Here is a 113,812-nt window from a genome sequence, read left to right as displayed (position 1 = left end):
GTAGAGGTTGTCGCTGCCGACGAGCTCCAGCACCTCGCGCGCCTGCCGCGTGGTCGTCAGGAAGAACCCGGGTATGTCGCGGGTGTTGATCGCCTCGATCAGGAGCTTGATGCCTTCCCGCTCCAGGCGCGCCGCGGCATAGCGCAGGTTCTCCACGAACACCGAGCGCAGGAGCTGCGGATCCGTGCCGTGCGGCGCGATGCCGGCGAGGCAGTTCACCTGCGGGCAGCCGAGCGCCTTGGCGTAGCGGATCGCCGCATCGACGCCCTCGCGGAACACCGCCTCGCGACCCGGCAAGCAGCCGATGCCCCGCTCGCCGCCGGCCCAGTCGCCGGCGGGGAGGTTGTGGAGCACCTGGACGAGGCTGTGCCGCTTCAGGCGCAGGACGATCTCGTCGGCCGGGAAATCGTAGGGGAAGAGGTACTCGACCCCGCGGAAGCCCGCCTGGGCCGCCGCCTCGAAGCGGTCCAGGAACGGCAGCTCGGTGAAGAGCATGCTGAGATTGGCCGAGAATTTCGGCATCGGCGTGATCCTCCCTGTCGCGGCCCGGGCCGCCTCACTCGGCCGGCTCGAGCGCCGGCAGGTCGACGACCTCCTCGAACTCGACCACGTTATCGATTTCCGCGCCCATGGCGATGTTCGTCACGCGCTCGGTGATGATGTCGACCACGACCGGGACCCGGCGCTCGGCCGCCTCGCGCCGCGCCCATTCCAGAGTAGGAGCAATATCCTCGGGATTGAAGACGCGGGCGCCGATGCAGCCGAAGGCCTCGACGGCCCGGACGTGGTCTACGCCGTAATCGCCGATCTCGGGGGCGTTGATGTTGCGGAACGAGAGCTGGACCTCGTAGTCCATGCCGTAGCCCCGCTCCGCCTGGCGGATGAGCCCGAGATAGGCGTTGTTGAGGACGATCATGACGAACGGGATGTTGTACTGCGCGGCGACCGCCAGCTCCTCGATCAGGAACTGGAAGGAATAGTCGCCGACGACCGCCACCACCTCCGCATCGGGATCGGCGAGCTTCGCCCCGGTGCAGGCCGAGATCTCCCAGCCGAGCGGGCCGGCCTGGCCGCAGATGATGTAGTTGCGCGGCTTGTGGATCTTCTGGAACTGGCCGGACGCGATCTGGTAGAGGCCGATCGCCGTCACGAAGCGCGTGTCCTCGTCGAAGGTCCTGTTGATCTCGTGGAAGACGCGCTGCGGCTTGATCGGCTTGTCGTCGAAATCGGTCCTGCGCAGCATGGTGCGCTTGCGCTCGCGGCATTCCGCCGCCCAGGCGCGCCGATCCGGCAGCTTGCGCGTGCGGGCCTCGGCGACGAGGGCTTCGAGTGCGAGCCTGGCGTCGGCGACGATGCCGAGGTCGGGACAGAAGACGCGCCCGATCTGCGTCGGCTCGACGTCGATGTGCACGAACTTGCGGTCCTTCGTGTAGACCTCGGTGCTGCCGGTGTGGCGGTTGGCCCAGCGGTTGCCGATGCCGATGACGAGGTCGCTGCGCAGGAAGTTGGCGTTGCCGTAGCGGTGCTGCGTCTGCAGGCCGACCATGCCGGCATTGAGCGGATGGTCGTCGGAGATCGAGCCCCAGCCCATCAGCGTCGGCACGACGGGCGTGCCCGTCAGTTCCGCGAACTCGACGAGCAGATCCGAGGCTTCCGACAGGATGACGCCGCCGCCGGAGATGATCATCGGCCGCTCGGCCGCGGCGAGCATGTCGAACAGGCGCGCGATCGCCTTTGCGTTGGGCGCCGGCCGGTCGACCGGGAGCGGGCCGTCGGCGTCCGGATCGTATTCGATGATCTCCTTCTGGACGTCGATCGGGAGATCGATGTGGACCGGCCCGGGCCGGCCGGAGCGCATCAGCTGGAACGCCTTGCGGAATACCCAGGGCACCTGCGCGCCTTCCATGACGCAGACCGACCACTTGGTGACCGGCTCGGTGATCTTGGCGACGTCGATCGCCTGGAAATCCTCCTTGTGGAGCTTCGCCCGCGGCGCCTGCCCGGTGATGCAGAGGATCGGCACGGAATCGGCGAAGGCCGAGTAGAGGCCCGTCACCATGTTCGTGCCGGCCGGGCCGGACGTGCCGATGCAGACGCCGATCTTGCCCGGCGCGGCGCGGGTGTAACCCTCGGCGGCATGGGTGCCGCCCTCCTCATGGCGAACGACGTAGTGCTTGATCGAGCTGCCGCGCAGCGCGTCGTAGAGCGGCAGGATCGCCGCGCCGGGAATGCCGAACGCGGCGTCGACGCCCTCGCTCTCCATCACGCGGATCGCCGCTTCCATCGCAGTCATGCGGGCCATGGCACCGTCTCCTCGGGTTGCAGGCACGGGCGCTCCGAATGGAAAGCGTCTCCGTATCGTGGAAATTGATCTCACAGATCGTATTTTCCATCAAGAGAATTTATTTCCTGAGGAGCGGAAATCTTGTCGCACGATTGCGGTGGAGCCCGGCGGGGCCGGCAGTGTATAGGTGGGCCATGCAGGAAAGCGCACTCCAGCGGCCGCGGCGCGGCCGGCCAGCCAGTGCCGGCGCCGAGCCGGGTTCCGAGGTCCAGTCGCTCGACCGGGCCATTTCGATCCTGGAGGCGATCGCAGCCGCCGACGGGATCACGCTCAGCGAGATCGCACGGCGGACGGAATACCCCGTCTCCACCGTCCATCGCCTGCTGGCGACGCTGCAGAGCCGCGGGCTGGCGAACCACGACCCGGCGACCGGCCTCTGGATGGTCGGCGTCGGCCTGTTCCGGCTCGGCTCGTCCTACCTGCGCATCCGCAAGCTGCCGGAGATCGCGCGGCCGATCATCCGAGAGGTGCTGGAGGCGGTCGACGAGACGGTGAACGTCACCGTCGTGGACGGCGACGACATCGTCTGCGTCGCCCAGGCCGAGGGCCATGCCGCGGTGCGCGCCTTCTTCAGGCTCGGGCGGCGGCTGCCGTTCCATGCCTCGGCGGCCGGCAAGGCCGTGCTCGCCGCCTCCGCGCCCGACCGCCTCGCCCATCTCCTCGGCGCCACCAAGCTGGAGGGCTTCACGCCGAATACGCCGCGGACCCGGAAGGAGCTGCTCGACCGCCTCGAGGAAACCCGCAAGCGCGGCTACGCCATCGACGCAGAGGAGCATACGCTCGGCATGCGCTGCGTCGCGGCGGCGATCCTCGACGAATGGGGCGAGCCCGTCGGCGCCGTCTCGATCTCCGCACCCTCCGTGCGCATGCCGCCGGAGCGGGTCGAGGCGCTCGGCAAGGTCGCGCGCGAGACGGCCGAGCGCCTGACCAAGCTCTATTCGGGCCGGGTCCAGGCGAAGCGCTGATGGGCCTCGCCGCATTCGAGCGCGAAGGCGCGTTCCTGCGCGGCAACGTCCACACCCATTCGAACCGCTCGGACGGCGCGCTGCCGCCGGAAGAGGTCGCGCGCTCGCGAGGCGGGCTACGACTTCCTGTGCCTCTCGGACCATTTCCTCGGCCGCTACGGGTTCCCGATCACCGACACGCGGGCCTTCCGCACCAACCGGTTCACGACGCTGCTCGGCGCTGAGGTCCATGCCCCGGCGACGAGCCACGGCGAGCTCTGGCACATCCTCGCCGTGGGACTGCCGGCGGACTTCGCCCCGACCGCCGGCGACGAGGACGGGCCTGCGCTCGCCGCGCGGGCAAAGGCCGCAGGCGCTTTCGTCGGCATTGCACATCCGCAATGGTCGGGGCTGACGATCGAGGACGGGCGCGCGCTCGCCGCGGTCGCGGACGCCGTCGAGATCTACAATTTCACCTGCGACGTTGAATGCGCCCGGCCGGACGGCGCGTGCCTCCTCGACCAGTTGCTCAACGAGGGCCACCGGCTCAACGCCTATGCGGCGGACGACGCGCATTTCCGCTGGCCGGATTCCGGCGGCGGCTGGGTCATGGTGAAGGCGGAGGCGAACGAGCCCGAGGCGCTCCTCGCGGCCATGAAGGCGGGGGCCTTCTATTCGAGCCAGGGACCCGCGATCCACGAGATCGGGATCGGCGGGGACACGGTCGAGATCGCCTGCTCCCCGGTCTCCACGATCGCCCTCGTCGGCCGCGGCACGCGGGCCGAAACGGCCTATGGCCGGCAGCTCACCCGGGCGCGGCTGCCGCTCGGCAAGTTCTCGGGCGACTGGTTCCGGATCGTCGTCATCGACGCGGCGGGGCGGCGGGCCTGGTCGAACCCGATCTGGCCGGGCTGAGCGTCTCGTTGGCGCCGCCTTTCAAGCACGCAGCAGACTTCGGCCATCCGAACGGGCGGCTGCAGCAATGGCGCGCGATGGCATGGACCTTGCGGACGAGTTGAGCCAAGACATGGCGCGGGATTCGCGCTTCGGGCATCAGGCGCCGGGGAACGCTTCCGCATCAGCCGGGCGCGACCGACCCCCGGGCGCCCTGTCGACCAAACGAGGGACGAGGATGATGAGACGACTTCCACTTGCCGCCGTCGCGCTGTTCGCTGCGGCATCCCCTGCTCTTGCCCATGTCGATCCGGCGGCACACGGCTCATTCCTTTCCGGACTGACGCACCCGATCTCGGGCCTGGATCATTTGCTCGCCATGGTCGCCGTCGGCCTCTGGGCCGGAATGCTGGGCGGAAGGGCAATCGTCGCCGTCCCGGCGGCCTTCGTGACGACGATGGCGGTTGGTTTCGGGATCGCCATGCTGGGCGTCGGGTTGCCTCTCGTCGAACCGGCGATCCTCGCTTCGGTGGTCGTGCTCGGGCTGGTGGTCGCGACCGCGGTGCGGTTGCCGGCCGCCGCCGGCGCGGCCCTGGTGGGCGCGTTCGCGCTGTTCCACGGGCACGCTCACGGCGCGGAACTCGGTGCAGCGTCGGCCATGCCCTATCTGGTCGGGTTCGCCATTGCGACCGCACTCCTCCACGCTGCCGGCGTCGGCCTCGGAGCGGCCACCGGGCTTCGGGGCGGAATCGCCGTCCGCACGATCGGCGCGGCGACCGCGGCCGCCGGGCTGGGCCTGAGCTTCGGCCTCATCTGAACCGGGCGAGACGGCCGGAATCGCCAGGGGCGGCCCAAACGGGCCGCCCCTCTCCGTTCCAGTCCCGGCGCGTTGCAGCCTTAGCTGGAGCCGTGGGTGTAGACGGTCAGCGTGCCGTCCGGCCCGCGATCGACCGCGACGACGCTCGAGACGTCGATGTTCTGGTTCTCGAGCTCGGCGGTCACGGCCCCGTTCGAGCGCAGCTGATCGCGCAGCGAATCGACACCGTCCCGGTTGTCGTTGACGGCATTGTCGATGGCGGTGGCGTCGCCGCCCGGCAGCTCGCTCACGTCGACCACGCGGATCGTGGCGTCGTCGCCGATGCCCTGCAGATCGGCGCTCATGTCGCCGGCGCTGCGGATGGAGGAGACGACCGTGCCGAAATTGGCGTCGCCTGCGCCGGCCGAATCCGTGCCGTAGGCGGTGGCCGCGCCGGCGGCCGGGTCACTCGTCGTGCCCGCGGAACCCGTCGCGCCGTCCATTCCGGCGGCGCCACCGGCGGTCCCGTCGAACGTGCCCGCGGCGCCCGCCGAGCCGCCGGTCGTGGCGCCCGCATCGTACTGGGCCGAACCCTGGGTCTGGGCGCCCGCCGCGCCGGCGTTCGCGCCGGCCGACATGTCGTTGGCGAAGGCCGGCCCGGCGACGGCGATGAGCGCGGAGGTGGCAAGAATGCTGAGCTTGCGCATGGATTATTCCCTTCCTTGGAATTTCCTGTTTCGGCGACCGTCAAGCGATCGCTCGGGGGGCCAATGGGCAGGGTCGCCTATCCGTTGCGGACACATTTTGGGTCATTTCGCGCTGACGAGACGGCGGAAATCGGGGAGCAGATGCGCATCGGGCCGGCCGCCGGCGATGCCGGCAAAGGCAGCACGTCCGCCTGACATTTGAGCTTGGAAGCGCCTGCGCAGGAACTATATTCGTCCTGTCCGAAACCACACGAAAGGAGGTGATCCAGTGTCTCATTGTCTTAACCCGCGGTCGCTGGGTGCCGTGAACTGGATGCTCGCCTCTGTCGAGTTTCCCGCTGCCTGATCGGCGCGACTGATCGGTCCCGGCCGCGGACCGACAATGGAAGGGCTGCCCCGCGGGGCAGCCCTTCGTCGTTCCGGGCCGGCGAACCGGGACCATTCGCAGGAACATGACCTGGATCATATTTCTGCGCCGGGTCGTGCCCTAGCATCCGTGCTGCGGTGCTTGCCCGGCTTTCCATGCGCAGCCCGCGCGGCCGGGCGCTTCAACCTCACCGCCGAGAGACGGAGGTAGGGAAATGACCCGACACGGACCGATCGCGGCAACCGCGCTCGCACTTCTTCTTGGACTGGCGTCCGCCCCGGCATGGGCGCAGACGCCTCCGGGGCAGGGCTCGCCGAGCATGCCCGCGGCGCCTTCGGCGACGCCCGGCGGACAGCAGGAGCAGAGCGCGACCGAGCGCGACGACGATGACGACAAGAGCTGGCGCGACCGCTGGCGCGAGTGGCACGAGACGATGCGCGGCTGGGGCGGCGGCCCGGGCATGATGGGCGGCTGGGGCGGCGGCCCGGGCGGGCCCGGCATGATGCCGTGGGGCGGGCAAGGCGGCCAGGGGGGACCCGGCATGATGCCCTGGGGTGGCCCGAACTGGGGCGGCCAGAACTGGGGCGGCCAGAACTGGGGCGGCTGGGGCGGCGGCCCGCATTCCGGCATGCCGATGATGATGATGGTGATCATCGACGAGGACGGCAACGGCTCGCTCTCCTACGAGGAGGTCGAGCGGTTCCATCGCCGCATGTTCGACTATCTCGACGAGAACAAGGACGGCGAACTCTCGCAGGACGAGATCCAGAACATGATGAGCGGGCGCTTCGGCGGCCGGAGATAGCAGCCGGAGCGGCTTCGCCGGCCCGCAACCCGCCGTCGGACCCCTTGCCGGTCCGGCGGCGTCGGCCGGCTAGGAAGCGGACCAGTCGAGGACGACCTTTCCGGTGTCGCCCCGCGCCATCGCCTCGAAGGCGGTGGCGTACTGCGATGCCGGGAAGCGGTGTGTGATCACGGGGCGGATGTCGAGGCCGCTCTGCAGCATCGCGATCATCTTGTGCCAGGTCTCGAACATCTCGCGGCCGTAGATGCCCTTGATGGTCAGCATGTGGAGGACGATCCGGGTGAGGTCGACCGGAAACGGCCGGACCGGTATCCCGAGCATCGCGATCTTGCCGCCCATCACGATGACTTCGAGCATCTGCTCGAGCGCCGCCTGGGCACCGCTCATCTCAAGCCCGACGTCGAAGCCTTCCCGCATGCCGAGCCGCTGCATCACCAATCGGAGATCCTCCTCGCCGACATGGACCGGCACGACGTCGGCGACGCGGCCGGCCAGCGCGAGCCGGGCCGGGTTGACGTCGGTGATCACGATGTGGCGGGCGCCGACATGGCGCGCGACGGCCGCCGCCATGATGCCGATCGGACCGGCGCCCGTGACGAGCACGTCCTCCCCGACGAGGTCGAACGAAAGCGCGGTGTGCACGGCATTGCCGAGCGGATCGAGGATCGCGCCGAGCTCGTCGTCGATATCGTCGGGCAGCGGGACGGCGTTGAAGGCCGGGATCTTCACATATTCGGCGAAGGCGCCGGGGATCTGCACGCCGATTCCGCGGGTATCCGGGTCGAGGTGATAGCGCCCGCCGCGCGCAGCCCGGCTCTTCATGCCGATGACGTGGCCTTCGCCGGAGACGCGCTGCCCGACCTTCAGGCCGCGCACCGCGCTTCCGAGCTCCGCGATCTCCCCGGCATATTCGTGGCCGATGATCATGGGCACGGGGATAGTCTTTCGCGCCCACTCGTCCCAGTTCCAGATGTGGATGTCGGTGCCGCATATGCCGGTCCGGGCGACCCGGATCAGGATTTCGTCGGCGGCGAGCGAAGGCACCGGCTCGTCGCGCATGACGAGCCCCGGGGCGGCCTCGGCCTTCACGAGCGCCTTCATGCGGAACGCTCCCGATTCGACTTCCGAGGCGGTCGCATCAGATGATCCCGAGCGCCCGGCCGGCATCGGCGAAGGCGTCGATGGCGTGGTCGAGGTCGGCGTCCGAAAGCGCGGTCGACATCTGCACCCTGATGCGCGCCCGGCCGCGTGGCACGACGGGGTAGAAGAAGCCGGCGACGTAGACGCCGCGCTCGTCGAGGGCGCGGGCGAGATCCTGCGCACGCTGCGCCTCGCCGAGCATGACCGGCACGATCGGCGTCTCTCCGGGCAGCAGGTCGAAGCCCGCTCCCTCCATGGCGACCCGGAAGCGCCGCGTGAGGATGGCCAGGCGCTCGCGCCGGTCGTCGGCGGCTTCCGCGATGTCGATCGCCTTCAGCGCGCCGGCGGCGAGCGGCGGCGCGAGCGAGTTGGAGAACAGATAGGGCCGCGCGCGCTGGCGCAGCGTGTCGATCACGGGCTGCGGCGCGGCGACGAAGCCGCCCATGCCGCCGCCGAGCGTCTTGCCGAGCGTGCCGGTGACGATCTGCACCCGTCCGCCGCCGCCCGTGAGCGCCGGGCTGCCGCGCCCGCCCTCGCCGAGGTGCCCGTGGGCGTGGCAGTCGTCGACCATGACCATTGCGCCGTAGCGCTCGGCGAGCGCGCAGATTTCCGGCAGCTTCGCGACGTGGCCGTCCATCGAGAAGACGCCGTCGGTGGCGATCAGCCTGAAGCGGGCGCCGTCGCGGTCCGCCTCCTTCAGCCGGTCCTCCAGCGCGTTCATGTCGGCGTTCTCGAAGCGGTAGCGCCTGGCCTTCGTCATGCGGATGCCGTCGATAATCGAGGCGTGGTTGAGGCTGTCGGAGATCACCGCGTCCTCCGGCCCGAGCAGCGGCTCGAACAGCCCGCCATTGGCGTCGAAGCAGGCCGCGAACAGGATCGCGTCGTCGGTGCCGAGCCAGCGCGCGATCCGGGTCTCCAGCGCGCGGTGGAGCGTCTGCGTGCCGCAGATGAAGCGGACGGACGCCATGCCGAAGCCGAACTCGTCGAGCGCGGCGCGGGCCGAGGCGATCACGTCCGGGTCGTCGGCGAGGCCGAGATAGTTGTTGGCGCAGAGATTGATCATCGCGCGCTCGCCGCCTTCGGCGAGCGGGTCCCGGACGGCGATGCGGGCGCGCTGCGGGGTCGTGATCAGCCGCTCCCGCTTCGTCAAGCCCTCGCGGTCGAGCGCCGCGAGCTCGTCGCGGAGATGCTTGAGCAATGGATGAGTCACGCGCAGCGCCCTCCCGGGAGGCGACAGTAGGGCGGGCCGCACGGCCTGTGAAGCGGCGCGGGCGCCGCCGGGAGCCTGAGCGCGCCGCCGATCCGCTTGCAGGCGACACTCAGCCGGGGAACCTTTGGCGCACGCTCGCGTCAACGAGGACCACGCGCCGGAGAGTGCCTATGCCGAAGAGAACGAAGCCCGCCCGGGAGGACCGCCCCGTCGCCGTCGTCACCGGTGCGACGGCCGGCGTGGGCCGCGCGACGGCCATCGCCTTCGCGCGCCGCGGCCATGCTATCGGCCTCATCGGGCGGAGCGAGGACGCGCTCGACGAGGTGGCGCGCGCGGCCGAGGCGGCCGGCGCCGCCGCGATTTCCATCGCCTGCGACGTGGCCGACGCGAAGGCCGTGATGCGCGCAGCGGACGAGGTGGCCGAGCGGCTCGGGCGCATCGACGTCTGGATCAACAATGCGATGGTGACGATCTACGCCCCGGCCGAGGAGATCGAGCCCGACGAGTTCCGCCGCGTCACCGACGTGACCTATCACGGCTATGTCTACGGCACGCTCGCCGCACTGAAGCACATGAGGCGCGAGGACCGCGGCACCATCGTCCAGATCGGGTCGGCGCTCGCCTACCGCTCCATCCCGCTGCAATCGGCCTATTGCGGAGCGAAGGCGGCGATCCGGGGTTTCACCGATTCACTCCGCTCCGAGCTCATCCACGAGGGCAGCCGCATCCGCGTGACGATGGTGCAGCTGCCGGCCGTGAACACGCCCCAATTCGACTGGGCACGCAGCCGCCTGCCGAAGAAGCTCACCCCCGTCGGCGCCATCCACCAGCCGGAAGCGGTGGCGGAAGCGATCGTGAAGGCCGCCCGCACCGCGCCGCGCGAGCTCTGGGTCGGCGAGACCGCGATGCAGGCGATCGTCGGCACGATGGTCGCACCGGGCCTGCTCGACCGCATGATGGCGCGCTCGGCCTGGCCGGGCCAGATGACGGAGGAGGACGCCGATCCGAAGCGGAAGGACAATCTGGTCTCGACGGTGGAGGGCCTCCATTCCAACCGCGGACGGTTTTCGGACGAGGCGCGAGACCATGTCGTATCGGCGTCGTCGGCGACCGTCCGCTCCGCCCTTCTCGCCGCATCGCTCGTCCTGCTCGGCAGTGCCGTTGCCTGCGGCTTCGCGCTCGGCCGCCGCGGTCCGCAGGGGCACTCGGGCGCCGGGGCGATCGGTTTCGAAGGTTTCCGCCGCCAGGGCCGCGAGGCGTCCGCCGCCCTCCATCGCCATCTGGGCGATCTCCACCGCCTCGGACGGCGATAGAGGGAGCGGACTGGCGCTCCGGCGGGCATTGCCGGGACCAGCGCGAACCGGCAAGCCCATGCGCTGAATCGCGCGTGGCTCTTGTCATCGCAGTCCTGTTACGGCACTCGGGAGCCGCCGCGCCGCAGATCAGAGAATCCCTGATCCGGATCCGGCCGATGGGCCAAATCGTCGATCCGGAAAGACAAACGCGGCCCAGGCGCGTAGCCCATTCCGGCGAGCCAAGCACGATGCACATTCAGAGCAGACGGTTCGGGTCTTGCACCGGCGAGGCGCGGTCCTCTCGGCGGCCCTGCCCCCGCGAACCCGCGATCGGAGGTTGCTGAATGGCCACCTTCAAGACGGTGATCCTGCACATCGGCATCAACAAGACCGGTAGCACCTCGATCCAGGACGCCTTGAGCGGCAATGCGGAAACACTCCTCGCCGAGGCCGGCATCCAGTACGCCGGCAACTTCGCGAACCACAGCGTCCCGCTCTACACGATGTTCTCGGAGCACGCCCTCTCGTATCACGCCAACGTCCGGCGCGGCGTCACGTCCGGAGAAAGGCTCCGGGCGCTGCGGGCGGAGCTGTTCGACAGCTACGAAGCGATCCTCGCTGAACCAAAGGCCGGAACGCTGCTGCTATCGGGCGAGGACCTCTCGCTTCTGTCCGAGGCAGCCGTGTCACGGCTGAAAGTGTGGCTGACGCCCAAGGCGTCCGAGGTCAAGGTGATCGCCTATCTCCGTCATCCGCGGTCGTGGTCGTCGAGCGAGGCGGCACAGCGCATCAAGGGCGGCGTCACGCTCGAAGAACTTGAGGCGAGCCCGCCGCACCCCTGGTTTCGCCGGCGGCTCGAGCCATGGCTTTCGAGTTTCGGGCGAGACCGGGTGGCGGTATTCGATTACGGGGCCGCCTGCCGGCACCCTGGCGGACTCGTCGGCCATTTCTCCGACCTGATCGGCGCGGGACCTGCGCTTCGCGGGAGCCTCGCCGCGCAGACGGCGACCAACATCAGGCTGAGCGAGGAGGCCGTACTCCTCATGAGCCGGCTGAATGCCATCCGTCCGCTCTTCACGGAATCCGGGCTGATGTCGCCGCGGCGGCACCTGCGGGAGCGCAAGGTGCTCGCCGAGGTGCACGGTGCGCCGTTCTCCCTCTCGAGCCAGGCGCTGGACAGGGTCGAGGCGGAGAGCAGAGACGATCTGGAATGGGTGCGGGATACGTTCGGCGTGAAGCTGGAGGCGGAGCCGGAGCCGCCTCAGCCGGAACGGCCGATCAGGATCACCGAGGAGGCTCTGGAGAGCATCGCAATCCTGATCTCCGATCTGATTCTGATGCAGAAGAGGCGGCCGCCTCCGAGCGGGTTCCGCCGCCGGATCCGCAGGTTCCGCCGGTGGGTCAATCAGCGCCTCATGCCGAGGCTGGCGCTGTTCCGGCCCCGCACGAAAGAGGCCCCCCGTCCGAGGACGGAGCGCCGCAGCAGGCCTGCCTCGACGGCTTGAAGGCTGTCGAGGCGGACGCGCCGAACGGGCCGTGGCAGCCCGTCCGGCGCCAGCCCTCAGAGGCCGGCCGACCAGTCGCGCAGCGGCTCGCCGCCCCGCGCGCGCAGCTCGGCCATGAAAGCCTTCATGATCTCGCGCGCGGGAACGCCCTTCGCCTCCAGGCCTTCCGCCCAGATCCTGCCGAGGTCGGGCATCGCGTTCACCCACTGGACACGCTGCTCCTGCGGCATCTCGTGGACGGTGGCGCCCTCCGCCTTCATCTTCTCGAGCGCGGTCTTCTGCCGCTCCTCGACGATGCGCGCATTCTCGGCGCTGTACTCGTAGCCGAGCTCGGTGAGCACCGTCTTCACATCGTCGGGCAGCCCCGCGAAGGTGTCCTTGTTGATGCCGAAGCCGCCGAAGGTGAGCGGGCCCGTGTCGACCAGCGTCACGTGCGGCGCGACCTCGTGGATCTTGAGGGGATAGGCGCCGGTCGCGATCAGGATCGAGCCGTCGCCGACACCAGTCTGGAGCTGCGAATACTGCGCCGGCAGGCCGGTATTGACGAGCGTCGCCCCGAGCGGCTCGATCCAGGGAGCGCAGACCGGAGCGCCGAGGATCTTGAGGCCCCTCAAATCGTCGAGGCTGTTGATCGGCTTCTTCGTGAAGAGGTGATAGCCGTCGGAGACGCAGCAGCCGAAGAAGACGACGTTCTGGCGGTCCCATTCCGCCTTCATCGCCTCGTCGGTCCTGTTCAGCTCGTTCATGACGTCGACCGCCTGCTGCACGGTCGTGGTCGCGAAGGGCGTCGAGTACATGATGTTCTGCAGCGGCAGGGCGGCCGGCTCCCAGAGCGCTCCGATCCAGCCCATGTCGGTCAATTGCTGGCTCACCGCCTCGAGCGTGTCGTCGAAGCTGTAGAGCGAGCCGCCGAAGGCCTCGGTCCACTGGATCCGGGTGGACGAGCCCATCTCCTCGAGCTTGCGGTTCGACTTTTCCACGATCACCGTCTTCAGCGGCTCGACCCACGGGATCGTCAGCGGGTGCGAGGACGCGATCGTGAGCGGGATCGTGTTGCCCTGCGCGAAGGCGGAGCGGGCCGGCATGGCCGCGAGCGCGGCGCCACCCGCCAGCACGGCCCGCCTGGAGATCATCAGCATCGGTTTTCCTCCCATCGTATTTAGCATCGGCTCTTCCGCCGCCTGGTCACCCGATCCGGACCGAGACGCTCCCGATCGGGTCGAGCGTACAGGTGACCTCCCGGTCGGATCGCTCGAGGAAGATCGGCGGCACGATCGACCCCGCTATCACCACGTCGCCGGCGCGGAGCCTCTCGCCCAGGGCGGCAAGCGTGTCCGCCGTCCGCCGGACGACATCGACCAGGCGGCCGGTGTTGGCCTCGACTTCGCGCGTGCTGGCGACCTCCGCACCGTTGCGCCCGACGCGCGCCGTGAGGCCGTCGAGCGATGCCCCGGCGCGCGAACGGTCGCATGCGCCGAGGATCACGAAGCGATGGAAGATGTTGCCGGACAGGATCGCCTCGACGTCCTCCGGCGGCTCGAAGAGATCGGCCAGCTCGATGGCCGGTGCGATGCCGGCGATGGCGGCGCGGACCGCGGCATCGTCGGCACCGCCGGCAAGATCGGCGGCCATCGTCACCGCGACCTCCGGCTCGGCCACCGGCTTCTTCCAGCCCGAAGTCGAAACGGTCGCGCCGGAGGCGACGACGCTCCGGTCCGTCATGAACCCGATCAGGGGCCCGTCGAGGCCCAGCTTCTGGATCGCCGCGGGCGCGCCGAACCCGGCCTTCCAGCCGATCGGCCGTTCGCCGCCGGCGAGGCGCGACCGCCGCAGGTCCATCTGCACGGCCATGCCCTTCGCGATGCGGGCGTCGGCGAGCACGTCCGCCATCTCAGCCGGCCTTCACGGCGTGCGCCGCATCGGGCGGCACCTCGTAGCCCGCCGCCTCCAGCGAGCCTGCGCCGCTCCAGCCCCAGATGAGCAGCGAATCGACGTTGCCCGTGTTGCGGAAACCGTGCCAGTGGCCGCGCGGCGTGAACACCACGTCGCCGGCCTTCGCCGGCTCCTCGCCGTCGTCGGTGAAGATGATGCCGCTGCCCGACATCACGATCAGGAACTCGTCGCAATGGAAGTGGCGGTGCTTCTCGTGGCTCGCGCCCGGCGTCATCAGCGTGTGGCCGAAGACGAGCTTGTCGGAGCCGGCGCTCTTCTGGTCGATCAGGAAGCGGACCTGCATGTCGATCCAGCCGTCCTCCCGGGTCAGGCCCTCGACGAGCGGAACGTCCTCGACGCGCGTCCTGTAGGGCTTGGGTGCACTCATTTCAGCATTCCTCCGAGACGGCGGTAGACTTCATAGACGGTGACGAAATCCCGATGGTCGATGCCGAGCCCGCGGCAGGCGTTGAGCATCTCGTTGGCGGCGGCGCCGAGCGGCACGGGCACCCCGCTCTTGCGCCCGAGATCGAGCGCGAGAAGCATGTCCTTCTGCTGCAGCGTGACGTCGGCCAGCGCCTTCTCCGGCATCTTGCCTTCCAGGATGAAGGGGCCGCGATAGGCCATGACCGGCGAGGCGACGACGCTGTTCAGCATGGCCTCCACCGCGATGGCGCGGTCGACGCCGCCCTTCTCCGCGAGCGCCACCGCCTCGCAGAACGCCACCATCTCGATGACGAGGCACATGTTGAGCGCAACCTTCATGCGCACGGCCTTGCCGCGCTCGCCGATGTAGAGGGCCTTTCGACCGATCGCCAGGAGCACCGGCTCGATGCGGTCGAACGCCGCCCTGTCGCCGCCCACCATCACGGAAGCGTTGCCGGCCTCGACCACCGGCGGGCTGCCGGAGAGCGGCGCATCGAGCATGGTCAGTCCGGCTGCCTCGAAGGCGGCCGAGATCTCGAGGCTCGCCTCCGGCGCGATGGTGCTCATGTCGACGAAGATGCCGCCCGGCTTCAGGCCGGAGATGACGCCGTCCGGGCCGAGCGCCACCGCGCGCACCGCCGCGGCATCGGTCACGATCGCGAACACCACATCGGACTTCTCGGCCACGGCGCGCGGGCTCTCGGCCCATTCCAGGCCGGAGGCAATGAGGCTTTCCGCCTTGTCCCGCGTACGGTTCCAGCCCGTCACAGAATAGCCGGCCGTCATGAGGCGCGGCACGATCCGGATTCCCATGTCGCCGAAGCCGATGAATCCAATCCTCACAAGCGTCTCCCTTCCATCGTCGAGGCTGCTATAGCAGTCCGTGGCAGCAGTGGCAAACGATTGCCATATGCGTGTCGACTTGCCTTTATGGATGTGCCGGAGCAGTCCGGCCGGAGATGCGGAGCGACATGGGCACTCGGACGACGCTGAAGGATGTGGCGCGCGCGGCGGGGGTTCACGTGTCCACGGCGTCGCGCGCACTCGATCCGAACACCCGCCATCCGGTCGCGAAGGAACTTGCCGACCATGTCCGGCGGGTGAGCGCGGACCTCGGCTATCAGCCGAATGCCGAGGCCTATTCGCTGCGGACGCGGCGCACGCGGATGGTGGGCGTCGTCATCCCGGACATCACCGACCCGGTCTACGCGCTGATCCTGCGCGGCCTCGAGGAGGGGCTGCTGCCCAAGCGCTTCGTCTCGATCGTGGCGAGCCTCGACGGCGATTTCAGCCGCGAAGCCGACGTGATCGCATTGATGCGGTCGCGCAATGTCGACGGGCTGATCCTCGGCAGCGTGGAGCGGGAGGACGACGTCGTGTCCAAGCTCCTCGATCAGGGTGTCCCGATGGTGACGCTCGGCCGCCGGGTCGAGGACGAGCGGGTCTCGTCCGTCATCAGCGATCATGCGGCGGGCATCCGCCAGGCGCTCGGCCACCTCGTAGGGATCGGGCACCGCGCCATCGGCCACATCGCCGGCCCCCAGAGCCTCTCGACGGGCGCGGAGCGCAGGGCGGCGTTCGTGCGCGAATGCGGCGCACTCGGGCTCGATGTGCGGGAGGATGCGATCGTGCCGGCGGCGGCCTACAGCATCGACGAGGGCCGGCGCTGCGCGCGGGAACTTGCCACGCGCCGGACCGGCGTCACGGCCGTGGTATGCGCGAACGACCGGCTGGCGGTCGGTGCGATCGCGGCGTTCCGTGATTTCGGACTGGAGTGCCCGGGCGACATTTCCGTCACCGGCTACAACGACATGCCGATGGTCGACCTTCTCTCGCCCGCCTTGACCACCGTGCGCGCCCCGCTCGTGGATATCGGCCGCCGGGCGGCGGAGTTGCTGCTCGACCTCATCGCGGCACCGGAACCGGAGCGGCAGCCACGGCACGTCGTGCTGCCGGTGGAGCTCGTGGTGCGCGGCTCGACGCGCGCGCTCGCCGGCCGCTGAGCGCATCCGCCCCGGATCGGGTTTTCGTCGCGACACCTTGACCAACTCGGCGCCCGGGCCGAAAGTGGCAAACGTTTGCAGAACCGAAAAAGGCGAGGCAGGCGCAAGGGAGGAGCTAGAATGCGAGTAGTTTCAACAGGGATGCTGGCCGTCGCGGTGACCACGCTCTTGGGATCGACCGGCCTTGCCCAGGACGTCATCAAGATCGGGTCTTCGCTGCCGCTCACCGGCGGCTTCGCCGTCACCGGCGAGAAGCATCGCCAGGGCTTCGAGCTCTGCGTGGATATCATCAACGAGAAGGGCGGGCTGCTCGGCAAGAAGGTCCAGCTGATCGTGAGCGATAACCGTTCCGACACCGAGACCGCGCTCAGCCAGTACGAGCGGCTCATCAATGTCGATAAGGTCGACCTTCTGTTCGGCACCTTCTCGTCGAAGCTCACGTTCCCGACCTCGTCGATCGTGAACAAGTACGGCATGGTCTATCCGGTCCCGTCCGGCGGCGCGCTCCGCATCTGGACGCAGGGCTACGACAACATGTTCTACTTCCAGCAGAACGCGGCGGAGCTCTTCGGCGACGCGCCGGTGAAGCTGATCACGGAGCGCGTGGCCGAAGGGGAACGGCCGAAGACCGTCGCCCTCGTCCATGCCGACGACTTCTTCGCCAACGCCATCGCCGCCGGCCTGCTCGGCCAGAAGGTCCAGAACCCCGGCGGCGGCATCGTCGCCGACCTCGCGCCGGGTTACCTGAAGGACGCCGGTATGGAGGTGGTGATGGAGGAGCGCTGGCCGGAAGAGGGCTTCTCCGACTGGCTGAACCTCGCCAACTCGATCAAGCGGTCGAACGCCGATCTGGTCATCGGCCTGACGGCGTCGGCGGAAGAGGCGGTGCAGCTGACGCGCGCGCTCCAGACCGTGAAGGCGCAGCCCAAGATGCTCTACCTGAGCCAGGGCACGCAGAACGAGTACCTGGAAGGCCTCGGCCAGGCGGCGGAAGGCGTGATCGTCCACACCTCCTGGCATGCCGACGCGCCGTGGACCGGCCTGATCGCCGGCGAGGAGTTCACCAACCAGGACTTCCAGCGCGTCTTCAAGGAGAAGTTCGGGGCCGATGCCGACGAGGATTCCGCGATCCCCTTCGCCGTCTGCGAGGGCATGGAGCAGGCGGTCCGCGGCGCGGAGACGACCGACAATGCCAAGCTGAAGGAATGGCTGCACGCGCGCACCGAGCAGGAGCCGGTCCGCACCATCCTAGGCCCGTTCTCCTGGGACGACCGGGGCCTGCCGCTCGGGCGCACCGTGCTGCTCGCGCAATGGCAGGGCGGCGATCTGAAGTTCGTCTATCCGACGGACGAATTCGAAGGCGTCTCGGATCTCATCCACCCGAAGCCGGAGTGGTGATTGCCGATCGGGCGGCGCGTCCGGCGCGCCGCCCCCTCCCCTGCGGCCGGCAAGGCGAGCGCCGCCCGCTCACCTGATGCTGAACCGCACCGGGGCGGTGATCGTCCGCGGCGCATCCGCAGGCGGCGCCGGCACCGGCGATGCGCGGCGCACCATCGCGACGACCTCCTGATCGAGCTCCGGAACGCCCGACGAACGGGCGAGCGCGACGTCGAGCACGTTCCCACCTCCATCGATCGAGAAGCGCACGTGGGCGGTTCCCTCCGCGCGGCGCGCCCGCGCGGCGGCAGGAAAGCGCTTGTAGCGCTCGAGGTGACCGAGGAGCCGGGCCTGCCACCGCGCCGGCGAGACCGACGGCGCCGCCCCCCGGCTCGGCTGCGCCGGTGGAGCCGGCCTGACCGGGGCGGCCGGCGCGGCAGCCTCTGGGACCGACCGGGCAGGAGCGGGCGCCGCCTTCCTGCGCTCCGGCGGCGGCGCCGGGTCGACCGTGCGGCTCGGGCGCGCCTGTTCGCGCTCCACGAGAACGCGCGGCGGCGTCGGGCGCTGCTGCGGCAGCGGCACGTCGACCTCTTCCACCACGGGCTCTTCGTCGGGGGACGGTTCGGGTTCCTCCACCGGCTCCTGTTCCACCGGCTCCGGCTCCGCTTCCTCGACCTCGGGCGCCTCCGGCTCCGGCGGCTCGACCGCTTCCGGCTCCTCGACCACCTCCGGCTCCACCGGCTCTTCGATCACCTCCGGTTCGACAGGCTCGTCGGGCGCATCCTGAGCCGTCTCGGCCGGCTCGAGCACGTCTTCGGCCGGTTGCGGGTCCTCGAAAGCCTCTTCCGCCGCGCTCTCCTCGGGAGCAGAGGGCATCGGCGCGAGGTCGATCAGGATCGGCTCCGGCGCCGCCGCGGCGCCCGCCGGATCGGGCTCCACCTGCAGAGCCAGGTACGCGGCGGCGAGGTGAGAGCAGAGGGCGAGCATCGCCGCCAAGCTCCAGAGCGCCGTACGCGCCCACGAGAAGCGCTCATGGCTCAGCGCGAAGGCGGGATGCCCGGGCATCACGGCAGCGCGGAAGCGCGCGCCGGCGTGATCGCGTCCGGCGCGCTCCGTTCTGCGGCGGGCGCGACGGGCTCCCCGTCCGGTCCCGCTGCCTGCCCGACCGCCAACTCCAGCCCCACGAGCGCAACCTTCAGGTAGCCGGCGGAGCGCAGGAGGTTCATGACCTCCATCAGCTCGCCGTAGGGGACCCGGCGGTCGGCGCGCAGGAAGATGCGCGCATCAAAATCGCCGCCGGTGGCAGCGTCGAGCATCGGCGCGAAGCGCTCCCGCGCCACCGGATCCTCACCGAGGACGAGCGTCAGATCCTCGGTCACCGTCACATAGAGAGGCTTTTCGGGCCGCGGCTGCGGGGTGGCCGTCGAGGCGGGCAGGTCCACCGCGACGTCGACGGTGGCGAGCGGCGCGGCGACCATGAAGATGATGAGGAGCACCAGCATCACGTCGATGAAGGGCGTGACGTTGATCTCGTGGCTCTCCTCGAGATCGTCCGCTCCGCTGCTGCGGTTCAGGCTGCCGGCCATGGGATCACTCGGCCGCCTGCCGCATCGCCGGCCGAAGCGAGCGCCGGTCGAGGTCGCGGCTGACGAGACGCTCGACGGCCGCCGCAGCGTCGCCGAGGAGCTGCCGGTATCCGGAGATCGAGCGGGCGAAATGGTTGTAGATCACGACCGCCGGAATGGCGGCAACGAGGCCGAGCGCCGTGGCGAGCAGCGCTTCGGCGATGCCCGGCGCCACCACCGCGAGATTGGTGGTTTGCGCCTCCGAGATGCCGATGAAGGCGTTCATGATGCCCCAGACGGTGCCGAACAGGCCGACGAAGGGCGCGGTCGAGGCGATCGTCGCGAGGACGCCCGTTCCGCGCGTCATCCTCCGCCCCGCCTGCGCCTCGATCCGGGACAGGGCCGAAGCGACCCGCGCCAGGAGGCCTGCTGCGGGCGGAGCCCCCCCATCGTCAAGGGAGACCTGCACCTCGTGATCGGCGGCGCGGACGAGAAGAGGCACTGCACCGCGCCGGTCGGAAAGCGCCCGATGCGCCTGCGCCAGGCTGCTCGATGCGGCGAGCGCGGCAAGGGCCCTGCGGGCGCGCACCTTGGCTGCGGCGATCTCGGCACTCTTCGCCAGCCAGACCGTCCAGGTGACGAGCGAGGCGAAGGCGAGCCCGATCATCACCGCCTTCACCACGGTGTCGGCGGCGAGGAACATGCCCCACGGCGACAGATCGCGCGGCAGCACGTGCGCCCCGGCGCCGCCGTCCCCACCCGCGGTCTCGCTCACCCGAGGCTCGGAACGGGGTTCCGCAGCGCCGGGGACCGCGCCACCGGCGGGCGGCTCGGGCGGCACCGCATCCTCACTCGCCGCGGGCGGCAGCACGGACTGTGCGGGGGCGAGGCTGGCCGCCAGCGGCGCGAGGCCGATCGCAAGGGCAAGGGCGAGGAGCCTGCCGGTGCGGACCGGCCGACCATGCGAAGAGCCGGGTCCGTGCCGTCGGGCCGGCGTCGGGGCACTCATCAAGACCATCCCTCTCTGCACGCTCTGGTGGCGGATCCCGCTGCGAAGCGCCGGAATCCGGCTGCCCGGTAACACCTGAAAAAAGAGGAGTCTAGTTGTCTATTTTTTATCCGCCGGATTGTTGACTCGGATCATCTTCTTTTCTAGCGGAGGCGAAGAGGGGCCGCCCGGCCTGCCGGGGGAAGACGGCCAGGATCGTATCGAGGGGATTTCCAGTGCCGCAGACCCGTGCCGCCCGCACCTTCACCGCCGCCCTTTTGGCCGCAACGTTCCTGTCGCCGGCCGGGAGCGCCTCGTTCGCGCAGGATGCCGTCGTCCTCGAAACGCTGAACGTGGAGGCGGCGAGCAACGACATCCTGGTCCAGGACGGCTACGTGGCCCGGAGCGGGCGGATCGGCTCCAAGACCGACACGCCGCTAATGGAGGTCCCGCAGGCGATCTCCACGGTCACCGAGAAGCAGCTCGACGACCAGAACCCCCGCACGCTCAACGAGGCGCTCGGCTACGTCCCCGGCGCGCGCGTCGGCAGCTATGGCTTCGACCCACGCTTCGACGCCTTCTTCATCCGCGGATTTCCGCTCACCTACAACGGCATCTTCCGCGACGGGCTGCGCCAGTTCGCGAGCCCGACGGGCCTGTTCAAGACCGAGATCTACGGCCTCGAGGGGATCACCGTCCTGAAGGGCCCGGCTTCGGCGTTGTACGGCGCGACGAGCGCCGGTGGCCTGGTCGACCTCATGACGAAGCGGCCGACCGACTACCCGTTCCGCGAGCTCGAGGTGCAGTACGGCAGCCACGACCGGAAGCAGGGGAACTTCGACCTGTCGGGGCCGCTCACCGACGACGGCACCCTGCTCTACCGCCTGACCGGGGTCGTGCGCGACAGCGGCACGGAGATCGACGGCTTTCCGGACGACCGGTTCTACATCGCGCCGGCCTTCACCTGGCGGCCGAACGAGGACACCAAGCTCACGGTGCTGGGCGAGTACATGGACGCCACGACCGGCGGGACGGCCGCCTATCACAATCTCGGCGGAAGGATCACGGGCATCTACGAAGGCGATCCCCGCTACAACGACTTCAACCAGCAGCAGGGGCGCATCGGCTACGAATTCGAGCACCGGGTGAGCGACTGGCTGCTCGTCCGCCAGAACGCCCGCTACCTGACGCTGCACAACGATCTCGAATACGCCTACATCACCGACATCACGACGACGCCCTTCACGCGCGCGGCCGGCCGCAACGCCGAGCAAATCGACAGCTTCGTCATTGACAACCAGGTCCAGGCCGAATTCTCGACCGGCGCGGTCGACCATACGGTCCTCGTCGGCGCCGATTACGGCTGGATCGGCTACGACCAGCGGCAAGGCTTCGGCGCACTGCCGGCGGCCGGGACGCTGCCGCTCGCCTTCTCTTCGGCGCAGGACATCGCGCAGTTCGGCCTCTACGCGCAGGACCAGGCACGCTTCGGCAACTGGCGCCTTACGGTCGGCGGACGCTACGATTGGCTGACGGGGGACACGACCCTGCCGGACGCCACCGGCGGACGCGTCACCACGCGCCAGAGGGACCAGGCGTTCTCGTGGCGCGTCGGCCTCGGATATGTCACCGAGTTCGGCCTCGTCCCGTATGCGAGCTACACCACCTCGTTCACGCCGAATGTCGGCACCGTCGTCTCCGGCGGGCCGGCGAAGCCGACGATCGGGAAGCAGATCGAAGGCGGCGCGAAGTACGCCCTCCCCGGCACCAACGCCGTGCTGACGGCGTCCGTCTTCCAGATCGAGCAGGAGGACGGCGTCGTGTTCGACGCCTCGACCGGCGTGAACCGGCAGGTCCAGCTCGACATGCGCTCGCGCGGCTTCGAGCTGGAGGCGAACGCGTCGCTCACCGAGGGCCTGAGCCTGATCGCGTCCTACGCCTATGTCGAGACCGAGATCCTGCGCGGGGCCGCCGGCACGATCGGAAACGAGCTGACCTCGACGCCCAACCACCAGTTCTCGGTCTGGGCGGGCTACACGCTCCAGTCCGGACCGGCCGAAGGGCTCGGCTTCGGCGCCGGCGTCCGCTATGTCGGCCGGAGCTTCGGCGACGACCTCAACACGATCGAGAACGCCGACCGCGTCTATCTCGACGCCGCTCTGCATTACGACTTCGCAGCACTCAACCCGAAGATGAACGGGGTGCGCGCGCAGGTGAACGCGACGAACCTCCTCGACCATCGTGGCGTGACCTGCACCTCCGGCTATTGCTACCGCGACGAGGGCCGGACCATCATCGGCAGCCTGCGCTACCGGTTCTGAACGCGTGCCGCACGCGTCCGAGATTGCGTTCGAGATCCGCGGGCTCGCCGTTTCCGTGGGCGGACGCCAGCTCGTCGGGACCGTCGATCTCGACGTGCGTCACGGCGAGGTCACGGCCCTGATCGGGCGGAACGGCTCGGGCAAGTCGACTCTCCTGAAGGTGCTCGCGCGGCAGGTCCCGGCAAGCAGCGGCACCGTCGCCTTCGAGGGCCGTCCGCTCCAGTCGTGGGAACGCAGGGCCTTCGCACGCGCCGTCGCCTACCTGCCGCAAGAGCCGCCCGCCGCCGCGGGGCTCACCGTGCGCGAGCTCGTCGGCTACGGGCGCTATCCCTGGCATGGCGCGCTCGGCCGGTTCGGAGCGGCGGACGAAGCGGGCGTTGCGCGGGCAATGGCGCTGACCGGCGTCGAGCGCTTCGCGGGCCGGATGATCGAGACGCTCTCCGGCGGCGAGCGCCAGCGCGCCTGGATCGCGATGCTGATCGCGCAGGAGAGCCGCTGCCTCCTCCTCGACGAGCCCACCTCCGCGCTCGACGTCCAGCACCAGATGGAGATCCTGACGCTCGTCCGGGATCTCAGCCGGGAGACGGATGCGAGCGTCCTCCTCGTCCTCCACGACGTCAACATGGCGGCCCGCTTCGCCGACCGCATCTGCGCGCTTCGCGACGGCGGACTCGTCGCCGAGGGCCCGCCCGGCGACCTGATGGCGCCCGATATGCTCGACACAGTCTACGGCCTGCCGATGGCGGTGATCCCCCACCCGGCCGGTGCCGGGCCGGTCGCGCTGCCGCTCTGATCGCCACGACGATGATCGAGGGCACCTCCGGATCGGCGACGCGCCGCTCATTCCTTGCCGGCTCGTTCGCGCTCGCAGCTGCGCCCGGCATCTCTGCCGCTTCGGCCCGGGCGGCGCCCCGCATCGTCTCGCTCGATTACGGCCTCGCCACCACGCTCCTCGCGCTCGGTGTCGTGCCGGCCGGCGTCGCGGCGGCGGCCGACTGGGATCTCTGGGTGGTGGAGCCGGAGCTGCCGCGGGGGATCGTGGACGTCGGGGCCGACCAGGAGCCCAATCTCGAGCTCCTCGCGGCGATGCGGCCGGACCTGATCCTGATCACGCCCTATCTCGAGGCTTCGCGCAGCGTACTGGAGCGCATCGCGCCCGTCCTCTCCTTCGCAATCTATGCCGACGAGGGCGAACCGCTCCGGCGGGCCGAGGCCGCCACGCTGGACCTCGCCCGCCGGCTCGGTCGGGAGGACGCCGCCGAAGCCTTCCTCGCCGCGGCCGATGACGCCTTCTCAGGCTGCGCCCGACGGCTCGCCTCGCGGGCGATCCCGCCCGTCGCGCTCGTCAACTTCATGGACGACCGGCACGCCCGCATCTACGGGCGGCAAAGTCTCTACCAGGACGTCCTCGAGCGCATCGGCGTCGCGAACGCCTGGACGGGCGCGACCAATTACTGGGGCTTCCAGACCATCGGGATCGAGGAGTTGGGCCGCCTCGATCCGGAGCTCCGCCTGATCTCCTTCGAGCCCGTTCCGCCCGACACCGCCCCGACGCTCGCCCGCAGTCCCCTCTGGACGAGCCTGCCCTTCGTCCAGGCGGGGCGGGTCTCGACGCTGCCCGGCGTGCTGATGTTCGGCATGGTGCCTTCCGCGCTCCGCTTCGGCGGGCTCCTCACGGCGCATCTGGAGAGCGTGTCGCCATGATCGCGAGCCGCCTCGGGCCGCCGGCGGTGGTGGCGGCCTTCGCCAGCCTCGCCGTCCTGCTCGGCGCGCGCCTCTGGGGGGCAGAGCTCCTGCGGCTGGGGGCGACGACGGACGGCTTCGACGTGGAGCGGATGGTGCTCCTCCATTCGAGCCTGCCGCGCGCGGCGACGGCGCTCCTCTGCGGCGCCATGCTGGGCCTTTCGGGTGCCATCCTGCAGCAGGTGCTCCGCAATCCGCTGGCGTCGCCCACGACGCTCGGCCTCTCGGCGGGCGCCAATCTCGCGCTCGCGCTCGTGACGCTGCTCGCGCCGGACCTGCTCTGGCTCGGGCGCGATGCCGTCGCGATCGCCGGCGCGGCCGCGGCCGCCGCGATCGTCTTCGCGATCGGGGCGCGGCGGCGCTTCTCGCCCTTCGCGCTGATCCTCGCGGGCCTCCTGGTGAGCCTCTATTGCGGCGCGCTCGCCGCCATCATCATCCTGTTCAACGAGCGCTATCTGGTCAGCCTCTTCATCTGGGGCGCCGGGTCGCTCAGCCAGAACAGCTGGGACGCGGCGCTCGCGCTGGCGCCACGGCTCCTCGTCCTCGCCGTCCTGGCGGGGCTGCTCGTGCGCCCCCTCACCCTGCTCGATCTCGATGATGCCGGGGCGGCGTCGCTCGGCCTCTCGCCGCGCATGATCCGGATCGCCGGTTTCGCCGTCGCGCTCTGCCTCGCCGCCTTCACCATCTCCGCCGTCGGCGTCATCGGGTTCGTGGGACTGGTTTCGCCGCTCGTCGCCCGGCTTTCCGGCGCGAGGCTCTTCCGCGAGCGGCTGATCTGGTCGCCGGCGATCGGCGCCCTTCTCCTCCTGGCGACCGACGATCTCGTCCAGATCCTCGCCGGCGCCTATGCCGCCTTCGTGCCGACCGGCGCGGTCACCGCGCTGCTCGGCTCGCCTCTCCTCCTCGCCCTGCTGCCGCGCCTGCGAAGCGCCGGCCCGCCTGCCGGGCCTCCCCTCGCAGCGCATGGCCGCGCGGGCAGCTTCGCGATCCGCCTCCTCGTCCTCTGCGCGATCCTCCTTGGGGTCGGCGCGGCTGCGCTCACCCTCGGGCGCGCGCCTACGGGCGAATGGCACGTTCTCGGGCCGGACCAGTGGGACGCGGTGATGCCGTTCCGGCTGCCACGGCTCGCCGCCGCACTCTGCGCCGGCGCCATGATGGCCGCCGCCGGCATCGTCCTCCAGCGCCTGACCGGCAACGCGATGGCGAGCCCGGAGCTCCTCGGCGTCGGCGCCGGCGCGACCCTCGGCGTCGCCGCCTCGCTGTTCCTGCTCGGGACGCTCGACCGCGGAACGCAGCTTCTCGCGGGCGCCGCCGGGGCGGGGCTCGTGCTCCTGCTCATCGGCGCGAACGGGCGCGCCCCGGGTCGGAGCCCGGAGCGCATGCTGCTCGCCGGCATCGCCCTTGCGGCGCTGCTCGACGCGCTGGTCGGCGTCCTGTCGGCGAGCGGCGATCCGCGCGCGATCATGCTCCTGCGCTGGATGAGCGGGTCGACCTATACCGTGGACGCCGCCGGCGCGGCACTGACGGCGCTCGTGGCGCTTCCGCTTCTCGGGCTGACGCTTATGGCCGGCCGCTGGCTCGACATTCTTCCGCTCGGGCCGGCCGCCGCCCAGGCGCTCGGGCTTCCCGTGGGCGCGGCACGGCTCTGCCTGCTCGCCCTCGCCACCTTCCTCACCTGCGCCGGCGCGCTGGTGATCGGGCCGCTCAGCTTCGTGGGCCTGATGGCGCCGCACATGGCGCGCGAGATGGGCCTAGCACGTGCCGCACCGGAGCTTCTCGGTGCGGCGCTCATCGGCGCGACGCTGATGGTCGCCGCCGACTGGGCCGGACGGATGGCGGCCTTCCCGTACCAGCTGCCTGCCGGCCTGGTCTCCGCGCTCATCGGCGTGCCCTTCCTCCTGCTCCTCTTCCGCCGCCTGCGCGCGTGACCAAACCCGGAGAACTCCCATGCAGAGCCCTCGCCTCCATGCCGATACGAGCATCGCGGTCGCCGCCCCGATCGAGATCATGAACCGGCTGCGCGAGCATTTCGTCGAGCACGGCGCGGTCACCGGCACCGACGCGGCGTGGCGGGTGGACTTCACGATCGGTTCGGCCGTCGCCGAGGCCCGGCCGGACCGGATCGAGGTCCGCGTCGAGGCCGGCGACACCACCTCGCTCGCCTATCTGCAGTGGGGCGTGGCAGAGCACGTCTGCGAATTCGCTTTGGGCGAAGCGCCGGAGATCGTCTGGCGCGGCGGGACGACCCCCGGCGCGCCGCTCCCCTATTTCCGCGAGATGACGGTGGTGGAGGCGCGGCAGGTCACGCCCCGGATGCGGCGCGTCACGCTCGCCGGCCGCGACCTCGCCCGCTTCGCCCGCCACGGCATGCACGTCCGCCTGCTCCTTCCGCCGGCGCGCGGCGTGAGGCCGGTCTGGCCGGTCATGGCTGCCGACGGACGGCAGGCCTGGCCCGAGGGTCCGCGGCCCGTCTCGCGCGTCTACACGATCCGGCGGATCGACGTGGCGCGCGGTCTCATCGACGTCGATTTCGTCCTGCACGAGGGAGAGGAGACGCCCGGCGCCACCTTCGCGCTCGAGGCGGCCGAAGGGGCGGCCGTGGGGATGACCGGGCCGGGCGGCGTGGAGCTGCCGGACGCCGGCACCTACGTCCTCGCAGGCGACGAGACGGCGCTGCCGGCGATCTCGCGCATGATCGAGGAGATGCCGGCCCGAAAGCGCATCGTCGCGCTGGTCGAGATCGCGGACGGGTCCGAACGCCAGGAGCTGGAAGGCCGGGCGGATCTGGAGCTGCACTGGCTCTCACGCGACGGCCGGCCGGCCGGATCGACCACGCTGCTGCAGGATGCGGTCCGCGGGGTCCTGCCGGGACTGCGCGACGAGCCGGTCTTCGTCTTCGCCCGATGCGAGCAGACGGCCGCACGCGCGCTCCGCGCGCATCTGCGCGGGCCGGTCGGGCTCCCCCGCACGGCCTGGTCTGTCGCCGCGTACTGGCGGCGCGGCGCACCCGGCGACACGGATCTGGACGAATGAGGCCGCGGTCGCGACAGAATCCTGATGAGAGAACGGCTTCGTCGCGCGGCGGGCTTTCGTGATCCGTTTCGCCGGGGCATCATCGCACGCCCCTGTGGACGAGTCGCGACCGTGCCGATCAGCTCACCGGCAGGAATGCCGAAAGAACACGACCCGACGGCCCAGGCATGGTGAACGGCGTCGCATCACCGCCGGGGCCGATCCCGGGACCGCGCGCCGTGGCGACCGAGGGACAGGCGCTGGCGCTCACCTTCGGGTCGAGCGTCGCGGTCGTCGGCGGTGCCTCGCTGCTCTATCCGGTCCTCACCGTCATCGCTGCCGATCTCGGTGTCCGGGAGGAGGAGATCGGCTACGTGATGGCCGCCTTCTTCATGCCGGCCATCCTGCTCTCGCCCGTCTTCGGCGTCATCGCCGATCTCCACGGCCGGCGCCGCGTGCTGATCTTCGGGCTGGCCCTCTTCGGCATCGCCGGAAGCGCCGCTGCGCTCGCGCCGGACTACGGCTGGGTGCTCGCGCTCCGCGCACTGCAGGGCGTCGGCATGAGCGCCATGTCGCCGCTCACCATCGTCCTCATCAGCGACCTCCTGCCGGCGGAGCGCGAACTTCACGGCCAGGGCATGAAGGTCGTCTTCGACCGGATCGGCATGATCTTCCTGCCCGTCGTCGGCGGCGGGCTCGCCCTCCTGACCTGGCGCGCATCCTTCCTCGTCTTCGCCCTGACGATCCCGCTCGCCGTCATCGCCTATCTCCGCATGCCGGAAACCGTCGGGCCGGGCACCGACACCCTTGGCCCCTACTTGCGAAGAACCCTGCTGGCGGTGCGCCAGCCGCGGCTGGTCACCGCCTACGGCACCGGCTTCCTCCGCTTCTTCCTCGATACCGGCCTCTACACCTACCTTCCACTGCTGCTCGCGCTGCGCTACCAGACCTCGCCGGCGATCGCCGGCCTGCTCGTGGCGATGTCCGCGGCGGGCTCGATCGTGACCGCAGCCAGCATCGGGCGGTTTCGGCACGTCCGGGCGGAGTGGATGCTTGCTGCCGCGTTCCTCGCAAGCGCCGTGGCCATCGCGGCCATCGCGTTGCGCGCGCCCCTTCCCGCCCTGTTCGGTGCTGCCTTCCTGTTCGGGCTCGGCAACGGCGTCATCTCGCCGCTGCAGAAGAGCCTGCTGACGCAGCGGACGGAGTCGACCCTGCGCGGCGCGGTCGTCTCCGCCGACCGTGTCATCCAGCAGGTCGGGAAGTCCATCGCGCCGGTCCTGATGGGGCTCCTGCTCGTCGCCGGGCCGATCGAATGGGTGTTCTGGTCGCTCTGCCTCGCCAGTTCCGCCGGCGCGGCGATCCTGCTCGCGAGCGAGCGGGCGACCCGGGCGGCGTGACGCCGCCGGCACTCCGGCCGGCCCTGACGCCGAAGGGGGATTTCAGATAGAGGCGACCAGCCTGCTCGCCTCGCTCTCGGCCTTGAGTCCCACCGCACGGCGCTCGCTGTAGCGGCTGGTGAGATAGGCGGAGTGGTCGCGCGTCAGGAGCGTGAACTTGACGAGTTCCTCCATCACGTCGACGACGCGTTCGTAGAGCGGCGAGGGCTTCATCCGCCCCGCCTCGTCGAACTCCTGGAATGCCTTCGGGACGGAGGACTGGTTGGGGATCGTCACCATCCGCATCCAGCGCCCGAGCAGCCGCAGCGTGTTGACCGCGTTGAAGCTCTGCGAGCCGCCGCTCACCTGCATGACAGCGAGGGTGCGCCCCTGGGTCGGCCTGACCGCGCCAACGGAAAGCGGGATCCAGTCGATCTGCGCCTTCATGATGCCGGAGATGGCGCCGTGCCGCTCGGGGCTGACCCAGACCTGGCCCTCCGACCAGTTCGAGAGATCGCGCAGTTCCTGCACCTTGGGATGCGACGCGGGTGCGCCATCGGGGAGCGGCAGGCCGGCCGGATCGAAGATGCGGGTTTCGCAGCCGAAGCGCTCCAGGAGCCGCGCCGCCTCGAAGGCGAGCAGGCGGCTGTAGGAGCGCTCGCGGAGCGAGCCGTAAAGGAGGAGGATGCGCGGCGGATGCGTCACGCCGCCTGCCGGCACCAGCGCCCGCCAGTCCGGCACGAGGAGAAAGCGTTCGTCGAGCGCCGGGAAGACGTCGTGGTCCGGAAGGTCGCGGCCCCTCATGGCGCCGCCTCGGCGACGGTCCTGCCCGTCCGGCGCTCGGCGAGCGCGCGCCCGAGGCTTTCGGGGAAGTATCTGCGCCCCAGCCAAAGCGATACCGAGACGAGGCTGATCAGGACCGGCACCTCGACGAGCGGCCCGATCACGGTCGCGAACGCCACCGGCGAGGCGAGGCCGAAGCTCGCGATCGCCACCGCGATGGCGAGCTCGAAATTGTTGCTGGCAGCGGTGAAGGCGATCGCCGCGGTGCGCGGGTAATCCGCGTCGATCAGCTTGCCCATCGCGAAGCTGATCACGAACATGACGAAGAAATAGATGGCGAGCGGCACCGCGATGCGGAGCGCATCCACCGGGAGTTCGAGCACCATCCCGCCCTTGAGGCTGAACATCGCGACGATCGTGAAGAGCAGCGCGGCGAGCGTCATCGGCGCAATCCGGGGGAGGAACGCCGTCTCGTACCAGGCTTCCCCCTTGCGCGCGACGAGCCAGCGCCGGGTCAGGAAACCGGCCAGGAACGGGATGCCGAGATAGATGAGCACCGCCTGCGCGATGGTCCAGACGCTCACGTCGATGACGCTGCCCTCGAGCCCGAAGAGCGGCGGCAGCACGGTCAGGAAGAACCAGGCGTAGATGCTGAAGAACAGGATCTGGAACACCGAGTTGAAGGCGACGAGGCCCGCGACGTACTGGTTCGAGCCGCAGGCGAGCTGGTTCCAGACGAGCACCATCGCAATGCAGCGGGCAAGCCCGATCAGGATGACGCCGGTCATGTATTCCGGGTGGTCGCGCAGGAAGATCACCGCGAGTGCGAACATGAGCACCGGGCCGATCACCCAGTTCTGGACGAGCGAGAGGAGGAGCACGCGCTTGTCCCGGAACACCAGCGGCAGCTCCTCGTATCGGACGCGGGCGAGCGGGGGATACATCATCAGGATGAGCCCGATCGCGATCGGCACGTTGGTGCCGCCGACGGACATCGCATCGAGCGCGCGCGGCAGGCCGCCGATCGTCGTTCCGAGCAAGACGCCGAGGGCCATCGCGGCGAAGATCCAGACCGTGAGGTAGCGGTCGAGGAAGGAGAGACGGCGGGCCGGGGCGGGTGCTGACATGGGATCACTCTGATTTCTTGCCGGAAGATCGGCTCCGGCGGCGATTTCTTGCCGGACGGACGGCTCCGGGCGGTTCGGAGGAGACGGTTCTGCTCAGCCGAGGCGCTGCCCGTCCGATCCAACCACGCGCTCGCCGTCCTCCTTCGCAAACGCGCCCTGCTGCGGGGCCGGAAGGATATCGAGGACGGTTTCGGACGGCCGGCAGAGCCTCACGCCGAGCGGCGTCACCACGATCGGACGGTTGATCAGGATCGGGTGGTCCATCATGGCATCGACGACCCGGTCGTCGGACAGGCCCGGATCGTCGAGCCCGAGCTCCTGGTACGGCGTGCCCTTCTCGCGCAGCAGGTCGCGCGGCGTGATGCCCATCCGCTCGACGAGCGAGACGAGCATGGCGCGGCTCGGCGGCGTCTTCAGGTACTCGACGACGTGCGGCTCTATGCCGGCATTGCGAATGAGGCCGAGCACGTTGCGCGACGTGCCGCAGGCCGGGTTGTGGTAGATGACGACGTCCACGGCGCTCATGCCGAGCGGCGCTCCGGCGTGCGGTCCATTTCGCCGATCTCGGCGAGCTTGCGCGTCAGCGCGATGCGGTCGAGGCTGCGGATCGGCAGGTTGACGAAGATCGAGATGCGGTTCGTCAGCATCCGGCACGCCTCTGCGAAGGCGAGATGCTTCTGCGCCTCCGTGCCTTCGGCCGCCGCCGGGTCGGGAATGCCCCAGTGCGCGGTCATCGGCTGGCCCGGCCAGACCGGGCAGGTTTCGCCCGCCGCGTTGTCGCAGACGGTGAAGACGAAATCGAGCTCCGGCGCGCCGGGCCGGGCGAACTCGTCCCAGTCCTTCGAGCGGAAGGCGTCGGTCTCGAAGCCGAGGCTGCGCAGGAGCTCGATCGTATAGGGATGGACCTCGCCCTTCGGGTGCGAACCCGCCGAATAGGCCTTGAACCGGCCCCGGCCGTGACGGTTGAGGAGCGCCTCGGCGATGATCGATCGGGCGGAATTGCCGGTGCACAGGAACAGGACGTTGTAGCGGTGGTCATCCATAGTCGGCCTCCACGGGGGAACAGCACGGAGCAAGGTCGCTGATGAGCGGGGCGCAGACGTCCGGGCGGCCGCCGCAGCATTCCTTGAGCAGGTATCCCGCGAGCTCGCGGAAATGATCGAGCCGCGCGCGGTAGATGATCGTGCGGCTGTGTCGCTCGGCGCCGATCAGCCCCGCGCGCGCAAGCACGGCGAGATGCGTCGACATCGTGTTGTGGGGAACGGCCAGCCGCCGGGCGATCTCGCCCGCGGGGACGCCTGCCGGCTCCTCGGCGACGAGCATGCGGAACACGTCGAGGCGGGTCGGCTGGGCGAGCGCCGCAAGGGCCAGGATGGCATCTTCCTTGTCCATCTGTCGATCCTAATCGACAGATGGACAATATGCAACGGCCAGGTAAGCGCGGCGGTTCGCCTTCAGCTCGACCCGCGATTGATCGCCACGCCTCTCTCGGTCAGCTCGGCAATGACACTGTCGAGATGATGATAGGCGGTGTTGGTCACCGGCAGGCCGCAATAGACGGCCTGCTGCAGCAGGATCTCCTTGATGTCGTCGAGCGACATGCCGTCGGCGAGCGCGGCGCGGAGATGCATCACGAACTCCTCCCAGCGGCCGAGCGCCATCATCGTCCCGAGCACCAGGATGCGCCGGGTGCGGTGGTCGAAATGAGGGCGGGTCCAGATCTCGCCCCAGGCATAGCGCGTCGCGAGATCCTGGAACTCGCGGTTGAGATCGGTGGTCCGGGCGACCGCGCGGTCGACATGGGCGTCGCCCAGGATCCTGCGCCGCACCGCCATTCCCGCCGCATAGGTGTCGTCGCTCAACTTCGCACTCCCTCTTCGCGTGTCTCTCGGCCCGCCGGCTCCGCACAGAGCGGAGCTCACCGTTTCTGCCACGGCGGCGGGGCGTGCCACAACGAACTCGAGGAGCGGGTGCCGCCGCCGTTATCGTCTTCGAAAGGTCGGGACGGCAGGCTTGCCGGACGTTGCCGAGGGTGTTGGACGAGATGGACTATGTCACGCGGCATGAGCCGCCGGAGACGCGAAGAGCCAAGGCCCAGGGCGGGGTCGAGGCGCGGCTGACCGAAGCCGCCGTGATGCTTGCGATGGCCAGCTACATCCTCGACAGCGCATCCGAAGCGACCGTCTCCATCCATCCCGACGGCGAACACGCGAAGCGGTTCGACATACCGGCCTGGCTGCGCCGGGCCGGGTTCGAAAAGAGGGAGAGCCTCGGCAGGACGCCTTATGGCGGCACCTATCGCCGCGGGTTGGAGACGGTCGTCGTCAACCCGCGCTCCGGTGTCGGCGACCTCGTGGGCGTGGTCGACGGCCGGATCGTCGTGATCGAATGCAAGGGCGGCACGATCAACAGCACCCATGCAGGGCAGCTGTCACGGCTGCGCAGCGGACTGTGCGAAGCGGTGGGCCTGCTGATGGCGCGACCAGACGACGGAGCCCGGGAGATCGCAGCGGTCCCTTGACCGCCGAGACGGCGCGTCTGGCGGCCCGCATGGCGCCACGATGCAGCCGCGCGGGGATCGAGATCGCGCTCGTCAGGGACGACGGCACGATCGTCTGGGCGCACGAGCGCGGGGTGCAGGGCTGAGGGATGGTGCCGCATGCCGGACTCGAACCAGCGACCCTCGCATTACGAATGCGATGCTCTACCGACTGAGCTAATGCGGCCTCGGGCGCCCTCATACTAGGTGGGGCGCGCCGGGGCAAGTGCAACGGCGCGACGTTCGGCGCCTGGACGGACCTGCGCGCCGGACGTGAGCCGCGGCGTCAGAACAGCCGGAAACGCTGCGGCTCGCGCCGGTCCTCCTCGTCCTCCGAGACGCCCGGATCGTCCGGCGGGCGGGTCGGGAAAACCGGCTCGGCCGCATCCGGTGCACCCTGGACGGACGCTTCGGGCGAAGGCTCCGGCGATGCCGCATCCGGGGATCTGGAGGCCCCGTTGCCTGCCGGGGCCGTGCCGCGCGCAGGTTCCGCCTCGACCGGCTCCGGCTCGATGTCCTCGACGGCTCCGGACGGCTCGGCGGCCGGAGCGAAACTCGGCTCGGGTGCGGACGCGCCCGGCGCGGCGTCCGCCATCGCGGCCGCCGGAAGCACCACGGCGACAGGCGCGGCCGCGGCAGCCGCCGCCGGAGCGGCAACCGGGGCGGAGGCCGGTGGAGCGGAGGGGGCGGCGGTGGGATGGTCCGGCGCGACCGGCACCGGGAGCGCCGCGGGCGCGGGCGCCGCCGGCTCGAGGTCGGCCTCGTCGATGTGGAAGCGCTCCGGGCCGGCGAGGCTTTCCACGGGCACCCGCCATTCGACGGCGTCGAGGCGGCCGGTCACCGGCGACGCCGGCGCCCAATCGTCCAGCACCACGCCGTCGGCGATCCAGGCCGGATCGCGGGGCGCATGGACGGCGCGGGCGAGCCATTCGCGCGCCCGGCCGCGGTCGCCGGTCTCGGCCTCCTCGAGCTCCGCCATCAGGATGAGAGCGTTCTGCGTCGGCCGCGTGCGGATCACCGGCAGAAGGGCGTCGCGCGCCACCTGCCAGTCGCGCGCATCGATGGCCGCACGCGCCAGCGCCAGGCGCCCGACATCGGCCTGCGGCCGCATCTTCTGCAGTTGCTCGACCCGGTTTAGACGGTCGCGCGCGGAATCGCCGGTGCGGACATGGGCATATGCCTCCGCGAGCTCGGGGTGCGGGGTTTCGCGCCAGGCGGTCTCCAGCACCTTGCTCGCCCGCCTGATTTCGCCCAGGCGCGACAGGACCCGTCCAGCGACGACGGCCGCCGGCACGAAATCCGGGGCGAGGTCGTGGGCTTCCAGCGCATACTGCCTGGCCTTCTCGGGATCGCCGGCCTCGTCCTCCATGGCGAGCGCCGTCAGGAGCACGGCGCGCAGCCGCCGGCTCGCCTTCTTCTCGAGGACGCGGCTGTCGGAATAGGTCGAAAGCGTCGCGAGCGCGCCCTCCCAGTCGCCCTCCGCCGCCTGGTGCCGAAGCAGCGCACGGCCCGCCCAGGCGGTCGTCCCGGAGGTCTGTCGCGCCAGTTCGGCGTAGTGGCGCGCGGCCTCCTGATCGCCGTGGCGGTCGGCCTCGATGTAGAGGCCGCGCAGCCCGACCACCCGGGTCGCGGGGTCGTCGGCCATCGCGACGAAAGCGCTGTGGGCGGCGGAATCGTCGCCCTTGAGCTGTGCAGTCTGCGCGGCAAGGAGCCGCGTGAGCGGTGCGCCGGGCAGGCGCTTCGTGGCCTCCTGCGAGGCCCGCTCCGCAGTGCGGACATCGCCGGCGGCGACGGCCAGAAAGCCGTCGGACCAGGCGTTCCGCCCACGCTCCTGACGCCCGACCCGCCACGAGCGCACCGCACGCGCCGGCGCCCTGAGGAGGAACCGGAGGACGAGCGTCAGCACGACCGCGACAGCGACAACGAGCAGGGTGGCGAGCGCCGCAATGGCGAGGTCGACCGCATAGGTCTGCGATCCGACCGTGACGGCGAGCTCGCCCGGCGTCTCGCGCAGCCATGCGAAGCCGAAAACGATCGCGAAAAGGACGACGACGAGAAACAGGAACCGGATCATGCGACGTCCTCTACCCGGCCGAACCGCCGAGGCGTGTCAGAATATCGGAACGCAGCCTTTCGGCGAGCGCGAGCCCGTGCACGCGCGCCTCGAGGGACGCCGCCCACTCGGCCGAGGCGCTCCGGGCATCCTCGGGCAGGGTCCGCCATTCCTCGAGTGCGGTGCCGGCGTCGTCCCTCTGGAGCGCATCCCTAATGCGGGAGACCGTCGCCTGCGGATCGTCGCCTTCGACCGGCTCCGCCGGGCGGACCTGGACGACGCGCCGGGCCCCGGCGAGGATGCGGTCGAGCGGGCCGGCATCCGACGGCGGCTCCTCGGGCCGGGTGAGATCGGCCGCGACCGCCTCGAACGAGCGGCGCAGCTCGTCCGCGGTCGGCAGCCCCTCGGCCGCCTGCTGCGAAACCGCCTCGTCGGCGGCGTCGACGACGCCGGCATTCCGCGCCGCCTCCAGCTCGGACGCGAAGGGGCGGCCGGATTCCAGAGCGCTCGCCAGGAGGTCGGCAGCAAGCGCCGGTGCAAGGGCACCCGCCCGCCGCGCCTCGTCCCTGAACCCGCCAAGCTCCGTCTCGAGCGCCGTCAGCCGGTCGGCCTGCGCCAGCCCGCCGATCTGCGCCTTCACCCCGTCGAGGTCGCTCTGCAGCGCATCGAGGCCGCTCTGCAGCGCGCCGTCGCGCTCGGTCGCCTGCCGGAGTTCGCCGCGCAGGTCCTCGATCGCGGACTGCAGGCCGGACAGGTCGACGGGAGGGCGGTTCTCCAACGCCGCAATCCGCTCGCCGAGCCCGCCGGTTTCGCCACGGAGCTCGTCGAGCGCCGCGCCGGCGGCAGCACCTCCGACCTCGGCGCGAAGCTCGTCGAGGGCCGTGCGGAGATCGGCGATCTGCGGCTCCAAGTCCGGGGCGGCGGCGGCGGTCGGCGCCTGCTGCGCCTCGGCCTGAAGCTGGTCGAGCCGCCCGGCGAGGTCCTGCAATTGCCCGGCGAGGGCCGGATCGCCCGCGGGTGCGTCACGCAACTGCCCGACGGCATTCTGCAGCCCGGCGATCTCGCTCCTGATCTCCTCCAGGCCCTCGGTCTGCGGCTGAGCGATCGTCTCGCTCTGGGCGGCAGATTGCGCCCGAAGCTCGGCAATGTCCTGCCGCAGGCCGGCAATCTCTTCCCGCTGCCCGGTCAGATCCGTGCCGGAGCGCTCCAGGAGCCAGGCGCCTCCGAGTGCCGCGGCGGCGCCCAGCAGCGCGGCGGCGAGAAGGGACAGGAAAGAAGGGGCGCCGCGCCGGGGAGCGGCTTCGGCCGGTGCCCGAGGCGGCGGAGGCATCTCGGAGGCGACCGGACGGTGCACGTCCTCCGCGCTCTCCGCCGTCAGGCCGGCCTCCCGCGGCTCGCCGGGACCGGCAGCCGCCGCAAGGTCGGAGTCCGGCCCTATCTCGTCCGCGTCCGAGCGCAGGCCTTCGGCGGACGCGGCAGGCTCTTCCGGAGGCACGTCCGCCGTTCCGGCCCCCGCGAGGACAGCGTCCGAAGGCGTGGCGATCTGGTCCCCCGGCTCGGCTTCGTCCCGCGCCTGCTCCGCAGGCGAAGCCGGCACGGCTTCTGCGGAAGCGGCCGGCTCGGGCTCGGCGTTCAACGCCGTCTCGCTCTCCGGTTCCGCCGAGGCAGCCGGCTCGCCGGATTGCGCCTCAACGGGGGGCGCCTCAACGGTCGGCTCATCGGCCGGAGGTGCCGCGGGCGGCACGAAGCCGCCCTCCGCAACGGTTTCCGACGTGGGCGCGCCGGCGGTGGCCTGGTCCTCGGCCGGCGGGACGGGTTCCTCGGCGCCCGGAGCGCTGCCGGCGCTGCGGCTCACATCCTGCGCATCAAGGTCGATGATGACCGGCGGCCGGCTGCCGCGGGAGCGGGAAGAGCCGGATCGTCCCCTCGTCTGCTTGGCCAAGATCGTCTCCGTGAACGCGGGAGGCGCGGGAGAGGGCCCGCACCGGGAACTCGCTCTACATTGCGCGAAGGCGCACGGCTGGCAAGGCGAAGCAAGCCATTCAGTCGGGGTGCGCGGGAGTGCCGCCGCGCTTTTCATCCGCCTCGAGAAGCGCAAAGAGGCTCGGCTGGTCGGGACGCGCCGCAATGCGGATCGGCCCCTCGGCGATCGGCCGCAGCGGTTCGGCGACGGCGTCCGACAGGCAGTAGCAAGCGACGGACGCAGCAAGCGGCGTGACACGGTCGGCCCGGGCCGCGAGCGCAAAGGCGGACGCGCTCCGGCGCGAATAGAGGAGGATGCCGTCGACGGCGCCCGCCTTCAGCGCCTCGACGGCGGCAGGCGCGAGACGCCGCTCGGCCTCGGCATGGTAGACGACGCGGTACTCCACGTCGAAACCGAACGCGCCGAGCCGACCCGCCAGATCGACCGACACCTCCTGCCCGGCGGCATAGAAGAGTGGACCGGCGCGCGGGTCGAGCGCATCGGCCACCAGCGCAATCAGGTCTTCGGCCGACCCGCCGGCCGAACGGGGTGCGGCGAAGCCGGCCCGCTTGGCCTCGACCGCCGTCTGGTCGCCGACGGTGAAGGTCGGGAGGCGGCGCAGACGATCGGCGTCGGCGCGCCCGGCGAGCGCGTGCACGGCGTTCCCGCTGGTCAGCAGCACGGCCTGGAAAGGGCGGACCGGCAGGCGGAGGTCCGTGGCGGGACGGATCGTCAAGGCGGGGGAAAGGATGACGCTGTGGCCGAGCGCCTCGAGCGCGCGCGCGGTGCGGCTCGCATCGGGCTCCGGGCGCGTCAGCACGAGGCGCATCAGGCGATGCCGAGGGCCGCAAGAAACGGCTTCGGGGCGCGCCCGCGGAGGGCGAAGCCCGCCTCCTCGCCGATCTCGGCGGAGGCTGCCGCCGGACCGCTGCGGTCGATCTCGTAGAACTCGCGGCCGTCCGTGGAGAGGATCACGCCCCGAAATTCGAGCCTGTCACCATCAACCTGTGCGTAGCCGGCGATGGGTGTCCGGCAGGACCCGTCGAGCACGCCGAGGAAGGCGCGCTCGCAGGCCACCGCAAGCGCCGTCGCGCGATGATCGATGCGGGCGAGCCGGCGGCGCGTCCGCTCGTCGTCCTCGCGGCACTCGATCACCACCGCGCCTTGCCCGCAGGCGGGTGGGAAGGTTTCCACCGGCAGGCGCGCGGCGATGTGCTCCTCGAGGCCGAGGCGCTTGAGCCCCGCACAGGCGAGCAGCGTCGCGTCGAACTCGCCGGCCTCGACCTTCCGCAGCCGCGTCGGGACGTTGCCGCGCAGCAATTCCACCTTGAGGTCGGGCCGCGCGCGGCGGAGCAGAGCCTCCCGGCGGAGCGAAGCGGTGCCGATCACCGCGCCCTGGCGGAGATCGTCGATCGCCTTGGCGCCCGCGGCTACGAGCGCGTCGCGGACGTCCTCGCGCTCGAGATAGGCGGCGAGGATGAGGCCGTCGGGCAGGACCGTCGGCATGTCCTTCGCCGAATGGACGGCGACGTCGATCGAGCCGTCGAGCAGCGCCTCCTCGATCTCCTTGGTGAAGAGGCCCTTGCCGCCGGCCTCCAGGAGCGCCCGGTCCTGGATGCGGTCGCCGGAGGTCCGGATGACGACGATCTCGTAATTGTCCGCGGGGAGGTCCTCGGCGGCGGCGAGGCGGCTGCGGACGGTCTCCGCCTGCCAGAGCGCCAGCCGGCTGCCGCGGGTGCCGATCCTGATAGGTCCCGTTTGCAACGATCCATCCCCGGGTGTTAGGAGCCCGCCAAAGCCATGCGGCCGAACCCCTAGTCCCTGGTCCCCACGAGCGCAATGACGGCGTCACCGCAACAGCGCCCCGCCCTCACGGTGCTCGGCATCGAGACGAGCTGCGACGAAACGGCGGCCGCCGTGGTCCGGCGGAGCGCGGGCGGGTCGGGCGAGATCCTGTCGAACGTGGTGCTGAGCCAGATCGAGGACCATGCCGCGTTCGGCGGCGTGGTGCCGGAAATCGCGGCGCGCGCCCATGTCGACGCGCTCGACGGCGTGATCGCTGCCGCAATGCGCGATGCGGGCCTCGACTGGGCAGGTCTCGACGGGATCGCGGTGACGGCCGGTCCAGGCCTGATCGGCGGCGTGCTGGTGGGACTGATGACGGCGCGGGCCGTCGCTGCCGCGCGCGGGCTGCCGCTCCTGCCGCTCAACCATCTCGAGGGGCACGCCCTGACGGCGCGGCTGACCGACGGCGCCGCCTTCCCGTACCTGCTCCTGCTCGTCTCCGGCGGTCACACGCAACTCGTCGCGATCGAGGGCGTCGGCCAGTACCGGCGGCTCGGGACCACCATCGATGACGCGCTCGGGGAAGCCTTCGACAAGGCGGCCAAGCTCCTCGGCCTCGGCTATCCGGGCGGGCCGGCGGTGGAGCGGGCGGCCGCCCCGGGCAATCCGGCGCGGTTCGCGCTGCCGCGCCCGCTCAAGGGCACGCCGAACTGCGACTTCTCCTTTTCCGGCCTGAAGACGGCGCTTCGCCTGCAAGCCGAGGCGCTCGCCCCCCTCGCCGAGCAAGACGTCGCCGACCTCTGCGCCGGCTTCCAGGCGGCCGTGACCGACGTCCTGACCGACCGGGTACGCCGCGCAATCCGGTCGATGCGCGCGGACGGCGTGCCGCCGACGGCATTGGTGGCCGCCGGCGGGGTGGCCTCCAACGCAACGATCCGCAGAGGCCTCGACCGCGACAGCGCATCCGAGGGCCTGCCGTTCCTGGTGCCGCCTCCGTCGCTCTGCACGGACAATGCCGCGATGATGGCTTGGGCGGGTGCCGAGCGCATGGCAGCCGGGCTGCTTCCTGAACCCGCCGTTTCGGCGCGGCCCCGCTGGCCGCTCGACGAGGCCTCCGACCCCGCCGTGGGCGCCGGGCGGCGGGGCGCGCGGGCATGAGCGGGGCGGTTACGGTCGCCGTCATCGGGGGCGGCGCCTTCGGCACCGCCATGGCCTGTGTCGCCGCACGTGCCGGCCACCGCGTCTTCCTCCATGTCCGCAACCGGGCGGATGCCGCGATGCTCGCGAAGCGGCGCGAGAACCCGCGGCTACCCGGCATCCGCATTCCCGACGCGATCCGCCCGAGCGGGGACCTGGCCGCCAGCGGCGAGGCCGATCTGTGCCTGATCGCCGTTCCGGCGCAGGAGACGCGCGCGGCGGCGAAAGCCCTTGCGCCGCATCTCGCCGGCGGGACCCCCGTCATCGGCTGCGCGAAGGGGATCGAGCGGGCGACCGGCCGCCGGCAGATCGAGATACTGGCGGAATGCCTCCCCGCCTGCCCGCCGGGCGTGCTTTCCGGCCCCGGCTTCGCCGCCGAGATCGCGCGCGGGTTGCCGACAGCGGTGACGATCGCGGCCGGTGACATCGCGCAGGCGCACCGGCTTTGCGCCCTCCTCCAGGCCGACGGCTTCCGGCCCTATGCCTCGGACGATCCGGTCGGCGTGGAGATCGGCGGGGCGACGAAGAACGTGCTCGCGATCGCATGCGGCGTGGTGGCCGGGCGTGCGCTCGGGGAGAGCGCGCGCGCCGCGCTGATCGCCCGCGGACTGGCGGAGATGACCCGCCTCGGCGTCGCCCTCGGCGGCAAGGCCCAGACCTTCATGGGGCTGTCGGGGCTCGGCGACCTCGTGCTCACCGCGACGAGCGCGCAGTCGCGCAACATGCGCTTCGGCATGGCGCTCGGGGCCGGCCGCTCCGTCTCGCAGCTCCTTGCCGCGGGCGAGCCGCTCGCCGAAGGCGCCTACACCGCCGCCATCGCCGCACGGCTTGCGCGGGACCACGGGGTGGAGGCGCCGATCATGTCGGCCGTCGCCGCCGTCATCGAGGGACGGTTCACGATCGACGACGCGATCGAGGGGCTGGTGAACCGGCCGCTCAAGGCCGAGGCCGGCTGACCGGAAGGGGGACATGTTGGGTTACTGGTTGTTCAAGTCGGAGCCGGAAAGCTGGTCGTGGGAGCAGCAGAAGGCGAAGGGCGCTGCGGGCCAGGAATGGGACGGCGTGCGCAACTATCAGGCGCGCAACTTCATGCGCGCCATGCGCATCGGCGATCGCGGCTTCTTCTACCATTCCAACAAGGAGCGGGCGATCGTCGGCATCGTCGAGGTGGCCGCCGAGGCACATCCCGATTCGACAGACACCACCGGCACCTGGGAGTGCGTCGACCTCGTTGCGGTCGCCGACATGCCGATGCCGGTGACACTCGACACGGTGAAGGCGGAGCCGGGCCTCGCCGGGATGGTGCTGGCGAAGAACTCCCGTCTCTCCGTGCAGCCGGTGACGGACGAGGAATGGCGCATCGTCTGCCGCATGGGCGGGCTGGACGCGGGGTGACCGCTGCAGGGCCCGCAGACGGCGCCTCACCCTGAGCAAGGGCGCTGCCCGAGCGGCCGGACGCGCTGACGAAGAGGTCCCTTCGCGCAGGTGGCGACGGGCTGACGCCGGTCCGGTACGCCCAAAGAAAATGGCCGGCACGCGTGCCGGCCAGGCGAAACGGGCCACCCCGGGGAGGGGGCAGCCCGGCTTGCTCTTCTTATTGGATCTTCTGCAGGGCGGCCTTGAAGACCGGCGTCAGATCCTTGCCGGCGGCGAAGACCTCCTCAACGGTCTTCTGCTGCTCCTCGCCGGGGGCGAAGACGATCGGCATGCCCTTGTCCTGCATCTCCTTGACGATTGCCGGGTCGGTCAGCGTCTTCTCGATCGCCGCGCGCATCTCCTCGACGGCCGCCGGATCCATGCCCGGAGGACCGAAGAAGCCGCGGCTGAGGCTCAGGATGGCGCTGATCGCGTTCACCTGATCCTTCTTCGCCTCGTCCTTGAGGAGCTCGATCGCGGTCGGCACGTCGGGCGCCACGTCCTGCCGCTCGCGGGTGGCGAACACGACCGGGACCTTGTCGCCGGCCTCGATCTGCGCGAGCGAGCCCGTCCAGCTCGTCATCTGGCCGTCGGCGTCACCCTTGATGACGGCGATGGCGGTGTCGGCCTCGCCTTCGTAGCCGGTCACGATCTTCATCTCGTAGCCGAGCGCGTCGGCCAGCACGACCATCGTGTAGAAATCCTCGTCGGTGCCCTGCGAGGCGAAGACGAAGGGGCGGCCGAGATTCCGGATGTCGTCGACGCTCTTGATGCCGCTGGTCGCGCCGACCGTGATGAGGCGCGGCTCGGCGGCCACGCGGCCGAGATACTCGAACTTGGTCGCGTCGAAGCGCACGCCCGGGCTCTCGGCGAGCTGGGCGATCACCAGCGTCGGGACATTGGTGAAGCCGATCGTCATGCCGTCGGGCTTCGCGGCCCAGACCGAATTGGTCCCCTTCAGGCTGCCGGCACCCGGCTGGTTGTCGATCCGCACATTGTTGGCGCCGAGGTTCTTGGCGATGTGCGGCGCGAGCGTCTGCGCATAGCGCGACATGAACCCGGCCGGCGAGTTCGGCACGATCAGCGTGACGTCCTTGCCGTCGTAGAACGGACCCGCCTCGGCGCCGGCGAGCGGCATCACCGCGACGATTGCCGTGGCCAAAAGGCCCGCAGCTGCCGATTTTAGATGCTTGAACATGTTTTCCTCCACTCCGTTGTTCTGTTGGCGTCGTTTCTTCCGCCGCTCCTCCCGTCGGCTCACCACATGCCGAAGCTCAGGTCGACCATTCCCTGGCGCATGTCGACGCCGAGCCAGAGATAGAAGAGCGCATAGACCGCGAGCGTGCCGATGAAGGCGTAGAGCACCCCCCAGGCGGGCGAATAGTGCCGGCTGAGGACGAAATAGCCCGCCGTGAACAGGAACATGGTCGGGATCGGTCCGACCACGAAGAACATCCCGATCAGGAGGACGACCATTCCGAGCGCGGCGAACTCCATGCGCGGGTCCCGCTTGCGGGGCTGGCTGGCTGCCTCGTCGGCCCCCTCCGCCGCCGTCGGCACCGCATCCTCGGCACCGGTCGATTTCTTGGAGATGAACTCCAGGAGGTCGATCTGCAGATCCTGCTCGGACCGCGAGTTCTGAAGGTAGAGCTGCGCGAGCATCAGCAGGATGCCGATGACGGCGATCGGGATCGGCACGAGCCGGGCCCGTGGGCCGTAGCCGAGCGAGGCGTAGATCGCGGCGGCGAAGATGAGGATGACGAGGAGCGCGACGACGTTCTCCTGAAGCCTGCGGGTCATGACGTCCTCCCGGTCTCGGCCAGCGTGATCTTCCGCAGCTCCTTGTCGCGCTTCCAGTTCCGGTAGAACGGCCAGGCCGTCGTCACGACGATCAGGATCAGCATGATCGCAGCGACCGGCCGCTGCAGGATGAACCACTCACCGTAGAGCGAAACGGAAAGGTGGAGATTCCGCTCGATCATCACGGCGAGGACCATGCCGATCACGAAGGTCGCTCGCGAATAGTGATATTTGTCCATGAGATAGCCGATCGCGCCGAAGACGCCGGCGACCACGACGTCGGACATCTGTCCGCGCGCGGCATAGGCGCCGATCACGCAGACCGACAGCACGAGCGGAATGATGATGTTGTTGTTGAGGCTCGGGATGCGGGCGAGATAGGGCGAGATGATCAGGCCGATGATCGAGGTGATGATGCTGGCGAGGACGATCACCCAGACCAGCGTGAAGATGAGGTCCATGTGGTCGGTCAGCATCTTCGGGCCGGGCACCACGCCGAGCCCGATGAAGGCGATCAGCACGATCGCCATGCCTTCGCCGCCGGGAATGCCGAGCGCGAGGGTCGGCAGCAGGCCGCCGCCCTCGTTGGCGCCGACCGTGGCGTCCGGGGCGATCACGCCCTCGACGTTGCCCTTGCCGAAGGTCTCCGGGTGCTTGGATGTCCTGAGCGCCTGGGCGTAGGCCGCGATGCCGCCGACGCTCGCGCCGATGCCGGGCAGCACGCCGATCCAGACGCCGAGCAGGCTCGACCGGAACACCAGGCCCCAGTGACGGAAGGCGTCGCGAACGCCCTCCCAGACGGAGCTCTTCTGCTCGACGACCCGCCGCTCGACCAGCGAGCCGCCGGTCGCGAACAGCTTCATCATCTCGGCGATGGCGAAGAGCCCGATCATGGCGACGGGAAACGAGACCCCGTCCATGAGGTAGACGCTGTCGAAGGTGAAGCGCGGCGTGGCCGTGACGAGATCCATGCCGATGAAGGCGGTCAGCAGGCCGAGGCCCGCGGCGGCGAGGCCCTTCAGCACGGAGCCGTCGCTGAAGGTGGCGAGCACGGTCAGGCCCCACAGCGCCAGCATCAGGAACTCGGCCGGGCCGAGCGCCATCATCACCGGCCGCGTGATCGGGATCGAGATGGCGAGGAACACTGCGCCGATGACGCCGCCGAGAAGGGCGGCTGCAGCGGAGGCGCCGAGCGCGCGGCTCGCCTCGCCCCTCTGGGTCATCGGGAAGCCGTCGAAGATGAGGGCCACGCTCTTCGCCGAACCCGGCACGCGGAAGAGGATGCTCGTGACCGAGCTGCCCCAGATGGTGGCGATGTGCGCGCCGAGGAGCAGGCCCATGGCCGGCGCGAAGTCCATTCCCCAGGTGAAGGGCAGGAGCAGCGCCATTGCGACGATCCCGCCGAGCCCCGGCAGAATGCCGATGACGATGCCGTAGCAGACGCCGATCACCATGAAGATGAGCGATTCCGGCGACATCAGCGCCGCCAGCCCCGCCCAGATGGCCTCTACCATCCGATGCTCCTCCCTCAATTGCCGGCATTCTTCTTGTTAAAAATCGCCGACGGTCTCTCAATACAAACGATTGCACGGCTTGCAAAGCGGGAAGTTTAGCTTGTTCCCGCCGCGCGACCGCGGCAACCCGGTCAGATCACCTTCCCGAGCAGCGTCACCACGTCCGTCTGGTTGCGGAGCATCCGCTCCGGAAAGATGATCTCGATCGCGTCGGTCGGGCAGATCGATTCGCAGAGGCCGCAGTACCAGCACTCGTCCGGGTAGGCGACGACCGGCATCGTCTCCTTGTTGTTCTCTTCCTTGTAGATGATGTCGCCCGGGCAGATCCAATCGCAGAGATTGCAGCGGATGCAGAGCTCCGGATCGATCTTGACCGGGTTGTGAACGCCTTCCTTAGGCACCGGCAGCATAATCAAACCTCCGTTCGGGAGCCGACTGGGACGACCGCGCGAACGCGGCTGCGAGCGGCTGATCTGCGTCGACGGCGCGCACGCTCGGGCGATCGTCGGCGCCCTTCTCGACGAGCACGAATTTCCGCCAGTTCTCGTTGTCCGGCTCGGGGTAATCCATCCGCCGGTGCGCCGATCGGGTGCGGGTCTCGGTCCGTGCCAGCGCGGCGGTCGCCATCACTTCCGTGTTGAGCCGGATGTTCTTCGATTCGTGCACGCGCATGACGCCGTGCAGGTCCTCGGCCGCGAGCGTGTCCTCGCGCTTGGCGAGGGCGGCGAGCGTCTCGAGCGCGAGGCGCAGCCCGTTCCCGGACCGCCGCACGCCGACATAATCGCTGACGGTCCGCCGGATCTGGCCCTCGAAATCCTTCCAGGGCATTCCCGCGGCGCGGCCGAGCGAGGCCTCCGACTCGGCGCGGATGCGGGTCGCTTCCGCCCAGTCGATGTCCGGAAGAGAGCCCACGCTGCTCCGGATCCGGGCGACGGCGCCCTCGCCCGCAATGTGCCCCAGGACCGCCGCGCCGGCGATGCCGCCGCTGACGCTCGCACAGTCGCCGGCCGCGAAGAGCGCCTCCACGGAACTCTCGCCGTGGGTATCGACGGCGAGGCCGCTGCCGCGGAAGTAGACGCCGCTGCGGCGAATCGAGAGTTCCGAGATCGAGACCTCGATGAGATCCGTGCGGAAGCTGATGCCCTTCTGCCGGTAATAGGCGGGGAGCGTGTAACGGTCGACCTGGAGGGTTTCCTCCATGTGATCGAGTTCCTCCTCCGGCAGGTGGCGGCAGTCGAGATAGATCGGCCCGTTGCCGAGCAGGTATTCGTTGACGACGGCGTCGGCGAGCACGGCGCGGCGGGCGTTCTCGCCCTTCTCGTCGTAGCGGAACATGAACCGCTCGCCGTGCTTGTTGAGGAAGTAGGCGCCCATCGACACGACGGCATTGAGGCCTTGCGCCGAGAAGCCCTTCGGCGTCAGCGTCGCCTCGGTGAACTCCATGTTCGTCAGCGCGGCACCCGCGCGGTAGCCCATCGCCTGGGCGTCGCCGGTATTGTACGGGAAATGCCAGCTGTCGAAGGCGAGGCCGGACGCGTTCTCGGAGATGCGGTTCACGTCGCCGGCGGTGAGCGCCACGGCCTTCGCCCGGATCGCAATCCAGCTTCCGGTCCTGAAGTTGAAGGCGAGCGCGCCGTAGGCCCGGTTCTCCTTCACCAGCAGCTGGACGGCCATGGTCCTCATGAGCACGGCCGCCTTCCCGGCGCGCACGTGCTTGCCGATCCTCCGCTTGAAGTCCGTGCCGTCGAAATTGATGTGGTAGGCGCCCGGCAGGCCGAAGGACCGGTGGCGGGAATAGTCGCCGGTTCGCGGGTCCTTGAAGTCCACGCCCATGCCTTCGATCTTGCGCAGGATCCGCGGCATTTCGTGGATCACGCGGCTCGCGACCGCCATGTCGACGATCCCGTCGGTCAGTTGCGGGAGATGCTTGAGGAGGAACTCGGGCGTGTCCCATTCCGGCCCGCTCTCCATCACGGTTAGGTAATGGTCGACGCCGCAGCCGACGCTGCCGCAATTGTCGAGCACCCGCCCCTTCTCGCAGACGACGACGTTCAGCCCCGCCTCCAGCGCCGGGATTGCAGCCATGCTGCCGGCCACGCCGCCGCCGATGACCAAGAGATCCGTGTCGATCGTCTGCCAGTCCGCCTGCACCTGCATTCCTCCACTCGTCTCCGGGGACGACCTCGGCGTTGCCGCGAGGCGCCGCCTCATGCAACGCATCGTCGATGTCGGGGGCGCGTCTTGTCGTTCTTGCGCTCTGCGCTCCCGAGCGTCTCCTCGATCGCCTTCTGCTCGGCTCGGCGTGGATTGTGTTACTGTAATATCGGACTTGTCAACGCTTTCCGGAGCATGCATTCACATCCCCGGCGCCGTGCAACTTGCGGCAGAAACCCTTCCGCCGGCGCATGACCTTGCTGCCGACGACCTTCGCCGCCGCCGTTGAACTGCTCCACGCAATCCGGAAGGGTTGCCCGGGAACGATGCGAATCATGACGACTGCCGCCGATCGCCTGCAGGGTGCCTCCCGATGAGTGCGGGCTCCGGTTTCAGGAGCATCGCGGGTGCGCTGGGGCACCGCGATTTCAGGCTCTATACGGCCGGAAACGTCGTATCGTTGATCGGCACCTGGATGCAGCGGGTCGTGACCGGCTGGCTGATCTGGGAACTGACCGGGTCCGGGTTGTGGCTCGGCCTCGTTGCCTTTGCCGACCTGTTCCCGACGGTCGTGCTCGGCCCCTTCGCGGGCGCCCTCGCCGACCGGATGGACCGCCTGAAGCTGACGAAGATCACCCAGTTCCTCGCCATGCTGCAGGCTCTGGCGCTGTTCGGCCTCACCGCCACCGGGCTCATCACGCCGCTGCTCCTGATCCTCCTGACGACATTCCTGGGCATCGTCGCCGCCTTCAACCAGCCGGCGCGCCTCGCGCTCATTCCGGCGCTCGTGCCGCGGGCGGAGCTTCCGACCGCGGTGGCGCTCAACGCGGTCGTGTTCAACCTCGCGCGCTTCATCGGGCCGGCCGTCGCCGGCATCCTGATCGCATCGGGCGGGGTTCCACTCGCCTATGCCGCGAATGCGTTCACCTTCGTCGTCTTCCTCGTCCTGCTCGCACGCATCAGCGCCACCCAGGAGGAGCAGGCGCTGAAGAGCGGCTCCGGCTTCATGCGCGACCTCGCGGACGGCATCCGATACACGTTCACCGATGTCGGGATCGCGACCGTCCTGCTGCTCCTGATCGCAAGCAACGTCGGAGCAAGGCCGCTCATCGAACTGCTGCCCGGCTTCGCCGCCGAGGTGTTCCGCTCCGGCGCCTCCGGGCTCGCCATCCTCACCTCCGCGGTCGGGGTCGGCGCGATCCTCGCCGGGCTGTGGCTCGGCGGCCGGCCGCAGGGAAAGGGCCTCAGCCGCATCCTGCTCGGCAGCACGATCCTGGTGGCGATCGCGGCCGCCCTCTTCACCTTCAGCGACAGGATGGTCGTCGGCGTCCCGCTGCTCGTGGTGACGGGATTCGCAATGGCGACGAGCGGCGTGGCGGCCCAGACTCTCATCCAGATCGCCGTCGACCCCGCCATGCGCGGCCGCGTCCTCAGCATCTACGGGATCCTATTCCGGGGCGGCCCCGCGCTCGGCGCCCTGGTGATGGGCGCGGCCTCGGAGCGCTTCGGCCTGCAGCTGCCGATACTCTGGGGGTCCGTCGCCGTTCTCGCGATCGCCCTGTGGGCGCTGGCGAGCCGGCGCGCCGACCTGCGCAAGCTCGAGCGGAACTGAGGGCGGGCGCCGCTCAGACGAGCGGCATGCGCCGGGCGACCGAGAGCCGGATGCCGTCGCCAGCCAGGCCAGGGACGAGGAAGGTGAAGGGATAGCTGGCATCGACGGCGCGGTACGCCACGCCATTCACCGTCTCGGTCGTGACCGCGACCTGCAGTCGCTCGGGGTCGGACGCCCTGAAGGCGCCGCGCACGGCGCTCTCGATCCTCGCCGCGGTCGCCTCCTTGTCGGTCAGGACCTCGCGCGCCGCGACATCGACGGCGTAGGAGAGCTCGTTGCGGACCTGCAGGCCGCGCCCGAACTCGATCGTGCCGAAGGCGACGAGAACCAGCGCCAGGCTGACGATGGCGAACTCGATCGCGACCGCGCCGGATTGGGCGCGGGCGAAACGCATCCGGGCACCCCCCATCCTCATCGGGTCTGGACCTGGACCGCGGCGCTCAGCCCGAGATCCGGGATCAGCATCCCCTCGTAGGGCTTCTCGCCGGTCAGCCGGTAGAACACGTAGGTCGGCTGCCCGCCTGCGCAGGCCGTGCCGCAACCGACAGCCGCGTCGGGGCTCGACGGGCAGGCGCAGAAGCGCTCGACCTCGACGGCCAACGGGCTTTGCCCCGCCAGGAACGTGGTCCCGTCGGTCGTGCCGCTCGCAACGGTGAAGTTCCTGCCGGCGGTCTCCTCCACGATCCGCCGGACCGCCGCCGGCCCGGGATCCGTCATGGCGCTCTGCGCTCCGGCGCGCAGCGCGTGGTCGATCGACATGCGCTCGTGGAGGGCGAGCCCGAGGTCGACGGTGGCAAGCAGGCCAAAGAAGAGGATCGGGGCGAGGAGCGCGAACTCCACCGCCGAGGCGCCGTCCTCGCCGCGAGCGAAGGACCCCCGAAAGGCAGAAAGATGACGGGTCAATGCGGCGACCACATTCATCCTATTCGACGATCTTCACGAACTGGTTGGCGTAGATGTCCCGCCAGCCGGCCGCAGCGCAGTTCGAGCTCATGGTGGACGCGCCGCTGAAGGAGATGGTGTTGGCGACGATCTGCGTGCAGCCGGTACCGGTCGTCGCCGAACTGCCCGAATAGTCCACATGGGATGCCGGGAAGTAGATCGATCCCTGGATCGTGCTCCCGGAGGAGCCGTTGATCTGGTGCCGCACTCCCGTCGCATCCCGGGCGCCGAAGAAGACCACGCCGGAATAGGGCCCCGAGGTGGGGGCGGAAACATTCAAGAGCGCGTTGCCGTTGAGGCGCGCGCTCGCAGGGTTGCGGAAGTAGAAGGTCACGCCCGTCCCGCGGATGACGGCGCCGCCGGTGGTGGTGAGATCGCCACCCTCTACGATGTAGATCCCCGGCCCGAACGTCACGTCGCCCTTGACGAAGAGGCCGTTGCAGTAGCGCCGCGCAGGCACGCCGTTCAGGGTTTCGGAGGGCGTTTCGGTGCTGGTGTTCTCCGGATGGCCGACGCTCTGGTTGCGGCAGGTGAGGGCGCCGATCTGCGCCGCGGTCGGCTCCGGGACGCCGGCAAAGGGATCCGGCGTCACCGGCGCATGTTCGTGGACCTGCTCGCAGTCCTGCATCGTGAGGCGGAGCGTCGTCACCGCACGCCCGACGGTGTGGACGCAGCCGGTGCTGAGGCTCGCGGAGGTGCCGGACATGCTGAAGGCGTCGGTGGCGAGCGAGTTGGAGGCCACGTCGCATCCGTTCAGCGACAAGGCGGCGGACCCGCTCACGCTCACCGTTGCCGGCGTGGTCGGCGCGAGGCCGAGGACGCAGGCCTTCGAGCCGCCGCTCACCTGAACCACCGCCCGCGCCTGCAGCACGACCGGTTCATCGGAGAAGATCGACGAGAACAGCCGCGGCATCGTCCGGGTTGCGACGACCTCGACGGCGTTTGCCTCGCCGGCGAGCGCGCCGCTGGTCGGCGGCACGTGGACCGCGAGCGCGCCCGTCGCCGGGTCGAAGCCCGACCGCGTGGCGATGTTGAGCGCGGCCGCCTCGACGGCCGTGCGCGTGTCGCCGGCGCGGTTGCGCGTGCCGCCGGCATGGGCGGAGACATCAGCGGCATGCTGGAGCTTCCGCTGGCTAAGATACCAGTAGCCGGTCTCGGCGCCGAGCCCCATCCCGCCGATCACCACGGGGAAGAGCACGGCGGCCAGCACCACGGCGGCGCCGCCCGTGTCGCGCGCGAACCGGCTCAGCAGGGGCGGATGCAACCTGCCGTGTCTGCGCCGTCGGACCGCGAGGGGATTGCTGAATTTCCTTGTCATGGTTCGCCCTGGCACGCCCGGAGAAGCCGGGTCCGCCTGGACGCTTCGTCCCCCGCCTTAACAGTGTCTTGCTGCTGCCGGACGGGAAACGATCCAAGGGGCTGAAAAGACACGCGTTCTTCGAACGCGGCAAAGAGACGGTGTGCAGACGGGCGGGCATTTGATGCAAAACGGGAAAGCCCGGATGACCGCGGCTATCCCGTTGCACAACCTCAGATATTTTCGAGGGTCGTTTCGGAGCCGGGTCTCGCTTCCGGCCGATGCCCGGCGTCTACGTCGTCAAAGGACTCCGAAGAGAAAAAGCAGGACGATGAGCGTTATCGGGACCCCGAGCATCCAGAGAATACCGCCTTTGAGCATTGAACGTCTCCTCCGTTGAACCGACTAAGCAACGCGCCCGGACCCCGATGGTTCAACAGGGCGGTGCGAATCCTGCCGCGCGGGCACCGCAGCCGGCGGCGGAGCGCCGCCCGCATCAGATTTCCGTCCGCCGGAGCAGGTAGTCGAGTCCGCCGACGCGGTACCAGCGGTAGCCGTAGCCCTCGAGCAGGAGCAGGTGGCGGCCGCTCTCGTCCGCCTCGCTGTGCTGGCCGTCGAGGAGATCGATCAGCAGCCGGCTCTGCTCGTCGTCGCCGGCCTTGATCCGGATCTCGAGCGGCCGGTGCGCGAAATTGTGGATGATCAGCACCGCGTTGTTCCGCCAGTCGTAGCGCAGCGCAAGCACCGCCGGATTTCGCGTCGGCAGCACCGTGAAATCGCCCCAGCCGATCTCCGGCATCTCCTTGCGCATGCGGATGATGCGCTCCATCCAGTTCATGAAGGAATTGGGCTTGCGGTGCTGCTCGGCGACGTTGACGTGCTCGTAGCCGTAGGGCCCTTCGGCGATGACGGGCTTGCCCGGCCGGTCCGCCTTGGTGAACCCGCCATGCGGCTCGTCCGACCATTGCATGGCCGTGCGCACGCAGTCGCGCTCCGGCAGCGACAGGTCGTCGCCCATGCCGATCTCGTCGCCGTAGCGCAGGACCGGCGTGCCCGGCAGCGTGAAGAGCAGGCTGTAGGCGAGTTCGAGACGCCGGCGATCGCCTTCGAGCATCGGCGCGAGCCGGCGCCTTATGCCGCGGCCGTAGAGCTGGTCGATCTCGTTCGGCCCGAAGGCCTGGAAGACCGTCTGCCGCTGCTCCTCCTCCAGGCGGCCGAGATCGAGCTCGTCGTGATTGCGCAGGAACTGCCCCCATTGCGCGTTCGCCGGCAGCGACCGCGTGTCCTTGAGCGCCTTGACGAGGGGGCGGCTGTCGGCCGAGGCCAGGGCGTAGTAGAGGCGCTGGTTGACGGGGAAGTTGAACATCATCTGCAGGCGGTCGCCGTCGGCGCCGAAATACTCGACATTCTCCTTCGGAAGGACGTTCGCCTCGGCGAGGAAGATGGCGTCGCCCTGCCGCCACTGCAGGAACTCGCGGAACATGCGCAGCATCTCGAACTGCAGCTTGGGCTCCGGCGCGACGGCACTGTCCGCGGCGATGACGAAGGGCACGGCGTCCATCCGGAAGCCGTTCACCCCAAGCTGGACCCAGAAGCCGATGACCTTCAGGATCTCCGCCTGAACGCGCGGATTCGCCATGTTGAGGTCCGGCTGGAACTCATAGAAGCGGTGGAAGTACCAGGCCTTCGCGACCTCGTCGTAGGTCCAGGTCGTTTCCTGGACGCCGGGGAACACCATGCCCGTGTCGGCATGGGGCGGCTTCTTGTCGGACCAGACATACCAATCCCGATAGGGCGAGTCCGGATCCTTGCGGGCCGCCTGGAACCACGGATGCTGGTTCGAGGTGTGGTTGACGACGAGGTCGATCAGGACCCGCATGCCGCGCTGCTTGGCGGCATGAGTGAACTCGACGAAATCCCCGAGAGTGCCGTACCAGGGATCGACATTGTAATAGTCGGAAACGTCGTAGCCGTGATCCTGGCGCGGCGAGGGCTGGAACGGCGTGAGCCAGACGGCGGTGACGCCGAGGCCCTGGAGGTAATCGAGCCGCCGCATCAGGCCCTGGAAGTCGCCGATGCCGTCGCCGTTCGCGTCCATGAAGCTGCCGACCGACAGCGAATAGAACACCGCATTCTTGTACCAAAGGTCGTCGATCATGGATCACTCCGCGCTCGGGGGCGGCCGTGCCGCACCGGGCCCCGGGCAGATAGCGGCTCGGGCGGCGCGAGGTTCCGGCGCGAGGCGCAAAATGGTGAAGCGCCCGCCGCGGGCCGTGCGGTTCCGGGCCGGAGCGGCTCGTGATAGAAGGTCCCGATGCTTCGCTTCGCGCTGATTCTCGCGGCCGCATTGTGGACCTCCGGGGCCACCGCCCAGTCCACCACACCGGCCAAGACGCTGTTCGGCGGCCAGCCCGCGCCGGCGGACCTGTCCGCCCGCGCCATCGGGTTCTACAGCCGCGGCTGCCTCGCCGGCGCCGTGGCGATCCCGGTGGACGGGTCGCACTGGCAGGCGATGCGCCTCTCGCGCAACCGCAACTGGGGCCACCCTGAGCTCATCGCCTTTCTCGGCGATCTCGCCCGGCATGCTGCCGCCAAAGACGGCTGGCCAGGCCTGCTGATCGGCGACCTGTCGCAGCCGCGCGGCGGGCCGATGCTGACCGGCCATGCGTCCCACCAGATCGGCCTCGACGCCGACATCTGGCTGACGCCGATGCCGAACCGGCGCCTGTCCGCGCGCGAGCGGGAGGACATGCCGCCCGTGCCGCTCACCGAGCCGGGCCCGCACGAGGTGAACCCCGCCGTATGGACCAGCGCCCATCTGAGGCTGATCCGGCGCGCGGCGTCGGACCCCCGCGTCGACCGCATCTTCGTCGCGCCGGGCATCAAGAAGAAGCTGTGCGAGACGGAGACGGGCGCCCGCGGCTGGCTGCGCAAGGTCCGGCCCTATTACGGGCACAACTACCACATGCACGTCCGGCTCGGCTGCGTGGCCGGCGCGAGCGGCTGCCGCGACCAGGCCGCGCCACCGCCCGGCGACGGCTGCGGCAAGGAACTCGCCTGGTGGTACACGGACGAGCCGTACCGTCCCGCCAAGACGCCGCCGGCCAAGCCGCGCGAGATCACGCTCGCCGACCTGCCCGACGCATGCCGCAGCGTGCTGCAGGCGGCCGCCCGCCCGGGCGCCCTGACGGCGCAGGAAGCGCTCGCGGCACCCGCGCTCCAGAGCGGCCGGCCGCGCGGCGCGGCAGATCCGGCCCCGCCGCGCCCGCAGGCACGCCCGCGCAGCGGCTGACGATCAGGCCTGCGCCGGCTCCGCGAAGCCGGGGCAGCTGACGCCGGTGCCCGCCAGCCCGCAATAGCCGTTCGGGTTCTTGGCGAGGTACTGCTGATGGTAGTCCTCGGCGAAGTAGAGTTCCGGCGCCTCGCGGATCTCCGTGCTGATCGGCCCGCGCCCGCGGTCCGACAGCGCCTGCTGGAATGCATCTCGTGACGCTGCCGCCTGGCGGGCCTGATCGGGCGTGGTGGTATAGATCGTCGAGCGGTATTGGGTGCCGACGTCGTTACCCTGGCGCATGCCCTGGGTCGGGTCGTGCGCCTCCCAGAAGGTCTTCAGAAGATCGGCGTAGCGGATCGCCTTCGGGTCGTACACGACCAGCACCACTTCGGCATGGCCGGTGCCGCCGCTGCAGACCTCCTCGTAGGTCGGGTTCGGCGTGACGCCGCCGGCATAGCCCACGGCCGTTACGTGGACGCCGGGCAGCTGCCAAAACAGGCGCTCCGCACCCCAGAAGCAGCCGAGCCCGAAAACCGCCGTCTCCAGGCCGTCGGGATAGGGACCCTTGAGCGCCCGCCCGCTCACGAAATGCGTGGCGGCCGTCGGGATCGCATCGGCCCGGCCTGGCAGCGCATCCGCGGCGCTCGGCAGCGTCAGCTTCTTTGCGGGTCTGTCGAACAGGAACATCGGGTGCCTCCTTTCGGGAGCTCAGGCGTAGAATTCGCTCTCTTCGTCGAACCGATGGCGGCGCTTCGGCCGGCCGAGGCGCAGGAGCACGGCGCCGAGCAGCACGAACACGAGCCAGGCCGGGGCCGGCAGCACCCATTCCGCGATCGCCGTCCAGAGCCAGGCCATCGAATAGTCGTTGACGAGCGCGTTCTCGGCTCCGGTGAAGCTGCCGGGTGCGACCTGGAACCAGATCTGGCCGAGCGGAGTCGCGACGAGGGTAGAGGCCGCGATCGACTTCGCAGCGTCGACGACCGCCGAAACGAGGGCCGCGGCGATCAGCCAGATGCCGAGAAGACGCGCGATGAAGCGAAGCATGGACGGGAAATAGAGCGGAGCACGCGCCTCCGCAATTCACCTGATCGTGCCGAATCCGGCGGCCGTCCCCTGGCCCGAGTGGCAACCGTCCTCGCCCATTGCCACTGGAGGATGTTCTTTCCCGGCTCACCGCTTGACAAGTGGCGGCGGCGAGCGCATCTGAATGAACGTTCATTCCCAGCACAGGCCAGATCCCCAAAATGACGCACACGGACGCCTTGGCGCGCCAGGAAGAGCTGCAGACGGAGCGCCGGGACCGCGTTCTGGAGGCGGCGGACCGGTGCTTTTCGCGCGCCGGCTTCCATCGCACGACGATGCAGGACGTTGCGGCCGAGGCGGGCATGACGGCCGGAAACCTCTATCGCTATTTCCCCTCGAAGGAGGCTCTCGTCCTCGGCCTGTGCGAACGCGACCGCTGCCGGGTCGCCGCCGACTTCGAAGGGTTCCGCCCGGGCTCGGCCGACTTCCTGGACGGGTTCGAATCGTTCGGCCGGAAGTTCTTCGACGAGACCGAGCGCGACAAGGCGGCGCTCTGCCTGGAGATCTGGGCGGAGGCGACGCGAAACGCAACGGTCGCCAGGGTCCATCTCGACTTCGACCGCGACATCGTCCGCCACCTCTTGAAGATCTTCGAGGCCGCGAAGGCGAACGGCAACATGGCGCCGGACGTCGATCCCGGCCCGGTCGCATCCATCCTCACCAAGCTCGCCGACGGGCTCTTCGTCCGCCGCGCCATCGACCCCGATTTCGATCCCCGGCGCGAGGTTGCCGAGGTGTTCGCGGTGGTCGAGGCAATGCTTTCCGGGCGCGTGAACTTCCCCCGGACCGATGCAGAGAAAGAGTCCCCATGCTCGTCAGCCGCCTCTTTGCACTCCTGATCCTCGCCGCCGCGATCGGCTGGATCGGCTCGGGCGTCCTCGGGCGGACCGATGAACGGGCCGACGCCGCGCTCGCGCCTGCCGAGCAGGCCGCCGGGCCGGAGGTCCGGTTCCAGGTCGCCGCCATCGAGGCGCGGGCCGAGCAGCACGCGCGTTCCATCGTGCTGTCCGGCGCCACCCAGGCCGACACGCGCGCGAGCGCCGTCGCCCGCGGCAGCGGCATCGTGGTCGAACTGAACGTGAAGCGCGGCGCGCGCGTGGAGAAGGGCGACGTGCTCGCCGTCCTCTCCGACGAGGCGCGCGAGGCACAGGTGGCCGAGGCGACCGCACGGCTCGAGCAGCGCCGAACCGAGCTGAAAGCCAAGCTGCGCCTGATCGAGCGCGGCGTGTCGCCGGCGCTCGACCGGCCGCAGCTGGAGGCCGACATAAGGACCGCCGAGGCGGCGCTCGCCCAGGCCGAGGCCGAACAGCGGCGCGGCGTCGTGACGGCGCCGATCAGCGGGACGGTGAGCGCCGTCCCCGTTTCGCAGGGCCAGGCGCTCCAGGCCGGCGCGACCGTCGCCGAGGTGATCGCTCTCGATCCGATGCTTGCGGTCTTCGAAGTCGCGGAACGCCAGCTCGCCGGCCTCGAAATCGGCGACGAGGCGACGGTAAAGCTTGTCACGGGGCAGACCGTGACCGGGCGGGTGCGCTTCATCTCCCCGACGGCGGCCGAGCAGACCCGCACCTACCGCGTCGACGTCGAGATCGACAACGCCGACGGCAAGATCGTGGACGGCGTCACTGCGCAGGTGGCGCTCCGCCTGGCCCCGGCCGAGGCGGTCAGGATCCCGCGCTCCGCCCTCACCTTCTCCACCGACGGCAAGCTCAGCGTCCGCACCGTCGACGGCGACGGCCGGGTCGGCTCCGTGCCGGTCCAGATCGCGGAGGACGCGCGCGACACCGTCTGGGTCGCCGGCCCGCCCGACGGCGCGCGGATCATCGTGCAGGGCCAGGATTTCGTGAAGGACGGCCAGATCGTCGACGTCGTCGCGCAGCCGTCCTCGGCGAGCGTCGTCTCCAGGAAGTAGCGGCCATGGCCAATCCCGTCGACTATGCGATCGGCCATGCGCGGCTGACGATCGCGACTCTGATCTTCCTGCTGGTGGCGGGCTTCTCCGCCTACATGTCGATCCCCAAGGAGGCGGAGCCGGACGTCAAGGTTCCGATCATCTACGTCAACGTCACGCAGCGCGGCATCAGCCCGGAGGACGCCGAGCGGCTGATCCTCCGCCCGCTCGAGACGAGGCTCAAGACCGTCAACAACGTCAAGGAGATGCGCTCGTCGGCCTTCGAGGGCGGCGGGTACGTGCTCCTGGAGTTCGAAGCGGGCTTCGATTCCGACGTGGCGCTCGCCGACGTCCGCGCCAAGGTCGACGACGCACGCTCCGAACTGCCGAGCGACGCGGACGAGCCGCACGTGCAGGAGGTGAACCTTTCCCTCTTCCCCGTGCTCGTCGCGGCGCTCGGCGGCGACGTGCCGGAGCGGGCGCTGCTGCAGCTCGCGCGCCAGACCCAGACCGCCATCGAGCAGATCCCGGGCGTGCTCTCCGCCGATCTGAGGGGCGCGCGCGACGAGGTGGTCGAGATCATCGCCGAGCCGATGCTGATGAAGAGCTACGGCATCTCGCTCGACCAGCTCGCTCAGTCCTTCCGCGCCGGCAACAGCCTCGTCGCGGCCGGTGCGCTCGAGGGCGAGAGCGGCCGGTTCGCGGTGAAGGTGCCGTCGCTGATCGAGACGCCCGAGGACATCCTCTCCTTCCCCGTCGCCGCCTCGAGTTCGGCCGTCGTGACGCTCGGCGATGTCGCCGAGGTGCGGCCGACCTTCAAGGATCCGGAGTCCATCACGCGGGTCAACGGCAAGCCGGCGATCGCGATCGAGGTGTCCAAGCGCACCGGCGCCAACCTCATCGAGACCGTCGACGCCACCCGCTATGTCGTCGAGGAGCTCAGGAAGACCTGGCCGGCGACGGTCGAGGTGACGTTCACGCAGGACAAGTCGAAAGACATCCGCACCATGCTGCACGAGCTGCAGAACAGCGTCATCACCGCCGTTCTGCTCGTGGTCATCATCATGCTGATGGTGCTTGGCGGGCGCGCCTCGATCTTCATCGGGATCGCGATCCCGGCCTCGTTCCTGGCCGGCATCCTCGGCCTCCAGCTCGCCGGGCTCACCGTCAACATCGTCGTCCTGTTCTCGCTCATCCTGGCGGTCGGCATGCTCGTCGACGACGCCATCATCGTGTCCGAATTCGCCGAGCGGCGGATGTCGGAAGGCATGGCGCCGCGCGCGGCCTATTCGCTTGCGGCGAAGCGCATGGCGGGGCCGGTGATCGCCGCGACCGCGACCCGCGTCGCCGCCTTCTCGCCGCTGCTCTTCTGGCCGGGCATCGTCGGCGAGTTCATGAAGTACATGCCGCTGACGCTGATCGCGACGCTCGCCGCCTCTCTCGTCGTCGCGCTCATCTTCACGCCGACGCTCGGCGCCATGCTCGGCAAGGCGAGCCAGGTGCGCGACGAGCGCGTCAAGGACCGCGGCCTCTACATGCGGACCGTGCGGCTCGCGGTGGGGCATCCCTTCCTCACGCTCGCGCTCGCCGTCGCGCTCCTCGTCGGCGTGATCCAGGCCTACGGCACCTACGGCAACGGCGTGGAGTTCTTCCCGGAAGTCGAGCCGGATTACGGCCTCGTGCAGGTCAGGGCCCGCGGCAACCTCTCCATCACGGAGAAGGATTCCTTCGTCCGGCAGGTCGAGGAGCGGCTCCTCGGCATGAAGGAGATCGAGACGGTCTACGCCCGCGCCGGCGAGGGCCAGAAAGGCTCGGACGAGGTCACCGAGGATACCGTCGGCACCGTGCAGTTCGAGTTCGTCGACTGGCAGGAGCGCCGGACGGCGGGCGAGATCATGGCCGAGATCCGCGACAAGACGAAGGACATACCAGGCGTGGTCATCGAGGTGACCAAGCCCGCCGCCGGCCCGCCCACCGGCAAGCCGATCACGCTGCAGATCTCCTCCTTCGACCCGGCCGACCTCTTCCCTGCCGCACGCAAGGCGGCAGAAGCGGTGCGCGCCCATCCGCAGTCGCGCGACGTCGACGACGGCCTGCCGCTGCCCGGCATCGACTGGAAGCTCGACTTCGACCGGATCGAGGCGGCCCGCTACGGCGCGAGCCCGGGCGCTATCGGCACGGCCGTGCAGCTCGTCACGAACGGCATGAAGGTCTCCGAGTACCGGCCCGCGACGACCGACAAGTCGGTCGACATCCTGATCCGCTTCCCGGAGGACCGCCGCTCGATCGACGAGCTCGACGAGTTGCTCGTGAACACCGCCGCCGGCGCCGTGCCGATCGGCAATTTCGTCACGCGCATTGCCGAGCCGAAGGTCGGGCTCATCAACCGCGTCGACGGCTCCCGCGTCGTCACCGTCACCGCCAACGTCGCGGAGGGCGCGCAGACGGCGGTCGTTCAGCAGCAGATCGTCGATGCCCTGTCGAGGACCGATCTCGGCCCCGGCGTGACCTACAAGCTGAAGGGCGAGGACGAGGAGCGCGAGGCGGCCGGCGCGTTCCTGATGAAGGCGTTCGGCGCGGCGCTCTTCCTGATCTTCGCGATCCTGCTCGCCCAGTTCAACCGCTTCTCCAGCGTGATCCTGGTTCTGTCGGCGGTGGTGCTGTCGACCATCGGGGTCCTGATCGGGCTGATGGTGATGGGCCAGGCCTTCGGCGTGGTGATGACGGGCATCGGCGTGATCGCCAATGCCGGCGTGATCGTGAACAACAACATCGTGCTCATCGACACCTACGACCGCCTGCGCCGGGAGGGCGTGGCCGCCTACGACGCGATCATCGAGACCTGCCGGGAGCGCGCGCGGCCGGTGGTGCTGACCGCGGTCACGGCGGTGCTCGGCGTGCTCGCCATCGCGTTCGGCATCAACATCGACTTCGTGACGCGATCGGTGGCGATCGGCGCGCCGTCGACGCAATGGTGGACGCATCTCTCCACCGCGATCGTCTTCGGCCTCGGCTTCGCGACCATCCTCACGCTGATCGTCACGCCGGCCGCGCTCATGGCGCTGGCGAACATGAGCGCCCGGCGCACGCGGTGGTCGGAGCGGCGCATCGAGCGGCGGGAGGCGCGTCGGCGCCGCCGGGCGGAGCAGGCGGGACCCGCACCGGCCGAGTGAGAGGGCCGGCCGGGGCGAATCCCGTCCCCCGACCGGGGGCCGTCGGCGGCTCGGCGACGCGGCCGCAGCGGAACGGAAGTTTCGCCAGCAAAGATATATTTACCTATCGCTTCTACAACTCAGAGCCGAGGGAGAGGGCTTGGCGATGGGACAGTTTGTTGGCGGGGGCGGGCATGCCTCCGCGCCGGACGTGCACGGCCGACGCTGGCGCGACCTTCTGATGATTGCCGGGATCGCAGGATCGGCGCTGTGGTACGGAACCGAGGGAGCCCAGCTCGCACTCTACGCGCTCATCGGTATTTCGGCAGGGACCGGTCTCCGGCTGTGGTCGCGCGACGAAGCGGATCGTTCCTCGGCGGCGGCCGCCGAGGAACGCCGGGTCCGGAATGCCCGACTGGAAGAGGCCCTCGACACCATGTCCGAGGGCCTCTGCATGTTCGACGCGGAGAAGCGCCTGATCGTCTGCAACACGCGCTACGCCGAACTCTACAGGCTTTCTCCGGAGCTGATGCAGCCGGGCACGCCGTTCCGAAAGATCGTGGAGAGCCGGATCGATTCCGGCCTGTTCGCAATCGGCAGCCCGGCCGAGTACATCCGCGAGCGGCTCGCCGCCGTCGAGGAGGGCGTGCCCTCGGTGAAGATCCAGGAGCTCACCGACGGGCGGACCATCGCAATTTCACACCGCCCGACGCCCGGCGGCGGCTGGGTCGCGACGCATGACGACATCACCGAGATGCGCCGGATCGAGGCGAGGATCGCCCATCTCGCCCATCACGACGCGCTCACCGGCCTGCCGAACCGCGTGCGCTTCCGGGAGGAGCTCGACGGCGCTCTGCTGCGGGTGCGGCGGGGCGAGAGGATCGCCGTCCTCTGCCTCGACCTCGACCACTTCAAGGCGGTGAACGACACGCTCGGGCACCCGGTCGGCGACGGGCTCCTGAAGGCGGTCGCCGGCCGGATCGAGGAGAAGGTGCGCGAGACCGACATCATCGCGCGGCTCGGCGGCGACGAGTTCGCGATCGTGCAGGTCGGCCTGCAGACCCCCGACGAGGCGAGCGCGCTGGCGCAGCGCATCATTACAGCCCTGAGCAGCCCCTACGAGGTCGACGGGCACCAGGTCGTGATCGGCACGAGCATCGGGATTGCGCTTGCGCCCGCCGACAGCGAGGACGCCGACCAACTCCTGAAATCGGCCGACATGGCGCTCTATCGGGCAAAGACCGACGGCCGCGGCGTCTTCCGCTATTTCGAGCCGGCGATGGATTCCAGGATGCAGGCGCGGCGTGCGCTTGAGCTCGATCTGCGCAAGGCGCTCACCAACGGCGAGTTCGAGATCCACTACCAGCCGCTCGTCAACATCGAGACGCACACGATCACGGCGTTCGAGGCGCTCCTGCGCTGGCCGCACCCGAAGCGCGGCATGGTGCCGGTGCCGGACTTCATCGCGCTCGCAGAGGAGATCGGGCTGATCGGCCAGATCGGCGCCTGGGTGCTGAAGGAGGCCTGCTGCGAGGCCGTGAAATGGCCCGAGGACATCCGCCTGGCGGTCAACCTGTCGCCGTGCCAGTTCAAGAACCGGCCGCTGGTGTTCGACGTCATGGCGGCGCTCGGGCAATCGGGGCTCGCGCCGTCGCGGCTCGAGCTCGAGATCACCGAGACGGTCATGCTCCAGGACACGGAAGCAACGATCGCCACGCTGCACGAACTGCGCCGGCTCGGCGTGCGCATCTCGATGGACGATTTCGGCACGGGCTATTCGTCGCTGAGCTACCTGCGCACCTTCCCCTTCGACAAGATCAAGATCGACCGCTCCTTCGTGCAAGCGCTGCCCGAGGACACGAGCTCGTCCGCCATCATCCGCGCGGTCGCCGACCTCAGCGCCGGGCTCGGCATGTCGGCCACCGCGGAGGGCGTCGAGAACGAGGAGCAGCTGGCGCGCCTGCGCGCCGAAGGCTGCCGCGAGGTGCAGGGCTACCTGTTCAGCGCGGCCCGCCCCGCCAGCGAGATCGCCGGCATGCTCCGGAACATGCCGGAGCTGAGCAGCCGGGCGGCATGAACCGGGGAATGATCGAAGGGGATGGCGCCCCAGGCAGGCGGACTGCAACGGAGAGAGGCCGCACTCGAGCCTCCGCTGGCCCACACGCGAAGAGTTTGCCGACCGTCCCGACGGCGGCTTGCCTCGCGCTCGGAAGCGCGTCAGATCACCGCCGGATTCCGGGTCCCTCTGGTTGGGGAGTGAGGGGCACGCCACCGGAACTCCACTTCGCGCGGGAGACCGCGACGCCCGCGCGCAGGCATCAGCGGCGCGATCCGCTCCCTGTGTGCGACAGAAACTCGCTCAGCGTCTGGGCAACCTGGTCAGGAAACTGATCGACGAAGAAATGGCCTCCCGGCAATGATGCCTCTTTGGGATTGCTGCACCGCTTGCGCCACTCCGCTGGGATGTCGAAGAGTGTGGCCATCTGGCCGGTCGAGCCGTAGAAGACGAGAGTTGGGCACGACACCCGGTTGTGGAAATCCGCTTTGTCATGTTCGAGATCAACGCTGGCGGCTGCCCGATAATCGGAACAGGATCCGTGGATCATCGCTGGATCGCGCCAACACCGGCGATAGTCGTCGAGCATTTCCTGATCGAAGTCCGAGATCTTCGTTGCCCCCCATCCGACCAGACAGGCTTCGTAGAAGAAGTCGGGATCGTTGCCGATCATCCGCTCGGGGAACGGTTCGGGCTGGGAGAGGAAATACCAATGCCAGTAGGAGGCGGCCACTTTCCGATTGGTGTCCATAAACATGGCATAGGTGGGGACGATGTCCATTACCGTTAGGCTGAGGACGGCTTCGGGATGATCAAGTGCCATGCGATGGCCGGTTCGCCCGCCACGGTCATGTCCGATCACGTGGAAGCGATCGAAACCGAGCGCGCACATTAGTTTGAGTTGATCTCTCGCCATCTGCCGGAACGAATAGTTTGAATTATCCGGTGCACACTGTGGTTTTGATGAGTCTCCATAACCTCTAAGATCAGCACACACGACGGTGTAGCTCTTGGCCAACACGGGCGCCACGCGGGCCCACATAGCCTTGTTCTGAGGAAAGCCGTGAAGGAGCAAGACTGGTATCCCCGCGCCGCCGATAACGCATGATATCTCAAGATCGCCAATACTGGTTTTCTGGCTGGAGAACCCCGCGAACATTCTGTTGATCCTTCCTTCCAATCCTTGCCGTTGGCCCTACTTGCGAGCTCTCACAGCTGGAGATTGTCCTCAATGCAGCCCCCCTCGGCACTGGCTGCGAACTCAGTCAGCCGCCTCAAGCGGCAAACTTGCGCACCATGAAGGGCAGAACGCCGCCGTTGCGGAAGTATTCGAGCTCTTTGTTGGTATCGATCCGGCAGATCACCCGAATCTCATGCACTGCGCCATCTGCGCGCATGATCCGAACGGTGAGACTCGCGCGGGGCTCGAGAGCCTCCAGGTTCGGGATCGAAATCAGTTCTGACCCCGTCAATCCCAGCTCTTTCCAGCCGTCCCCAGGCTGAAATGTCAGTGGCAGAACTCCCATTCCGACAAGGTTGGAGCGATGAATTCTCTCGAAGCTCTTCGCAATTACCGCGCGAACCCCCAGCAGAAGCGGTCCCTTGGCCGCCCAGTCGCGCGACGAGCCGGTTCCGAATTCCCTGCCTGCGAGGACCACGCTCGGAAACCCGCCACTTCGATAGCGCATTGCCGTTTCGTAGATCGGCAACACCTCGCCCGAAGGGTAATGGCGCGTGAGTCCACCTTTGGCTCCTTCCAGCATCCGGTTCTCGATGCGCGGATTGGCGAATGCACCGCGCACCATCACCTCGTGATTGCCGCGCCGAGTGCCGAATTGGTTGAACTCGGCCGGGCGGACCTGATGCGACGCCAGATAACCTCCAGCCAGGGACGGCACGCCGATTGTGCCGGCGGGCGAGATGTGGTCCGTAGTGATCGAGTCGCCGAACATGCCGAGAATCCTCGCTCCTTCGATCGGCGCCACGGGCCGGACATCCAGCGCCAGCTCCTCGAAGAATGGGGGTTTTCGCACATAGGTCGAGCTGGGATCCCACTTGTAAGTGGCACCGCCCGCCACCTCGACGGCGTCCCAGGCCGGATTCCCTTGCCCGATGGTGGCATACTTGCTGGCGAAGAGCGGGGCGGAGATCGTTTTGCGCACCATCGCGGCCGTCTCGGCGCCGCTGGGCCAGATATCGCGCAGATAGACCGGTCGACCGCCCTCGCTGAGGCCGATTGGTTCGGTTCCGAAGTCGATCTTCACCGTCCCGGCCAGCGCATAGGCGACAACCAAAGGTGGTGACGCCAGATAGCTGGCCGAGACGTCGGGATTGATGCGCGCTTCGAAATTGCGGTTGCCGGACAGGACTGCAGCCGCGGTGATGTTGTGGGCGTTGATCGCCTCCGACACACCATCGACCAAGGGGCCCGAATTGCCGATGCAGGTCGTGCAGCCATAGGCCGCCAAATGGAAGCCGAGCGTGTCCAGATCGGGTTGCAGACCCGACAGGGTCAAATACTCGCCAACAATCTGACTGCCCGGTGCGATAGATGTTTTTACCCAGGGCTTCGGCCTCAGTCCCAGCCGTGCGGCGTTGCGCGCCAGGAGCGCTGCCCCGATCATCACGGATGGGTTCGATGTGTTGGTACACGAGGTGATTGCCGCCAGGACGACCGCTCCGTCATCGAGTTCGAAACTCTGGCCGGGCACGGCAACAGGGCGCTGGCCGGGGTTAACCGGTACCGAGGCGGCCACTTCATCAAGTGATAAGATGTCCTGCGGCCGCTTCGGTCCGGCGAGCGACGGGCGGACTCCCGACAAGTCCAATTCAATCACTTCGGCGAAGATCGGATCGGGAACCCCGGGGGCGCGGAACAACCCCTGGGCTCTGGAATAGCTCTCGACCAAGGCAACCCTCTCGGGGCTGCGCGACGTTTGGGTCAGGTAGCGAATTGTCTCGGAATCGATCGGGAAATAGCCGCAGGTGGCCCCATACTCTGGTGCCATGTTGGCGATCGTGGCGCGATCCTCAAGCGCAAGGTGGTCAAGGCCGGGGCCGAAGAATTCGACGAATTTTCCGACGACTCCATGCGCGCGCAGCACGTTGGTGATCCGCAGGACCAGATCGGTAGCCGTCAACCCCTCAGCCATCCGGCCCGTGAGGCGCATCCCAACCACATCGGGAACGACCATCGAACTCGGTTCACCCAGCATGGCGGCTTCAGCCTCGATGCCGCCCACGCCCCAGCCGAGAACCGAGAGGCCATTTATCATCGTGGTATGGCTGTCGGTTCCGATCACCGTATCGGGGAAGGCGAACGTTTTGCCGTCCAGTTCTTCTGTCCAGACAACCTGCGCGAGGTATTCCAGATTTATCTGGTGACAGATACCCGTATCTGGCGGCACAACACGGAAGCGATCGAACGCACCCTGAGCCCATTTGAGAAACTTGTAGCGCTCTCCGTTGCGGCGGTACTCCGCCTCGACATTGCGATGGAATGCATGTGTCGAGCCGTAATGATCGATGATCACCGAGTGGTCTATTATCAGATCCACGGGGACCAGCGGATTGACCTCTTGCGGGTCCTTGCCAAGCACGCTCAGCGCGTCGCGCATAGCCGCGAGATCGGCCGCCAAGGGAATGCCCGTGAAGTCGTGAGTAAGCACCCGGGTCGGACGAAAGGAGATCTCAATGTCGTCACCCAGGCGCCCCTGCCAATTGGCGAAGGCGCGGATCTGCTCGGCTGTGAAACTTTCGCCGTCCTCGTTCCGCAGCAAGTTCTCGAGCAGGATCTTCAGGCTTCGCGGTAGACGGGAAATGCCATCAAGGCCATTGGCTTCTGCAGATCTGATATCGAAGTAGGCATACCGCTTGCCGCCGACCTCCAACATGGCTTTGCTGGAGAACGAGTTCAGGTGCTCCGTCACGGAGGTCTCCTTGCGCTTCCACGGCGTTTCCACCAGCGGGGCAATTCATGTCCGGACACGATCCGGCCGCGCGCTGGCGAAATCGCCCCTCAGCACGAGGTTAGGCAGGCCGTCCGACGGCATCAAAATGCTTGTTCTTATGGGCTCATTACCGCCGTGTATGCCATCCCGAGCCACGGTGCCTACTCCATCACGCGGAGAGCAAAGGCTCACGGGCAATCTCCTCCGCCACCGTGTTGCGAATGGCGACTACAAGAGGATCGTCGTTCATCGGGCGACGCCAGGCAATGTAGAGGGGGCGATTGATCGGTGGGTCGATGATCGGAAGCGCGGCCATCGCGTTCTGTTCCAATAACTCCTTCACGGCAGGTAGAGTGAATACTGAAAAGCCGAGTCCTGCCGAGACGGCGTTCTTGACACTAGGGGCGGAGTCAATGTCGGTCACCACATTCAGCCGCAGCCCGTGCACCGCCGCCGCACGATCCAGGAGCAGACGCTGTCCACTGCCCCGGCCCAAGAGGACCAGTGGCAGCGATGCCACCTTGCGGAAGGCAACCGGAGCTGACCCCAGGGCGTGCATGCGGTCAGGCCGGCCAACCAAATGATAAGGCTGCTCAGCGACCTTCTGGCAGTCCAACCAGACGTTGTCCGGCGGAATATACCCCAGTCCGATGTGCAACCGCGCAGCTTCCAATCCGTTCCGAATTCCGTCGCTGGGTGTCTCGACCAGAGACAGCCGCACTGCGGGCCATTGCGCGCAGATCCGGGTAACCAGCCTGGTCGAAAGCAGCGGGGCGAGACCAGATGTCACCCCGACGACGAGGCGGCGGCGCCCAGTGACCGCGGACTCCGCCGCCTCGGTGGCCATAGAGAGTATGCTGCGGGCGTAGCGGGAGAAGATATGACCCGGGTCAGTCAAACGGATCCTGCGACCTTCCCGCACCACCAATGCGACGCCCAGCGAATGCTCCAGCTTGAGCACCGAGTAGGTGATGGCGGGCTGGGTCACCGAATGCTTGGAAGCGGCCGCCGAGAATGAGCCGGTGTCGGCCACGGCCAGGAAATGCGCCAGCGCGCGGAACGTCAGATCGGAGGGCCACGGCGCCTCCTGCGGAGCAAGGGGCCTGTCGAAGGTACGGCTGTCTGCCGACATCGCTCCGATCCTTGCCGGCCAGCTAGGTATAGAGCTTTCGCTTGGCGGCTTTCTGCATGACCGCCGCCGTCAAGGCATCGCTCGCGCGGTACAGTGTGCCATAACCCTGTAGAAGCACCTGGGCACTACGTGTATACGCGGCGCGAGTAACAGACAGAGAACCGCCACAAACCGACGCATCTACCAGCGCGGTCAGAATGCCGGCGGGATTCGCAATGTTGATCGTATACTCCGCAGGCGTCTCCGTTGGCACCGGCACATCCCGCGCCAGTTGCCTGGGCACCGATCCCTCAAGCAGACAAGCCGCCGCCAGACAGCAGCCGCCGGAGACCGCCATGGAGTTATGTCCGGACTGCGGTGTGAAGTAGCGGGCCGAAATATGACCCGCTCCCTGAGCCTCTCCGACTATGCAGACCTTCGGGACGGTCTCGCTGGTAGCCAACTGCTCGGGTGTAAGGGGTACGCCGTTACGGCCTTTCAGCCCCATGCGCAACCCGCACTCGACCCAAATATTGCGCAGTCGCTCCTTAAAGCTGACGTCCTTGTCCAGAGACGCCATCGGTTCATTCGCTGTCTTGCCTAGATCGGAAGCTCGGATCATCACCATGGGAACAGCGACGTCCATGCAAGTGACACGAACACCGTCAACTACTTCCTCGACCTGACCCGTCGGCAGCAAATGCCCCGTCTTGTTCCCTACGGGATCATTCAGGAACAAATCGACCTCCGGGAAACTGCCATCCACGCCGGGGATTGTGCAGAAGTCCAAGCGGCTCCCCTCGCTGAAAATCATGCGCGAGCCAGTGATGATCCCGGTGTTGGTGTTTCGAATGTCAACCCAGAATTCTCGTTGCGACGACCCGACCTCCAGCAGGCCGGCGTCGTAGGCCCAGAGCGGCAGCGCAGCGGACATGTTACCGCAGTTAACGCTCCAATCAATCGCAGACTTCTCGGCCGCCAGCTGCGCCAACGTACTGACGATTCGCGCACGGCCACAATCATCCGCCTCTATATCTGCCAGAAAGACCTTGTTGCTTTTCGGAATGCCGCGACCCAGACCGGTGATTTGCTTGTTGTTGGCGACGGTTCCTTCGATCGGCACTCCCATGATGTGCCGTATTAGCTCCTCGCGCAGGGCCACATCCTCCGGGAAAAGGCGCGCCCATACGACGATGCCTGACGAAGTGCCTCCTCGCATGTGGTAGATTGGAAATTCGAGAAAGCCGTTTCGCAGCCTTGGTTCATCCGCGACCGGGGCGACGACCGCCAAAATTGTCATGCGATTTTTCCTTCAAAGCGCTGATCCGTAAGAGTTCCAATCTCATCCCTCCCGGCATTCATGTGCGGACCGCCCCAATTGCCGGCCCCGCGGATCTCGGCGACGAGGGAACGCAATTCGCCTGCCACGGCGCGGACGCTGCCGAATTGCAGCCCATGGGGCAGCGTCAGCAGGTAGAGGGGCCGGCGGATGATCGGCTCGACGATTGGTATTGCGGCAAAGATGCCGCGCTGCAGTTCGGGGTAGAGCGAAGGCAGCGGAAAGGCCGAGAAGGCCAATCCCGCCAGCATCGCCCGTTTCAGACCCGATGTGGTGTCGATCTCGGCGACGACGTTGAGCTTTCCCCCTTGGCGCCCGATTTCGCTCTCGACCAGGCTGCGCTGGCCGTTATGGGTGCCCATCATGACCATCGGCAGCTTGACCAGATCCAGGACGCGGATCTCCTTCAGGCCCAGTTCTTCCATCCGGTCACGCCTACCGCAAAGTAGGTATTGGTCGTTTGCCAATTTTTCCTTCCGTGGCAGGAGTTCGGTCGGACTTACAAAAGAAAGGGCTACGTCCAGCGCCCCGATCTTCACCTTCTCTACTATTTGGCCGCTGGACGATTCGGTGATCGACAAGGTGATTCCAGGAAAGCGGTTGCGAACTCGCTCAATCATAGGAATGGTAACCAGTTCGGCCAAGCCGATCGTAACGCCGAGATTGATCGGCCCGACTGGATCGTTGTCGAGATGGCGGAGATCGGACTGCGCTTGCTCCACCGCGCGAATGATGCTGCGCGCGTGCACTTCGAAGCGGCGCCCGCTCTCGGTTAGTTCCAGTCCGCTCGGCAGGCGGTTAAAAAGCTTGGTCCCCAAGCTTTCTTCCAATTTGCGAATCGAATGGCTGAGTGCCGGTTGCGTAACACAGGTCTCATCCGCTGCTCGGGTGATTGAACCCGAATCGCATGCTGCCAAAAAGTGCCGCGCCTGACGCAGATCAAAGCTCATTCTCTGCTCCTGAGGGCGAAGTTGCGAGTGAGCCAGCGGCGGATGATCCGAGCTTCGCGTTCCCACTCGGGTTCCAGCATGAAGCAATGTCCTGCGTCCTCGACGAAATGGTATTCGGCGTCGTAGAAGCGGGCGGTCTCGTAATCCTGCCCGTAAGTGTGCATTGCGCCATCATCACGCCCAGCCGCAATCAGCAAGACTGGTCCGCTGATCCGCGTCCGGTCGATGCGGACGCTTAGCCGACGTCGATCATTCAAGAGAGCGGGGCTCTCCGGCACGAGCCGTCTCCAAAGGGCATCCGAGTCTTGGCGGTCGTGATTTGGGAAGAAGCGCCGATGCGCTGTCTCCGGATCAGGTGGCGGGACCGGTTCGCTGGCCGATACGGTCGGCAGAGGATGGATACCCGCCAGCTGGCCAGGTGGTGCCGGGGCCAGAAGGACGAGCCCCTCGCTGCGAACGCGGGCTGCGGCCACCGCTGCAACGGCGCCGCCAGCACTGTGGCCGACTAGGATGGTCTCGCCGCCCAGGGCCCTGACCCCCTCGATCACATCATCGGCCATCTCCTGTTGGCCAGACTTGACGAAAAGTGCGTCCTGCGGCAGTGCGCCATGCCCGCGCAGATCGATCGCGCCGCATCTGAAGCCAAGGTTTGAGAAGTAGCGGCAGTAATCTGTGTAGCACCAGGCGCCGTGATACGCGCCATGGACAAAGAGCAAAGCGAACTCTGACGGGGCGTTCGCCTCCCAGACGTGCAGCGCGCCGTGGGTGAGGGTAACGTGGCGTGGCTGAGTATGGGCGTTCAAGACTTCGGTTCCTCTTTCACTTGTCGCCACGGAAGGGGGCGAAGTCCGGCGCAGACCGCAATTGCCTGGACGATCAGTGCGGCCAGCGCTCCGATCTGCAGCAGCAGGGCCGGACTTAGCAGACCAATTGCCCAGAGCGCGGCCAAGCCTCTCTCGACAAGGCTCAACGGTCGAACGAAGTAGCCGGCGAGGGCAACCGACAAGGCTAGGACCGCAGCGAGCACCAGAAAGAAAGACAATCCCACTTCCCAAAGTTGCGCATCTCCCACCAGCAGCGCCGGATGCAGGACGAACGCGAACGGCAAGATGTACTTGACGCTTGCTAGGCGCACCGCTCTCAGCGCCACAGCGCCCCAGGGGGCCTCAGCAATCCCGGCCGCCACGAAGACGGCGGCGCAGACCGGTGGCGTGATCGCCGAAAGCGCGGCCATGTAGAAGATGAACATGTGCGCCGGCAGTGGAGCGATCCCCAAACCGATCAGAGCCGCGATGGCGACCGAAGCCCCGACAATATAGGCCGCAGTTGTTGGCATACCCATGCCCAATACAACGACGACAACGCCGGTCAGGACCAGCGTCACGGGAAGTGATCCGGCAGCGAACCCGAGAAGAAGAGACGAAATCTTGGCGGGAAGTCCGACGAAGTTCAACACGGCGACAAGTACCCCAGCTGCGGCAACCAGCACGAACAGCGTCGTCAACGGCCGAGCGCTTTCCGAGAGCCCGGCAATGATTGCGAGCACTCTGGACTTCACCTCGGACCAAGAGGCGGCGCAAGCCAGATATGCCAGGACGAGCGCGAGTACCGCCATGGCCGCTGAATAGGCCACGGGGAATCCCTGTACGATCAACCAGAGCAGCGCTGCGAAGGGTGCGATCACCGGGATAAGGAGGCGTGGGCGCAGAACCTCGGAGGCTTTCGGCATTTCTTCGGCCGGCAACACCCCCAGATCGTTCTTCAGCGCGTGGAGATGGACCGCGGCCAGGACGCCGAGAAAGAAGATCACCGCCGGCAGCAGCGCCGCCAGCATCACCTCGGCCACTGGGACGGATAGGAACTCGGCCATCAGGAAAAGGCCCGCGCCCATCAGCGGGGGGGTAATCTGGCCGCCGGTAGAGGCGGTCGCCTCGATGGCGGCGGCCGTCGCCGGTGAGAAACCGAAGCGCTTCATCATCGGTATCGTGAAAGTCCCGGTCATCGCCACATTGGCTGGCGCCGAACCGTTGACTGACCCTACGAGCGCCGAGGCGATCACGGCTATCTTGGCAGCCCCGCCCTTGAAGCGGCCGCCGACCAGCATGGCCAGGTCAATGAAGGTCTGACCGACTTCGGTGCGCGCCATCAGGGCGCTCAGGAGTGTGAACATGGCCAAGAGGCTGGAGAAGAGGCCGATCAGCCCGCTCCAGACGCCATCGGTTGAGCGGAACATCAGGTCGGCCAGGAGCTGCCAGGATATCGGCGCATGACCCATCCGCCCTTGCACAAACTGCCCGACAAAGAGCCAGCCGAAGAAGAACAGCGCCAACGCCGCGAATGACCAGCCGATGCAGCGCCGCGCCAGCTCGAGAAAGGTGACAGCGACAATCAACCCGAGCGTCGCCTCGAGCGCCGTCGAGCTCGAGGGGCGCAGCATGAAGTCCCAATAGTGGAAATAGACATAGGCGGCTCCGGACACGCACCCGACCATGAGAACAAGGTCCAGGAGTCGCCCCCAGGGCCGCTTGGCGGGGAAAAGGAGCAGGCCGAGGGGGACGAATAGCGCCACGATCACCGCGCGCTGCCGCAGATCGGGGAGTTCGCGCGTCAGCGAGGTCCAGAGTATGAAGGTAATTCCTGCGAAGAGCAGGGCGGCGCTAAGTAGCCGCCTTGCCTTTCCTGGGCCACTGCGGGCCTGCGCAACCGAGGTCACTGATTCACAGCCCCATTTCGGGGGGCAGAAGTCGGTCGGGCACCTGGTAGCCCCGGTCGCGGTAGAACTGAACCGCACCTCGGTGCAGTTTCATATCGGAGCTGTCCAATGTCTGCTGCAGCGGATCGACATCCTCCAGGTAGTCAAGAACTGCCCGCTGCTCCTCGAGGCCAGCCATCATCCCGTCCATGATCTTGTAGACGGTCGTCTCGTCCAGATCGGCCGTGGCTACTGCACCGAGCCAAATCGCATGCGCGTAGTAGCTTGGCGCACCGTGTACAATACCCTCCGGCACTTGAACGAAACCGATCCAGGGAATTGCTGCCTTAACCTTGGCCTGTTCTTCTTCCGTATATGTCACAGGCCAGAGCGGCTGGGTCACGTTGAGTTCTTGGCTGGCGCCATCGAGCGACTTACCGATTGCCTTCATCTGGCCAAGGCAGGACCCCCTGCGCAGAGCGTCCAGAGCCGAGGAAGAATCGGATAGATAGAGGTCGGGATGCACGTCGATCGCGTCCAAGACCTGCATCATCACCTGCTGGCCCACCGTGCCAGTCGAGCCGGGGTGAAAGCATTTGCCGTCGAAATCCGAAACACTGTCAATTCCGGCCGACTTGAGCGCCATGATGTTCTGGATCGCCGGCGCGATCCACCAGAGGACACGAATTTCGTCGCGACCTTGGTCAATTGCCTCCTGGATCAGGTTGGGTGAGGTAACGCCGAACTTCAGCTGCCCCTGCAGCATCAGCTGCTGGTTCTTTGCCGATCCGCCAGTCGATAGAACGGTGACGTTCACATCGGGATGCGCTCTGGAGATCGCATTTGCGACCGCATTGAAATAGGGGAAGTACCCCGAAGAGGTGGTCGAACCTCCCATGTTGAGTTGAACGTCGGCGGCAGCGGAGCTCACTGACGCGGCGCCTAGGGTAGCAAGTATAGCAAGCGTTATCCAGGACACGAGGTCTCCTCCCTTTCGGCGTTTCGGTATTCCTGCGCGGGGGGAGGCCAAAAGTCCAATTAATGCACCCTATTTGCGCATGAATGGAATTTATGGCCGGGCGGCCCTTCAGCTCCGTAGCTGATGACCTGCCCCTAGGCTTCCCGCTCCAGCGCCAGACTAATTCGCTGCACCTGCGCCGCGATGGCTTTGGCCAGCTTCGGACGGCCCGGTTCGTCGACGTCCAGATCGTGGACGGCGAGGACGTCATCGGCATGACCGAAGCACCACGCGACCAGCTTCTCCGCCTCCATGCGGTCGAACAGGTCCTGGGCGGTGGCGGTGAGTGCCGCATCCAACATAGCCAGCTGCGGAGTTTGAGGCTCGGGCGCTATCCGGTCGAATAGGTCGGATCGCCAGAACGTCTGTGCGGACGGATTGTCGCGCTGCTTATCCAGCCCGTACCGGTACGCCCACGCTGCGCCGGTGAGCCCGTACTCGGTCAGCCTGCCTGGCTTGCGCGGATCGAAGCCGGCCGCTCGGCAGGTCTGCCGCGAAGCTCGGCCCAGCGGCGTTCCAGGCTTCCGAGCCCGTCCGCATGGCGCCGCTTCTCTTCGGCCGGCTCGCGGGTCTTCAGGCCGTACCGCTCTTCCCACTTACCGACGAGGGCCACCAAAGTCGTCTGCACGCGCCTGCGAAGCCAGAAGACGCTGGTCTTGGGATGGTGGAACGGATGCGGCATCGCCAGCACAATGCGGACCGCCCTTGTGTATCACTCAGGCGACCTCAAACCTATGGTGCTGCTTGTTTTCTCGGCGGATCAGCGCGTCAGCGAGCTGATGGTGCCCAGGAGAGGACTCGAACCTCCACGCCTCGCGGCACAGGTACCTGAAACCTGCGCGTCTACCAATTCCGCCACCTGGGCAAGGTGCGCGCTCCCCTTAGGGCCTCGCCGGAGGCCTGTCAATCGAACGCGGCGCGGTCCGGCAAAGCCGCGATCCGACCCGGAATATGGGCGTTGCGAAGGGCCGTTTCCAGCGGCTTGAAAGACGCGCCGCGTGCGCCGATCATCCGGCTCCAGCGAACGAGGCACCATGCGCCCCGCAACCTTCGCCGCGATCGGCGAATGCATGATCGAGCTTTCCGGCGGCGCCGGCGACCTGTGGCGCATGGGCTTCGCGGGAGACACGTTCAACACGGCCTGGTACGTCCGCCAGCTCCTGCCCTCCGCCGAGCCGGTCGCCTACGTGACGGCGCTCGGCACCGATCCCTTCTCGCGGCGGATGACCGGCTTCTTCGCCGAAAGCGGCATCGCCGCCGACCGCATCCGCGCCATTCCCGAGCGCCGGCCCGGGCTCTACGCGATCACGCTGGAGGGCGCGGAGCGGAGCTTCAGCTACTGGCGCGCCGAATCGGCGGCGCGGCTCCTCGCCGCGGACACCGACTGGCTGGGTCGCGCGCTCTCCGGCGCACGCATGCTCCACTTCTCCGCCGTCACGCTGGCGATCCTCGACCCCGACGGCCGGGCCCGCCTTCTCGCCTCTGTTGCGGCGGCCCGCGCCGCAGGAGCGATCGTCTCCTTCGACACGAACTACCGCCCCCCGCTCTGGGCGGGCCGCGCGGAGGCGGCCGCAGCGATCCGCGGGGCCTGCGCCACGGCGGACGTCGTGCTCCCGACCTTCGACGACGAGCGCGACCTCTTCGGCGACGCCTGGCCCGAGGCGAGCGCGGAGCGGATCGCGACGCTCGGGGCCAGGGAGGTGGTCGTGAAGCACGGCGCCGCGCCGGCGGTCGTGCTCACCCCGGCCGGCATCGCGCATGTCCCGCCCGTGGCAGGCGTCGCTCCGGTCGACACGACCGGGGCCGGCGATTCCTTCGGGGGCGGCTATCTCGCCGCGCGGCTCCTCGGCCATCCTCCGATCGAGGCGGTGCATGTCGGCCATCGCGTTGCCGCCAGCGTCGTCGGCGTGCACGGTGCGCTGACGCACCTCGCTCCTGGCATGCTCGCCCCGGCGCAGGCCCCGATGGTCGACCCGTAAGCCTCCGATGCGCATCCGGCCCGCCTCCCAACGGACGGCCGCTTCGCTCTATCTTGGATCGAGACAAGCCCAGAGGAGCGCGCACCATGACTGCCTCGTCGAAACCGACATGCCGGGTCGTCCGCCCCGGCCACGCCTATGACGGCAAGCAAGGCCTCACCTATGTCGAGGGCGTTGCGAAGGAGACCGTGGGCTCCACCGGCCTCTGCATGCATCTCGTCACGCTCCCGCCCGGCGCGCGCGCCAAGGCTCATCTGCACGAGAGCCACGAGACCGCGATCTACGTGCTGAGCGGCGAATCGCACACCTGGTTCGGCGACAGGCTGGAGGAGCACGCCGTCGTGAAGGCCGGCGAGATGCTCTACATCCCGGCCGGCGTGCCGCACCTGCCGGCCAACCTCGCCGACGTGCCCTGCACGGCGGTGATCGCCCGCACCGATCCGAACGAGCAGGAGAGCGTCGTCCTCCTGCCGGATCTGGACGCGCTCGCGGCGATCGGGGCCCCGGTCAGGGCAGACCCTTGATGATCTCCGCAAGGGTCCCGACCAGCCGGTCGATCTCGTCCCTGCTGATGATCAGCGGCGGTGAGAGCGCGATCGTGTCGCCGGTCGTGCGGATCATGATGCCGCGCTCGTAGGCCTCGATGAAGGCCGTGAAGGCGCGCTTGGTCGGCTCTCCCGGGATCGGCTCCAGCTCGATCGCGCCGACCAGGCCCATGTTGCGGATGTCGACCACGTGCGGCAGGTCCCGGAGCGCATGGATGGCGTCCGCGAAATGGTCCTCGAGCTCGGCCGCGCGCGTGAGGAGCCCCTCCTCCTGGTAGATGTCGAGGGTCGCGAGCCCGGCCGCGCAGGAGACCGGGTTCCCCGAATAGGTGTAGCCGTGGAAGAACTCGATGAGATGCTCCGGGCCGTTCATGAAGGCGTCGTAGATCTTCCCCGTCACGAACACGGCCCCCATCGGGATGACGCCGTTGGTGATGCCCTTGGCGGTGGTCATGATGTCCGGGACGACGCCGAAGCGGTCCGCTGCGAAGGGGGTGCCGAGCCGTCCGAAACCGGTGATCACCTCGTCGAAGATGAGGAGGATGCCGTGGCGGTCGCAGATCGCGCGAAGCCGCTCGAGATAGCCCTTCGGGGGCAGGAGCACCCCGGTCGAGCCGGCCACCGGCTCGACGATCACGGCGGCGATGGTCGAGGCGTCGTGGAGCGCGACGAGGCGCTCAAGGTCGTCGGCGAGCTCCGCCCCGTGCTCCGGCTGGCCGCGCGCGAAGGCGTTGCGCTCCGGGTCGTGCGTGTGGCGGATGTGGTCGACACCGGCGAGCAGCGTGCCGAACATCTTCCGGTTCGAGACGATGCCGCCGACCGATATGCCGCCGAAATTCACGCCGTGATAGCCGCGCTCCCGGCCGATCAGGCGGAAGCGACCGCCTTCGCCGCGCACGCGCTGGTAGGCGAGCGCGATCTTCAGCGCCGTGTCGACGGATTCGGAGCCGGAATTGGTGAAGAAGACGTGGTCGAGACCCTGCGGAGCGGTCGCCACGAGCCGCGCCGCGAGCTCGAAAGCCTTCGGATGCCCCATTTGGAAGGCCGGCGCATAGTCGAGCTCGGTCAGCTGCCGGTGGACGGCGTCCGCGATCTGGCGCCGGCCATGCCCGGCGTTCACGCACCACAGCCCCGACGTCCCGTCGAGGAGCTCGCGGCCCTCCGCGTTGCGGTAGTACATGCCCTCCGCGCCGACGAGCATGCGCGGCTTCTTCTTGAATTGCCTGTTCGCCGAGAACGGCATCCAGAAGGCTTCGAGATTGTTGGTGGCGCGCGCTTCCCCGGAGGGCATGATGGACTCCTGCTCGTGTCCGGCGGCACGGCCCGCATCGGGGGCCTCGGCTCCGGCCGGCAGGGGGACGCTATGTGGGCCTCGGGGGCCGGTCAAGGACGCGCGTGGGCCACTCCTCCCGAAGAAGTGTCCGGTCGTGCGCGGCTGCCGCATGCCCGGCCGCCTGAACGCTCGAGCGGCCGGTTGACGCTGCCAGACCGATCCTCATGATCGCGCCGTGAACCAATGGGGCACTTCAGGCATTCACGTCCGCCCGAGCCGGGCCCGCCGCACGGGCGGAACCCGGTCCGGCGACCATTCTCGCAGGCGCTGCGCGCCGTTCTGGAACAGGGATCCCGCATGACATTCGTTCGCTCTTCCTTCGCCGCCCTGGCGGTCCTCGCCGGCCTTGCGGCCGGGACGGCGCAGGCCGCCACCTGCGGCAACGACGCCGCGGGCTTCCCGGCCTGGAAGGAGGCGTTCAAGCAGGAGGCGCGGGCGGCGGGCCTGTCGCGTTCGCTCGCCGCGCTCGACGGCGTCACCTACGACAGCGGCGTCATCAAGCTCGACCGCTCGCAGAAGCCGTTCAAGATGAGCTACGAGGCCTTCGTGAAGCAGCGCCTCTCGTCCGGGCGGGTCTCGCAGGGCAAGAAGCGGATGACGCAGCATGCGACCCTCCTGCGCCAACTCGAGCAGCGCTACGGCGTGCCCGGCTCCATCCTCGTCGCGATCTGGGGAATGGAGACCGATTACGGCGCGGTGCGGGGCAACAAGAAGGCGATCCGCTCGCTGGCGACGCTCGCCTATGACTGCCGCCGGTCGGCCTTCTTCACGAACGAGCTGCTCGCCGCGCTCACGATCGTGGAGCGCGGTCGCATGCATCCCGACCAGATGGTCGGCGGCTGGGCCGGCGAGATCGGCCAGACGCAGTTTCTCGCTTCGAACTACCTGCAGTTCGCCGTCGACGGCGACGGCGACGGCCGCATCGACGTCGTCAACAGCACCGCCGACGTGCTCGCCTCGACGGCGAACTACCTGGCCGCCCACGGCTGGCGGCGGGGGGCCGGCTGGCATCCCGGCGAGCCCAATTTCGCGGTCATCACCACCTGGAACAGCTCGAGCAACTACCAGCGGACGATCGCGCGCTTCGCGGACATCCTGGAGGGCCGCGGATAGGTCGCGAGCGGGCGCCGGCGGCCCTTCCGGGACGGCGGCGCGGCGGCGAAACAGGCCGTAACACGACGAGGCGCGGCTGAAACACGGCCGACATCCTCGCGCCGCAAACCGAAATCGCGCGGAAACCCCCGGCTGCTACGGAGCAGCGAAACGGGGGTCTCACTCATGCTTCGCTATCTCGCTTTTCGCACGTTCGGCTTCGTCGCGCTCACGACGCTCTCGACCCTTGTGCTGGCGTTCCCCTACCTGGTTTAGGGTGCGACACGTCTCGTCCGCGGAGCGGACCCGCACGTTCACGGCCGGGGGTGGCCGGCTTGGCCCGGAGCGCCATGTTTCTGTACGTTCGATTCCGGCGGATGCGCCGGACCGCGTGCAGGACGGGTGAATGGGATACGCGCTTTACGGGCCGAAATGGGGCGACGACCCGACCTACGGCACCGGCGGGGGAACGGTCAGCTACAGCTTCGCCGGCATAGCCAGCAGCACCTCCTACTATTCCTTCACCGGTATGCTCAATGACGCCTACCAGGGCGCCGTCGCGTCGGCCTTCGCACAGTGGGCCTATCATGCCGACATCGCCTTCGTCGCGAGGGCCGACTCGGTGTCGGTCGACATCCGCCTCGGCTGGGATGCAATAGACGGACCCGGCGGCAGCCTCGCCCAGACGACCTTCTCGTTCAATTCGTCCGGCACCATCCTCTATGCCGAGATCGCGTTCGACACGGCCGAGAACTGGGTCGTCACGAACGACCAGGTTTCGGCCGGCAGGATCAGCTTCGAAGCGATCGCGACGCACGAGATCGGCCACGCGCTCGGCCTCGCCCATTACACGGCCGAGCCGTCGATCATGAACCCGTACTACAGTGCGGCAACGCTCGAACCGACGGCCAGCGACATCGAGGGCATCCAGGCGCTTTACGGAGCGCGCTCGCACTGGTCCTGGGCCTATGGCTGGCATCTCGACTGGTTCTACGGGTGGCATACGGATTGGACAGCCGAATGGACGCCGTCCTCGCAGTATGGCTGGTACGCTCAATGGGTGCTCGGGTGGGACCTCGGCTGGGCGCACGGCTGGTACGCTTCTCCCTCACCGTCCTGGACCTACGGCTGGCACTTCGGCGGGCACTGGGGCTGGACGGCCGGCTGGTGGGCGTGGAACCTCGGCTGGCATCCGGGCTGGTCGCTCTACGGAACGTGGGCGTACAGCTGGTACGGGACCTGGACCCTCGGCTGGTCGCTCGCCCCGGTCTACGGCTGGTACGGGTGGTGGGTTGAGGGCTGGGGCTTCGACTGGGCGCTCGGCTGGCACGTCGAGCCGGGGACCGGGTGGAGCTACGGCTGGTACGGCACCTGGTCCCATGGCTGGTGGTTCGCCTGGTTCTACGGATGGCAGTACGGCTGGTGGCACGGCTGGACCATCGACTGGGATTTCGGATGGCACGTCGCCGCCCCCTGGTTCTGGAGCTCAGGCTGGCAGTACGGCTGGCACCTCGTGCCGGGCGGCGGCTGGTGGAGCTGGTCGACGGGCTGGTACGTCGGCTGGGCCGTCACCTGGTCGTGGACATGGGACTTCGGCTGGCACGGCGTGTGGAGCTACGGATGGTCCCTCGACTGGTTCCTCGGCTGGCACTGGGCCTGGACCTTCGGGTGGACGGCGCAGACGGATTACGGCTGGTACCGGGACTGGGCCCTCGGATGGTACCTCGCCTGGACCCCGTAGACGTCAGCGGAAGGCGGGCTCGTCGAAGCCGCGGAGCTTGCGGGAGTGAAGGCGGTCGACGCCCTGCTCGCGCAGGAGCCGCATCGTCTCCAGGCCGACCATCAGGTGCTGCCGGACGCGCTCGCGGTAGAACGCGTTCGCGACCCCGCCGAGCTTCAGCTCGCCGTGCAGCGGCTTGTCGGAGACGCAGAGGAGCGTGCCGTAGGGCACACGGAAGCGCAGCCCGTTCGCCGCGACCGTCGCCGATTCCATGTCGACCGCGATCGCGCGGCTGAGGTTCAGGCGGGCGAACAGCTCGTCGAACCGGAGCTCCCAGTTGCGGTTGTCGGTGGTGGCCACCGTGCCGGTCCTCAGCCGCGTCTTCAGGTCCTGGCCGCGCAGTCCGGTGACCGACGCGGTCGCCTCCTGCAAGGCCACCTGGACCTCCGCGATCGGGGGAACCGGCACCCAGACCGGCAGGTCCTGGTCGAGCACGTGGTCGTCGCGGACATAGCCGTGGGCGAGGACGTAGTCGCCGAGAAGCTGGCTCCGTCTCAGGCCGGCGCAATGGCCGAGCATGAGCCAGCAATGCGGCCGGAGCACCGCGAGGTGGTCGGTGATCGTCTTGGCGTTGCTCGGCCCGACGCCGATGTTGATGAGCGTGATGCCGTCGCAATCCTCGCGCTTCAGATGATAGGCCGGCATCTGCGGCAGGTAGCGCGGCGTCTCCGGGCCCGGCCCGCCCGAGGCACGCGGCAGCGGCGTCACGACGTTGCCGGGCTCTACGAAGCCGACATAGCCGTTCCGGCCGACCTGCTCCCGCCCGAACTCAACGAAGGCCTCGACGTAGCGCTGGTAGTTCGTCAAGAGCACGAAGCTCTGGAAGTGCTCGACGCGCGTGCCGGTATAGTGCTCGAGCCGGGCGAGCGAGTAGTCGACGCGCTCGCCGTCGAAGAGCGCCAGGGGGCGGGGGTCGCCGTCGCGGCGCTGAAACGTCCCGTTCGCGATGGAATCGTCCGTGGCGCTGAGGTCGGGGAGCGCGAACCGCTCCTGCAGCGCGCGCACGTCCTCCTCGCCGACATCCGTCACGCTCTCCTCCAGCACGAAGGGGAGCGGGATCTGCCGCCGGCTGGCGCCGACGAGGACCGGCACGCGGTGATGCTGCAAGAGAAGGCCGATCTGCTCCCGGTAATAGCGCTCGAAGAGGGACGGCCGGGTCAGGGTGGTGCCGTAATCGCCCGGCTCCAGCAGCACCCCGTAGGAGAGGCGGGCATCGACGTGGAGCTCCGCGCGCGCGACCGAGAGGCCGACATAGGGATAGGGCGCATCGACCGGCCCGCAACCGCCGCGGTTCGGGCTGCCGAAGGCCGATCGGATCGCGGCGATGCTCCGGTCGTAGATGCCGGCAATCCGCCCAACGGCGGCGTCGGCGTCGGTGAAGGCCTCGAGGTCGGTGGCCGAATGGACGAACCCGCTGCCGCTCATCCGCCGAAGACCGTGTTGAGCTGGCTGCCCACGAGCACGAAAGTGGTGCGCTTCGGCACCTCCTTCAGCCTGCGGGCGCCGATATAGGTCATCATGCTGCGCACGCCCCCCATGATCTCCTGCATGGTCTCGGACACCGGCCCGCGATAGGGGACCTCGACCGTCTTGCCTTCGGAGGCGCGGTAATGCGCGACGCCGCCGGCATATTTCCGCATCGCGGTGTCTGACGACATTCCGTAGAACGTCATCGCGACCGGCACGCGCGCGCCGTCCCTCTCCTCGTAGCGGATGTCGCCCTCGCATTCGTCGTGCCCGGCGAGCATGCCGCCCAGCATCACGAAGTCGGCGCCCGCGCCGTACGCCTTGGCGACGTCGCCCGGCACCGTGCAGCCGCCGTCGGCGCAGACATGGCCGCCCAGGCCGTGCGCGGCGTCGGCGCATTCGATGATCGCGGAGAGCTGCGGATAGCCGACGCCGGTCATCCGACGGGTCGTGCAGACCGATCCCGGACCGATGCCGACCTTCACGAGGTCCGCGCCGGCCAGGATCAATTGCTCGGTCATGTCGCCCGTGACCACGTTGCCGGCCATGATGACGGCGGCCGGATGCTCGGCCCGGATCTCGGACACGAGCTCGACGAACTTCTCCGTGTAGCCGTTCGCCACGTCGAGGCAGATCATCCGGATCGGCGTCGCGGCGGCGACCCGCTTCAGCTTCTCGCGGTCGGCATCCGTGGTCCCCAGCGAGTAGAAGGCGTTGCGGGCCTCCGTCTCCCTGAAGAAGGCGGCGAGATCCGCCTCGGCATAGTGCTTGTGTAGCGCCGTCATGGCACCGAAGCCGGCGAGCGCGCGCGCCATCGCGAAGGTGCCGGTCACGTCCATGTTCGCGGCGATCAGCGGGAAGCCGGACCATTCCGAACCGGCGTGCCGGAACCTCAGGGCGCGGTCGACATCGACCTCGCTCCGGCTTCCGAGCGTGGAACGCTTCGGCCGGATCAGGACGTCCTTGAAGTCGAGCTTGAGGTCGCTCTCGATGCGCATCGCTTTCTCCTGCTGCCGTCGGAACGTGGAGAGGCAGGCTTGTCCGGCAAGCCCCTGCGCTGCGCCCTGCGAAAAGGTCAGCGCTCGTCCGGGTCGAGGGCCTGCAGATAGGCGAGGAGATCGGCGATCTGCCAGTACTCCATGAAGCGGAGCGCAAGCATCTCCGTCGCCGGCACGCCGTTCATGATCTTGTGGAGCGCCTGCTCGGGGCGGTTGCGGACGACCCAGCCGAGCGAGGACCGGTCGCCCTCCTCGCCGTGCAGGAATCGCCTTCCGTCGATCTGGTGGCAGTTGATGCAGGCGCCCTCGAATATGTCGCGCCCACTCTCCGGATTGCCGAGCGAGCGGCCACGAGCATCGAAGAAGTCCGCCTCGTCCGTCTGCCCGGTGGCGAGGAACGCGCCCAAGATGTCGATCGCGAGCTCCGGCACCGATCCGGTCAGGAAGGCGCCGTGCGCTGCGCGGATGCGGTCTCCGGCCACGACTGGATCGGCGCCGTCGAGATCCCTGAGGCTCGGGAAGCGCGCGCCCGGCAGGCGCCGCGCCTGCTCGCCCTCCCCGCCGCGATAGTCCCAGCCGTGGCAGGTGACGCAGCGCCAGGTCTCGCGCGGGTTGATCTGCACGCCGGCGGGAAAGGCGGAATTCCTGCCCGAGGGCACGGATTGTCCGAGCACGTTCCACAAATCGTCGTAGAGCTTGCCGCCGACCGACAGCATGAAGACCGGGCCGAGCTCGGTATCGGGGACCGCCAGATCCTCGCTTTGCGGCTCGGTGCCCTCCCCCGCCCTGGCGTCGGCGACCACCACAGAAATGCGCCCGTTCCCCTCCGCATGGGCGGGGAAGGCGGCTGAGGCAAAGGCGAGCAGCGCCGCCGCACGCAGCAGCGCCCGGAATCGTGACCCGCCGAGATTCAGAAAGCCGTCCATGTCCCCGCCGATCCGTCGCGGACGGCGCCGTCCGCCCGTGCCAAGGCTAGCACAGGCGGACGAAGACAGCACAGGGAGGCGGGCGCGGGAGGGCCCGCCGCAGCCTCGTCAGATGACGTAGGAGCGCAGCGGCTCGAAGCCGTTGAAGGCGACCGAGGCATAGGTCGTGGTGTAGGCGCCCGTGCACTCGATCAGCACCTCGTCGCCCACGGTGAGCGAGATCGGCAGATCGTAGGGATTCCTCTCGTAGAGCACGTCGGCCGAATCGCAGGTCGGCCCGGCGACGACGCACGGCGCCGTCGGCGCCCCGTCGCGCGGCGTGCGGATCGGATAGCGGATCGCCTCGTCCATGGTCTCGGCGAGGCCGCCGAACTTGCCGACGTCGAGATAGACCCAGCGCTGCGGGTCGTCGGGAGACTTCCGCGACACGAGGACGACCTCGGCCTTGAGCACGCCGGCGTCGCCGACCATGCCGCGCCCCGGCTCGATGATCGTCTCCGGGATGCGGTTGCCGAAATGACGCCGCACCGAATCGAAGATCGCCTGCCCGTAGAGTTCCGCCGCCGGCACGTCCTTGAGGTACCGTGTCGGAAAGCCGCCGCCGAGATTGACCATGGCCAGGTTCATCCCACGCTCGGCACAGGCGCGGAAGATCGCCGAAGCGTCGGAAAGCGCGCGGTCCCATGCCCCCGTGTCGGTCTGCTGCGAACCGACATGGAAGGAGATGCCATGGGCCTGGAGATCGAGGCTGCGGGCATGATCGAGCACGTCGACGGCATGGCCGGAGGCGCAGCCGAACTTGCGGCTGAGCGGCCACTCGGCGCCCTCCCCGTCGGTCAGGATCCGGCAGAACACGCGGGCACCGGGTGCGGCGCGCGCGACCTTCTCCACTTCCTCGACGCAGTCGACGGCGAAGAGCGAGACGCCGAGGGCGTGGGCGCGCGCGATGTCGCGCTCCTTCTTGATCGTGTTGCCGAAGGAGATGCGGTCGGGCGTCGCGCCGGCCTCGAGCGCCATTTCGATCTCGGCGACCGAGGCGGTGTCGAAGGACGAGCCGAGCGAGGCGAGCAGCGCCAGGATCTGCGGCGCAGGATTCGCCTTCACCGCATAGAAGATGCGGCTGTCGGGCAGGGCCCGCGTGAACGTCTCATAGTTGCGGCGGACGACGTCGAGGTCGACCACGAGGCATGGACCGTCGGGTCGTCGCACGTCGAGAAAGCTGCGGATGCGCTCCGTCATCATCGGGAATCCCCCGTCAGGCAAGGCGTTTCGGGCCCGGGGAGTCCTGCATCGACGCGCGCCCGCGATGGAGACGGGCGGCGTCCCTGGATCCCCCCAACCGGTCCGAAGACCGGGAGGTTCGCGCCGAAGGGCTCGCTTCCGGCCGGAGCCGAATGTGAGCCATCGCTTGGACGGGAAATCCCGATCCGCACGTCCGGCAATGAGAGTGTGTGCCTCTTCAGTGTCGCCGACCTTTGGAGGGTCGGCAGAGACCAAAAAAGCCCGCCACCGTCGTTGCTTTAAGCCGCCTGCCACATTCGATTGGCGACCACAGGCACGTGCGAATTTGGGCAAGCCCGCATCTATGCGTTTCGCCCGTCGCAATCAATAGCCTGTCGCAGGCTGGGGAAAAAAGATTGCGCGGTCGTCTGGCTGCGCCGCGCAATCAGCTCGTGCGGAGCCGCTCGAGCGCCTCGATCCGCGCGCGGCTTCGCTCCGGATCCGCCTCCGTCACCGCCGCGATCAGCGCCTCGACGAGAACGAGAATCCCGGCATTGGAATCCCAGGCCGAGGGCACGGCGATGCGCGCAGCGAGGACATGGGTCGCCACACGGGCGGCGGGCGAGAGCCACTGGTCGGTGAAGAGCACCACGGCGGTGTGCCGGCGCGCCGCGGCTTCGGCGAGCCGCACCAGGTCGTCCTGGTACCGCCGCACGTCGAAAACCACGAGCACGTCGCGCTTGCCCAAGTCGACGAGCTGGTCGCGCCAGTTGCCGGGCTGCCCCCCGATGTGGAAGACGCCCGGCCGCACGATCCTGAGATGGGCTGCCATGTAGCGCGCCAGCGCATCGGTGAAGCGTCCCCCGATGAGGTGCACCGGCCGCCGGCCGTCGGCAAGGAGCGCGGCGACTGCGCGGAACTCGTCGTCCGAAACGCGCTCGAAGGTCTCGGCAATGTTGCGCTCCGCCGCCTCGGCGAAGGCCGAGCGGGGCGGCGCGCCCCGCGCCGATCCCGGCGCCAGGGCACGCTTCGTCAGCGGCGTCTCCAGCTGCGCCTCCAGCTCCTCCCGCAGCCGCCTCTGGAACTCCGGATAGCTGCCGAAGCCGAGGCGGCTGGTGAAGCGGAGGATGGTGGGCGGACTGACGCCGGCGCTCTGGGCGAACTCGGCGACCGTACCGAGCCCGAGCACCGGGAACCGGGCGAGCAGCGCCCGGGCCGCCCTCCGCTCCGAGGCCGTCATATCTCCGGACTTCTGCCGGATCTCCTCGACGATGCTCTCCACCGGCCTTCCGTCCCCGGCCGGCGGACCCTTTCGGTCGATTGACAGCCGGCTGAGCGGCTGTAACAAATATCACGCAGCCTGACCATCGACGCCGAGCTGTAACGTACGGTCCAGGAGGGTCGAGAGCGTGGGGAGCGCCGTCCAGGCAGATCGGGCCGGGTCCGAGATCTTCCCGCCCGTCATCGAGAACGGCGACGGCCGCGCGCCGGTCGTCCTGCTCTGCGACCATGCGACCAATGCGGAGGCCGGTTTCGGCGCCCTCGGCGTGTCTTCGGCGGACTGGCAGGACCACATCGCCTGGGACCCGGGCGCCCTGCCGGTGGCGCGCCTGCTGTCGCAGCGCCTCGACGCCGCCCTCGTCTACCCGACGGTTTCGCGCCTGGTGATCGACTGCAACCGCGCGCTCGACGCACCGGGCCTCGTTCCCGCCATGACGGGCGGCGTGCGGGTTGCGGGCAATCAGGCGATCCCGGAGCCCGAGCGCGCATACCGCATCGCCGCGATCCACGAGCCCTACCACGCCGCGATCGAGGGCCTCGCCGAGCGCCGGCTCGGGAAGGGCGAGACGCCGGCGCTCGTCGCGATCCACACCTTCACGCCGGTCTACGGCGGCATCAGCCGGCCGTGGCAGGTCGGCGTGCTCTTCAACCGCGACCGGCGGCTGGCCGAGCGCTGCCTCGACGCCCTCACCCGCCGCGGCGATCTCGTGGTCGGCGTGAACGAACCCTACGCCCCGACGGACGGCGTCTACTACACGCTCGGCCGGCACGCGGAGGCGCGCGGCCTCCCCTGCGTGATGATCGAGATCCGGAACGATCTCGTTCGCGACGAGGCCGGATGTGCCGAATGGTCGGAGCGGCTTGCAGAGGCGCTCGGCGGGAGCGGCGGCGGCTGATGCCGGGACCGATCCGCGCCTTCGTCAGGTCCGTGGATGCGGTGAACCGCGTCGTCGGGCGGTTCGCCATGTACCTGCTCTTCGTGCTGGCCGCGGTGCTGCTCTATGCGACCGCTTCGCGCGTCGTTGCCGGCGTGCCGGTCAACTGGGCGCTGGAAATGTCGCAGTTCCTGCTCTCCGCCTATTATCTCCTCGGCGGGGCGTACTCGATGCAGCAGAACGCCCATGTCCGGATGGACCTCGCCTACGGCAGGCTCTCGCCGCGCGGCCGGGCGACCACCGACGCGATCACCATCCTGTTCGTGATCTTCTATCTCGGCGTGCTCCTCGCCGGCGGCATCTCCTCGACGAACTACGCGATCACCTACGGCCAGAAGAACTACACCGCCTGGGCGCCGCTCCTGTGGCCGGTCAAGGTCGTGATGACCATCGGCGTCTTCCTGATGCTGCTGCAGGCGCTTTCGACCTTCTTCAAGGATCTCGCGGAAGCGCGCGGGAAGCCGATCGCATGAGCTCCGAGCTCATCACGCTCTTCATGTTCGCCACCATGATGGTGCTGCTCATGACGGGCCAGCGCGTCTTCGGCGTGATCGGCTTCGTCGGCGCGGCGGCCGCCCTCCTCCTGTGGGGGAAGGGCTCGTTCGAGATGCCGTTCAACGCCAGCTTCCAGGTGCTGAACTGGTACCCGCTCATCACCGTGCCGTTCTTCGTCTTCATGGGCTACATGCTCTCGGAGTCGGGCATCGCGGGCAACCTCTACCGGATGTTCCACGTCTGGTCCGGCCCGGTGCGCGGCGGGCTCGCGCTCGGCACGATCGGGCTCATGGTGCTGATCGCGGCCATGAACGGGCTTTCCGTCGCGGGCATCGCGATCGGCGCGACGGTGGCGCTCCCGGAGCTCCTCAAGCGCGGCTACGACAAGGTGATGGTGACGGGGGTCATCCAGGCCGGCAGCTCGCTCGGCATCCTGATCCCGCCGAGCGTCGTCCTCGTCCTCTATTCGATGATCGCGCGCCAGCCGGTGCTGCAGCTCTGGCTCGCCGGCATCCTGCCGGGGCTGATGATGGCGCTCATCTTCGGCGCCTACATCTACATCCGCTGCCGCATCAATCCGGAGCTCGGCCCGGCTCTCCCCGCCGAGGAGCGCGCCCGGATCACCCTGCGCGAGAAGCTCGGGCTTCTGAAGCAGGGGCTGCTGCCGCTCTTCATCTTCGGCACGATGATGGGGCTCTTCATGACCGGCGTGACGTCGCTGGTGGAGAGCTCCGTCGTCGGCGCGCTCCTCGCGACGCTGGCGGCGCTCTTCTCCGGGCGCCTCACCCGCGGCGTGCTGGAGGACACGACCCGGAACACCCTCCTCATCAGCTGCATGTTCCTGTGGATCATCCTCGCAGCGCTCTGCTTCAGCGCCGTCTATGACGGCCTCGGAGCGGTGCGCGCGATCGAGAACCTCCTGCTCAGGAACTGGGATCTCGACCCCTGGACGATCCTCATCCTGATGCTGCTGTCGTTCATCATCATGGGGACGTTCCTCGACGACACCGCCATGCTCGTGATCGTCGCGCCGCTCTACATCCCGCTCGTCGTGCGGCTCGGCTTCAGCCCGATCTGGTTCGGCATCCTCTACACGATGACCTGCCAGATCGCGTACATGACGCCGCCTTTCGGCTACAATCTCTTCCTCATGCGCGCGCTCACGCCGCCCGAGATCACGTTGTGGGACATCTACCGCTCGATCGCGCCGTTCTTCGTCCTGATGGTGGTCGGGCTGGTGATCGTCATGGTGTTCCCGCAGATCGCCCTGTGGCTGCCCAACCTCTATTCGGGCCGGTGACCGTGGCGGCGGGGATGACGAACGCAATCGGCACGGCGCCCGGCGGGGAGGACGCCGGGCCGGAGCCGCGCCGCTGTCGGGAGGGCGCGCGAGGGCGTCGAGAGGGGCATCCGCCCCGCCATTCTAGGAGGGAGAGTCGGACATGAGCACAGATACCCGGTTCAGCAAGCGGGAATTCCTGAAGAGGGCCGGCGCGGTGACGGTCGGCGCCGCGGCCACCACCACGCTCGCCGCACCTTACGTGAAGGCGCAGAGCCCGATCCGGTGGCGGCTCCAGACCTATGCCGGCCCGGCGCTCGCGGAGCACGTCGTGAAGAACTCGATCGACTGGTTCAACGAGGCGGCCAACGGCGAGATGGTGATCGACCTTTACACCGCCGACCAGCTCGTGCCGCAAGGCGAGCTCTTCCGGGCCGTCCAGTCGGGCACCATCGACGCCGCCCAGAGCGACGACGATTCCGCCGCGGCGCCCGTCGACGTGAAGGTCTTCGGCGCCTATTTCCCGTTCGCCTCGCGCTACTCGCTCGACGTGCCGGCGCTCTGGCACTGGTACGGGCTCAAGGAAATCTGGGAAGAGGCCTATTCCGAGGTCCAGGGCGTCACATGGCTCAGCACCGGCTCCTGGGATCCCTGCAACTTCGGCACGACGAAGCCGATCCGCTCGGTCGAGGACCTCAAGGGCCTGCGCGTCTACACGTTCCCGACCGGCGGGCAGTTCATGTCGCAGTTCGGCGTGGTGCCCGTCTCGCTGCCCTACGAGGACGTCGCCCCGGCGATCCAGACCGGCGAGCTCGACGGCGTGTGCTGGTGCGGCATCACCGAGATGCACACGGTTGGCTGGGCCGACGTCATCAAGTACTTCCTCACGAACCCGATCTCGGGCGCCTGGGCGGGGTCCTACTTCGTCAACACCGAGAAGTGGAACGCGGTGCCGCCGCACCTGCAGCGCCTCTACCAGATGGCGATCGACAGCTCGCATTATTACCGCCTGCACTGGTACTGGGCCGGCGAGGCCAAGTACCGCAACGAGGGCAAGCTCGAGCTGACCTCGGTGCCGGACGAGGAATGGCGGACAATCGAGCAAGCTGCGGAGAAGTTCTGGGAGGAGGTCGCCTCGCAGAGCCCGCGCAGCGCCAGGGTCGTCGAGATCCTCAAGAAGTACAATGCCGACATGGAGAAGGCCGGGCCGCCCTACCGCTACGGCTGAGCGCCGCCGGCGGCCGCCGTCGCGGCGGCCGCTTTGGAGCGTCGGGCGAGGCGCGTGTGCGCCTCGCCCGGATCGCCGGCCCTCCCGAACGGGCCGGCCAACACCAACCCGCCCGGCCCTTGGAAGCACCCGACATGACACCCGCCCCCAATCACCCCGGAACGCCGGAGCCGCTGAAGCCATGAACGGCATGCTCAGCCTCGACGAACTCCGCCAGGCCGCCGAGAACGGCACGATCGACACCGTCCTCGTCTGCTTCACGGACATGCAGGGCCGGCTGATCGGCAAGCGGTTCCAGATCGAGTACTTCCTCGACGGCGCCTACGAGGAGACGCATGCCTGCGACTACCTCCTCGCCAACGACATCGACATGGAGCCGGTGCCCGGCTACGCGGCGGCGAACTGGGCGCGCGGCTACGGCGATTTCGTCATGAAGCCGGACCTCGACACGATGCGCCTCGTGCCCTGGCTGCCGGCGACGGCGATCGTGCTCTGCGACGTCCTCGATCACCACACCCACGCGCCGGTGCCGCACAGCCCGCGCGCCGTCCTGCGTCGCCAGCTCGACCGGCTCGCCGCGCGGGACTGGCAGGCCCTCGTCGCCTCCGAGCTCGAATTCTACCTCTTCGACGAGACCTTCGAGAGCGCCGGCGCCAAGCGCTATGCCGGCCTCAAGACGGCCGGCAGCTACATCCAGGACTACCATATCCTCCAGACCACGAAGGAGGAGGAGGTGATGCGGGCGATCCGCAAGGGCCTCCAGGCGGCCGGCATCCCGGTCGAGAACTCCAAGGGCGAATGGGGTCCCGGCCAGGAGGAGATCAACGTCCGCTATGCCCCGGCGCTCACCATGGCGGACCGGCACGTCGTCCTGAAGAACGGGATCAAGGAAATCGCCTGGCTGCAGGGCAAGGCCGTCACCTTCATGGCGAAATGGGCCTACGACCTCGCCGGCTCGTCCTGCCACATCCACGCCTCGCTCTGGGACAAGGCCGGCAAGACGCCGCTCTTCCTCGACGACGCGGACGCGCTCGGCATGTCGCCGCTCATGAAGCAGTTCATGGCGGGCCAGTTGAAATATGCCGGCGAGATCACCTACTTCCTGGCGCCCTACATCAATTCCTACAAGCGCTTCCAGGTCGGCACCTTCGCGCCGACCAAGGCGATCTGGAGCCGCGACAACCGCACGGCCGGGTTCCGCCTGTGCGCCGAGCATTCCAAGGCCATCCGCGTCGAATGCCGTGTCGGCGGCGCCGATCTGAACCCCTATCTCGCCTTCGCGGCCCTCCTTGCCGCCGGCATGGCGGGGATCGAGGAGGGGCTGGAGCTTCCGGCGCCGTTCGTGGGCGACGCCTATCACGACGAGCGCCTCGTCGACGTGCCGAAGACGCTCCGCGATGCGATGGCGCTCCTCGACGGCTCGGCCATGCTGCGCGCCGCGCTGGGCGACGAGGTCGTCGACCATTACGTCCACACGGCGCGCTGGGAGCAGTTCGAATACGACCGCCGCATCACCGACTGGGAGCTCCAGCGCGGCTTCGAACGGTACTGATCGCCGGCAGCCGCCGGCGAGGCCAACGCACGGAAAGCACGAACGTGACCACGATCAAGATCATCTCTCCGATAGACGGCTCGATCTTCGCCGAACGGGCGGTCGCGAGCGACGATGCGCTGGAGCGCGCGGTGAACCGCGCCCGGGCGGCGCAGCGCGACTGGGCGCGGACGCCGGTGGCCGAACGCGTGCATTATTGCCTCGCCGCGCTCGATGCGCTCCTCGCGATGAACGACGAGATGGTGCCGGAACTCGCCCGACAGATGGGCAGGCCGGTCCGCTACGGCGGGGAGAAGCGGGGCGTCGAGGAGCGCGTCCGCTACATGGCCGGAATCGCGGAAGGCGCGCTCGCCCCGGTCGTTCCTCCGGAGATGACCGGCTTCCGCCGCTACATCAAGCGCGAGCCGCTCGGGCTCGTCTTCGTGATCGCGCCGTGGAACTATCCGTACCTGACCTCGATCAACAGCATCTTCCCGGCACTGATGGCGGGCAACGCGGTGCTGCTGAAGCACGCCTCCCAGACGCTCCTCGTGGGCGAGCGCCTGCAGCAGGCCTTCGACGCCGGCGGATTGCCCGCCGGCGTCTTCACCAACCTCGTCCTGTCGCACGACCAGACGGAGCGCCTGATCGGCTCCGGCCGCGTCGATCACGTCGCCTTCACCGGCTCCGTCGCCGGCGGCCGCGCCATCGAGCGCGCGGCCGCCGGCACGTTCGCCACGCTCGGCCTGGAGCTCGGCGGCAAGGACCCGGCCTATGTCCGGGCAGACGCGGATCTCGGCCATGCGGTCGAGAACCTCGTCGACGGCGCGTTCTTCAATTCCGGCCAGAGCTGCTGCGGCGTCGAGCGGATCTACGTCCATGCCGACCTCTACCGGCCCTTCGTCGAAGGCTTCGTCGACCTCACGCGGCAGTACCGCGTCGGCAATCCGCTCGATCCGGAGACGACGCTCGGCCCGATGGCGCAGGGCCGCTTAGCCGATCACGTCCGCGAGCAGATCGCGGAGGCGCGGCGGAAGGGTGCCAGATGCGAGATCGACCGTCCGGTCGAAGGCGACCGGCCCGGATCGCCTTACCTCGGTCCGGAGGTGCTGACCAATGTCGACCACCAGATGGACGTGATGCGCGAGGAGAGCTTCGGCCCCGTGGTCGGAATCATGCCGGTGCACGACGACGAGGAGGCGATCGCGCTGATGAACGACAGCCCCTACGGGCTCACGACCTCCATCTGGACACGCGATACCGATGCGGCGGCGGAAATCGGCGACCGGATCGAGACGGGGACCGTTTTCATGAACCGCTGCGACTATCTCGATCCCGCGCTTGTCTGGACCGGGGTTAAGGACACCGGAAAGGGAGCGGCCCTCTCGAGCTTCGGCTTCGAGGCATTGACAAGGCCGAAATCCTACCACTTACGCTCGATTTGAGAACGCGTCGGGCGCAACTTTCGGAAAAAATTAGCTGACTAACGTCCCGCCATGTTCAACATCCCGTGAATTCTGCTAACGGATTTCAAGAATTGCCAACCCGGGTGGGCCATGCCGCAGCTCCTTGCAAACTGGAATTATCCAACGGCCATCCGGTTCGGAGCCGGGCGCATCGCCGAGCTCGCGGAGGCCTGCCGGTCGGCAGGGATGAAGCGCCCCCTCCTCGTCACTGACCCGGTGCTGCGGCCGCTGCCGATCACGCTGAAGGCGCTGGAGATCCTGCAGCTCGCAGGGATAGAGGCGGCGGCGTTCGCCGAGGTGAAACCGAACCCCGTGGAGTCCAACCTGCGGGCGGGCGTTGAGGCGTTCAGGGACGGCGGCCACGACGGCGTGATCGCCTTCGGCGGCGGCAGCGCACTCGACGTCGGCAAGCTCATCGCGTTCATGGCCGGGCAGACCCGCCCGGTCTGGGACTTCGAGGACATCGGCGACTGGTGGACGCGCGCCGACCCGGCCGGCATCGCCCCCATCATCGCGGTTCCGACCACGGCCGGCACAGGATCCGAGGTGGGTCGCGCCGGCGTCATCACCGACGAGGCGACCCACACCAAGAAGGTCATCTTCCACCCGCAGATGATGCCGAGGATCGTGATCTGCGATCCCGAGCTCACCGTCGGCATGCCGCCGCGGATCACGGCGGGCACCGGCATGGATGCCCTCGCCCACTGTCTCGAGGCCTATTGCTCGCCCTCCTACCATCCGATGGCGGAAGGCATAGCGGTCGAGGGCATGCGGCTCATCTTCGAGAACCTGCCGCGGGCAGTGGCGGACGGCTCCGACATCTCGGCCCGCGCGCAGATGATGACGGCGGCCGCGATGGGCGCCACCGCCTTCCAGAAGGGGCTCGGTGCCATCCACGCTCTGTCGCACCCCGTCGGCGCGCTCTACGACACGCATCACGGCATGACCAACGCGGTCTTCATGCCGTACGTGCTCGCATTCAACCGAGACGCGATCAGCCACAAGATCAAGCGGCTCGCCGGATATCTCGGCATCGCCGACGGCTTCGACGGCTTCATCACCTCGGTGCTCGCGCTGCGCGCCGCGATCGGCGTTCCCGATACGCTCGCCGATTTCGGGCTCGATGGTCGCGAACGCCTGAGGATCGCGGAAATGGCCGTGGTCGACCCGACCGCCGGCGGGAACCCGGTCGCGCTCACGGTCGAAGGCGCGCTCGCGATCTTCGATTCCGCGATGACGGGGGATTTCGCCCGCGCGACTGCTTAGGCAAGCGGACCGTTCATCGTAATTTCGCGATTGCAGCGTTCTTTGTCGCTCGCGGGCTGGACAACGCGTCCCGTTCGGTTAGCTTCCCCCGGTTGACCTGCCGCCCCCGGACCTTCACCGGCCCGGCCGGCGGTGTCCTGAATCATCATCTGGCGCACGGGTTCCGCATCGCGACCCGCAGCCGAAGAGGCTGCCGGCCGCCGTCTTCCGACCTGTCCCGCCGAGGCGTGCCTGAGACCATGATAAAGCGCTTCATCCTCGCGATCCTGTTGGTGGCGCTCGTCGCCGGCGGCCTGGTCGGCTTCAACCTGTTCCGGTCGAAGATGATCGGGGAGTTCTTCGCCAACCGTCCGGTCGCGACCGTCACGGTCTCCGCCACGGAGATCCGGCCGATGAACTGGGCGCCCGAGATCGAGGCGATCGGGACGCTCGTCGCGGCGCAGGGCGTGGAGGTTGCCACGCAGACCACCGGAATCGTGAAGGAGGTGGCGTTCAGCGCCAACGAGGAGGTCGAGGCAGGCCAGCTCCTCGTCCAGATCGACGATGCGGTGGAGCGCGCCGAGCTGATCGCGGCGGAGGCCGCGATCGCCCGCGACGAGGCGCAGCTCGCCCGAGCGACCCGGCTCGAGCAGCGGGGGGTGAGCTCGGAGGCGACGCTGGAGGAGGCGCGCACGGCTGTCGCCGCCTCCCGCTCGACCTTGGAGCGGCTGAAGGCCGTCATCGAGCAGAAGGCGATCCGCGCGCCGTTCGCGGGCACGATCGGCATTCCCCGTGTCGATGCCGGCGAGTTCCTGCAGCCGGGCGCGGGCATTGCCACGCTGCAGCAGCTCGACGTCATGAAGGCGGATTTTACGGTGCCCGAGCAGCGGCTGTCGGAGCTTCGCCTCGGCCAGGGCGCGCTCTTCGCCCTTCAGGGCGCCGACTTCCGCTACAAGGGCCGGATCACCGGCATCGACCCGAAGATCGACCCCGCCACGCGGCTCGTCTCCGTGCGCGCCGAGGTCGACAATTCCGACGGGGCGCTCCGCCCCGGGCAGTTCGTCCGGGTCCGGATCAGCCTTCCGGCCGAGGCCAACATCATCGCCGTGCCGCAGACCAGCGTCGTCACCAGCCTCTACGGCGACTACGTCTACGTCGTCGAGGAGGCGGAGCCGGCCGAGGGAGAAGAGGCGGCCGCGCCCGCCGAGGACGGCGAGCCGGCGGAGCCGAGCCTCTTGGCGCGCCAGGTCTTCGTCACCCTCGGGCGCCGCCAGGGCATGATGGTGGAGATCGCCACCGGGCTCGAGCCCGGGCAGCGCATCGTCACCTCGGGCCAGAACAAGCTCTCCAACAACACGCCGATCGCGATCGACAACAGCATCGATCCGGCCAGGATCGCGCTCGACGACCAGCTGGGCCGCAGATGAACTTCTCCGAAATCTTCATCCGACGGCCGGTCCTGACGATCGTCGTCAGCCTGATGATCCTGCTCCTCGGGGCGCAGGGCTTCATCAACATGTCGATCCGGGAGTACCCGGAGGTGGAGGAGACTGTGATCACGGTCACCACCGCCTATCCCGGCGCCGGCGCGGAGCTCATGCAGGGCTTCATCACGACGCCGATCGCCAAGGCCGTGGCCACCGCCGACGGCGTCGACTACGTCACGGCGAAGAGCACGCTCGGCGTCAGCACCGTCACGGTGAACATGCGGCTCAACGCCGATCCCGACCAGGCGCTCGTCGACGTCATTTCGAAGGTCCAGCAGGTGCGGCGGCAGCTGCCGACGGACGCCGAGGACCCGATCATCCAGAAGGGCACCGGCCAGACCTTCGCGCTGATGTACCTCGCCGTTCGCAGCGTGACCATGAACCCGCAGCAGGTGACGGAGTACATCTCGCGCGTCGTGCAGTCGCGCTTCTCGACGATCGAGGGCGTCGGCGAGGTGCAGATCCTCGGCGGGCGCGAATTCGCCATGCGCATCTGGCTCGATCCGCTGCGGCTCGCCTCGCGCTCGGTTACCGCCTCGGACGTGCTCGCCGCCATCCGCGCGAGCAACTTCCTCTCCGCCCCCGGCAAGACCCAGAACGAGTTCGTCGCCTACACCATCCAGACGGCGACCACGCTGCAGACGCCGGAGGCGATGGCGGAGCTGCCCGTGCGCGCCGAAGGCGACGAGGTCGTCCGGCTGGGCGACGTCGCGGATGTCGCGTTCGGCCCCGAGAGCGAAGAGGTCAAGGTCACGTTCAACGGCGAGCAGGGCATCTTCCTTGCCGTCAGTGCTGGCCCCGAGGCCAATCCGCTCGACGTCTCCTCCGCCGTCAGGGCCGAGCTGCCGCGGATCCAGCGCGAGCTGCCGCCGGGCATGGCGCTCGATCTCGTCTATGACGCGACCGCATCGATCCAGGCCTCGATCGAGGAGGTGTTCAGGACGATCGCGGAGGCGGTGGCGATCGTGGTGCTCGTCATCCTCCTCTTCCTCGGCTCGTTCCGCGCCGTCCTCATCCCGATCGTGACGATCCCGCTCTCGCTCGTGGGCGTTTGCTTCGTGTTGTGGGGGCTCGGGTACTCGATCAACACGCTGACTCTGCTCGCGATGGTGCTCGCCATCGGACTCGTCGTCGACGATGCCATCGTGGTTGTGGAGAACATCCACCGGCACCTCGATCGCGGCGAGGCGCCGATGCAGGCGGCGATCACCGGCATGCGCGAGATCTTCGGCGCCGTGGTCGCGATGACCATCACGCTCGCCGCCGTCTATGCCCCGATCGGCTTCGTCCAGGGCCTGACGGGATCGCTGTTCCGCGAGTTCGCCTTCACGCTCGCCGGCGCGGTCATCATTTCGGGCCTGATCGCGGTCACGCTGTCGCCGATGATGTCGGCGCGGCTCCTGCCCGGGCACGGCAGCAAGGTGAGCCGCTTCCAAGCCTTCGTCGACCGGCGCTTCGACAAGCTCTCCGGCTGGTACGGGCGCCGCGTCTCCGGCTCGCTCGACTATCGCCCGGTGACGCTCTTCGTCGTGCTCGCGCTCCTCGGCACCACCGGCTTCCTGTTCCTCAACACCAGCAGCGAGCTCGCCCCGGAAGAGGACCGCGGCGCGCTGTTCGCGATCGTGAACGCGCCGGCCTACGCCACGTCCGACTATACCGACATGTACGCGCAGCAGATGCGGACGCGCACGGAAGGCATCCAGGAGGTCGACGCGCGCTTTTCCGTCACGGGATTCGGCGGCCCGAACTCGGCCTTCGCGGCGTGGGTCCTCAAGCCGTGGGGCGAACGCGACCGCGGCCAGGCCGAGGTCAAGAACGACATCCAGGGCGCGATCGACAAGGTCGCCGGCGTCCAGGCCTTCGTGTTCTCGCCGCCGTCGCTGCCCGGCTCCGGCGGCGGCCTGCCGATCCAGTTCGTCATCCGCTCGATCGGCAGCGCGGCCGAAGTCTACGAGGTCGCCGAGGAGGTCAAGAACCGGGCGATGCAGAGCGGCCGGTTCATCGTCGTCCAGAACTCGCTCGCCTTCACGCTGCCCGAGGCGCGCGTAACCATCGACCGCGACCGCGCGGCAGCGCTCGGCGTCACTGTGGCGGAGATCGGCACGACGCTAAACACGCTGGTCGGCGGCGGCGCGGTATCGCGTTTCGACCGCGACAGCCGCAGCTACGACGTGATCACGCAGGTCCAGCAGGCCGACCGCTTCAACCCGGAGAATCTCGGCGGCTATTTCGTGCGGAGCGCCAGCGGCGTGATGGTGCCGCTCTCGGCCGTCATCCTGGTCGAGACGCGGGCGGCGGCGAATGCGATCGAGCAGTTCAACGAGCTCAACTCGGCGACCATTTCCGCCTTGCCGCTGCCGGGGGTGACGACCGGCGACGGCCTCCAGACGCTCCGCGACATCGCGCAGGAGCTCATGCCGGCCGGCTTCTTCGAGGATTTCGCCGGACAGTCCCGGCTCGAGGTGACGGAGGGCAGCACGACGCTGATCGCCTTCGCGCTCGCCATCGTGATCATCTACCTGGTGCTCGCGGCTCAGTTCGAGAGCTTCCGCGACCCGTTCATCATCATGATGACCGTGCCGCTGTCGGTGTTCGGCGCGCTCGTGCCGCTCAATCTCGGGCTCGCGACCCTCAACATCTACACGCAGGTCGGGCTCATCACGCTGATCGGCCTCATCACGAAGCACGGCATCCTGATGGTGGAGTTCGCCAACCAGCAGCGCGAGCTCGGCCTTTCGAAGCGCGAGGCGATCGTCGAGGCGGCCAAGGTCCGCCTCCGCCCAATCCTCATGACCACCGCCGCTATCGTGCTGGCCGTGCTGCCGCTCTTGCGTGCCGAGGGCGCCGGCGCCGCGGCACGCTTCTCCATGGGCATCGTCATCGCGTCGGGCATGACGATCGGGACGCTCTTCACGCTCTTCGTGCTGCCGATGTTCTACACCTTCATCGCAACGCGCGATCCGGCCGAGACCCACATCCTGCGCGGCGACGCGCATCTCGCGCCGGCCGAGTGAGCATGGCGCGCGCGCTGAAGGGCGTCCTCTTCGACAAGGACGGCACGCTCGCCGATTTCCAGGCGACCTGGCCGCCGATCTTCCGGCGCCTCGCGCTCGAACTCACTGGAAGCGACGAGGCCGAGGCCGAGCGCCTGCTCGTGATCGGCGGCATGGACCCGCTGACGAGCCGGGTCGCGCCCGGCTCGGTGCTCGGTGCCGGCAATTCCCGCGACATCGTCGACCTCTGGTTCCCGACGGCCCGGCTCGACGCGCGCGTCCGGCTGGAGGCGCGGGTGAACGAGGTCTTCGTCGCCGACGGCGTCGCCCATTCCATTCCGGTCGAAGGGCTCGGCGCGATGCTCGACGACCTCGTCTCGGGAGGGCTGCGGCTCGGGGTCGCGACCAACGACAGCACGCATGCGGCGGAGGCCTGGCTCGACCGGATCGGCCTCGCAGACCGCTTCGCCGCCGTCATCGGCTACGATTCCGTGGCGACGGCCAAGCCCGCCGCCGACATGGTGCTGCGCTTCTGCGGCATCACCGCGCTGGACCCGGCCGACATCGTGGTGGTCGGCGACAATCTGCACGACCTCCACATGGCCCATGCGGCCGGCGCCGCTGCGGCCGTGGGCGTCCTCACCGGCAACGGCCGCTACGAGGACCTCGCGCCGCATGCCGACGTGGTGCTCGAAGTGGTGACGGAGCTGCCCGCCTGGCTGGCGAACCGGGCCCTGAGCTCCGGCCGTCACTCCGCCGGCTGCAGAGTGGCGCGGTCGCGCCTGTAGGGCCCGTCGATCCGCGCCCAGGCCGGCCGCTCGAACAGGAACCGGCCGTACCCCGTCCACCGGACGAGCGCGTAGAGGAGGACCGGCCCCACGATCCCGGCGGCCGTCACCAGCAGCGCGATCGTGCCGACATCGGTGACGATCCCGAGCTTCAGGAGCACGGCACGGCTCACCGCCATCGGCAGGAAGAAGGCGAGATAGACGACGATCGACTGGGCGCCGAGCCAGCCGAGCGGGATCGCCGCGACCGTGCTCGCCAGAAGGACGGAGGCCGCGATCACCGCGCCCGCCCCGGCGATGCCGAGGGCGAGGCTGACGAGCGGCCAGTCGGCATGGCCGGTGAAGACCAGGATCCCGTTCACGAAGCCCCAGAGCAGGAGCCCGAGAACCGCCGCGATCCGGTCCGCGGCGATGGTTTCCGCGAAGCGCAGGATGTGAGCTGAGAACACGTAGCCGGAATAGAAGTAGACGAAGCGCGAGGCGAACTCGTCGATGAGGATCGACCCGGTGTGGATCGGCAGGATCTCGAGGAGCGCCGCCCCGGCCCAGACGATCTGCCAGGGCACGCGCTTCAGGAGCCGCGCGACGACGCAGAACAGCGCGAGATGGTAGATGAACCAGAGCGTGCCCCAGGGCTCCACGAACGCCAGGAGGTAATCGTGGAGCACGCCGCCCCAGCCGACCTCCGCCGCGAAGCCCGGCGCCTTGAAGGCGAACTGGATGGTGAGCCAGAGCACGTAGAAATAGGCGAAGTGCACGACCTTGCGGTCGAGGTAGAGCCGCCACGGCGCATTGATCCGCGCGCCGAGGAAGAGGCCGGCGATCAGGAAGAAGTCCGGCATCCGGAACGGCCGGGCGAACTCGACCAAGTAATGCATCCAGCCGGTTTCGCCGGCCGCCTTCTCCACGCCGAGCGTGGAATGCATCATCACGACGAAGACGATGCAGAAGCCCTTCGCGACATCGACCCAGGCGATCCGGGAATGCATGGCGGCCTCCTCGACCGTACCCAACCCGCAGCCTTATGGCCGATCCGCTCCCGGCGGTCGCGGTCTCGCTGAAGAAACGGTAAACGGAACCGCTTCAATTTCCCGGACCTGCATCGGCCCCTCGGATCTTCCGGCGACCATCAACCGGCGGTTAACCGCCAGGAAACCCCCAGAGGCCTAGCGTCGCCAGGCCGGGCGCGACGCGAAGAGGGTCTGAGTGGCGAAGCGGACGAGGAAGAGGGTCGAACCGCGCTTCGCGGACGCCGGACCGGGCGGGCTCGCGCTCCGGGCCGAGGACCGGCCGGCCGGCGGGACGGCGCGCCGCCGACGGAAGGCGGGCCGCGAACGCCCCGCCAAGGCGAGACGCCGGCGCGGCCTCCTCGGCTGGCTGGTCGGCCGCGGGATCTACTGGGGCGCCGTGCTCTCCCTCTGGGGGCTCATCGCAGCGCTCGGACTGGTCGCCTATTACGGCGTGCAGCTCCCGCACGCCTCGACGTGGAAGGTGCCGCAGCGCCCGCCCAACGTTCAGATCGTGGCGCTGGACGGCTCGCTCATCGGCAATCGCGGCGATACCGGCGGCGAGGCGGTACGCCTGCGCGACCTCCCCGACCACGTGCCCAATGCCGTGATCGCGATCGAGGACCACCGGTTCCGCTCGCATTTCGGTCTCGACCCGATCGGCCTCAGCCGCGCCGTCATGCGCAATGCGGTTGCAGGCCGGCTGGTGGAGGGCGGGTCGACGCTCACCCAGCAGCTCGCCAAGAACATGTTCCTGACCCCGGCGCGGTCGCTGGAGCGCAAGGTGCAGGAGGTGCTCCTCGCGCTCTGGCTGGAGACGAAATACTCCAAGGACGAGATCCTCGAGCTCTACCTGAACCGGGTCTATTTCGGCGCCGGCGCCTACGGGATCGACGCGGCCGCGCATCGCTACTTCGACAAGGAGGCCGCGCAGCTGACGCTGCAGGAGGCGGCCGTGCTCGCCGGGGTCCTGCGCGCGCCGAGCAATTACGGACCGAACCGGCATCCGGAGCGCGCCAGGGCGCGCGCTGCGCTCGTGATCGACGCGATGGAGCGGGAGGGCTTCATCGGGAGGCGCCAGGCGCTGGCGGCGAAGGCGGACCCGGTGCGCGTCGCCTCGCGCCACAACGACCGCAGCGAGAACTATGTCGCCGACTGGGTGATGGACCGGCTGCCCTCCTATGTCGGCAATTTGGACAGCGACATCATCGTCCACACCACGATCGACCTCGACCTGCAGCGCCGGGCCGAATGGGCGCTCGTGGAAGGGCTCAACGCGGAAGGCGAGAAGCTCGGCGTCAGCCAGGGCGCGATCGTCGCCGTCGACGGCACGGGCGCCGTGCGTGCGCTGGTCGGCGGGCGCAACTACGCGAAGAGCCAGTACAACCGCGCCGTCCAGGCGCGCCGGCAGCCGGGCTCGGCCTTCAAGCCCTTCGTCTATCTCGCCGCGCTCGAGGCGGGGCTCACGCCCAACACGATCCGCGTCGACGAGCCGGTGCGCTTCGGCAACTGGTCGCCCAAGAACTACTCGAAGGAGTATCGCGGCCCGGTGACGCTGAAGACGGCGCTCGCGCAGTCGCTCAACACCATCTCGGCCAAGCTCGCGATGGAGGTCGGGCCAAGGAAGGTGGTGCAGACGGCCCATCGGCTCGGCATCGGATCGGATCTCGCCGCGAACGCATCCATCGCGCTCGGCACATCCGAAGTGTCGCTGCTGGAGCTGACCGGCGCGTACGCGCCCTTCGCGAACGGCGGCTTCGCCGTCACGCCGCACGTTGTGCAGGACATCCGGACGGCAAAGGGCAAGGTGCTCTTCCGCCGCCCCGGCCCGGGCATCTCGCGCGCCGTCGATCTCCGGTCGGTGGCGATGATGAACGAGATGCTGGCCGAGACGCTCGCCGTCGGCACGGGCAAGCGCGCGGGCATTCCGGGCTGGCCGGCGGCCGGCAAGACCGGCACGAGCCAGGATTTCCGCGACGCCTGGTTCATCGGCTACACCAGCAACCTGACCGCGGGAGTGTGGCTCGGCAACGACGACAACCGGCCGACGAAGAAGGCCTCCGGCGGCACCCTGCCGGCCGAGATCTGGTCGGCCTTCATGGCCCGCGCGCATGAGGGCGTGCCGGTGGCGGCGCTGCCGGGGACCGCCTTCTTCCAGACCTATGCGGCGACGCAGCCCCGGGCCGTTCCGATCGAGCCCGCCGCCGCGCGGTCGGAGCAAGCGGCCCTTCCGCCGACCGCCTTCGCGCCGCAGGACGGGATGGCGCGCGAGGAGCAGTCGCCGGCCGGCGGCCGCACGCTCATGGACCTCATCCTGGGGCGGTAGCGCGGCCTACGCGCGCCCGACCGCGTGAAGGGCCGGGCCGTGGCGCTTCAGCCACTGGCGGGCGGCGTCGAAATCCGGGTCGAGCGCGCCGACGAGCCGCCAGAAGCCGGCCCCGTGATTCATCTCGCGCAGATGCGCGACCTCGTGCGCCGCCAGATAGTCGAGGATAGGAGGCGGGGCGAGGATCAGCCGCCAGGAGAAGGTCAGCACGCCTTGCGCCGTGCAGGAGCCCCAGCGGCTGCGGGCATCTCCGATGCGCAGCGCGGCAGGAAGGCGCCCGACCGCCGCGGCATGGCCGGCGACGGCGCGCTCGAGATCGCGCCGCGCTTCGCGGCGGAGCCAGTCCCGCACGCGCCGGGGAACGTGCTCGACCTCGCCCGGGACTTCGAGCAAGGGGCCCTCCGCGCCTGCCGCGTGCCGCACGAGCCCGCGGCCGGGGCGGTGAACGATCCGGCAGGGCTCCCCCCGGAGCGGAAACTGCCCTTCCGGGGCGAAGGGAATTGCGGCCGGCATGCGTCCCAGCCGTGCGGCGACCCAGCCGGCGTGGCGGGCGAGAAAGCGCTCGCCTTCTTTCAGCGGGACGCGGCGGGGAAGGGTCAGGACCGGCGCGCCGGCTGCCGGGTCGATGCGCAGGATCAGGCGTCGAGCCCGGTCGCTGCGGCGGACGCCGATCTCCAGGAGCCGGCCGTCGATCTCGATCGAGAGCCGCTCGGGCCCGCGTTTCAGCGCGAATCGCATGGTCGGATTATGGCTGCGGACGCCGGAATCGAAAGCGGGGCCCGCAGGCCCCGCTCGATGTCCTTCGTCGGTCGTCTCAGGCGCTCTCGCCGCCGGTCCGGTTCCGGTAGGAGTCCATGAACTTCTCGAACTCCTGCTGGTCCTTCACGCGACGCAGCTCCTTCAGGAAGGTGTCGAACTCCGCGCGCAACGCGTCGAGCTTGCGCCGCTCTTCCTCGAGCCGCTTCAGCTCGGCAGCGCGGTATTCGTCGAAGGCGACGTTGCCGGTCTCGCCCCAGGCGGCGGCGGGCCGAAACGACGCATTACCGCCCCAGGAGCGGAACTGCGCCTTGAGATCTCCGGTGATGCGGCCGATCTCGTCACCCCAGATGATCCACGCCAGCATGGCCAGCCCGAGCGGCCAGAACACGGCGAAGCCGACGATCATCAGTACGATGTTCAACGCCGACCAGCGGCCCCGAGAGGAGCACGAGCGGACGGCTTCTGCAGTGTGGGTCATCCTGATCCCCGTTGGTTAGCGACGAAATCGAAAATGGGGACCGCCGAACCGCGATTCAAGGATCGTCGATCCGAATCGCATTCGGCCGGAAGCGATCAGCCCGCGCCGTTCTGCGCGAGCAGCCGGCGCGCCTCCTCCACCCAGTCGGACACCGCGGCGCTCCCCTCGCCGATGTGATTCTCGAGCTCCTGCAGCGCGTCGGCGCCCATCTCGGCGAGCTGGCTCACCTCGAAGATGCCGGCCTGGTTGAGGCTCGGCACGATGTCCGGGCTGATTCCGCTGATCGTCGTCAGGTCCTGCGCGATGGCCGGCAGGTTCCTCGGCTCGAGCGCGGTGATGCCGAGCGCGTCGGCGAGGATGTGCCGCGCCCGTGCCTCCGCGGCGCCCTTGATGGGCCGCGAGGCGCCGTTCAGCGGCTTCGCGTCCGCCACTTGGTGCTCGCGGATGAAGGCGGCGATCCTCGGCTGGATCTCGGAGCGGAAGCGCGAACCATTGAAGACGCCGTAATGGCCGACCTTCATCTGCAGGTGATGGGCCTTCTTCGCGTCCGGCAGGCCGGTGCAGAGGTCGTGCGCGGCCTGCGTCTGCCCGACGCCGGAAATGTCGTCGCGCTCGCCCTCCACGGTGAGGAGAGCGGTGTTGCGGATCGCCTGCGGCCGGACCGGGCGGCCGCGGTGCAGCATCTCGCCCTTCGGCAGCGCGTGGCGGACGAACACGGTCTCTACCGTCTGCAGGTAGAATTCGGCGGTGAGATCCATGACGGCGAGGTATTCGTCGTAGAACTCGCGGTGCTTCTCCGCGGAATCGCCGTCGTCCTTCACCAGGTGCATGAAGAGGTCACGGTGCGCCATCATGTGGCGGTCGAGGTTCATGCTCATGAAGCCGGTGAGCTGCAGGAAGCCCGGATAGACGGAGCGCATGAAGCCCGGATGCGGGAACGGCACCTTCATCACGACGTTCCGGCGGAACCACTCGACGCCCTTTTCCTGCGCCAGCCGGTTGACCGCCGTCGGGCCGCGCCGGGTGTCGATCGGGCCGCCCATCAGCGTCATGGTGGCGGGCGCGGCGGGGTCGCCGTCCTCCTCCATCAGCGCGACGGCGGCAAGCACCGGCACGGAGGGCTGGCACACGCCCATCACATGGGTGCCGCGGCCGAGGTGGTGCAGCATCGCGATGACGTAGTCCACGTAGTCGTCGAGGTCGAAGCGCCCCTCCGACAGCGGCACCATGCGGGCATCGACCCAGTCGGTGATGAAGACCTCGTGCGCGGGCAGCATCGCCTCGACGGTGCCGCGCAGGAGCGTCGCGTAGTGCCCGGACAGCGGCGCCACGATCAGGAGCTTCGGGTCGGGCGCACGTCCGACCGGCAGTTCGCGCTTGAAATGGACGAGCGAGCAGAACGGCCGCTGCCAGACGATCCGTTCGGACACCGGGACCGAAACGCCGTCCACCACCGTGGTGCCGAGGCCGAATTCGGGCTTTCCGTAGCGGCGCGTCGTGCGCTCGAAGAGTTCGGCCGCAGCGGCGACCGAGCGCCCGAACGTCGTGACTGCGAAGGGATTGAGCGGGTTCTGGAACGAGATGCGGGTGACGTCGGCGATCGCCCGCCAGGGCGCCAGCGCGGCGTGGTTCATCTCGTAGAGCTGATAGAAGGACAACTCGGTTCCCATCCTTCCTGGTCGCGCAACCTGCGCGTTGTTGTGCGTTGCGAAGCCTCCGCCGCATTGCGGAATCTAGAATATGAAACTCCGATGACAACCTGAGCAGCTGCTCCCGGGCGTCGAGCCCGCGAATTAAGCTCGCCCGTGCTTTTCCAGTCACTCACCCGTCTGCAGCAGCGAACCGCTCAGCCGGGCCGTTCTCAGGAGCAGCAGGAAAGCGGCGGCCGCCGCCACGAAGTAGACCGCGTTCAGCCCCGCCGCGATCGCCATTGCGCGGCCGTCGAAGGCGCGATCGAAGATCGCCGCCCGCAGGCCTTCGAAGACATGGGTGGGCGGCAGGGCGAGCGACACCCATTGCAGCCATTCCGGGTAGGTCGAGACCGGATAGTAGACGGCGCAGAGCGGCAGGAGCAGGAACCCGAGGCTCCAGGCGAGGCCCTCGGCGCCGAGCCCCTTCCTCAGCACCATCCCGCAGGCGATAAGCCCGATCGTCCAGCTCGTCACCAGGAGGTTCGCGAAGAACAGGCCGACCACAAGGCCGAGGCCCCACAGGTTGAAGCCGAAGAAGATCGTCGCCATCAGGCTCACCGGGACCATGCCGATGGCGACGCGGATCACGCTCATCACCATCTGCGCCAGGATCATTTCGGCCGGCCTGAGCGGCGTCATGAGGAGATTGCCGAGGTTGCGCGACCAGATCTCCTCAAGGAAGGTGGTGGAGAACCCGATCTGTCCGCGGAACAGCACGTCCCACAGGAGCACCGCGCCAATGAAGGCGCCGCCGGCCTGCGCCGCCGGTCCGGAATAGTCCTTGAGGTGGAGCTGCAGGAAGCCCCATGTCAGCATCTGCAGAGCGGGCCAATAGATGAGATCGACGATGCGCGGCCAGGACGACCGCAGCAGGTACCAGTAGCGGAGCACCATCGCGCCGACGCGACGGAGCGACAGGCGCGCGAACCGGGGCAGGTCGACGTCAGTCACCGCGCCGCCTCCCGCGCGCCGTCGTCCCGCGCCCGCGCAACATCGAGGAAGACCTCTTCCATCGTGCTGCGGCCGTAGCGGGCGATCAGTTCCCCCGGGGCGCCGCGATCCACGATGCGGCCGCGCCGAAGCATGACGACGTCGTCGCAGAGCCGCTCCACCTCGGGCATGTTGTGCGAGGCGAGCAGGATCGTGGCGTTCCGCCCCGCGCGGTACCGTTCCAGATGGGTGCGCACCCAGTCGGCGGTGTCCGGGTCGAGCGACGCGGTCGGCTCGTCGAGGAGAAGCACGTCGGGCGTGTTGACGAGCGCCTTGGCGAGCGCGACCCGCGTCTTCTGCCCCGCCGAAAGCTGGCCCGAGGGCCGGTCGAGGAATTCGGTGAGCGCGAGATCCTCGGCAAGCTCGGCAATACGCGGCGCCGCATCCCGGACGCCGTAGAGCGCGGCGAACACCTTGAGGTTCTGCCGCACCGTCAGGCGCATCGGCATCTCGACGTACGGGCTCTCGAAATTCATCCGGTGCAGGATGCGATGGCGGTCGCGCGCCATGTCGACGCCGAGCACCGACGCCCTTCCGGAGGTCGGCAGGACGAGGCCCATGATCATCGCGATCGTCGTCGTCTTGCCGGCGCCGTTGCCGCCGAGGAGACCGGTGATCGAGCCGCGCGGGACCGCGAAGCTGATGCCGGCGACCGCCTCCACCCCGCGATAGGTCTTCACGAGATCAGCAACTTCCACGGCAGGAGGATCGGCTCTCATCACGCCTCCATATAAGGCTGGAGACGCTGGGAATTCACGGGGGGTGCGGCCGGGAGGCGGCTCGTCCGCTCACTCCTCCTCGCCGAAGCGCTCCGCGATCAGCGCCTCGATGGCATCGAGGGCGGCCTCTGCATCCGGCCCTTCGGCCACGACTTCGATCCGGCAGCCCGGCAGCGCGGCGAGCGTCATCAGGCCCATGATCGAGGTGCCGCCCACGGTCTGGCCGTCCTTGCTGACCGAAACCTCGGCCGCAAAGGACTCCGCGCAGCGCACGAACTTGGCGGACGCGCGGGCGTGCAGGCCGCGCTTGTTGAGGATGGTCAGCTGCCTCTGGAACGGGGCCGTCATGTAGTCGAGAGGATTCGGCTCGCCACGTTGATGTACTTCCGTCCTGCCTCCTGCGCCGCGACCGCGGCGTCCTCGACGCCGCTTTCGCCGCGCACGCGCGCGAGCTTGATCAGCATGGGCAGGTTGACGCCGGCGACCACCTCCACCCGCCCCGGCTCCATGACGGAGATGGCGAGATTGGAGGGCGTGCCGCCGAACATGTCGCTCAGGAGGATGACGCCGCTGCCGTCATCGACGCGCTTCACGGCGGAGACGATGTCCCGGCGCCGCTCCTCCATGTCGTCGTCCGGGCCGATCGAGATCGTCTCGACGGCGTCCTGCGGGCCGACGACATGCTCCAGCGCCGAGCGGAACTCCGCCGCGAGCTGCCCGTGCGTCACGAGAACCAGGCCGATCATCGCACCGTCATTGCTTCCAAAGGGCGGCCATCTTGACCAATCCCGAACCGATCGCAAGCCCCGATCGGCATGCCGAGCGCGGCCCGGATCAGGCGGATCGCGTGCCCGGGTTCCGGGGGAACCGGCTGGCGGGCGACGGCCACGCCGAGGAGCTCGGTCCGCAGGGCCTCGGGAGCGGGCAGACGCGCCAACGCGTCCGCCTCCTCGATGTCGGCAATGAGGGCGACGACGCAGGCGCGCTCGTGCGTCACGCGCAGCAGGCCGCGCCCGCGCAGTTCCACGAGACCGGCGAGCGCGCCGTGCGGCACGGCGACCAGCCGTCCGGCACGAGCGGAGACATGAACGCGGTCGTCGCCGACGAGCCGCGCGCCCTTCTCCATCAGCGCGAGCGCGAGGCGCGACTTGCCCGCCCCCGACGGCCCCCTGATCAGGACCCCCGAGGCGCCGACGATCACGGCGGTCCCGTGGATCGTCTCGGTCAACTGGCGATCTCGCTCGGCGAGGGGATCGTCACCACGAATCGCGCCCCTGCCACGGAGCCGTCGGCCGCCGTCCTGTTCTCGGCGGTGATGGTGCCGCGATGGGCCTCGACGATCTGCCGGGTGATGGCGAGCCCGAGCCCGGAGTTCTGGCCGAAATCGTCCGCGCCCGGCCGATCCGTGTAGAACCGCTCGAAGATGTTCTCGATGTTCTCGGCCCGGATGCCCGGCCCGTCGTCGTCCACCAGGACCTCGATGCGGGCGGCATGCCGGGTGGCCGCGATGCGGACGGAGCCCTCGGCCGGCGAGAAGGAGAGCGCGTTGTCGATCAGGTTGTTGAAGACCTGGCCGAGCCGGCTGTCGTGGCCGAGGACGTAGAAGGCGTCCTTGCCGTAGCGCCCGGGATCGAGCTTGAGCTGGATCCGGTCGCCGGTCGCAAGCCGCGTCTCGCGGAGCACGGTCACGACGGTGCGCAGGAGATTGGCGATGTCGACCGGCTCCGTGTCCTCGCGGGCGAGCTCGGCATCGAGCCGCGAGGCGTCGGAAATGTCGCTGATCAGCCGGTCCAGCCGGCGGACGTCGTGCTGGATGATGGCGAGGAGCCGCGCGCGCTGCTCGTCGGTGCGGGCGATCGGCAGGGTCTCCACCGCGCTCCGCAGCGAGGTGAGCGGGTTCTTCAGCTCGTGGGCGACGTCGGCGGCAAAGGATTCGATCGCCTCCATGCGCCGGTAGAGCGCGCGCGTCATGTCGCGGAACGAGCGCGCGAGGTGGCCGATCTCGTCCTTGCGGTCGCCGAAATCCGGGATCTCCACGCGCTTCCGGGTGCCGCGCCGGACGCGGTCGGCGGCGGCGGCGAGCCGGCGCACGGGGCCCGCGATCGTGCCGGCGAGCAGCAGGGAGAACATGGCGGTGACGAGAGCGGCAACCAGGAACACCCGCAGGATGGCCCCGCGCTCGGCCTGGACGATCGCGTCGATGTCGCCCGATTCGGTGGACAGGAGCAGCGAGCCGAGCACGGCCCGGAAACGCTGGACCGGGACGGCGACGGAGACGATCAGGCCGCCGTCCTCGTCGACGCGCACGACGCTCGCCGCCGAGCCGTTCAGCGCGCTCGCGACCTCCGGATATTCCCGGCCGCCTTGGCTGCCGAGCTCGCGATAGGGGGGCAGGTCGCCAGAGCGGTACCAGAACTTCACCTGGTCCCACCAACGCTCCAGCACGTTCTTCTTCAGATCGAGCGGCGGCAGGTCGTAGCGCAGGATCTGTCCGCGCGAGTAGAGCCCGCGGGAATCGAGAAGGAGCGTCCCCTCCTGGTCGTATATGCGGGCGCGGATCCGGGCGGGGGAGATGAGCCGCTTCAGAAGCGGCGCGACGCGCTCCGGATTGATGGGGAAGTCCGCCGCGCCTTCGCCGACATCGTATGGCGATCCGCTCTGCCCGGCCTGCATCTCCAGGAGCTGGTCCGGATCGATGGTGATGGCGTCCGTCTCCACGGTCGCCTGGGCCGCGATCGCCGCGGCAATGATCTGGCCCTGCGTGAGGAGGCTTTCGACGCGTGCATCGATCAGGCCGGCACGGAACTTGTTGAGGTAGAGGATGCCGCCGGCGAGCGCGATGAGCGCCGCGAGGTTGAGGATCAGTATGCGCCGCGTCAGGCTCGAGGTCGCGAGCCGGCCGATCGCGCCGAATCCCCTCGCGAACGGCCGCAGCACGATGCCGGCCGGGCGAAGAAACCCCGTTCGTCCCGATCTGCGCGGCCTTTCCGCCGTGCCGTGCGTATCCGCCACCAAGGCGGGACCTCCCTCGCGCGAGCGGTCAGGCTTCCCGGAAGCGGTAGCCGACGCCGTAGAGCGTTTCGATCATATTGAAGTCGTCGTCCACCGCCTTGAACTTCTTTCTGAGCCGCTTGATGTGGCTGTCGATCGTGCGGTCGTCGACATAGACCTGGTCGTCGTAGGCCGCGTCCATCAGCGCGTTCCGGCTCTTCACCACGCCCGGACGCTGGGCGAGCGCGAAGAGGATGAGGAACTCGGTCACGGTGAGGGTGACGTTCTCGCCCTTCCAGGTGCAGGTATGCCGGTCCTGGTCCATCACGAGCGCGCCGCGCTCGAGCGTCCGGCTCGGCTCGCCGGCGCGCGGCGCGGTGCCGTCCTTCGGCTGCGAGCGCCGGAGCACCGTCTTCACGCGCTCCACGAGGAGGCGCTGGGAGAACGGCTTCTTGATGAAATCGTCGGCACCCATCTTCAGGCCGAAGAGTTCGTCGATCTCGTCGTCTTTCGAGGTGAGGAAGATCACCGGCATGTCCGAGCTCTGACGAAGCTTGCGCAGGAGCTCCATGCCGTCCATCCGCGGCATCTTGATGTCCAGGATCGCAAGATCGGGCGGACTCTGCGACAGCCCGTCGAGCGCGGTTGCGCCGTCATTGTAGGTCTGCACCCGATATCCCTCGGTCTCCAGCGTCATCGAGACCGAGGCGAGGATGTTGCGGTCGTCGTCGACGAGCGCGATGGTCGGCATGACCGGACTCCTTTCGTCTTTTCGGCGCAGGGCCGGGTCCGCTTATGTAACAGAATGCGAACGGATTGTGGCAAAGGAACCTTTAGATGGCTGACGAGTCGCACCCCGGCAACGCAATTCCGGCCGAACACGCCGCGCTGGCGAAGGAGGTCCTGCGCGGCGCGAAGGCCGGATCGCTGGCGACGCTGCTTCCGGACGGCACCCCTTTCGCCTCGCTCGTGACGGTCGGTTTCGATCTCGACGGCGCGCCGCTCCTGCTCCTTTCCAAGCTCGCCGTGCATACCCAGAATCTCGCCCGGGACCGCCGGGCCTCGCTTCTCCTCGTCGCCGATTCGGCCGCGGCCGCGGATCGGCTGGCCGACAGCCGCGTGACGCTCGTCGGCCGCACAGCGCCCGCGGCCGACCAGGAGGCCGCCCGCGCGCGTTTCCTCGCCGCCCACCCGGAAGCGGGCGGCTATGCCCGGTTCGGCGACTTCGCGACGTACCGGTTCGAGACCCTAAACGGCCATCTCGTCGCAGGGTTCGGACGAATCAGCACAATTCCGGCCGAGATGCTGTTCGGACCCGCAGGCGGATAGCCGCGGCGGCCCGTGCCGCGTCCGGCTGCCCCTCACCAGGCGGCGCGGTAGATCGCGAGCGCGTCGGCTTCGCCGACGGGCCGGGGGTTGTTCACCAGCAGCCGCTGCTGCTTCATGGCATCTGCGGCCATCTTCGGCAGGTCGGCCTCGGCGATGCCGACCTCGCGCAGCCTTGTCGGCATGCCGAGCCGGCGGCACAGGCCGGCCAGCTCTTCGATGAAGGCCGCGCAGCAGGCCTGCGTGCCCTCTTCCGCGCCGAGACCGGGGAAGGCGTCGCCCGCGATCTCTGCGTAGAGATGCGCCGCGTCCGGCGCGTTGAAGCGCAGCACGTGTGGCAGGACGAGGGCGTTGGAGAGGCCGTGCGGAACGTGGAACGTGCCGCCGATCGGATAGGCGAGCGCGTGGACGGCGGCGACCGGGGAATTGGCGAAGGCCTGACCCGCGAGCATGGAGCCGAGCAGCATCGCGGAGCGCGCGGCGAGATCGCGGCCGTGGAAGACGGCGGCGTCGATGTTCGCTCCGAGCAGGCGGAGCGCCTGGCGCGCGAGCATGCGCGACAGCGGATTGTTGTTGGGGCTCTGCGAAGCGTACGCCTCGATCGCATGCACCATCGCGTCGACCCCGGTGGCGGCGGTGATCGCGGGCGGAAGCCCGAGCGTCAGTTCGGCGTCGAGGACGGCTGTGTCGGGCAGGATCAGCGGAGAGGAGACGCCGCGCTTCTCCTCCGCTCCCACCGTGATGATGGCGACGGGCGTCACCTCCGAGCCGGTGCCGGCGGTGGTCGGGACGAGCACCAGCGGCAGGCGCGGCCCCCTGGCCATGCCGACGCCCCAGGCCTGGTCGAGGTCTTCGCCCGAGCCGAGAAGAAGGGCAGCGAGCTTGGCGACGTCGAGCGAGGAGCCTCCGCCGAACCCGATCACCGCGTCCGCGTCCGCCGCCCGCCCCGCCTCGACCGCCTGTTCAAGGGTCATGCGCGAGGGATCGGCCTCGACCGCGTCGAACACGGCAACCTGCGCGCCGGCCGCCTCGAGCGAGGCGAGGGCGGGGTCGCAGAGGCCGAGGCCGCGCAGCCCGGAATCGGTGACGAAGAGAATCCGTCCGCCGAACATGGGGCCGCCGATCGCGGCGAGCCGCGCCGCGGCGCCGGCCTCGAAGACGATCCGGGGTGTGGTGTTGAACACGAAAGGCTGCATCGCCCGCTCGCCCGCTCGCCTGCTCGCCCGCGCCAGGTCCCGCGCCGCGGCCCGGGAGCCCTGCAGTCAAGCCGGAGACCGGCAGCGGCACAAGCGCGAAACGCGTGTCGTGCGGCCGCAGATGCGGCTGGGCACTGGCGTGAGACCGCCGTCCCCGGCACATAGACGGGCGACGAGCGGCACGAGCTTTTCCGGACGGCGGGGACGATGCAGGATTTCGAACGCGGCTTTTGGACCGGGACGAGCTTCCTGCCTTGGGGCACCACCCTGGCGGGCGCGGTGCGGGACGGCGCCGGCTCTCCGGCGCGCCTGCGGCGCATTCCGCTGCGCCTGCGCTGCCCCGAAGCGTTCGGGTTCGGCACCCTCGCCGTGGACGTCGCGGCCCCGGCACCGGAGCGCCCGGTCCTGATCGCCGCATACCTGCTCGCGGCGCCGGGGGATGGCGGATCCGAGCATTGGGCGGACCGGATCGAGGCGACGCTCGGCGACCCGGCCTACCGCGCGAGCGTCGATGTGCGCGACCATCCCGACCCGTCGAGCGCCGTCCGCTCCTACGCCACCTGGACGCTGGACGGCGTCTCGGTCGCGCTCTCCGTCTATGGCGCGGCGCGGCGGACGCGGGCCGGGCGCGCGGCCGGCCTGCTGTTCCTGTCGTGGTCCCACGAGCGCGCGGCACTTCCGTACCTCCCGGACTGGCGCGCTGCAAACGAGCGGCTCGCCTCCGCCGCCGAGACGGCGGACGTGCTCGGCACGTTTCGCCTCGACGCCGAGCAGGCGCCCAAATTCGGCGACGGCGGCGAGCCGGCCGGGTCGAC

The 113,812-nt window shown here is 68.8% G+C and carries 103 protein-coding genes and 2 tRNA genes (2 of these 105 only partly in view); 42 read left to right on the top strand and 63 right to left on the bottom strand.

From position 1 onward, the window contains the following. Both hyi and gcl read right to left on the bottom strand, forming a co-directional pair. A protein-coding gene (hyi, locus tag ACUN0C_RS01830) for a hydroxypyruvate isomerase (RefSeq protein ID WP_445464603.1) crosses the window boundary here: on the bottom strand, positions 1–522 show its 5' portion. The gene continues 273 nt to the left of window position 1, outside the view; the window shows 522 of its 795 coding nt (coding positions 1–522); its start codon is at positions 520–522; the stop codon falls past the left edge of the window. Between the two features lie 34 nt (positions 523–556). Further along, complete coding sequence (gcl, locus tag ACUN0C_RS01825; RefSeq protein ID WP_445464602.1) at positions 557–2,302, bottom strand: glyoxylate carboligase; 1,746 nt, start codon at positions 2,300–2,302, stop codon at positions 557–559. 176 nt (positions 2,303–2,478) lie between these two features. Here gcl and ACUN0C_RS01820 point away from each other — a divergent pair, with 176 nt between their 5' ends. The 3 genes from ACUN0C_RS01820 (at position 2,479) to ACUN0C_RS01810 (ending at position 4,999) form a co-directional block, all read left to right on the top strand. Then, a complete protein-coding gene (locus ACUN0C_RS01820) occupies positions 2,479–3,309 on the top strand; it encodes an IclR family transcriptional regulator (protein ID WP_445464601.1) in 831 nt (276 codons plus the stop codon). A 273-nt stretch (positions 3,310–3,582) separates the two neighbouring features. Further along, a complete protein-coding gene (locus ACUN0C_RS01815; RefSeq protein WP_445464600.1) occupies positions 3,583–4,203 on the top strand; it encodes a hypothetical protein in 621 nt (206 codons plus the stop codon). A gap of 217 nt (positions 4,204–4,420) precedes the next feature. Next, positions 4,421–4,999 carry a HupE/UreJ family protein gene (locus ACUN0C_RS01810; protein WP_445464599.1) on the top strand — a complete coding sequence of 193 codons (579 nt, stop codon included), beginning with the start codon at positions 4,421–4,423 and terminating at the stop codon, positions 4,997–4,999. An 80-nt stretch (positions 5,000–5,079) separates the two neighbouring features. Here the strand turns inward: ACUN0C_RS01810 and ACUN0C_RS01805 are convergent, their stop codons facing one another. Then, complete coding sequence (locus ACUN0C_RS01805) at positions 5,080–5,685, bottom strand: hypothetical protein (protein WP_445464598.1); 606 nt, start codon at positions 5,683–5,685, stop codon at positions 5,080–5,082. Positions 5,686–6,266: 581 nt separating this feature from the next. Here ACUN0C_RS01805 and ACUN0C_RS01800 point away from each other — a divergent pair. Further along, positions 6,267–6,857, top strand: coding sequence for a hypothetical protein (locus ACUN0C_RS01800; RefSeq protein ID WP_445464597.1), 591 nt, complete (start codon positions 6,267–6,269; stop codon positions 6,855–6,857). A 69-nt stretch (positions 6,858–6,926) separates the two neighbouring features. Here the strand turns inward: ACUN0C_RS01800 and tdh are convergent, their stop codons facing one another. Then, positions 6,927–7,958, bottom strand: a complete 1,032-nt coding sequence (tdh, locus tag ACUN0C_RS01795; RefSeq protein ID WP_445464596.1) for an L-threonine 3-dehydrogenase — start codon at positions 7,956–7,958, stop codon at positions 6,927–6,929. 37 nt (positions 7,959–7,995) lie between these two features. Continuing rightward, positions 7,996–9,207, bottom strand: coding sequence for a glycine C-acetyltransferase (gene kbl, locus ACUN0C_RS01790; RefSeq protein ID WP_445464595.1), 1,212 nt, complete (start codon positions 9,205–9,207; stop codon positions 7,996–7,998). A gap of 170 nt (positions 9,208–9,377) precedes the next feature. On the opposite strand from kbl, the gene ACUN0C_RS01785 reads away from it, so the two are divergent. Both ACUN0C_RS01785 and ACUN0C_RS01780 read left to right on the top strand, forming a co-directional pair. Next, positions 9,378–10,520 carry an SDR family oxidoreductase gene (locus ACUN0C_RS01785; protein WP_445464594.1) on the top strand — a complete coding sequence of 381 codons (1,143 nt, stop codon included), beginning with the start codon at positions 9,378–9,380 and terminating at the stop codon, positions 10,518–10,520. Between the two features lie 326 nt (positions 10,521–10,846). Further along, the gene (locus tag ACUN0C_RS01780; RefSeq protein WP_445464593.1) at positions 10,847–12,007 is read left to right on the top strand and encodes a hypothetical protein; all 1,161 of its coding nucleotides are present in this window, start codon (positions 10,847–10,849) and stop codon (positions 12,005–12,007) included. Positions 12,008–12,063: 56 nt separating this feature from the next. Here ACUN0C_RS01780 and ACUN0C_RS01775 read toward each other — a convergent pair whose 3' ends face one another. The 4 genes from ACUN0C_RS01775 to ACUN0C_RS01760 are packed head-to-tail and all read right to left on the bottom strand — an operon-like array spanning position 12,064 to position 15,208. Beyond that, on the bottom strand, positions 12,064–13,146 hold the full coding sequence (locus ACUN0C_RS01775; protein ID WP_445464592.1) for a C4-dicarboxylate TRAP transporter substrate-binding protein: 1,083 nt from the start codon (positions 13,144–13,146) through the stop codon (positions 12,064–12,066). A 46-nt stretch (positions 13,147–13,192) separates the two neighbouring features. After that, positions 13,193–13,897: a fumarylacetoacetate hydrolase family protein gene (locus ACUN0C_RS01770; RefSeq protein ID WP_445464591.1), complete on the bottom strand. Its 705-nt coding sequence runs from the start codon at positions 13,895–13,897 to the stop codon at positions 13,193–13,195. 1 nt (position 13,898) lies between these two features. Then, the gene (locus tag ACUN0C_RS01765; protein ID WP_445464590.1) at positions 13,899–14,327 is read right to left on the bottom strand and encodes a cupin domain-containing protein; all 429 of its coding nucleotides are present in this window, start codon (positions 14,325–14,327) and stop codon (positions 13,899–13,901) included. Continuing rightward, positions 14,324–15,208 (bottom strand): NAD(P)-dependent oxidoreductase, encoded by an 885-nt coding sequence (locus ACUN0C_RS01760; protein WP_445464589.1) that lies wholly within the window; start codon positions 15,206–15,208, stop codon positions 14,324–14,326. The genes ACUN0C_RS01765 and ACUN0C_RS01760 overlap by 4 nt, the downstream gene beginning before the upstream one ends. A gap of 128 nt (positions 15,209–15,336) precedes the next feature. Here ACUN0C_RS01760 and ACUN0C_RS01755 point away from each other — a divergent pair, with 128 nt between their 5' ends. Together ACUN0C_RS01755 and ACUN0C_RS01750 are read left to right on the top strand one after the other, a co-directional pair. Further along, positions 15,337–16,368 (top strand): LacI family DNA-binding transcriptional regulator, encoded by a 1,032-nt coding sequence (locus ACUN0C_RS01755; protein WP_445464588.1) that lies wholly within the window; start codon positions 15,337–15,339, stop codon positions 16,366–16,368. 120 nt (positions 16,369–16,488) lie between these two features. Beyond that, positions 16,489–17,766 carry an amino acid ABC transporter substrate-binding protein gene (locus ACUN0C_RS01750; RefSeq protein ID WP_445464587.1) on the top strand — a complete coding sequence of 426 codons (1,278 nt, stop codon included), beginning with the start codon at positions 16,489–16,491 and terminating at the stop codon, positions 17,764–17,766. A gap of 69 nt (positions 17,767–17,835) precedes the next feature. Here the strand turns inward: ACUN0C_RS01750 and ACUN0C_RS01745 are convergent, their stop codons facing one another. Genes ACUN0C_RS01745 through exbB form a run of 3 tightly spaced genes read right to left on the bottom strand, consistent with a single transcriptional unit; the run spans position 17,836 to position 20,319 of the window. Beyond that, positions 17,836–18,810: an energy transducer TonB family protein gene (locus tag ACUN0C_RS01745; RefSeq protein ID WP_445464586.1), complete on the bottom strand. Its 975-nt coding sequence runs from the start codon at positions 18,808–18,810 to the stop codon at positions 17,836–17,838. Continuing rightward, the gene (exbD, locus tag ACUN0C_RS01740; RefSeq protein WP_445464585.1) at positions 18,810–19,331 is read right to left on the bottom strand and encodes a TonB system transport protein ExbD; all 522 of its coding nucleotides are present in this window, start codon (positions 19,329–19,331) and stop codon (positions 18,810–18,812) included. The genes ACUN0C_RS01745 and exbD overlap by 1 nt, the downstream gene beginning before the upstream one ends. 4 nt (positions 19,332–19,335) lie before the next feature. Further along, complete coding sequence (exbB, locus tag ACUN0C_RS01735; protein ID WP_445464584.1) at positions 19,336–20,319, bottom strand: tonB-system energizer ExbB; 984 nt, start codon at positions 20,317–20,319, stop codon at positions 19,336–19,338. Positions 20,320–20,534: 215 nt separating this feature from the next. Here exbB and ACUN0C_RS01730 point away from each other — a divergent pair, with 215 nt between their 5' ends. The 6 genes from ACUN0C_RS01730 (at position 20,535) to ACUN0C_RS01705 (ending at position 28,771) form a co-directional block, all read left to right on the top strand. Then, on the top strand, positions 20,535–22,619 hold the full coding sequence (locus ACUN0C_RS01730) for a TonB-dependent siderophore receptor (RefSeq protein ID WP_445464583.1): 2,085 nt from the start codon (positions 20,535–20,537) through the stop codon (positions 22,617–22,619). 4 nt (positions 22,620–22,623) lie between these two features. Beyond that, positions 22,624–23,412 (top strand): ABC transporter ATP-binding protein, encoded by a 789-nt coding sequence (locus tag ACUN0C_RS01725; RefSeq protein ID WP_445464582.1) that lies wholly within the window; start codon positions 22,624–22,626, stop codon positions 23,410–23,412. 11 nt (positions 23,413–23,423) lie between these two features. Continuing rightward, positions 23,424–24,323: an ABC transporter substrate-binding protein gene (locus ACUN0C_RS01720; protein WP_445464581.1), complete on the top strand. Its 900-nt coding sequence runs from the start codon at positions 23,424–23,426 to the stop codon at positions 24,321–24,323. Further along, positions 24,320–26,290: a Fe(3+)-hydroxamate ABC transporter permease FhuB gene (gene fhuB / locus ACUN0C_RS01715; RefSeq protein WP_445464580.1), complete on the top strand. Its 1,971-nt coding sequence runs from the start codon at positions 24,320–24,322 to the stop codon at positions 26,288–26,290. The genes ACUN0C_RS01720 and fhuB overlap by 4 nt, the downstream gene beginning before the upstream one ends. A gap of 19 nt (positions 26,291–26,309) precedes the next feature. Further along, entirely contained in the window at positions 26,310–27,395 is a 1,086-nt protein-coding gene (locus tag ACUN0C_RS01710; protein ID WP_445464579.1) for a DUF2218 domain-containing protein, read from the top strand. A gap of 167 nt (positions 27,396–27,562) precedes the next feature. Beyond that, positions 27,563–28,771: an MFS transporter gene (locus tag ACUN0C_RS01705; protein ID WP_445464578.1), complete on the top strand. Its 1,209-nt coding sequence runs from the start codon at positions 27,563–27,565 to the stop codon at positions 28,769–28,771. A 42-nt stretch (positions 28,772–28,813) separates the two neighbouring features. Here the strand turns inward: ACUN0C_RS01705 and arsH are convergent, their stop codons facing one another. The 6 genes from arsH to ACUN0C_RS01675 all read right to left on the bottom strand — a co-directional run bounded on the left by arsH (position 28,814) and on the right by ACUN0C_RS01675 (position 32,495). Then, a complete protein-coding gene (gene arsH, locus ACUN0C_RS01700; protein WP_445464577.1) occupies positions 28,814–29,554 on the bottom strand; it encodes an arsenical resistance protein ArsH in 741 nt (246 codons plus the stop codon). After that, a complete protein-coding gene (gene arsB, locus ACUN0C_RS01695; protein ID WP_445464576.1) occupies positions 29,551–30,660 on the bottom strand; it encodes an ACR3 family arsenite efflux transporter in 1,110 nt (369 codons plus the stop codon). Before arsB ends, arsH begins: the two co-directional genes overlap by 4 nt. A gap of 93 nt (positions 30,661–30,753) precedes the next feature. Next, entirely contained in the window at positions 30,754–31,185 is a 432-nt protein-coding gene (gene arsC / locus ACUN0C_RS01690) for an arsenate reductase (glutaredoxin) (RefSeq protein ID WP_445464575.1), read from the bottom strand. Then, positions 31,182–31,703 carry an arsenate reductase ArsC gene (locus ACUN0C_RS01685; protein WP_445464574.1) on the bottom strand — a complete coding sequence of 174 codons (522 nt, stop codon included), beginning with the start codon at positions 31,701–31,703 and terminating at the stop codon, positions 31,182–31,184. The genes arsC and ACUN0C_RS01685 overlap by 4 nt, the downstream gene beginning before the upstream one ends. After that, positions 31,696–32,052: an ArsR/SmtB family transcription factor gene (locus tag ACUN0C_RS01680; protein ID WP_445464573.1), complete on the bottom strand. Its 357-nt coding sequence runs from the start codon at positions 32,050–32,052 to the stop codon at positions 31,696–31,698. The genes ACUN0C_RS01685 and ACUN0C_RS01680 overlap by 8 nt, the downstream gene beginning before the upstream one ends. 62 nt (positions 32,053–32,114) lie before the next feature. After that, entirely contained in the window at positions 32,115–32,495 is a 381-nt protein-coding gene (locus ACUN0C_RS01675; protein WP_445464859.1) for a carboxymuconolactone decarboxylase family protein, read from the bottom strand. A gap of 197 nt (positions 32,496–32,692) precedes the next feature. Here ACUN0C_RS01675 and ACUN0C_RS01670 point away from each other — a divergent pair, with 197 nt between their 5' ends. Together ACUN0C_RS01670 and ACUN0C_RS01665 are read left to right on the top strand one after the other, a co-directional pair. Further along, positions 32,693–33,181: a hypothetical protein gene (locus ACUN0C_RS01670; RefSeq protein ID WP_445464572.1), complete on the top strand. Its 489-nt coding sequence runs from the start codon at positions 32,693–32,695 to the stop codon at positions 33,179–33,181. Continuing rightward, positions 33,178–33,306, top strand: coding sequence for a hypothetical protein (locus ACUN0C_RS01665; RefSeq protein WP_445464571.1), 129 nt, complete (start codon positions 33,178–33,180; stop codon positions 33,304–33,306). The genes ACUN0C_RS01670 and ACUN0C_RS01665 overlap by 4 nt, the downstream gene beginning before the upstream one ends. Positions 33,307–33,310: 4 nt before the next feature. Here ACUN0C_RS01665 and ACUN0C_RS01660 read toward each other — a convergent pair. From ACUN0C_RS01660 to hemC, 5 genes are all read right to left on the bottom strand, one after another. Beyond that, positions 33,311–33,386: transfer RNA gene (locus ACUN0C_RS01660), tRNA-Thr, on the bottom strand. Between the two features lie 99 nt (positions 33,387–33,485). Next, positions 33,486–35,273, bottom strand: a complete 1,788-nt coding sequence (locus ACUN0C_RS01655) for a heme biosynthesis HemY N-terminal domain-containing protein (protein WP_445464570.1) — start codon at positions 35,271–35,273, stop codon at positions 33,486–33,488. 10 nt (positions 35,274–35,283) lie between these two features. Then, on the bottom strand, positions 35,284–37,194 hold the full coding sequence (locus tag ACUN0C_RS01650) for a hypothetical protein (protein ID WP_445464569.1): 1,911 nt from the start codon (positions 37,192–37,194) through the stop codon (positions 35,284–35,286). Positions 37,195–37,294: 100 nt separating this feature from the next. Then, entirely contained in the window at positions 37,295–38,044 is a 750-nt protein-coding gene (locus ACUN0C_RS01645) for a uroporphyrinogen-III synthase (RefSeq protein WP_445464568.1), read from the bottom strand. Continuing rightward, positions 38,044–38,979, bottom strand: coding sequence for a hydroxymethylbilane synthase (gene hemC, locus ACUN0C_RS01640; protein WP_445464567.1), 936 nt, complete (start codon positions 38,977–38,979; stop codon positions 38,044–38,046). Before hemC ends, ACUN0C_RS01645 begins: the two co-directional genes overlap by 1 nt. A 75-nt stretch (positions 38,980–39,054) precedes the next feature. On the opposite strand from hemC, the gene tsaD reads away from it, so the two are divergent. From tsaD to ACUN0C_RS01625, 3 genes are read left to right on the top strand one after another with little or no spacing between them, the layout of a single operon-like run. Then, on the top strand, positions 39,055–40,158 hold the full coding sequence (gene tsaD, locus ACUN0C_RS01635; protein ID WP_445464566.1) for a tRNA (adenosine(37)-N6)-threonylcarbamoyltransferase complex transferase subunit TsaD: 1,104 nt from the start codon (positions 39,055–39,057) through the stop codon (positions 40,156–40,158). Then, positions 40,155–41,153 (top strand): NAD(P)H-dependent glycerol-3-phosphate dehydrogenase, encoded by a 999-nt coding sequence (locus tag ACUN0C_RS01630; protein WP_445464565.1) that lies wholly within the window; start codon positions 40,155–40,157, stop codon positions 41,151–41,153. Before tsaD ends, ACUN0C_RS01630 begins: the two co-directional genes overlap by 4 nt. Positions 41,154–41,169: 16 nt before the next feature. Further along, the gene (locus ACUN0C_RS01625; RefSeq protein WP_445464858.1) at positions 41,170–41,592 is read left to right on the top strand and encodes an EVE domain-containing protein; all 423 of its coding nucleotides are present in this window, start codon (positions 41,170–41,172) and stop codon (positions 41,590–41,592) included. Between the two features lie 199 nt (positions 41,593–41,791). On the opposite strand, the gene ACUN0C_RS01620 is transcribed toward ACUN0C_RS01625, so the two are convergent. The 5 genes from ACUN0C_RS01620 to ACUN0C_RS01600 all read right to left on the bottom strand — a co-directional run bounded on the left by ACUN0C_RS01620 (position 41,792) and on the right by ACUN0C_RS01600 (position 47,084). After that, entirely contained in the window at positions 41,792–42,811 is a 1,020-nt protein-coding gene (locus tag ACUN0C_RS01620) for a Bug family tripartite tricarboxylate transporter substrate binding protein (RefSeq protein WP_445464564.1), read from the bottom strand. A gap of 59 nt (positions 42,812–42,870) precedes the next feature. After that, positions 42,871–43,413, bottom strand: a complete 543-nt coding sequence (locus ACUN0C_RS01615) for a tripartite tricarboxylate transporter TctB family protein (protein WP_445464563.1) — start codon at positions 43,411–43,413, stop codon at positions 42,871–42,873. Beyond that, positions 43,410–44,927: a tripartite tricarboxylate transporter permease gene (locus ACUN0C_RS01610; RefSeq protein ID WP_445464562.1), complete on the bottom strand. Its 1,518-nt coding sequence runs from the start codon at positions 44,925–44,927 to the stop codon at positions 43,410–43,412. Before ACUN0C_RS01610 ends, ACUN0C_RS01615 begins: the two co-directional genes overlap by 4 nt. A 131-nt stretch (positions 44,928–45,058) precedes the next feature. Then, the gene (locus tag ACUN0C_RS01605; protein ID WP_445464561.1) at positions 45,059–45,337 is read right to left on the bottom strand and encodes a 4Fe-4S dicluster domain-containing protein; all 279 of its coding nucleotides are present in this window, start codon (positions 45,335–45,337) and stop codon (positions 45,059–45,061) included. Then, entirely contained in the window at positions 45,321–47,084 is a 1,764-nt protein-coding gene (locus tag ACUN0C_RS01600; RefSeq protein WP_445464560.1) for an FAD-binding protein, read from the bottom strand. Before ACUN0C_RS01600 ends, ACUN0C_RS01605 begins: the two co-directional genes overlap by 17 nt. Before the next feature lie 370 nt (positions 47,085–47,454). On the opposite strand from ACUN0C_RS01600, the gene ACUN0C_RS01595 reads away from it, so the two are divergent. Continuing rightward, positions 47,455–48,693 carry an MFS transporter gene (locus ACUN0C_RS01595; RefSeq protein ID WP_445464559.1) on the top strand — a complete coding sequence of 413 codons (1,239 nt, stop codon included), beginning with the start codon at positions 47,455–47,457 and terminating at the stop codon, positions 48,691–48,693. A 13-nt stretch (positions 48,694–48,706) separates the two neighbouring features. On the opposite strand, the gene ACUN0C_RS01590 is transcribed toward ACUN0C_RS01595, so the two are convergent. From ACUN0C_RS01590 to ACUN0C_RS01575, 4 genes are all read right to left on the bottom strand, one after another. Then, positions 48,707–49,087, bottom strand: coding sequence for a TadE/TadG family type IV pilus assembly protein (locus tag ACUN0C_RS01590; protein ID WP_445464558.1), 381 nt, complete (start codon positions 49,085–49,087; stop codon positions 48,707–48,709). Positions 49,088–49,104: 17 nt separating this feature from the next. Next, positions 49,105–49,533 carry a TadE family protein gene (locus ACUN0C_RS01585; RefSeq protein WP_445464557.1) on the bottom strand — a complete coding sequence of 143 codons (429 nt, stop codon included), beginning with the start codon at positions 49,531–49,533 and terminating at the stop codon, positions 49,105–49,107. A gap of 82 nt (positions 49,534–49,615) precedes the next feature. Beyond that, positions 49,616–50,899: a pilus assembly protein TadG-related protein gene (locus ACUN0C_RS01580; RefSeq protein WP_445464556.1), complete on the bottom strand. Its 1,284-nt coding sequence runs from the start codon at positions 50,897–50,899 to the stop codon at positions 49,616–49,618. Positions 50,900–51,428: 529 nt separating this feature from the next. After that, the gene (locus ACUN0C_RS01575; RefSeq protein WP_445464555.1) at positions 51,429–53,090 is read right to left on the bottom strand and encodes an alpha-amylase family protein; all 1,662 of its coding nucleotides are present in this window, start codon (positions 53,088–53,090) and stop codon (positions 51,429–51,431) included. Positions 53,091–53,246: 156 nt separating this feature from the next. Between ACUN0C_RS01575 and mepA the strand changes: the two genes are divergently transcribed. After that, positions 53,247–54,224, top strand: coding sequence for a penicillin-insensitive murein endopeptidase (gene mepA, locus ACUN0C_RS01570; RefSeq protein ID WP_445464554.1), 978 nt, complete (start codon positions 53,247–53,249; stop codon positions 54,222–54,224). 3 nt (positions 54,225–54,227) lie between these two features. Here the strand turns inward: mepA and msrA are convergent, their stop codons facing one another. After that, on the bottom strand, positions 54,228–54,893 hold the full coding sequence (gene msrA / locus ACUN0C_RS01565; RefSeq protein WP_445464553.1) for a peptide-methionine (S)-S-oxide reductase MsrA: 666 nt from the start codon (positions 54,891–54,893) through the stop codon (positions 54,228–54,230). A 21-nt stretch (positions 54,894–54,914) separates the two neighbouring features. After that, positions 54,915–55,250, bottom strand: a complete 336-nt coding sequence (locus ACUN0C_RS01560; protein WP_445464552.1) for a hypothetical protein — start codon at positions 55,248–55,250, stop codon at positions 54,915–54,917. A 200-nt stretch (positions 55,251–55,450) separates the two neighbouring features. Here ACUN0C_RS01560 and ACUN0C_RS01555 point away from each other — a divergent pair, with 200 nt between their 5' ends. The 4 genes from ACUN0C_RS01555 to ACUN0C_RS01540 all read left to right on the top strand — a co-directional run bounded on the left by ACUN0C_RS01555 (position 55,451) and on the right by ACUN0C_RS01540 (position 62,406). Then, positions 55,451–56,128: a TetR/AcrR family transcriptional regulator gene (locus ACUN0C_RS01555; RefSeq protein WP_445464551.1), complete on the top strand. Its 678-nt coding sequence runs from the start codon at positions 55,451–55,453 to the stop codon at positions 56,126–56,128. After that, complete coding sequence (locus tag ACUN0C_RS01550) at positions 56,098–57,198, top strand: efflux RND transporter periplasmic adaptor subunit (protein ID WP_445464550.1); 1,101 nt, start codon at positions 56,098–56,100, stop codon at positions 57,196–57,198. The genes ACUN0C_RS01555 and ACUN0C_RS01550 overlap by 31 nt, the downstream gene beginning before the upstream one ends. A 5-nt stretch (positions 57,199–57,203) precedes the next feature. Beyond that, positions 57,204–60,350, top strand: coding sequence for an efflux RND transporter permease subunit (locus ACUN0C_RS01545; RefSeq protein ID WP_445464549.1), 3,147 nt, complete (start codon positions 57,204–57,206; stop codon positions 60,348–60,350). 145 nt (positions 60,351–60,495) lie between these two features. Next, entirely contained in the window at positions 60,496–62,406 is a 1,911-nt protein-coding gene (locus tag ACUN0C_RS01540; protein ID WP_445464548.1) for a putative bifunctional diguanylate cyclase/phosphodiesterase, read from the top strand. A 241-nt stretch (positions 62,407–62,647) separates the two neighbouring features. On the opposite strand, the gene ACUN0C_RS01535 is transcribed toward ACUN0C_RS01540, so the two are convergent. The 11 genes from ACUN0C_RS01535 to ACUN0C_RS01485 form a co-directional block, all read right to left on the bottom strand. Then, complete coding sequence (locus tag ACUN0C_RS01535; protein WP_445464547.1) at positions 62,648–63,544, bottom strand: alpha/beta hydrolase; 897 nt, start codon at positions 63,542–63,544, stop codon at positions 62,648–62,650. Between the two features lie 115 nt (positions 63,545–63,659). After that, entirely contained in the window at positions 63,660–66,314 is a 2,655-nt protein-coding gene (gene acnA, locus ACUN0C_RS01530; protein WP_445464546.1) for an aconitate hydratase AcnA, read from the bottom strand. Between the two features lie 190 nt (positions 66,315–66,504). Beyond that, on the bottom strand, positions 66,505–67,467 hold the full coding sequence (locus tag ACUN0C_RS01525; RefSeq protein WP_445464545.1) for a LysR family transcriptional regulator: 963 nt from the start codon (positions 67,465–67,467) through the stop codon (positions 66,505–66,507). Positions 67,468–67,489: 22 nt separating this feature from the next. Then, positions 67,490–68,746 (bottom strand): PrpF domain-containing protein, encoded by a 1,257-nt coding sequence (locus ACUN0C_RS01520; RefSeq protein ID WP_445464544.1) that lies wholly within the window; start codon positions 68,744–68,746, stop codon positions 67,490–67,492. Then, positions 68,743–69,735, bottom strand: a complete 993-nt coding sequence (locus ACUN0C_RS01515; protein ID WP_445464543.1) for a LysR family transcriptional regulator — start codon at positions 69,733–69,735, stop codon at positions 68,743–68,745. Before ACUN0C_RS01515 ends, ACUN0C_RS01520 begins: the two co-directional genes overlap by 4 nt. After that, complete coding sequence (locus ACUN0C_RS01510) at positions 69,732–70,538, bottom strand: alpha/beta hydrolase (protein WP_445464542.1); 807 nt, start codon at positions 70,536–70,538, stop codon at positions 69,732–69,734. The genes ACUN0C_RS01515 and ACUN0C_RS01510 overlap by 4 nt, the downstream gene beginning before the upstream one ends. Continuing rightward, positions 70,535–72,448, bottom strand: a complete 1,914-nt coding sequence (locus ACUN0C_RS01505) for a TRAP transporter permease (RefSeq protein WP_445464541.1) — start codon at positions 72,446–72,448, stop codon at positions 70,535–70,537. Before ACUN0C_RS01505 ends, ACUN0C_RS01510 begins: the two co-directional genes overlap by 4 nt. Before the next feature lie 4 nt (positions 72,449–72,452). Continuing rightward, positions 72,453–73,406, bottom strand: a complete 954-nt coding sequence (locus tag ACUN0C_RS01500) for a TAXI family TRAP transporter solute-binding subunit (RefSeq protein ID WP_445464540.1) — start codon at positions 73,404–73,406, stop codon at positions 72,453–72,455. Positions 73,407–73,540: 134 nt separating this feature from the next. After that, positions 73,541–73,744, bottom strand: coding sequence for a hypothetical protein (locus ACUN0C_RS01495; RefSeq protein WP_445464539.1), 204 nt, complete (start codon positions 73,742–73,744; stop codon positions 73,541–73,543). 143 nt (positions 73,745–73,887) lie between these two features. Next, positions 73,888–74,127: a DUF6538 domain-containing protein gene (locus ACUN0C_RS01490; protein WP_445464857.1), complete on the bottom strand. Its 240-nt coding sequence runs from the start codon at positions 74,125–74,127 to the stop codon at positions 73,888–73,890. Between the two features lie 98 nt (positions 74,128–74,225). After that, positions 74,226–74,310 (bottom strand) — tRNA-Leu (locus ACUN0C_RS01485). A 169-nt stretch (positions 74,311–74,479) separates the two neighbouring features. Here ACUN0C_RS01485 and ACUN0C_RS01480 point away from each other — a divergent pair. Continuing rightward, on the top strand, positions 74,480–75,424 hold the full coding sequence (locus ACUN0C_RS01480) for a sugar kinase (protein ID WP_445464538.1): 945 nt from the start codon (positions 74,480–74,482) through the stop codon (positions 75,422–75,424). An 86-nt stretch (positions 75,425–75,510) separates the two neighbouring features. Beyond that, on the top strand, positions 75,511–75,948 hold the full coding sequence (locus tag ACUN0C_RS01475) for a cupin domain-containing protein (RefSeq protein ID WP_445464537.1): 438 nt from the start codon (positions 75,511–75,513) through the stop codon (positions 75,946–75,948). On the opposite strand, the gene ACUN0C_RS01470 is transcribed toward ACUN0C_RS01475, so the two are convergent. Next, complete coding sequence (locus ACUN0C_RS01470; protein ID WP_445464536.1) at positions 75,932–77,260, bottom strand: aspartate aminotransferase family protein; 1,329 nt, start codon at positions 77,258–77,260, stop codon at positions 75,932–75,934. The genes ACUN0C_RS01475 and ACUN0C_RS01470 overlap by 17 nt on opposite strands. Before the next feature lie 339 nt (positions 77,261–77,599). Here ACUN0C_RS01470 and ACUN0C_RS01465 point away from each other — a divergent pair, with 339 nt between their 5' ends. Both ACUN0C_RS01465 and ACUN0C_RS01460 read left to right on the top strand, forming a co-directional pair. Continuing rightward, on the top strand, positions 77,600–78,415 hold the full coding sequence (locus ACUN0C_RS01465; protein WP_445464535.1) for a lytic murein transglycosylase: 816 nt from the start codon (positions 77,600–77,602) through the stop codon (positions 78,413–78,415). A 385-nt stretch (positions 78,416–78,800) separates the two neighbouring features. Beyond that, positions 78,801–80,135, top strand: a complete 1,335-nt coding sequence (locus ACUN0C_RS01460) for a matrixin family metalloprotease (RefSeq protein ID WP_445464534.1) — start codon at positions 78,801–78,803, stop codon at positions 80,133–80,135. Positions 80,136–80,138: 3 nt separating this feature from the next. On the opposite strand, the gene ACUN0C_RS01455 is transcribed toward ACUN0C_RS01460, so the two are convergent. From ACUN0C_RS01455 to ACUN0C_RS01435, 5 genes are all read right to left on the bottom strand, one after another. After that, a complete protein-coding gene (locus ACUN0C_RS01455; protein WP_445464533.1) occupies positions 80,139–81,599 on the bottom strand; it encodes an AMP nucleosidase in 1,461 nt (486 codons plus the stop codon). Beyond that, a complete protein-coding gene (locus ACUN0C_RS01450) occupies positions 81,596–82,639 on the bottom strand; it encodes a GMP reductase (protein WP_445464532.1) in 1,044 nt (347 codons plus the stop codon). The genes ACUN0C_RS01455 and ACUN0C_RS01450 overlap by 4 nt, the downstream gene beginning before the upstream one ends. 77 nt (positions 82,640–82,716) lie before the next feature. Next, a complete protein-coding gene (locus ACUN0C_RS01445) occupies positions 82,717–83,565 on the bottom strand; it encodes a c-type cytochrome (protein WP_445464531.1) in 849 nt (282 codons plus the stop codon). Between the two features lie 108 nt (positions 83,566–83,673). Beyond that, positions 83,674–84,807 (bottom strand): type III PLP-dependent enzyme, encoded by a 1,134-nt coding sequence (locus ACUN0C_RS01440; protein WP_445464856.1) that lies wholly within the window; start codon positions 84,805–84,807, stop codon positions 83,674–83,676. Between the two features lie 424 nt (positions 84,808–85,231). Then, a complete protein-coding gene (locus tag ACUN0C_RS01435; protein WP_445464530.1) occupies positions 85,232–86,068 on the bottom strand; it encodes a MurR/RpiR family transcriptional regulator in 837 nt (278 codons plus the stop codon). Between the two features lie 127 nt (positions 86,069–86,195). On the opposite strand from ACUN0C_RS01435, the gene ACUN0C_RS01430 reads away from it, so the two are divergent. The 10 genes from ACUN0C_RS01430 to ACUN0C_RS01385 all read left to right on the top strand — a co-directional run bounded on the left by ACUN0C_RS01430 (position 86,196) and on the right by ACUN0C_RS01385 (position 99,514). Beyond that, positions 86,196–86,963, top strand: a complete 768-nt coding sequence (locus ACUN0C_RS01430; RefSeq protein ID WP_445464529.1) for an N-formylglutamate amidohydrolase — start codon at positions 86,196–86,198, stop codon at positions 86,961–86,963. Continuing rightward, on the top strand, positions 86,963–87,475 hold the full coding sequence (locus ACUN0C_RS01425) for a TRAP transporter small permease subunit (RefSeq protein WP_445464528.1): 513 nt from the start codon (positions 86,963–86,965) through the stop codon (positions 87,473–87,475). The genes ACUN0C_RS01430 and ACUN0C_RS01425 overlap by 1 nt, the downstream gene beginning before the upstream one ends. Continuing rightward, positions 87,472–88,797: a TRAP transporter large permease gene (locus ACUN0C_RS01420; protein WP_445464527.1), complete on the top strand. Its 1,326-nt coding sequence runs from the start codon at positions 87,472–87,474 to the stop codon at positions 88,795–88,797. Before ACUN0C_RS01425 ends, ACUN0C_RS01420 begins: the two co-directional genes overlap by 4 nt. Before the next feature lie 142 nt (positions 88,798–88,939). Next, positions 88,940–90,004, top strand: coding sequence for a TRAP transporter substrate-binding protein (locus tag ACUN0C_RS01415; RefSeq protein ID WP_445464526.1), 1,065 nt, complete (start codon positions 88,940–88,942; stop codon positions 90,002–90,004). 181 nt (positions 90,005–90,185) lie between these two features. Then, positions 90,186–91,556 (top strand): glutamine synthetase family protein, encoded by a 1,371-nt coding sequence (locus tag ACUN0C_RS01410; protein WP_445464525.1) that lies wholly within the window; start codon positions 90,186–90,188, stop codon positions 91,554–91,556. Between the two features lie 44 nt (positions 91,557–91,600). Further along, on the top strand, positions 91,601–92,980 hold the full coding sequence (locus ACUN0C_RS01405; RefSeq protein ID WP_445464524.1) for an aldehyde dehydrogenase family protein: 1,380 nt from the start codon (positions 91,601–91,603) through the stop codon (positions 92,978–92,980). 111 nt (positions 92,981–93,091) lie between these two features. Continuing rightward, the gene (locus ACUN0C_RS01400) at positions 93,092–94,267 is read left to right on the top strand and encodes an iron-containing alcohol dehydrogenase (RefSeq protein WP_445464523.1); all 1,176 of its coding nucleotides are present in this window, start codon (positions 93,092–93,094) and stop codon (positions 94,265–94,267) included. Positions 94,268–94,506: 239 nt separating this feature from the next. Beyond that, the gene (locus ACUN0C_RS01395; RefSeq protein ID WP_445464522.1) at positions 94,507–95,673 is read left to right on the top strand and encodes an efflux RND transporter periplasmic adaptor subunit; all 1,167 of its coding nucleotides are present in this window, start codon (positions 94,507–94,509) and stop codon (positions 95,671–95,673) included. Next, a complete protein-coding gene (locus ACUN0C_RS01390; protein WP_445464521.1) occupies positions 95,670–98,747 on the top strand; it encodes an efflux RND transporter permease subunit in 3,078 nt (1,025 codons plus the stop codon). Before ACUN0C_RS01395 ends, ACUN0C_RS01390 begins: the two co-directional genes overlap by 4 nt. A 2-nt stretch (positions 98,748–98,749) precedes the next feature. Then, positions 98,750–99,514 (top strand): HAD family hydrolase, encoded by a 765-nt coding sequence (locus ACUN0C_RS01385; RefSeq protein WP_445464520.1) that lies wholly within the window; start codon positions 98,750–98,752, stop codon positions 99,512–99,514. Here ACUN0C_RS01385 and ACUN0C_RS01380 read toward each other — a convergent pair. Next, positions 99,475–100,503, bottom strand: coding sequence for an acyltransferase family protein (locus ACUN0C_RS01380; protein ID WP_445464519.1), 1,029 nt, complete (start codon positions 100,501–100,503; stop codon positions 99,475–99,477). The two genes, ACUN0C_RS01385 and ACUN0C_RS01380, sit on opposite strands and share 40 nt — an antisense overlap. A 217-nt stretch (positions 100,504–100,720) precedes the next feature. Here ACUN0C_RS01380 and ACUN0C_RS01375 point away from each other — a divergent pair, with 217 nt between their 5' ends. Further along, a complete protein-coding gene (locus tag ACUN0C_RS01375; RefSeq protein WP_445464518.1) occupies positions 100,721–102,847 on the top strand; it encodes a transglycosylase domain-containing protein in 2,127 nt (708 codons plus the stop codon). A 6-nt stretch (positions 102,848–102,853) separates the two neighbouring features. Here ACUN0C_RS01375 and ACUN0C_RS01370 read toward each other — a convergent pair whose 3' ends face one another. The 10 genes from ACUN0C_RS01370 to ACUN0C_RS01325 all read right to left on the bottom strand — a co-directional run bounded on the left by ACUN0C_RS01370 (position 102,854) and on the right by ACUN0C_RS01325 (position 111,226). Continuing rightward, positions 102,854–103,585, bottom strand: a complete 732-nt coding sequence (locus tag ACUN0C_RS01370; RefSeq protein WP_445464517.1) for a M48 family metallopeptidase — start codon at positions 103,583–103,585, stop codon at positions 102,854–102,856. 76 nt (positions 103,586–103,661) lie between these two features. Then, a complete protein-coding gene (locus ACUN0C_RS01365) occupies positions 103,662–104,027 on the bottom strand; it encodes a DUF2852 domain-containing protein (RefSeq protein ID WP_445464516.1) in 366 nt (121 codons plus the stop codon). Between the two features lie 152 nt (positions 104,028–104,179). Beyond that, complete coding sequence (gene phaZ, locus ACUN0C_RS01360; RefSeq protein ID WP_445464515.1) at positions 104,180–105,754, bottom strand: polyhydroxyalkanoate depolymerase; 1,575 nt, start codon at positions 105,752–105,754, stop codon at positions 104,180–104,182. 147 nt (positions 105,755–105,901) lie between these two features. After that, positions 105,902–106,726: an ABC transporter permease gene (locus ACUN0C_RS01355; RefSeq protein ID WP_445464514.1), complete on the bottom strand. Its 825-nt coding sequence runs from the start codon at positions 106,724–106,726 to the stop codon at positions 105,902–105,904. Continuing rightward, complete coding sequence (locus ACUN0C_RS01350; RefSeq protein ID WP_445464513.1) at positions 106,723–107,484, bottom strand: ABC transporter ATP-binding protein; 762 nt, start codon at positions 107,482–107,484, stop codon at positions 106,723–106,725. Before ACUN0C_RS01350 ends, ACUN0C_RS01355 begins: the two co-directional genes overlap by 4 nt. Positions 107,485–107,553: 69 nt before the next feature. Continuing rightward, positions 107,554–107,832, bottom strand: a complete 279-nt coding sequence (locus ACUN0C_RS01345) for an HPr family phosphocarrier protein (RefSeq protein ID WP_445464512.1) — start codon at positions 107,830–107,832, stop codon at positions 107,554–107,556. After that, the gene (locus ACUN0C_RS01340) at positions 107,829–108,230 is read right to left on the bottom strand and encodes a PTS sugar transporter subunit IIA (protein ID WP_445464511.1); all 402 of its coding nucleotides are present in this window, start codon (positions 108,228–108,230) and stop codon (positions 107,829–107,831) included. The genes ACUN0C_RS01345 and ACUN0C_RS01340 overlap by 4 nt, the downstream gene beginning before the upstream one ends. Continuing rightward, positions 108,227–108,712: an HPr kinase/phosphorylase gene (locus ACUN0C_RS01335; protein ID WP_445464510.1), complete on the bottom strand. Its 486-nt coding sequence runs from the start codon at positions 108,710–108,712 to the stop codon at positions 108,227–108,229. Before ACUN0C_RS01335 ends, ACUN0C_RS01340 begins: the two co-directional genes overlap by 4 nt. Next, complete coding sequence (locus ACUN0C_RS01330; RefSeq protein WP_445464509.1) at positions 108,709–110,496, bottom strand: stimulus-sensing domain-containing protein; 1,788 nt, start codon at positions 110,494–110,496, stop codon at positions 108,709–108,711. The genes ACUN0C_RS01335 and ACUN0C_RS01330 overlap by 4 nt, the downstream gene beginning before the upstream one ends. A 28-nt stretch (positions 110,497–110,524) precedes the next feature. Continuing rightward, positions 110,525–111,226, bottom strand: coding sequence for a response regulator transcription factor (locus ACUN0C_RS01325; RefSeq protein WP_445464508.1), 702 nt, complete (start codon positions 111,224–111,226; stop codon positions 110,525–110,527). A gap of 86 nt (positions 111,227–111,312) precedes the next feature. Here ACUN0C_RS01325 and ACUN0C_RS01320 point away from each other — a divergent pair, with 86 nt between their 5' ends. Continuing rightward, positions 111,313–111,804: a HugZ family pyridoxamine 5'-phosphate oxidase gene (locus ACUN0C_RS01320; RefSeq protein ID WP_445464507.1), complete on the top strand. Its 492-nt coding sequence runs from the start codon at positions 111,313–111,315 to the stop codon at positions 111,802–111,804. 32 nt (positions 111,805–111,836) lie between these two features. On the opposite strand, the gene ACUN0C_RS01315 is transcribed toward ACUN0C_RS01320, so the two are convergent. Next, entirely contained in the window at positions 111,837–112,997 is a 1,161-nt protein-coding gene (locus ACUN0C_RS01315) for an iron-containing alcohol dehydrogenase (protein ID WP_445464506.1), read from the bottom strand. 207 nt (positions 112,998–113,204) lie between these two features. Here ACUN0C_RS01315 and ACUN0C_RS01310 point away from each other — a divergent pair, with 207 nt between their 5' ends. Then, on the top strand, positions 113,205–113,812 hold the 5' portion of the coding sequence (locus ACUN0C_RS01310) for a hypothetical protein (RefSeq protein ID WP_445464505.1). 349 nt of this gene lie beyond the right edge of the window; only the first 608 of its 957 coding nucleotides appear in the window; the start codon lies at positions 113,205–113,207; its stop codon lies beyond the right edge, outside the window.

The sequence above is a fragment of the Faunimonas sp. B44 genome (genome assembly GCF_052655945.1).
This window is presented reverse-complemented; position numbering and strand designations above follow the sequence as displayed.

Coding starts and splice junctions, on each gene's coding strand:
- mepA (WP_445464554.1), top strand. CDS start 53,247: ATGCTTCGCTTCGCGCTGATTCTCGCGGCCGCATTGTGGACCTCCGGG.
- ACUN0C_RS01490 (WP_445464857.1), bottom strand. CDS start 74,127: ATGCCGCATCCGTTCCACCATCCCAAGACCAGCGTCTTCTGGCTTCGC.
- ACUN0C_RS01550 (WP_445464550.1), top strand. CDS start 56,098: ATGCTCGTCAGCCGCCTCTTTGCACTCCTGATCCTCGCCGCCGCGATC.
- ACUN0C_RS01600 (WP_445464560.1), bottom strand. CDS start 47,084: ATGCAGGTGCAGGCGGACTGGCAGACGATCGACACGGATCTCTTGGTC.
- ACUN0C_RS01445 (WP_445464531.1), bottom strand. CDS start 83,565: ATGGACGGCTTTCTGAATCTCGGCGGGTCACGATTCCGGGCGCTGCTG.
- ACUN0C_RS01750 (WP_445464587.1), top strand. CDS start 16,489: ATGCGAGTAGTTTCAACAGGGATGCTGGCCGTCGCGGTGACCACGCTC.
- ACUN0C_RS01415 (WP_445464526.1), top strand. CDS start 88,940: ATGAGCACAGATACCCGGTTCAGCAAGCGGGAATTCCTGAAGAGGGCC.
- ACUN0C_RS01775 (WP_445464592.1), bottom strand. CDS start 13,146: ATGCTGATGATCTCCAGGCGGGCCGTGCTGGCGGGTGGCGCCGCGCTC.
- ACUN0C_RS01610 (WP_445464562.1), bottom strand. CDS start 44,927: ATGGTAGAGGCCATCTGGGCGGGGCTGGCGGCGCTGATGTCGCCGGAA.
- ACUN0C_RS01450 (WP_445464532.1), bottom strand. CDS start 82,639: ATGCGCATCGAGAGCGACCTCAAGCTCGACTTCAAGGACGTCCTGATC.
- ACUN0C_RS01475 (WP_445464537.1), top strand. CDS start 75,511: ATGACTGCCTCGTCGAAACCGACATGCCGGGTCGTCCGCCCCGGCCAC.
- ACUN0C_RS01525 (WP_445464545.1), bottom strand. CDS start 67,467: ATGTCGGCAGACAGCCGTACCTTCGACAGGCCCCTTGCTCCGCAGGAG.
- ACUN0C_RS01800 (WP_445464597.1), top strand. CDS start 6,267: ATGACCCGACACGGACCGATCGCGGCAACCGCGCTCGCACTTCTTCTT.
- ACUN0C_RS01810 (WP_445464599.1), top strand. CDS start 4,421: ATGATGAGACGACTTCCACTTGCCGCCGTCGCGCTGTTCGCTGCGGCA.
- phaZ (WP_445464515.1), bottom strand. CDS start 105,754: ATGGGAACCGAGTTGTCCTTCTATCAGCTCTACGAGATGAACCACGCC.
- arsH (WP_445464577.1), bottom strand. CDS start 29,554: ATGAGGGGCCGCGACCTTCCGGACCACGACGTCTTCCCGGCGCTCGAC.
- ACUN0C_RS01685 (WP_445464574.1), bottom strand. CDS start 31,703: ATGGATGACCACCGCTACAACGTCCTGTTCCTGTGCACCGGCAATTCC.
- ACUN0C_RS01765 (WP_445464590.1), bottom strand. CDS start 14,327: ATGAGTGCACCCAAGCCCTACAGGACGCGCGTCGAGGACGTTCCGCTC.
- tdh (WP_445464596.1), bottom strand. CDS start 7,958: ATGAAGGCGCTCGTGAAGGCCGAGGCCGCCCCGGGGCTCGTCATGCGC.
- exbD (WP_445464585.1), bottom strand. CDS start 19,331: ATGGCCGGCAGCCTGAACCGCAGCAGCGGAGCGGACGATCTCGAGGAG.
- ACUN0C_RS01425 (WP_445464528.1), top strand. CDS start 86,963: ATGCCGGGACCGATCCGCGCCTTCGTCAGGTCCGTGGATGCGGTGAAC.
- ACUN0C_RS01480 (WP_445464538.1), top strand. CDS start 74,480: ATGCGCCCCGCAACCTTCGCCGCGATCGGCGAATGCATGATCGAGCTT.
- ACUN0C_RS01440 (WP_445464856.1), bottom strand. CDS start 84,807: ATGATGACGGAGCGCATCCGCAGCTTTCTCGACGTGCGACGACCCGAC.
- ACUN0C_RS01575 (WP_445464555.1), bottom strand. CDS start 53,090: ATGATCGACGACCTTTGGTACAAGAATGCGGTGTTCTATTCGCTGTCG.
- ACUN0C_RS01605 (WP_445464561.1), bottom strand. CDS start 45,337: ATGCTGCCGGTGCCTAAGGAAGGCGTTCACAACCCGGTCAAGATCGAT.
- ACUN0C_RS01455 (WP_445464533.1), bottom strand. CDS start 81,599: ATGAGCGGCAGCGGGTTCGTCCATTCGGCCACCGACCTCGAGGCCTTC.
- ACUN0C_RS01515 (WP_445464543.1), bottom strand. CDS start 69,735: ATGAGCTTTGATCTGCGTCAGGCGCGGCACTTTTTGGCAGCATGCGAT.
- ACUN0C_RS01345 (WP_445464512.1), bottom strand. CDS start 107,832: ATGACGGCCCCGTTCCAGAGGCAGCTGACCATCCTCAACAAGCGCGGC.
- ACUN0C_RS01315 (WP_445464506.1), bottom strand. CDS start 112,997: ATGCAGCCTTTCGTGTTCAACACCACACCCCGGATCGTCTTCGAGGCC.
- ACUN0C_RS01805 (WP_445464598.1), bottom strand. CDS start 5,685: ATGCGCAAGCTCAGCATTCTTGCCACCTCCGCGCTCATCGCCGTCGCC.
- msrA (WP_445464553.1), bottom strand. CDS start 54,893: ATGTTCCTGTTCGACAGACCCGCAAAGAAGCTGACGCTGCCGAGCGCC.
- ACUN0C_RS01470 (WP_445464536.1), bottom strand. CDS start 77,260: ATGCCCTCCGGGGAAGCGCGCGCCACCAACAATCTCGAAGCCTTCTGG.
- arsB (WP_445464576.1), bottom strand. CDS start 30,660: ATGTCAGCACCCGCCCCGGCCCGCCGTCTCTCCTTCCTCGACCGCTAC.
- ACUN0C_RS01465 (WP_445464535.1), top strand. CDS start 77,600: ATGACATTCGTTCGCTCTTCCTTCGCCGCCCTGGCGGTCCTCGCCGGC.
- ACUN0C_RS01370 (WP_445464517.1), bottom strand. CDS start 103,585: ATGCGATTCGCGCTGAAACGCGGGCCCGAGCGGCTCTCGATCGAGATC.
- ACUN0C_RS01590 (WP_445464558.1), bottom strand. CDS start 49,087: ATGCGTTTCGCCCGCGCCCAATCCGGCGCGGTCGCGATCGAGTTCGCC.
- arsC (WP_445464575.1), bottom strand. CDS start 31,185: ATGAGCGCCGTGGACGTCGTCATCTACCACAACCCGGCCTGCGGCACG.
- ACUN0C_RS01340 (WP_445464511.1), bottom strand. CDS start 108,230: ATGATCGGCCTGGTTCTCGTGACGCACGGGCAGCTCGCGGCGGAGTTC.
- ACUN0C_RS01400 (WP_445464523.1), top strand. CDS start 93,092: ATGCCGCAGCTCCTTGCAAACTGGAATTATCCAACGGCCATCCGGTTC.
- ACUN0C_RS01540 (WP_445464548.1), top strand. CDS start 60,496: ATGGGACAGTTTGTTGGCGGGGGCGGGCATGCCTCCGCGCCGGACGTG.
- ACUN0C_RS01410 (WP_445464525.1), top strand. CDS start 90,186: ATGAACGGCATGCTCAGCCTCGACGAACTCCGCCAGGCCGCCGAGAAC.
- ACUN0C_RS01555 (WP_445464551.1), top strand. CDS start 55,451: ATGACGCACACGGACGCCTTGGCGCGCCAGGAAGAGCTGCAGACGGAG.
- ACUN0C_RS01675 (WP_445464859.1), bottom strand. CDS start 32,495: ATGGCGGTGCGGCGCAGGATCCTGGGCGACGCCCATGTCGACCGCGCG.
- ACUN0C_RS01755 (WP_445464588.1), top strand. CDS start 15,337: ATGGGCACTCGGACGACGCTGAAGGATGTGGCGCGCGCGGCGGGGGTT.
- ACUN0C_RS01595 (WP_445464559.1), top strand. CDS start 47,455: ATGAGTGCGGGCTCCGGTTTCAGGAGCATCGCGGGTGCGCTGGGGCAC.
- ACUN0C_RS01380 (WP_445464519.1), bottom strand. CDS start 100,503: ATGCATTCCCGGATCGCCTGGGTCGATGTCGCGAAGGGCTTCTGCATC.
- ACUN0C_RS01325 (WP_445464508.1), bottom strand. CDS start 111,226: ATGCCGACCATCGCGCTCGTCGACGACGACCGCAACATCCTCGCCTCG.
- ACUN0C_RS01350 (WP_445464513.1), bottom strand. CDS start 107,484: ATGAGAGCCGATCCTCCTGCCGTGGAAGTTGCTGATCTCGTGAAGACC.
- ACUN0C_RS01745 (WP_445464586.1), bottom strand. CDS start 18,810: ATGCCCGGGCATCCCGCCTTCGCGCTGAGCCATGAGCGCTTCTCGTGG.
- ACUN0C_RS01385 (WP_445464520.1), top strand. CDS start 98,750: ATGGCGCGCGCGCTGAAGGGCGTCCTCTTCGACAAGGACGGCACGCTC.
- ACUN0C_RS01645 (WP_445464568.1), bottom strand. CDS start 38,044: ATGCGCCTCGTGCTGACGCGCCCGGAGCCCGATGCGAGCCGCACCGCG.
- ACUN0C_RS01820 (WP_445464601.1), top strand. CDS start 2,479: ATGCAGGAAAGCGCACTCCAGCGGCCGCGGCGCGGCCGGCCAGCCAGT.
- ACUN0C_RS01620 (WP_445464564.1), bottom strand. CDS start 42,811: ATGTTCAAGCATCTAAAATCGGCAGCTGCGGGCCTTTTGGCCACGGCA.
- gcl (WP_445464602.1), bottom strand. CDS start 2,302: ATGGCCCGCATGACTGCGATGGAAGCGGCGATCCGCGTGATGGAGAGC.
- ACUN0C_RS01460 (WP_445464534.1), top strand. CDS start 78,801: ATGGGATACGCGCTTTACGGGCCGAAATGGGGCGACGACCCGACCTAC.
- ACUN0C_RS01655 (WP_445464570.1), bottom strand. CDS start 35,273: ATGATCCGGTTCCTGTTTCTCGTCGTCGTCCTTTTCGCGATCGTTTTC.
- ACUN0C_RS01720 (WP_445464581.1), top strand. CDS start 23,424: ATGATCGAGGGCACCTCCGGATCGGCGACGCGCCGCTCATTCCTTGCC.
- ACUN0C_RS01770 (WP_445464591.1), bottom strand. CDS start 13,897: ATGGCGGACGTGCTCGCCGACGCCCGCATCGCGAAGGGCATGGCCGTG.
- tsaD (WP_445464566.1), top strand. CDS start 39,055: ATGACGGCGTCACCGCAACAGCGCCCCGCCCTCACGGTGCTCGGCATC.
- ACUN0C_RS01780 (WP_445464593.1), top strand. CDS start 10,847: ATGGCCACCTTCAAGACGGTGATCCTGCACATCGGCATCAACAAGACC.
- ACUN0C_RS01615 (WP_445464563.1), bottom strand. CDS start 43,413: ATGACCCGCAGGCTTCAGGAGAACGTCGTCGCGCTCCTCGTCATCCTC.
- ACUN0C_RS01545 (WP_445464549.1), top strand. CDS start 57,204: ATGGCCAATCCCGTCGACTATGCGATCGGCCATGCGCGGCTGACGATC.
- ACUN0C_RS01520 (WP_445464544.1), bottom strand. CDS start 68,746: ATGACAATTTTGGCGGTCGTCGCCCCGGTCGCGGATGAACCAAGGCTG.
- ACUN0C_RS01535 (WP_445464547.1), bottom strand. CDS start 63,544: ATGTTCGCGGGGTTCTCCAGCCAGAAAACCAGTATTGGCGATCTTGAG.
- ACUN0C_RS01705 (WP_445464578.1), top strand. CDS start 27,563: ATGGTGAACGGCGTCGCATCACCGCCGGGGCCGATCCCGGGACCGCGC.
- ACUN0C_RS01630 (WP_445464565.1), top strand. CDS start 40,155: ATGAGCGGGGCGGTTACGGTCGCCGTCATCGGGGGCGGCGCCTTCGGC.
- exbB (WP_445464584.1), bottom strand. CDS start 20,319: ATGAGTGCCCCGACGCCGGCCCGACGGCACGGACCCGGCTCTTCGCAT.
- fhuB (WP_445464580.1), top strand. CDS start 24,320: ATGATCGCGAGCCGCCTCGGGCCGCCGGCGGTGGTGGCGGCCTTCGCC.
- ACUN0C_RS01395 (WP_445464522.1), top strand. CDS start 94,507: ATGATAAAGCGCTTCATCCTCGCGATCCTGTTGGTGGCGCTCGTCGCC.
- ACUN0C_RS01785 (WP_445464594.1), top strand. CDS start 9,378: ATGCCGAAGAGAACGAAGCCCGCCCGGGAGGACCGCCCCGTCGCCGTC.
- ACUN0C_RS01710 (WP_445464579.1), top strand. CDS start 26,310: ATGCAGAGCCCTCGCCTCCATGCCGATACGAGCATCGCGGTCGCCGCC.
- ACUN0C_RS01420 (WP_445464527.1), top strand. CDS start 87,472: ATGAGCTCCGAGCTCATCACGCTCTTCATGTTCGCCACCATGATGGTG.
- ACUN0C_RS01390 (WP_445464521.1), top strand. CDS start 95,670: ATGAACTTCTCCGAAATCTTCATCCGACGGCCGGTCCTGACGATCGTC.
- ACUN0C_RS01320 (WP_445464507.1), top strand. CDS start 111,313: ATGGCTGACGAGTCGCACCCCGGCAACGCAATTCCGGCCGAACACGCC.
- ACUN0C_RS01680 (WP_445464573.1), bottom strand. CDS start 32,052: ATGGACAAGGAAGATGCCATCCTGGCCCTTGCGGCGCTCGCCCAGCCG.
- ACUN0C_RS01560 (WP_445464552.1), bottom strand. CDS start 55,250: ATGCTTCGCTTCATCGCGCGTCTTCTCGGCATCTGGCTGATCGCCGCG.